This window comes from Nonomuraea sp. NPDC059194 (genome assembly GCF_042754765.1).
GTDB lineage: Bacteria > Actinomycetota > Actinomycetes > Streptosporangiales > Streptosporangiaceae > Nonomuraea.
Genome location: NZ_JBHZBH010000011.1, coordinates 1 through 111,326 on the forward strand (window position 1 = coordinate 1; position 111,326 = coordinate 111,326).

Here is a 111,326-nt window from a genome sequence, read left to right on the forward strand (position 1 = left end):
TTCGGCCGCGCCAACCTCGACCTCCTCCGGACCATGATCCTCCACAACTGAGCGTCACCGATGACGACCCGACCCCATGGAGTGAGACAGAGCCACTTTCTGATGGCCGCTTACACCTGCAGGGGGCACTCGCGATCTACCTAGCAAAACACGCATTGACCTGCAGAGATGCAGGTCTTTTGTGTTTCTGGGATGTGCCACCGGATGCGGCCGATGGCAAGCATGCGCCCGTGATCACGTACCATTACGTACCGATCTTGCCGGCGATCTCGTGGCCGTGGAGCAGCATGCCTCCCTGGCCCGATACGCCCACGTTTCTCCTGAGGCCTTGGCTCGCCGGCAGGGAGGCCGGGATCCGGCGGCCGGCCGAGGCTGACCCTGGGATCTCGCGTCCAGAGTGGGTGAGGTGCGGCCAGGTGCTGGTGAGGATGGTGCAGACGCTATCGGGAGCACGTTGGCCGGATCGACCGTGGCGGCCCGCTGCTGGAGGGTCTGCGGGGGCGGCGCGGGTGGCCAGTAGCTCGGTGATGCGCTGGTTGAGCTCTTCCGGCTTTTCCAGGTGGGTGTCGATCAAGGTGGCGACGTGCTAGCAGGGCGGCCGGCCCGCGTCACGGCTGGCCAGCATGCCGCGGATCGAGGACGCTCACGTGCGGATGCTGCTCAACCTGGCGGTGGCCCACACAGCACACCGAGGCGTGCCGTGCATCCCGAACGCCAGAGCCTCTAGCCAGGCGTCTGTGTTCGGCTGACGGGATCAGGCCGGAGGCTTCGTTGCGCGAGGTCGCATTCTGGCATCGATGGACGATCCATCCGCAGCGGTTCGAGCCGTTCGCCCGCGCCTACGGCGTGCGGTGAACCGGTTGTGACGCTGGCCAGGTCATGGGTCGAGCGTGGCCGTCGCTTCCAGCAGCAGGTCGATCAGGGGCTGGGCGGCCGCGGTCAGCTGGTACATCACGAGCTTGCCGTCTCGGCGGGAGGTGGCCAGACCCGCGGTGCGCAGGGCTCGCAGGTGGTGGGAGACCAGGTTCTGGCTGAAGGCGCAGACCCAGGCCAGGTCGCACACGCACATCTCGCCTCCGGCGGCCAGCGCCAGGGCGACGCGTAGCCTGGAGGGGTCGGCCAGGGCTTTGGCCCGCTCGGCGGCCGAGGTGAGGTTGTGTTCTCCTGCCAGGCGGGCGCGGACTTGCTCGGCGTGTGGGAGGTCGAGGCAGAGAAGGTCGCATCGCTCGTCTGTCACCCGGTCACGGTAACAGCGCCCGCCGCGTCCTTCCGGCTTGGGCTGCGTGCGGCCGCCGCCCGGTCAGACCGCTGCTCATATCAATGTCCGTTAGATTGAGGCGACATGGTGCGGGGTGAGGGGGACGGCGTGTCGCGACAGGACAAGCAGGGCGAGGGTCCGCGCGCGAAAGTCGATGCCATGCGGGCACCCGAGCAGGGCGCTACCGTCCGCCGCCGCAATCTCGCTGTGACGGTCACGGTGATCGCCATGTTCGTCGTAGTGTGGCGGTCGTCTTCGCCGTCAACAGGTTCGGCTCCAGCGCCGGGCAGCCCGGCAACGCTGGCGCAGCGGGCGCGGCGGCGGCGCAGCTGGTGCGCCCGGACAGCCACCGGCTGCAGACCGCGTCGGACGGCAAGGTGACGCTGGTGGAGTTCCTGGACTTCGAGTGCGAGGGCTGCCGGGCCGTCTTCCCCGCGGTGGAACAGCTGCGCAAGGACTACGCCGGGAAGGTCACGTTCGTGGTCCGCTACTTCCCGCTGCCCGGCCACTTCAACGCCGAGCGGGCCGCCCGCGCGGTGGAGGCCGCGGCCCAGCAGGGCAAGTTCGAGGCGATGCACCGGCGGATGTATGAGACCCAGACCCAGTGGGGCGAAAAGCAGGTGCCCGCCGACGACGTCTTCCGCGGATTCGCCAAGGACCTGGGCCTGGAGATGGCCGCCTGGGAGAAGGCGTATGCCGATCCGGCCACGCTGAGGCGGATCAAGGCCGACGTCGCTGACGGGCAAGCCGCCGGCGTGGAGGGCACCCCGGCGTTCTTCCTCAACGGCAGCAAGCTCCAGCCCAACTCGATGGAGGAGTTCAAGGCGGCCATCGATGCGGCGCTCGCCCAGTAAGACCGCGGCCGCCGCCTCTGCCGTGAACGTCGACCGCGCGGCCCCCGCCCCCCGTCCCTCTGCGAGCGGGCCGTTTCCTCGCCTGTTGCCCGTCCTGCTGCTGATCGGCGGTGCGATCGGCCTGCTGGCCTCGTTTGTGCTGACGATCGAGAAGATCGCGTTGCTGAAGGACGCGGCCTATGTGCCCAGCTGCAGCATCAACCCGGTGCTGTCGTGCGGGTCGATCATGCGCACGCCGCAGGCGGAGGTGTTCGGATTTCCGAACCCCCTGCTGGGCATCGCCGGCTTCGCCGTCGTGGCCGGGCTCGGCGCCGCCCTGCTGGCCGGTGCCCGGTTGGCGCGCTGGTTCTGGCTCGGCCTGCAGGCCGGCGTCACCGCCGGAGCGGTGTTCGTGCACTGGCTGATCGTCCAGAGCCTGTACGAGATCGGCGCGCTGTGCCCCTACTGCATGGTGGTGTGGGCGGTCACCATCCCGCTGTTCTGGTACGTCACCCTGCACAACCTGCGCCAGGGCCACCTGCCCGCCCCCGCCGGAGCGCGCCGGGCAGCCGAGGCGGTCATCGGCTATCACAGCGTGCCGCTGACGGTCTGGTTCCTGGCAGTCATCGGTCTGATCGGTGTGCGGTTCTGGTCCTACTGGAGCACCCTGATCTGAGGCTGTCGGCCATCATCGCGCCGCGGGCGCCTGCGGGCAACGCGCCCCGGGGTCCGGCGGCGATGACCGCCCAGACCGACCACAACTGAGGGAGAACGTGCCGCGTGGGCGCCAACCATTCGCATCACCCGGCCGGGCCGAGCCCACGAGGCGCCGTGATCGCAACCGTGGTGGTGATCGTTGCGCTGGCGCTGGCCACGCTGGCCGCACTGCTTTGGATGTGGCCCGCCGCCCCACCAGGCCCGGCCGACGCCGTGGGCCAGGCGTCGCAGGCGCAGGCCGGGCTGCAACGCCTGACCGGGACCATCACCGCCATCACGTTGAAGAAGTGCCCCAAGACGCCCCCGCCGGATGGGCTGGCGGAAGGAGAGATGGCGCCGCCGGATCCGGCCACCTGCGGCAGCGCCGAGGTGGAGTTGACCAGCGGAGTGCAGAGCGGCGAGCGCATCACCACCCAGCTGCCCAGCGGTCCCGGCGCGCAGCGCTTCAGCGTGGGCGATGACATCCGGCTGGTCTACTCGCCCGAACCGATCCTGAAGGTCTCGCCGTTCCAGATCTCCGACCACGACCGCTCATCGCCGCTGTGGCTGGCCGCAGCCGCCTTCGTGCTGGCCGTGCTCGCCTTCGGCCGCTGGCGCGGGCTGAGCGCGCTGGTCGGGCTGGCCATCACCTTCGTACTGTTGCTGGCTTTCGTCATCCCGGCGATTCTGGCCGGGCAGTCGCCGCTGCTGGTGGCCATCATCGGCGCCGCGGCGATCATGCTGTCGGTGCTGTATCTGACCCATGGCTTCACCATCACCACCTCGATGGCGATCGTGGGCACTCTGTTCAGCCTCGCCCTGACCGGCCTGCTGGCCTATGCGGCCATCGACCTGGTGCGGCTGAACGGCATCACCGACGAGAGCTCCTTCTACCTGGACACCAGCTACCGGATCAACACCCAGGGCCTGCTGCTGGCCAGCATCCTCATCGGCTCGCTCGGCGTGCTCGACGACGTCACCGTCACCCAGTCCGTCACCGTCGCCGAGCTCGCCCACGCCAACCCCGGCTACCGCTTCGCCCAGCTGTATCGGGCCGCCGCGCGGGTCGGCCGCGCCCACATCGCCTCGGTGATCAACACGATCATCCTGGCGTACGCGGGTGCGTCGCTGCCGCTGCTGTTGCTGATCAGCGTCGGCGACCAGGGACTGGGTGAGATCGTCACCAACCCGGTACTGGCCCAGGAGATCGTCCGGGCCGTGGTCGGCACTCTCGGGCTGATCGCGGCGGTGCCGATCACCACCGCGCTGGCCGCCCTGGCCCACGCCCGCGGCGCGGGTTCCGGTCACGATGACGGCCCGCCCCGCGCCCGACACCGGCGCGGGCACGAAGCGCTGCCGGATCGGGTGGCCTGAGCCAGTTGGGCGCCCTCAGGGCGACTGGAGCACGGCGGCCAGGTCGGCGGGCATCGGCATGGGCTGGGTCAGGCTGACGCGGGCGCGGCCGGTGTTGCCTTCGGGGTAGCGGCCCAGCGCCGAACCCGGCGCGGCGACGATGATCCGTATCACTTGGCCGACGGCTTCGCGGCGGTCGCGCTGGGCGATGGCCAGGGCGAACATGGCGATGTGGTTGCAGGTGTGCGGCCAGGGCCAGGGCTGGGAGATGATGTGCGCCCGCTCCAGGTGCCTCCAGCGGGCCTCAGGCTCGATGGCGGCGCGGGCGGCGTTCATCTCGTTGGTGTAGGCGGCCCGCACGCGGGCGGGCATCCGGCGGCCGATCATCAGTCGTCCTTTCGGTCGGTGGAGCAGCAGCCGTCGGCGCATCCGGCCGAAGCCGAATCCGAGGCTGCTCCAGAGGCAGGTGCAGCGGTGGAGGTGCCGGCGGCCAGCGGGTTCGGGGCGCAGCAGGCGTCCCCGCGCCAGGCCTCGCGGCCTTCCTTGACCGCCACCGCGGCGATCACGAGCGCGGCGATGGGGTCGGCCCATGACCAGCCGAACAGGCTGTTGAGCGCGAGGCCGACCAGGAGCACCGCCGACAGGTAGGTGCACAGCAGGGTCTGCTTGGAGTCGGCCACGGCCGAGGCCGAGCCGAGTTCGCGGCCGGCGCGCCGCTGGGCGGCCGACAGCACCGGCATGATCATCAGGCTGAGCGCGGCCAGGATCAGGCCGGGGGTCGAGTGGTCGGCCTCGCCGGCGCCGAGCAGCGCGCGCACGGCGTCGAAGGTGACGTAGGCGGCCAGCGCGAAGAACGAGATCGCGATGATCCGCAGGGCGGTCTTCTCGCGCTTTTCGTGGTCGGCGCCGGAGAACTGCCAGGCGACCGCGGCCGCCGAGGCCACCTCGACGATCGAGTCCAGGCCGAAGCCGATCAGCGCGGCGGAGGAGGCGATGGTGCCGGCGGTGATGGCCACCGCGGCCTCGATCACGTTGTAGGTGATCGTGGCGGCCACCAGCAGCCGGATCCGGCGCCGCAGCACCTCGCGCCGGTCGGCGGTCGGCCCGAGCCCTGGCATGCCCAGCGACGTCATGACGGCCTCGCCTGCTCTGCCGGGTCCCCGGCCCGGCTAGGCATCGGGCACAGGGCGACCGCATGACCGGTGGCGGCCAGCAGTTGCTCGGCCGAGGCCAGCAGGTCCATCAGCTCCGGGCGGGTCAGCGCGTAGAACGACTGCCGTCCTTCGGCGCGGTAGTCGACCAGCCCGCAATCACGCAGACAGGCCAGGTGCTTGGAGACGGTGGACTGGGCCAGCCCGAGCTCGCCGGTCAAGTCCACCACCCGCGCCTCCCCTCGGGCCAGCCTGGCCACGATGCGCAGCCGGGTCTCATCGGACAGGGAATGAAACAGGGCTGCCGCAGGCGACAGGCCCGCCGCGATGTCGGCGCTCACGCACCGGCCACCCTCACTGATCGCCATACGACGATGATAGCCATACTGGGCGATGGCTTGGCAAGGGGCGGGGTACCCGTGAATGCGCCCCCACCCTCGCAAGGTGCGCTCATGCCAGAAGTCGAGCACCGCGTCGGTGCCGACACCGAAGCATGCCCTGCTGTTCCGCAGCACGGGATGTGGCGATGCGGAACGGTCTCTTCGTCGCGATCGGCGGCACGCGCAGCGGGGCGACTGCCTGGTGCGAAAACGGGTATCTGGACCTTCCTGGAACATGGACGAGCGCAACCAGGTACGGGGGATGTCATGCCTGGAAAAGTGCATCTGGCTCTAGCCGCCACGTTGGGCGTGGGAGCGGCTGGTCTCGCCGCCGCCGGGACAGCCGAGGGTATGCGGGGGCAGCCGGCGGCCGAGGCGGTCATCAAGAACACCGACGGCAAGAGCGTAGGCTCGCTCCGCATCGAGGACGGGGATTCCGGCACGTCCAAGATCACCGTTGCCGTCCGCGGCCTCCCCGCCGGATATCACGGCTTCCACGTTCACGCCAAGGGTGTCTGCGATCCCCGATCGACCGACCCGTCCACCGGCAGCCCGTTCTTCAGTGCGGGCGGTCACTTCAATCTCGGCTCCGGCTCCCATCCCGACCACTCCGGTGATCTGCCCGCCCTCCTGGTGAGCGCGGACGGCACAGGCAACGCATCCTCCGTCACCGATCGATTCCGGGTGGAGCCGCTCTTCGACCGCGATGGCAGCGCCATCGTCATCCATGCCGGACCGGACAACCAGGCCAATGTTCCCGACCGCTACCGCCGGACGGATGGCGAGGCCGGCCCTGACGCCGAGACCCTCAAGACCGGCGATTCCGGCGGCCGCATCGCCTGCGGCGTGATCACCGAACGCTGACGCCGCAGTTCGGGTCACCCGATTCAACGGCCGCTGCCACACCGCAGCGCCACGGCGCGGTCGCGCCGTGGCGCAGGAGGGCATCAACGGCCGTCGGCGCCTGGCCGAGTCGCGTCCTTCCTGCCAGCAAGGCGACCGAGGTGCCAGCAAGGTGGAGGGCCACCTATGGCAGGGGTTGGAGGAGCGGGCCGAAGATGTGCACACCAATCTCCAAGGCCTCGCGCTGGGCGAGCACCTGCCCAGCGACGGCCGGATGGCTCTTGGCCCAGGCGTCGGCGGCGTCGCTGCTGGTGAAGAAGTTGATGTAGCCGCAGCACACGTCCGCGGCGACCGACGGCACCGCGACATCGGCGGTATCGGCGTCGAGCTCGGGCGGGCAGGTCCCGCAGCCCGCCTGCTGCTGGCCGTACAAGACCACAGCAGAGGCCGGTTCCCACGCCACCGCGCCGCCGTCGGCGGGGACGGTGACGGTGATCGGGCGACCGGTGCCGGGCTCGGCGGAGCGGATCGTCACGTCCTTGCCGAGCATCGCGGCGATGCCGAGCGCGTCGATCGCGCACATCGAATACACCTGCGGGCCGCTGCTGATCCGCACGCGGTGCGGCGTCGGGGCGGGGGAGAAGGGGTAGGCGGCGCTGATCGCCCCGCTGCTGTCCAGGCGCAGGAAGTCCGCGGCGTGCAGCTGCGCCATCACCCGGGCGCCGGTGGTGCCGTACGGGGCGGCGGCCTCGTCCAGGTCGGACTGGGTGGGCGGCCGGCCGGTGTGGGCGAAGGCGCGCAGGACGCGCTGGTGCACCGCCCGCAGCCCGCCCTCGACCGGGGCGACCCGCCCGAGCCCGGCACGGCCGGCCGCTTGGGCGAGCGGGGCCGGGATCGGGTTGTCGGCGGCGTGCCGAAGCGCTTCACGCAGCGCCGCCACCGAGGGGGCTCCGCCGGTCGGGCCGCTCTCATCGCGGTAGAGGCGGCAGGAGAGGCTGGCCGGGGTGTTCGGCGCGGCGAAGACGTCGACCCCGTTGACCAGCAGGGTCGGGGAGCCGTGCATCCCCAGTCGGACCGCATCGGCCCCGTTGTCGATCACGTGGTGGGTGATCGACGCGTCCGGGTGCCCGGTGAGGGCCTGGGCGAGCCGCTCGCGCAGGACAGCCTCGTTCGGGCAGTCCGGTACGGTCAGCACGGTCAGCTGCAGCATGATCGCCTCCTGGTCCTGGTCAGCGCGTGGTCGCTGACATGGACGGTAGAGGTTCCAGTACGCTGGAAGGTCAAGCGTAGGCTGCAAGCATGCGCATCGGAGTGCTCGCCGAACAAGCCGGGGTGACCGCCAAGACCATCCGGTTCTACGAAGAGGCCGGGCTGCTGGCCGCCCCGCCCCGCACCTCGGCCGGCTACCGCGACTACCCCGACGAGGCAGCATTCCGGTTGGGGTTCATCCGCGACGCCCAGGCCGCGGGACTCACCCTCGCCGAGATCCGCGGCATCCTGGCCATCCGCGACGGCGGCCAAGCCCCCTGCCGGCACGTCACCGACCTGATCGACCAGCACCTGGCCCAGATCGAGCAGCGCCTGACCGAGCTCGCCCAGGCTCGCGACGCCCTGCAGTTGCTCAAACGCCGCGCCGCTGCCACCGACCCCGCACGATGCGCCAGCGAAGAGGTGTGCAGCATCCTGGTCAGCCCGGCGACCAGTGCCTAACGTCCTGCAGCGGTCATCAGCCTGGGGAGGATCACTCCACCAGCGGCGGGCGGACCGGTAAGAGTCCGTCAGCCTCAGCCGCCCTTGGGAGGCTCCGATGACCATCCGCCGTCTGCCCGCCCTGCACCCCGCGCCTGCGGGCAAACCCGATCTCGGCGACGTGAGCGGCCTGCAGGACGACGGAGGAGCACCTGGCGAGGCCAGCAACCGGACATTGACCGGCTGGAGGTGTCCCGCGCGATCGTGCTGCCAGCGCGAGACCTCCGCCCGCGTCCTGTGATCGCGGCGGAACCGCCCGGGACCTTCAGCGGAAGGAGCGGCGGTAGGCGGCCGGGGTGGTGCTCAGGGCGGTGTGGAAGCGGCGGCGGAGGTTGACCGCCGAGGAGAGGCCGACGCGGGTGGCGATGGTCTCGACGGGCAGGTCGGTCTCCTCCAGCAGGGCGCGGGTGGCGGCCAGGCGGCGTTCCAGCAGCCAGCGGGCGGGTGGGACGCCGAGTTGGTCGGCGAACTGGCGGGTGAGGGTGCGGGGGGAGACGCCCGAGTAGGCGGCCATGTCCTCGACGGTGATCTGGTCGGGCAGGCGCGAGAGGAGCCATTCGAGCAGGGGGGCCAGGGAGTCTGGCATGGGGCCGGTGGTGGGGAGGGGAGGGTACTGGCGCTGGCAGCCCTCGCGGTGCGGACCGGCGGCGAGCTGGCGGCCGATGCGCATGGCGTGGGCCGCGCCGTACTCCTGGAGGACCTGGTGAAGGCAGAGGTCGAGGGTGGCGGCCGAGGCTCCGGCGGTGGCGACGTCGCCGTGATCGACGTAGATGACGGTGTCGTCGGGGATGACGCGGGGGTGGCGGGCGGCGAGTTCACCGGAGAGTTCCCAGTGGACGGAGGCGCGGCGGCCGTCCAGGAGGCCCAGGGCGGCGGGGATGAAGATTCCGGCGCAGACGGCGACGATGCGGGCGCCTCGGGCGTGGGCTTGGGACACCGCGTGGAGTACGGCGGGCGAGTGGGTGAGGGTCCAGCCCGCGATGACCACGGTGTCGGCGGCGTCGAGGGCTTCGAGGCCGCTGTCCACCTGGATGGGGACGCCGAGGGTGGTGGGGAGGGAGCCGGGGTGCTCGGCGCACAGGCTGAAGCTGTAGTGCTGGGGGATGTCGGGGCCGTGGTAGCCGAAGACGGCTGAGGCGGAGGTGACCGGGTAGAGCTCCTGGTTCGGGGCGACCAAGGCGACCACGCGATGCGGGCTGGGAGGCGTCGGGGGCGTTTCCGGGCAATCCAGGGGCATGGCGCAAATGTACCCAATGATGTCATTTGGGACACCGGTGCTCTGATCTGGAAAAATCCAGAATTGGGGCTCATGTGGACGAGGAGCTTCACCCTCTACTTCGGGGCCCGCACGATCTCGCTGCTCGGTGACGCGATGATGCCCGTCGCCTCGGCGCTGGCGATCGGGAAAGTCTATGGGATCGCGGGCGTCGGCTACGTGCTCGCGCTCTGGACCGCGTCGGCTGTGCTGGTCATGTTGTTCAGCGGGGTTGTCGCCGACCGGATCGGCGCCCGGCGCTTGATGATCGGCGCGGACGTGGTCAGGGTCGTCACCCAGGGGGTCGTGGCTGTCGCCTTCCTGGATGGCGCTCCGCCGTACGCCCTGTTGCTGGTGATGGCGTTCTTGTCGGGCACGGCCGCCGGGGTGTTCGAACCTTGCGTCAACGGCATGGTCCCCCTGGTCGCCAAAGATCCGCAGCGGGCCAACGCGACGCTGAAGATCGCCGAGGCGGTCACCCAACTGGCGGGTCCCGCACTGGCCGGAGTCCTCATCGTCGTCGCCGGGCCGGTCTTCGTCTACGCGGTGGACGCCGCGACGTTCCTGGTCAGCGGGGTGTGCCTGCTGCTGGTCCGGGTCACCGTACCCAGGTCGGAGCCCTCCAACGTGCTGAGCGACCTGCGCAGGGGCTGGGAGGAGTTCAAGGCCAGGAGCTGGATGTGGTCGGTCATCCTGGTTTGGGTGTTCTGGGGCGTTCTGGTGGTCGGGCCGTATGTGCCGCTGTCGTCGCAGGTCATCGGGGCCGACTACGGCTGGGTGATGGCGTCGCTCGGCCTCGGCACCGTGCTGGGCGGGCTGGTGGCGATCAGGCTCAGGCCGCGCAGGCCGCTGGCGGCCGGGGCGGTGGCCCTGAGCGGGTACGTGGCGGTGCCGCTGACGGTCGCGCTCGGGCTGCCGCTGCCGCTGCTGATGGCCGGGCACCTGCTCGGGGGGTGCGCGTTGGCGTTCTGGTCGGTGATGTGGTCGACCAGCGTGCAGACGCAGGTCGCGACGGACGTGGTGAACCGGGTCAACGCCTACCAGGTGGCCGGGTCGGTCGCGGGCATGGCAGTCGGGCAGGCGCTGGCCGGTCCGGTCACCGCGCTGGTCGAACCGCGCGCCTTCATGCTGGGGTCGGCCCTGGTGACGGTCGGCGTGGTGGCGGCGCTGCTGTTGATCAAGCCGGTCAGGCGGCTGGGCCGGGAACCTCAGGAGGTCAGAGGTCGGTCGATCGCGGTCTCGGCCAGCTTGTTGACGTAGTTGGTCATCGTCTGCAGGGCGACTGGCCGCGCCATGCGAGCCGGGCGATGTCCTCGGACCTGTGTTGCAGGGACCTTCGGCCCTGTCACCGCTCGGCCGACGGGAGTGCCATGGGAGGGACGAAGGAGGAATCATGATCATTGCTGGGTTCGACGGTTCGGCCGCAGCGAGGGCAGCCGTGGAGTGGGCCGCCGATGACGCGCTGCGCCTGGCCATGCCGTTGCGGATCGTGCACGCGGTGGACCGCTGGCCGTACCAGAACGCCACGTTCCCTCCGCAGGAATGGCCGGACACCATGATCCGCGCGGGCGAGAAGCTCCTCGCCGAGGCGGAGGCGGTCGCGCGCACGCGCGAGCCTGCGGTCACGGTGGACACGCGGTTGGTCCAGGGTGCTCCGGCGGCCGTCCTGCTCGAGGCCGCGGGGGAAGCGGCCGAGATCGTCGTCGGCAGTCGTGGGCTGGGCGGGTTCGCGGGGGCGCTGATCGGATCGGTCAGCATGCATGTGGCAGATCAGGCCGCGTGCCCCGTCATCGTGATCCGCGGCGAGCAGGGGCCCGTTCGCGGCGAGATCGTGGTCGGCGTCGACGACGCGTCGGACTGCGGACCCGCGCTCGCCTACGCCTTCGAGCAGGCGGCGCTGCGGGGCAGTACGCTGCGCGCGATCCACGCCTGGCAGCTGCCCACGCCCATGTACTCACCGGCGCTCGCCCGCGACCTGGACGACCTGCGCGCATCACAGCTGCAACTCGTCACCGAGGCCATCGCCGTGTACCGCGACAAGCACCCGGACGTGCGCGTCATCAAGGACGTCCGGCAGGTGCACCCGGTGGAGGCGCTCACCGAGGCGTCGGCGCAGGCTGATCTGGTGGTCGTCGGCAGTCACAGCAGGAACGCCCTGGAGCGGGTGCTGCTCGGGTCGGTGAGCAGGGGAGTTCTGCACCACGCGCACTGCCCGGTCGCCGTGGTCCGTACCGCCTAATGAGGTTCCAGGCCTTGATCCAGTCCTCCAGGGCGGTCGTGAGTGCGTCCAGGGAGCAGGACACCCCGCGATCGAGGCAGCGCCGTTCCAGCTCGGCGAACCAGCGTTCGACCTTGCGGTGAAGGAGGGCAGGATGAGACTGACGTGGAAGGACGCCGTGGCCACGACGCTGGTATGCGTGATCGTCGTGGTCTACGCCCTGTTCCTCGTCGGCGCCGACCTGCCTGTCGTTCGCCACGTGGGCGGTGTCACCAGCGTGATCGTGTTGCTCGGGACGGTCGCGGGGTGCGAGATGAGCAGGGGAGATCTCTTCACGAGGCGACGCTCGCCGGCCACGCTGCTCTACATCGCCCTGGCGAGCGCGCTCGGGATCACGGCTCTGCTGTCCTCCATGGTGGCGCTGATGACGGCCAGCGAGACGGCCCTGACGACGCTCGTCGCCGCCACGGTCGCGTTGTGGCTGATCGCAACCGTGCGCCATGCCGTGACTCGTGTTCCTCCTGAGGGCCGATGCGGATTCGGACCCAGGACCCGGGGCGGGTGAAACCTGAGGGCATGGGGGCAGTTGAGCGCCTTGGACGCTACGTCGAGACCGGCACCAACGTCGCCAACAGCGGCGGGTCGGCGTCGGCGTGCGGCCCGCGTCCGCCAGGAGCGTCAGACCAAGGCGGACTGATGGAGTCTCGTCCCGAGGCAGGCGGGTGACGTCATGAACTGGCGGACATGCGTGGCAGTGCTGTCGTTCCTGGCCCTCCTGGGCGCGGGCACCGCCCCCGGCTCCCCGCCGCCCGGGGTTCTGCGCATCGGCACCTATTTCGTCAACCCGCCGTTCGAATACATCTCCGATGGTGCCAAGGTCGGCTTCGAGGTCGACCTGATGACCGAGATCGCCGAACGGCTCGGCCGCAGACCGGAGTTCGTCGACACGCAGTGGGAGACGATCCTGCGCGAGATGCAGGACGGTCGCTACGACTGCATCGTGGGCGGCATCACCATCACGCCGGCCCGCGAGAAGATTCTCGCCTGGTCGACTCCCTACATGACCACGACGCTGAGCCTGGTCGTCGACGCCGAGAGGAACCCCGCGATCCGCGGCATCGCCGATCTGAAAGGCGCCTCGGTCGGTGTCCAGGCGGCGACCACCGACTACGAGGTCGCGGTGAGGATGCAGGCCGAGGGCGAGATCGGCAGTGTGAAGGTCTATCCCTTCGACCGCATCGAGGAGGCCATGGCCGACCTGGACGCCGGCCGTATCACGGCGGTGATGAAGGTCTATCCGGTGGCCGAATGGCTCGCGCGGAAGACCCCTGGTCTTCGCATCGTGGCCCAGGTCCCGGACGAACCGCAGCCGCTGGGCATCGGCTTCGGCAAGTCGGACCCCGGCCTCGTGGCCGCCGTCGACAAGGCCCTCGCCGATATGAAGCGGGACGGCGCCTATGCCGAGCTCGCGCGGAGATGGGGTGTGCCCTGACGCCTGGGAGTTGCGTCGGGTGGCACGCTGAGAAGGGAGTGGGCATGGGCAGGGGCGGGCGTCTGCCGCGCAAGCCGTACGAGGAGGAGCTCTTTCGCCTGCAGGCGGGCTCCCGGCAGGGAGCGGATCCAGTGGTACTTCCAGCGTTACGTCGAACACCTTCCGGCCGCGGGGGAGATCGTGCTGTTCGACCGGAGCGCCGTCGGGCTCCGGTCGGGGGTGGAGAATGGCGGGCTGGAGCGGGTCGCGGTCTGTGCGTCGTGCCCGGTACGGCGGGCCAGGGGCGGTGGGGTCGGCGCGGTGGGTGGGGCTAGCCTGGCATTGTGGGCATGGCCGCTGGTAGCTACACGTTGGGGCCCGAGTCCGGCCGGTTCCTGGTCAAGACGACGCGTGCCGGACTTGGCGCGAAGGCCGGCCACGATCTCACCATCGGCGTCACCCGCTGGCGCGGCGATGCCACGGTCGACCCCGCCGACCCGGCCAGTTGCTCGGTGACCGTCGAGGTCGACGCCAGATCGCTCCAGGTCGAGGAAGGAACCGGCGGAGTCAAGGCGCTCACGAACTCCGATCGGGAGGAGATCGGGAAGATCATTCGTGACAAGATCCTTCTCGTCGAGCGTCATCCCACGATCACGTTCCGGTCGTCGCGGGTCGAGGGAACCGCGGAGTCGTTCCGCGTCGAGGGCGACCTCACCCTGGTCGGCGTCACACGGCCGGTCACGCTACAGGGCGCGCTGGCCGACGGCCGCGTACACGGCTCGGCGGCCATCGTGCAGTCCCACTGGGGAATTCGGCCCTACTCGGCGTTCTTCGGCGCACTCAAAGTGAGCGACGAAGTCGTGGTGCAGTTCGCCTGCGGCCTCGTACCGAATCAGTGACGGAGGACGAAAGTCCCGATCCCCTCTATCAGGGGAAATTCCAGGCACTCTTCGCCGAACTTCGCGCCGAGGGGTCGCTGGCCGACGAAGTCGACCGGCTCTGCGCCGAGCACGACGACATCCACGGGATGCTCGGCGCGATCGACCGTGAGGACCCGGCCTGGCCAGTCGTGCCGGAGGCATTGGAGAAGCTGCGCGAGCACATCGAGCACGAGGAGCACGGACTGTTCCCCGCCTCGATCATCATGCTGCCGATAGCCGCCTGGGACCGTATTACCCCCGAGCAGTCCGCGGCCAGCAGATAGAGCCCTCGTTCGACCGCATGCACGAGCCTTGCCCGCCGAGCTGGGTTCACGCCTGACGCCGATGGTCACGAGCGTCGGTGCGGACGCGGATCTGGCCGTATCCGCGTCGACGCTGGTACGCGCCACGCGCGTACGTCGGTGCTCGCCGGGCATGGCGAGTGAAGATCAGGCACAAAGCACGCAACCGGCGGGACTTTCGCCCCTACAGGGCATGGAGCTTTCGCAGTGGGATGCGAGGGGGCAAAGGCGGGCGGTTCGCGGTCGGCCGAACCACCCTGCCCGCCCTGCGCACGTTGCGGGAATCTCGACCGGGCCGAACAACCTGGCCGGAAATGGCGGGATACACCACGGCACCTCCGTTAAGCATGACAAGGACGAATGAGATGAAAACCGACACGAGCCACCCAACAGTCCCACGCGGCTCCGCCCGCCGGCCGGTGCTGATGCTGGCGTTGGCGACCGTGGGATTCGCGGTGAACTTCTGGGCGTGGGCGCTGCTCAGCCCCCTTGGCCCGCGGTTCAAGGAGTTGCTGGACCTGTCGGCTTCCCAGCAGGCGCTGCTGGTCGCGGTGCCGGTGATCGTCGGCTCGCTGGGCCGCATCCCCGTCGGGGCGCTCACCGACCGGTTCGGCGGCCGGGTGATGTTCCCGCTGATCTCGGCGGCCACGATCGTCCCGGTGCTGTTCATCGGCGTGGCTGGGCAGGGCTCGCTGGCGGCGCTGCTGGTGGGTGGGTTCTTCCTGGGCATCGGCGGGACGGTGTTCGCCGTGGGCGTGCCCTTCGTCAGCGCCTGGTTCCCGCCCGAGCGCCGCGGCCTGGCCGTCGGTGTCTTCGGCATGGGCATGGGCGGCACCGCGATCAGCGCGCTGACCACGGTCACGCTCGTCAGGACCGGGGGCTCGGCCACCCCCTTCCTGCTCACCGCAGCCGTGCTCGCCCTGTACGCCGTCGTGGCCGGGTTCCTGCTGCGGGACGCGCCGGGCCGTACGGCACCAGCCCAGTCGATCACGGCGCGCCTGGCCGCGGCCGTGCGCCTGCCGATCACCTGGCAGGCATGCGTGCTGTATGCGGTGGCGTTCGGCGGGTACGTCGCCTTCTCCGTCTACCTGCCGGTCTACCTGCAGTCGGCCTATGGCCTGGAGCAGGCCGACGCGGCCAACCGGATGGCCGGTTTCGTGATCTTGGCGGTCGTGATGCGTCCGGTCGGCGGCTGGCTCTCGGACCGGATCGGGTCGATTCCCGTCCTGGGCGCCGCGTTCGCCGTTGTCGCGCTCTGCGCCGCGGTGCAGGCGTTCACCCCGCCGCTGATGATGCTGGGCACGGTCGCGTTCCTGACCATGGCCGCGGCGCTCGGGGCCGGCAGCGGGGCCACCTTCGCCCTGGTCGCGGCGGTGGCCCCGGCCGACAAGGTGGGCTCGGTCACCGGCCTGGTCGGCGCTGCCGGAGGGCTCGGCGGGTTCGTGCCGCCGCTGGTGATGGGGTTGGTCTACAGCCTGTTCGGCTCCTACGGGCTGGGCCTGGGCCTGCTGGCGGGGGTGTCGGTGCTGATGCTGGTGCTGACGGTCACCGCGGTCCGTTCCACAGCCCGGCGGCGAGTCGCGGTCGGGACTTTCAGGACCTGAAAGCGGGACCAAAGACCCTGACAGGTTCCGGGTGCCGGCCGCAAGGATCGAGGTGTCCTCCTGGGCATCCTGCGCAGGTCCGCGGGTTTCCTGTGCGGATCGATGGTCATGAAAACGCCAATGGCAGGCATGTCCGGTGCGTCAGGTGAGATGAGGAGTTCGCGTATGGCGGGTATGGACGGGCCGGTCAGCGACGCCCTGCTGCGGCTGGGCAGGCATCTGCGCCCCGGCGAGGTCTCCGGCGACCTGCGCACGCTGCACCAGATCGGCGGCCGCCAAGGCGACGTGTTCTACCGCGACAGGTGGAGCCACGACAAGGTGGTGCGCTCCACCCATGGGGTCAACTGCACCGGTTCGTGCTCATGGAAGGTGTACGTCAAGGACGGCGTGATCACCTGGGAGGCGCAGCAGACCGACTATCCGAGCGTGGGCGGCGACCGGCCGGAGTACGAGCCGCGCGGCTGCCCGCGCGGCGCGGCGTTCTCCTGGTACACCTACTCGCCCACCCGGGTGCGCTTCCCGTACGCCAGGGGCGTGCTCGTGGAGATGTACCGCGAGGCGAAGGCGAGGCTGGGCGACCCGGTCGCGGCCTGGGCGGAGATCACCACAGACCCGGACAAGCGCCGCCGCTACCAGTCGGCCCGCGGCAAGGGCGGCCTGGTGCGCGTCACCTGGGACGAGGCATGCGAGATCATCGCCGCGGCGCACGTGCACACCATCAAGACGTACGGCCCCGACCGCGTGGCCGGTTTCTCGCCCATCCCGGCCATGTCGATGGCCTCGCACGCCGTGGGCGCCCGGTTCATCTCCCTGATCGGCGGGGCGATGCTGTCGTTCTACGACTGGTACGCCGACCTGCCGGTGGCCTCACCGCAGGTGTTCGGCGACCAGACCGACGTCCCTGAGTCGGCCGACTGGTGGGACGCCGCCTACCTGATGCTGTGGGGCTCGAACGTGCCGGTCACCCGCACACCCGACGCCCACTACATGGCCGAGGCGCGCTACCGGGGCCAGAAGGTGGTCGTGCTCGCGCCCGACTACAACGACGCCGCCAAGTTCGCCGACGAGTGGCTGGCCCCGCACCCGGGCACGGACGGCGCGCTGGCCATGGCCATGGGACACGTGATCCTCAAGGAGTTCTTCGTCGACCGGCCGACGGCGTATTTCACCGACTACGTCAAGCGCTTCACCGACCTGCCGTTCCTGGTGCGGCTGCGCGAGCGGGACGGCGGCGGGCACGTGCCGGACAAGTTCCTCACCGCGGCCGATCTCGGCCAGGACGGGCAGGAGGCGGCGTTCGCGACGGTGCTGCTGGACGCGCGGACCGGCGAGCCGGTCGTGCCGAACGGCTCGCTCGGCTTCCGCTACTCCGAGCAGGGCCAGGGCCGCTGGAACCTCGACCTCGGCGAGGTGGACCCGCTGCTCACCGTGATGGGGGAGGAGTCGGTGCCGGTCGCGCTGCCCCGATTCGACGGCCATGAGCAGGGCGTGCTGGAGCGCGGCGTGCCGGTGCGGCGGGTCGGCGGCCACCTGGTCACCACGGTGTACGACCTGATGCTCGCCCAGTACGGCGTGGCCCGCGAGGGGCTGCCGGGGCGGTGGCCGTCCGGCTACGACGACGCGGCCGAGCCGTACACGCCTGCCTGGCAGGAGGCCATCACCTCCGTCCCGGCCGTCGCGGCGGCCCGCATCGCCAGGGAGTTCGCCCGCAACGCCGAGGAATCACGCGGCCGATCCATGATCATCATGGGGGCTGGGACGAACCACTGGTTCCACTCCGACACGATCTACCGCTCGTTCCTGGCGCTGACCACGCTGACCGGATGCCAGGGCGTCAACGGCGGCGGCTGGGCACACTACGTCGGCCAGGAGAAGTGCCGGCCGATCACCGGCTGGGCGCAGCTGGCGTCCGGCCTGGACTGGTCGCGCCCGCCCCGGCAGATGATCGGCACCGCCTACTGGTACCTGCACACCGACCAGTGGCGCTACGACACCTACAGCGCCGACGTCGTCTCCTCTCCGCTCGGCGGCGGCGCGTTCGCCGGAAAGGCCACCGCGGACCTGCTGGCGCAGTCGGCGCGGCTGGGATGGATGCCGTCCTATCCGACGTTCGACCGCAACCCGCTCGACCTGGCCGACGAGGCCGCCGCGGCGGACGCGGAGGCGGGGCCGTACGTCGCCCAGCAGGTCAGCGAAGGACGGCTCGGGTTCGCCTGCGAGGATCCCGACGCGCCGGGGAACTGGCCGCGCGTGCTGACGGTGTGGCGGGCCAACCTGCTCGGCTCCTCGGCCAAGGGCAACGAGTACTTCCTGCGCCACCTGCTGGGCACCGACTCGGCCGTACGCGCCGAGGAGGCCGCGCCCGGGCAGCGGCCCGACAGCCTCGCCTGGCCGCAGGAGGCCCCCAGGGGCAAGCTCGACCTGCTGCTGTCGCTGGACTTCCGGATGACCTCCACCACGCTGTTCTCCGACATCGTGCTGCCCGCCGCCACCTGGTACGAGAAGCACGACCTGTCCTCCACCGACATGCACCCCTTCGTGCACGCCTTCACCCCGGCGATCGACCCGCCCTGGCAGACCCGCACCGACTTCGCCGCCTTCCACGCCATCGCCCAGGCCTTCAGCGCCCTGGCCCGGACTCACCTGGGCACCCGCACGGACGTGGTGGCCGTGCCGCTGCTGCACGACACGCCCGACGAGCTGGCCACTCCGCACGGGCGGGTGCATGACTGGCGCGCGACGGGCCGGACGCCCACGCCTGGACGTGACTTCCCCAAGCTGGTCACGGTGGAGCGCGACTACGGGGCGGTCGCGGAGAAGATGGCCGCTCTCGGCCCGCTGCTGGAACGGCTCGGCGCCACGACCAAGGGACTGACATTCGACGTCTCCGGCGAGATCGACCGGCTGAGCCGGATGAACGGCACCGTCCGCGGCGGCGTCGCCGAGGGCCGCCCGTCCCTGGCCCGCGACATCGACATGTGCGAGGCCATCCTGGCCCTGTCGGGCACCACGAACGGGCACCTGTCCGCCCAGGGCTTCGCCACGCTGGGCAGGCGTACCGGGACGTCGTTCGACGGGCTGGCCGACGAGCACAAGCAGATCACCTTCGCCGACACCCAGGCCCGGCCCGTGCCCGTGATCACCTCGCCGGAATGGTCGGGCAGCGAGAGCGGCGGGCGGCGCTACTCGGCGTTCACCATCAACGTCGAGCACCACAAGCCCTGGCACACCCTCACCGGCCGCCAGCACTTCTACCTCGACCACGACTGGATCCACGAGGCGGGTGAGGCGCTGCCGGTCTACCGGCCGCCGCTGAACATGACCGCGATGTTCGGCGAGCCCGGCGTGGGAGAGTCCGGCGAGAACGGCATCACGGTCCGCTACCTCACCCCGCACTCCAAGTGGTCGATCCACTCCGAATACCAGGACAACCTGCTCATGCTCACCCTGTCCCGCGGTGGGCCGACCATCTGGATGAGCCCGGCCGACGCGGCCAAGGCGAAGATCGGCGACAACGACTGGGTGGAGGCGGTCAACCGCAACGGCGTCGTCGTGGCCCGCGCGGTCGTCTCGCACCGCATGCCCGAGGGCACCGTGTACATGTACCACGCCCAGGAGCGGGTCGTGGACGTGCCCAAGAGCGAGACCTCCGGGCGGCGCGGCGGCATCCACAACTCGCTCACCCGGCTGCTGGTCAAACCCACCCATCTCATCGGCGGTTACGCCCAGCTGAGCTTCGCCTTCAACTACCTCGGGCCCACCGGCAACCAGCGCGACGAGGTCACCGTGATCCGCCGCCGTTCCCAGGAGGTCGACTACTGATGCGGATCATGGCGCAGCTGGCCATGGTGATGAACCTGGACAAGTGCATCGGCTGCCATACCTGCTCGGTCACCTGCAAGCAGGCCTGGACCAACCGGGCCGGGACCGAGTACGTGTGGTTCAACAACGTCGAGACCCGTCCTGGCCAGGGCTACCCGCGTACCTACGAGGACCAGGACAGGTGGAGGGGCGGCTGGGAGCTGAACCGGCGCGGCCGGCTGCGGCTCAAGGCGGGCGGACGGCTGCGCAAGCTGTTCACCATCTTCGCCAACCCGCTCATGCCGTCCCTCCAGGACTACTACGAGCCCTGGACCTACGACTACGACCGGCTGTTCTCGGCTCCGGCCACCGAGGACACGCCCGTGGCCCGCCCCAAGTCGCTGATCACCGGTAAGGAAACGAAGATCACGTGGAGCGCGAACTGGGATGACAACCTGGCCGGCGGCCCGGAGCTGGCCCCGGCCGACCCGGTGCTGCGCAAGCTGTCGGGCCAGGTGAAGCTGGAGTTCGAGCGGGCCTTCATGTTCTACCTGCCGCGCATCTGCGAGCACTGCCTCAACCCCTCGTGCGTGGCCTCCTGCCCGTCCGGCGCGATGTACAAGCGCTCCGAAGACGGGATCGTCCTGGTGGACCAGGACCGCTGCCGGGGCTGGCGGATGTGCGTGACCGGCTGCCCGTACAAGAAGGTGTACTTCAACCACCGCACCGGCAAGGCCGAGAAGTGCACCTTCTGCTACCCGCGGGTCGAGGTCGGCATCCCGACCGTGTGCTCGGAGACCTGCGTGGGCCGCCTGCGCTACATCGGCCTGATCCTGTACGACGCCGACCGCGTCGCCGAGGCCGCCTCCGTCCCGGACGACAAGGACCTGTACGAGGCGCACAAGAGCGTGCTGCTGGACCCGCACGACCCCGAGGTGATCGCCGCCGCCCGCGCCGCCGGCATCCCCGAGGACTGGCTGGAGGCGGCCCGCCACTCCCCGATCCACAAGCTGATCTTCGAGTACGGCGTGGCGCTCCCGCTGCACCCGGAGTACCGCACGATGCCGATGGTCTGGTACATCCCGCCCCTGTCGCCCGTGGTCGACGTGCTCGCCGGCACCGGCCACGACGGCGAGGACGCCGGCAACCTCTTCGGCGCGATCGACGCCCTGCGCATCCCGATCGGCTACTTGGCCGAACTGTTCACCGCCGGCGACCCCGAGCCGGTGCGCGGCGTGCTGCGCCGCCTGGCCGCGATGCGCTCCTACATGCGCCGCCTCAACCTCGGCCAGGACCCCGACGAGTCGATCGCCGCCGCCGTGGGGATGAGCGGCGGGCAGGTCGAAGGCATGCACCGGTTGCTCGCCCTCGCCCCGTACGCCGAGCGGTACGTCATCCCCAAGGCCCACGCCGAGCAGGGCGCGCAGTTGGAGGAGCTGGCCACCGGCTGCAGCCTCGACTACGAGGGCGGGCCCGGCATGGGCGGCCCGTTCGGCGAGGCCTCCGGCATGCCAGCCCCGGTCGCGGTGGAGAACTTCCACGCGCTGCGAGAACGGCAGGCCGGCGAGGATCTGGGCGACGCCGGCGAACTGCGCGGCCGCGTCAACCTCCTCAACTGGGACGGCAAGGGCACCCCCGACGGGCTCTTCCCGAAGAGAAACGGGGACACGTCATGACGGCTCTGGACGAAGGCCAGCTGCGCACCGCTCACCTGGTCGCGTCGGTGCTGCTCGGCTACCCCGACGACCGCGTGTACGGCGCCCGGCAGGTGCTGGCCGAGGCGGTGGCCGCGCTGCCCGCAGGGGAGGTCCGCGACCGCCTGACCGCCTTCCTCGACCACGCCGCCGGCACCGCACAGGCCGACCTGGCCGGCCACTACGTGGCGACCTTCGACCTCCAGCGGCGCTGCTGCCCGTACCTGACGTACTACGCCTACGGCGACACCCGCAAGCGCGGCGGGGCGCTGCTGCGCTTCAAGCACGCCCTGCGCGCCGCGGGCTTCGAGGTCGCCGACGGCGAGCTGCCCGACCACGTGGCGGTGGTGTGCGAGCTGTCGGCCCGCGGCGCCGTACGGGAGGCCCGACGCCTGCTGCAGGAGCACCGGCCGGGACTGGAACTGCTGCGCACCGCGCTGGAGGACGAGCGCTCGCCGTACGCCGACGTGGTGGCCGCCGTGGCGGCCACGCTGCCCCCGGCCGGCCCGCGCGAGAAGGAGGCCGCGCTACGGCTGGCGGCCGAAGGGCCGCCGGCCGAGGAGGTCGGACTGGAACCCTACGCCGTCATGGAGGCATCCCGGTGAACGCCCTCGACGTCCTGCTGTGGGTGGTGGCGCCGTACGTGGCGCTGACGCTGTTCGTGCTCGGGCACATCTGGCGCTACCGCTACGACAAGTTCGGCTGGACCACCCGCTCGTCGCAGATGTACGAGTCCCGGCTGCTGCGCATCGGCAGCCCGCTGTTCCACTTCGGGATCCTGGTCGTCCTGCTCGGCCACATCGGCGGCCTGGTCATTCCCAAGAGCTGGACCGAGGCGGCGGGCGTCAGCGAACACGCCTACCACGTCGCCGCCGTCGTGCTCGGCACCATCGCGGGCATCGCCACCCTCGGCGGCCTGGCGATCCTCATCTACCGCCGCCGCACCGTCGGACCGGTGTTCACCGCCACCACCCGCAACGACAAGCTCATGTACGCGGTGCTGGCCGGCACCATCGTGCTCGGCCTGGCGGCGACGGTCGTCGCGAACATCGTCGGCGGCGGCTACGACTACCGCACCACCATCTCGCCCTGGTTCCGGTCGATCTTCTACTTCAGCCCGGACCCGGAGCTGATGGCCGGCGCACCGATCCTGTTCCAGTTGCACGCGCTCAGCGCGCTGCTGCTGTTCGCCATCTGGCCGTTCACCCGGCTCGTGCACATGCTCACCGCGCCCGTCGGCTACCTGACCCGGCCCTATATCGTCTACCGCAGCCGCGACGAGCAACCGACTGGTGCCCGCCCGCCCCGACGCGGCTGGGAGCCGTCGCGCTGACAGGTGCCGGTTACGGGTCAGACGGCGCGCCTTCGGTACCGAGGACAGATGCGGCAAGGACCAGGAGGAATCCCGCGGGCACTGTCAGGGAGGCGCTGAGCAGGGGGCAGGCAGGCTCCACAGGAGTCCGCCTCTATGCTTCCCCTCATGTTTGATCTCCGGGCCGAGCTGGCCGGCGCCATCGACAACCGGGATGGTTGCTGGGGTTTCATCCGCAGCTTCGCCGCCGCTTGGGCCACGCCTCTCGGCGAGGGGGACGGGTGCGATGCCGCGGATCTTGATGCGGCGGAGCGACGGCTTGGGCTTCGGTTGCCCGCCGTTCTGCGCGAGGCATATGCGCTGCTCGGTCGCCGCGGAGATCTGACCAGCAACCAGGACCGGCTGCTGGCCCCCGAGGAGTTGTACGTCGACGACACCGGGCAGGTTCTGGTCTACCGGTTGGAGAACCAGGATGTCGTCGAGTGGGGCATCCCGCTTGACGCCCTGGCGCGGGACGATGCCCGGACGGTCTACCGCACCTCGATGGCCGACAACAGCGCTGAGCTGTGGGCTCCGTGGCTGGACAGGCTGTCGCCGGCCTTCGTGGAGATCGTGCTGTCGGAGACGCTCATCGCGGACGAGGAACTGTTCAACTTCCTCGACCTCACCCCTGACGACATAGCGCTTGTCGAGGCGACCTACGAGCGTCTGGCGATGCCCGCCTACCCGGCCGACGAGCCGTCCATCGTATGGTTCGCCGGCCCGGATGTGCTGCTGCGCCAGGACGCGGGCGCCTGCCTGATGGTCCGGGCACGTACGCCCGAGGCTCTGGATGAGGTCTACGAGACACTGGACGGGGAGTGGAACCTGTAGCCGAGCGTGTCATGCGGTGGATCGTCCGCTTCTAAGCTCTGGGGTGTGGCGAAGTATTTCGATGTGCATCCGGACAGTCCTCAACCTCGGCTGATCAGCCAGGTGGTCGAACTTCTGCAAAGGGACGGGCTGATCGCGTACCCCACGGACTCGTGTTACGCGCTCGGGTGTCGGCTGGGCAACAAGGAGGGCATCGACCGCATCAGGGAGATCCGCAGCCTCGGCAGTGACCATCACTTCACCCTGGTCTGCAGGGATTTCGCCCAGTTCGGGCAGTTCGTGCATGTCAGCAATGCGCTGTTCCGCTCGGTCAAGGCGGCGACCCCCGGCGGTTACACGTTCATCCTGCCCGCGACCAAGGAGGTGCCGCGGCGGTTGCTGCATCCCCGGAAGAAGACGGTCGGCGTCCGCATCCCCGATCACGTGGTCACGCAGGCGCTGTTGGCCGAGCTCGGCGAACCGCTGGTGTCGAGCACCCTGCTGCTGCCCGATGAGACCGAGCCCTTGACGCAGGGCTGGGAGATCAAGGAGAGGCTCGACTACGTGGTGGACGCCGTCATCGACTCCGGCGAGTGCGGCGCCACCCCGACGACGGTCGTCGACTTCTCGCAGGGCGAGCCTGAGATCCTGCGCCGAGGCGCCGGAGACTCGTCCCTCTTCGAATAGGCGACTTCTCGGAAATGGTCACGAACGCGGCGAATCTCGGTGAGATTGGATCACCCGCATGGATGCCTAGAAGGGACGCATAACGTGCGATCGTTAACCCGCGTGATGGCGATCACGGTCTCGGCGGTGACGGCGTTGTCGGTGGTGGCCGCAGCGCCCGCCGCCGCGGCGCCCCAACTGGTTGTCAACGGCACGTTCACCGGCGGCACCGCGCCCTGGTGGAACTCGGCGAACACCTCGATGGCCGTGGACGCGGAGCAGCTTGCGGTGACCGTGACGGGCGGCACCGCCAACCCGTGGGACGCCATGGTGGCCCAGAACGACATCTCCCTGATCAAGGGCAACTCGTACACGCTCTCGTTCGACGCCTCGGCCTCCGCCCCGGTCACCGCGGTCACCACCGTGCAACTCGCGGATTCCCCGTATACCAACACGCTCGCCAAGACGATCTCGCTCACCACGACGAGCAAGCGCTACAGCTTTCCCTTCACCGCCAGCCTCAGCACGACGGCCGGGCAGGTGTCATTCCAGCTCGGCAAGAACGCCGGCTTCAGGTTCTCCCTGGACAACGTCTCGCTGACCGAGACGACGCCGTCGCCCGAGCAGCCGGGGTCCGGGCCGGTCGCCATGACCAGCGGCTTCTACGTCGACCCGGACTCCAACCCGGCGATCTGGGTGCGGGACAACCCCGGTGACTCCCGGGCGGCGCGCATCAGGTCATCCATCTCGGCCAAGCCGATGGCCCGCTGGTTCGGCGGCTGGAGCGGCGACGTCCGTGCCGCCGTCTCCAGGTATGTGGCCGCCGCGGACTCCGCCGACAAGCTCCCGGTCCTCGTGGCGTACAACATCCCCGGCCGCGACGCCTGTGGCGGGCACTCCGGTGGCGGGGCCGGCAACGAGTCGGCGTACAAGACGTGGATCACCGCGTTCGCCTCCGGCATCGGCGACCGCCCCGCGCTCGTCATCATCGAGCCCGATTCTCTCGGCGACTTCGGCTGCATGAACGACGCCGCCATCAAGGCGCGTAACCGCATGCTGGCGTACGCCACCCAGCAGTTCCGCGACAAGGCCCCCAACGCCTGGGCCTACCTCGATGCCGGCAACGCCGGCTGGGTAGCGGCCGGGACGATGGCGACGCGGCTCAAGAACGCGGGCGTCGGCAACGTTCACGGCTTCGCGGTGAACGTCTCCAACTACTACCCGACCGCCCAGTCGGCCACCTACGCCTCCTCGGTCAGTTCGGCTCTGGGCGGCGGCGCGAAGTGGGTGATCGACACCAGCCGCAACGGCAACGGCTCCAACGGCCAGTGGTGCAACCCGGCCGGCCGCAAGCTCGGCGCCCCCACCCAGCTCGGTGGTGGCGGTGGCACCGAGATGCTGCTGTGGGTGAAGATCCCCGGCGACTCCGACGGCACCTGCGGTATCGCCCCGAACACGCCCGCCGGCCAGTTCAGCCCGGCCATCGCCATCCGCCTGATCGACGGCACCTGACCTGGCGTCTGAGCCACACCCGCTACCTTTCGGCGTCCATGACCCACATCCGGTGATCCCATCCGATGTCTCGTGACTCGCCGGACGCGCAACCCCGCCCGTCCGGCGAGCTCGCCGCCGCTTCATGGCACGGGCAGCAACCCGCAATCGCTGCTTGCATTCATGTCAGGAGGTTTCAAACGGCGGGATTCGCTCGGCACTCAGACAGCCGGTATCAAAGTCTGACAGCTGGTTCAGGAAATCTTCCATGATTGTGCGAAAGCATTCGGGTGAAGTGCTGAAGACGGCGTGGCCGGCGCCGGGAAACACCAGCTGACGAGAACGGGGCAGAGACCTTGCGGCTATCTCGGCGAAGCCGGGCGGGGTGATCCCGTCGAATGCACCGCTCACCAGCAGGACAGGAATATCACTGCGGGCCGGTTCGGATGCACGGCCCGCGGCGCTTCCTACGTTCCAGACAGCGCAGTCCGAGAAAACATAGGGCGTCTGAGGCAGCAGCGACAGGACGGAATCCGGGAAATCCGGCAGCGCCTTCTTCGCCGCTGCCAGCATGCTTCTCTGACTGGTTCGTGGTACGTACTCGTGGCACTGGACGCCCAACTGCAGGCCGTACCCGAAGATCCCGGCCGTACCATGGGACGGAAGAAGTGCAGCCGCCGCCTTCGCGCCCGTGCCAGTCGCGAGATCATGGACGATGGCCGGGATTCGGGCTCGCAGGTCGGCATCGCTGCTGGCCCGCACCACGAGGTTGGCCAGCTTGTAGCCGTCGACGACCACCTCGGCCATCCGGCCGGAACCAGGGTCTTCGACGGATATCGACCGAGGCCGATCCGCGAGATCGTTCACAAGCCGGGTGAATTCTGAGTGCGCCTTCGGAAAAGCGCTGTTGCACGACCTGTCGTTCGCGCAGGCGTCGAACAGCGCCCGGTAACCGCGCGCCGCGGCACTCCAGTCGACCTCCACTGATGTGATCTGGGGAGGTACGACTCCGTCGAGAACCAGGGTGCGAATTCCTTCGGGGTGATCTCGCAACAGTTGCAAGGCGAGATTGGTCCCGTAGGAGACTCCGTACACGTTCCACTCATCGATGCCGAGCGCGATTCGGAGGTCGGCCACATCGGCGGCGTTCTCCGTGGTGTTGTACGCCGACAGGTCCCATCCGTCGCCGGCGAGACGCTCGCGACAGGCGCGCGTCGCGCGCGCACTCGCGTCAGACGTGGCCGGCTCAGCCATGACGAGCTGTGCCGAGCGTGCGGTGAACTCGTCGATCTCCGGACATGAAAGGAAAGGTTCGGCCTTCAAGGTGCCGCGCTGGCTTATGAAGATCACATCGCGATCGGCGTTCCACCCCGCAGCCGCTGACTGCTCCAGAAGGCCGCTTCCCCCGGGCCCGCCTGCCAGGAACACGATCGGGTCTTTCTTCGGGGTCGGCGACTGCGCCCTGAGCCGGGCGACAGGAATACGGATGGACCGGCCGTTGGGGCGCTCGCGGTTCTCGGGCACCGTCAGATATCCGCACTCGAACCCTGAGCCAAGGTCGTACTGCGGTGCGCCTTCGACAATCGGGTTCGGACAGGGCGCGGGATCGTAGGGGACGGCGCCCGAGCTTCCCTCCCCATACGTTCCGGCCAGAACAAGGGCCGCAGCGAGAGGGATGACGCCGCGACAGCGGTGAGCGGCCTTGGGCTGGCCGGCCGGCTTGGCGGCGGGCAGAAGAGCGGCGACGACTCGGTCAGCGCGCATTCACCCAGTCTCGCACGGACGCCTCAACGTCCTGCCTTGACTTCCCCCGCCCGCCATCCGCCGTATTCGGTGGTGAAGTTCGACGTCAGCCGCGTGCTGTCGTCCACCAGGAGATGCCAGGCGAGCTCGAAATCCAACAGCCAGGTGAGCGTCGTCCTGGCGAGCGCCTCCTTGGTGTCGGCGACCGTGGGCATGCGCAGGGGCCTATGTCCACGCGTGCCTCACATGATCGAATCGAGCGGCACGAGCGTAGCCCAGCACGCGATCCCGGCAGATGGACGAGCCGACGTCGCAGAGGTCCCCCGGGGGAGGGAGACGGATCCCCTGGCCGGGGGAAGCCGTCGCGCGGACGCGGCCGCACAGTGGGGAGTCATGAAGATTGCGTATGCGGCGATGGCATGGTCGGGCCTGTATGTGGCGTCAAAGGTGTTGTACGCCTTGGAAGGGCGGCTCGGCGTCACGGGCGGGCCGCACGTGTCCCCCGACAGTTACCAGGCGTATGGGCCTGGCGAGGTATCGATGGCGCAGTGGGCCAACGCCGGGAGCGGGCTGTTCATCATCGCGGTCCTGCTCCTTGGCCTGCTCAACTGGTCGGGGCGGTGGCCGCGCCGGATCCTGCTCACGCTGCATTGGCTGTTCACGGCGATGGCGGCCGTCGGCGGCGTCGGCATGCTGGCCACCGGGCTGTTCACCGACAGGGGAGGCGCGCTCTTCGGCGGCTACTGCGCGGTGTGGGCCGTCCTGCTGTACCTCTCCACCCGCGAACTGCACCGCCGCCCGACACGCGAGCTGCGGATGGTGCGTGGATAACGCGGGCGCCGGTCTGGAGTTCGTGGGCGCCGCGCGCCCTGGACCCTGCTGTACGGCACGCTCCAGGCGTACTGGGCGTTCGCGGACAGCCCGCCCCCGCGCAAGGCGCCATCGCGGTTCCGGGTGGCGCGTCCACCCTGGTAAGATGCGCATCGTTGCTCAAGCCTTCTCGGCGCGGACTCACCTCCGTCGGGGAGGCTTTTTTCATGCCCGAAACCTCCCGAAAGACGCGAGGCTGATCATGACCAGAGGGACCGACACCGCCGCAGCCGCGGGCACCTGGACCCTCGGCGACCTGACCGTCAACCGCATCGGATTCGGCGCGATGCGCCTGACGGGTAGCGCCGCCTTCGACCTCGGTACGCCGAGCGACCGCGAACGTTCGGTGAGCGTGCTACGGCGCGCGATCGAACTCGGTGTCAATCACATCGACACCGCCGCCTTCTACTTCTCGCGGCTGCGGTCCGCCAACGAGCTCATCAACCGGGCGCTCGCCCCCTACCCGGACGACCTCGTCATCGCCACCAAGGTGTGGCCGGGCAGGAGCCCATCGGGCGAGTGGGTGTGGGCCACGCCGGAACAGTTGCGCGGCCAGGTTGAGGAGAACCTGCGCCAGCTGGGCCGCGACCACCTGGACGTGGTGAACCTCCGCATCCCTCCGAGCCACAGGACCGGCTCGATCGCCGATCATTTCGGCGCGCTGGCCGACCTTCGCGACGCCGGGCTCGTCCGCCACCTGGGAATCTCCAACGCCACGTCCGAGCAGCTGGCCGAGGCCCAGGCCATCGCGCCGGTGGTCTGCGTGCAGAACGCCTACACCATCGGCGCTCCGGCCGGCGAACATGACCTGCTGCGGGTCTGCGGCGACCAGGGCATCGCCTTCGTGCCGTTCTTCGCGATCGCGGGTGCCGGCCGCGAGAGAGGAGCGAACGCGACGGAGCACGAAGCCGTGCTCGCGGTCGCACGCGCCCATGGTGTGTCGCCTGCGCAGGTCCGGCTGGCCTGGACGCTGCAGCAAGGACCGCATGTGCTGGCCATCCCAGGGACCGGAAATCCGGACCACCTCGTGGAGAACGTGGCCGCCGGATCGTTGCGTCTCTCCGACGAGGAGATGGCCCGCCTTCAGTCCCCGCCCTCTACAGCCGTAGAGTGAGAGGATGCGGATGACGACACTCGCTGACCAGTTCGTCCCGAAGCCCCACTTCGCCGAGCGCCACCAGATCGAGATCCCCGCCGCGCGGGCGGTCGTGTGGGAGGCGTGGCAACAGCTGGACCTGTCAGATCCACCGCTGGTGGCCCGGTTCCTGTTCGGGGCGCGCGATGTGATCGCGCGGCTGCGCCACGGTCACGCCCATCTGGATGTGCCGGACACGTTCATCCCGCTGGCCGAGGAGCGACCGGTGGAGCAGGTGAAGGGCGTCGTGGGCACCTGGTGGACCTTCGGGGCCACGAGCAACCGCGTTGACATCGCCGGTCGGCAGGAGTTCCTGGACTTCGCCGAGCCGGGGTACGGCAAGGCCATCGTCGGCATGCGCTTCGAGGAGATCGGCGGCGGGCGGACGCGGGTGACCACCGAGACCCGAGTCGTGTGCACCGATGAGGCCTCCCGCCGTGGGATGGCGCGCTACTGGCCGCTCATCCGCCCGTTCAGCGGGCTGATCCGGATCATGATGCTGCGGTCGCTGCGCAGCAGGGCGCTGCGATGACCAGGTCCGCACGCGTGACGGAGCTGCTGGAGGCGGCCGTCGCGATCGTGGCGGCCGACGGACTACGCGGACTGACCCATCGGGCCGTGGACAGCCGTGCGGGAGTGCCGCCCGGCTCGACCAGCTACTACTTCCGCACCCGCCAGGCGTTGCTGCAAGGCCTGGCGGAGCTCATCGCCGAGCACGAGCAGCGCGACATCGAACAGGCCGAGGTGTCGCCCGAGCTGGCGGACGCGCCGATGCTCAGGCAGGCCGCCGACCTGGTGGCCGGTGTGCTGGTCCACTGGCTGGGGCCGGCGCGGCAGCGGACCAGGGCCAGGTTGGAGATCTGGCTGCTGGCGGCCGAGCGGCCCGAGATGCGCGAAGCCCTCGGCCGGGTACGGGAGCACTTCCTCGAGCGCAGCCGGCTGCTGCTCGCCGGCACGGGAAGCGCCGCTCCGGCCGAGAACGCCCAGCTCGTCGTGGCGATGATCGAGGGACTGACCTACGACGGCGTGACCCGGCCCGTGCCCGAGCCGCCGGACAGGCCCACCCTTCGACGGGTCGTGGAGAAGATCCTCCTGGCTGCCGCCGAGTGACCGCCACCGCGGCCCCGAGAGCCAGTCGCGTGGGGTGTGAAAAGTAGGAAAAGTAAGTATATTTGCACTCTGCTGACCGAAGAGGGGCGGGAGCGCATGGCCGGGAAGATGATCGAGGGGCCGGACGGCCGTTACATCGTGGGCACCGTGAAGATCGGCGAGAAGGGGCAGATCGTCATCCCGAAGGATGCTCGGGACCTGCTCGGCATCGAACCGGGCGACACCCTGCTGGTGCTCGTGGACCGGAAGCAGGGCATCGCGCTGGTCGACAACGAGAGGTTCCGGCACTTCGCGACAGGTGTTCTCGCCATGCAGGAGGAGGCGCCCACCGATCCCGGCGGGGAGACGGGCCGATGACCGGCTACCGCAACCCGTTCGAGGGGAAGCGTGAGCCGTTGCCGCCCGCGCTGGCCAGGGCGGGCTTCCGCCAGGAGTTCGCCGAGCTGGACGGGGTGCTCATCAGCTACGTCCGGGGTCCCGAAGCAGGCGTGCCCATCCTCCTCGTCCCCGGACAGATGAGCCTGTGGAGCAGTTACCGCGTGGTCATGCCGGAGCTCGCGCGGCGGTTCACGGTGTACGCGATCGATGTCCGAGGGCACGGGAACTCCTCATGGACGCCGCGAGACTACTCATGGGACTCCGCGGGCACGGACGTGGCACACTTCCTGCGGCAGATCGTCGGGAAGCCCGCGATCGTCAGCGGCAACTCCTCCGGCGGCATCCTCGCCCTGTGGTGTGCCGCCCGCGTGCCGGAACACGTCGCCGCGGTCGTGCTGGAGGACCCGCCGATCTTCTCGGCCGAGCTGCCGCGCTTCCGCGACCGGGACCGCTGGGTGTACGGCAGCCTCGCGCACGCCGTACAGGTGCTCGGTGACCTCGATCGTCAGCGTGTGGCCGACATCTTCCGCCAGGAGATCCCGGTCGGCGAGACCAGGACCGTCCGGATGCCGGATCGGTTCGTCGACTTCCTCGACCGCCTGGTGACCCGGTACCAACGGCGGCACCCCGGCCGCCCGGCGAGTCTCGGCGTCCGGTGGCTGCCGGGGTCTCTGAACGAGCGGATCCGGGCGGCGTCGATGTTCGATCCCAACTTCGCCAGGGCGTTCGTCGACGGCCGCTTCTACGGCGACTTCTCGCACGAGGCCGCCCTGCGGGCGACGACCTGCCCCGCCCTGCTGTTGCACGCCACGTGGAGCCGGTACGACAGGTACGGACTCGTCGGCGCCATGGACGATGACGACGCCCGCCGGGTACGCGAACTCGCTCCTCAGACCGTCTACCGCCGGATCGACGCCAGGCATGTCATCCACGACGACAAGCCCCGGCAGTTCATCGCCGCCGTGACCGATTTCGCCGACACCCTCACCCCATGAGGCGACACGCTCATCTCTTGAGGAGAGGACGCTGTCGGAAGCGCTTCCCGCGATGCGCACCCGGAGCCCGGTGGAGAGGACGACGCGGGCAGGGTGAGGTGAGGGCGCCCACCTCCGCCGAAGCGCGACCCACTGACATCCGCGCCCGTCGGAGCGCGACCCGCCGAGGTCCCCGCCACCTCCGTGGACTCAGGCCCGCTGAGGTCCACGCCTGTAGAGCGCGACCAGCTGAGGCCCCCGGCGCCTCCGTCGACCTCGGGCCCGCTGAGGACCTCCGGCACCTCCGTGGCCCCCAGGCCTGAGGGGGTCGCACGGGACCTCCCCAAGGCCCGGAGAGCGCACGCCACTGCAGTGAGGAATCGATTGCAGCTACTCTTTCCCTCCAGACGATCCGAAACGGGGACAGGATGACGACGATCTACGATGTGGCTCGCCACGCGGGGGTGTCCGCCGCGACGGTCTCGCGGGTGGTGAACGGCCGGCCGAACGTGGATCCCGTGCTGGCCGAGCGGGTCAGGCGGGCCCTGACCGAGCTCGAGTACCGTCCCAACGCCGTGGCGCGCAACCTGCGCAAGAGCCAGACCACGCTGTGGGCCGTCATCATCTCCGACGTGGGCAACCCGTTCTTCACCGCGATGGTCAGGGGAGTTGAGGACGTCGCCCAGAAAGCCGGTTTCTCGGTCGTGCTGTGCAACAGCGACGAGGACCCCGCCAAGGAGGGCAAGTACGTCACCGCCGCGCTGGACGACCAGATGGCCGGCGTGATCATCTCGCCGTCCGGTCGGGCCACGCATGTCAACCGGCTGGTGGACGCCCGGGTGCCGGTGGTGGTCATCGACCGGCAGCTGCGCGGCATCGCCGTCGACACCGTGCTGGTGGACAACGAGCACGGCGCCGAGCTGGCCACCGCTCACCTCATCGACTCGGGGTACGAGCGCATCGCCTGCATCACGGGGCCGCGCAGGCTGTCGACGGCCGCCCAGCGCCTGCGCGGCTACCAGCGTGCGCTGCGCGGCCACGGCCGGGCCGTACGGGAAGAATTGGTGAAATATGCCGACTTCCGGGAGGAGGGCGGGTATGCGGCGATGGAGGCGTTGCTGCGGCAGGACTCCCCTCCGGACGCCGTGTTCGCCGCCAACAACCTGATGACGGTCGGCGCCGTCGAATGCCTGGTCGACCAGGGGGTGCGCATCCCGGAGGAGGTCGGCGTGGTCGGCTTCGACAACATCCCGTGGGCGCATCTGGTCAGGCCGTCGCTGACGACTGTGGGCCAGCCCACCTACGAGCTGGGCCGTACCGCCGCCCTGTTGCTGGCCGAGCGGATCGCCGAGCCGTCCCGCCCGGCCAGCAGCGTCACCCTGCACACCCAGTTGCACGTCCGCGAGAGCTCCCGCCGCTGACACCAGCGAACTGCCGCACGCCAGGGAACTGCCGCCGACACCCAGCGAACTATCGCCGACACCATTGACTCCGGTGTCTGCGTTCATTACCTTCTGGGCAATCAGCAATCGATTTCTCAGGGGTGCGCATGTCTGTGCCCGTTGTGCTCGGGGTCGACATCGGGACGTCCAGCAGCAAGGGAGTGCTGGTCGGCCTGGACGGCACGCTGCAACGGTCGGCCGTCCGGGAGCACACGGTGGACTGCCCCGGCCCCGGGCGTTTCGAGATGGACGGGCGGCTCTGGTGGGCGGAGTTCCGTGAGCTAGCCCGAGAGCTGGGCCGGGACGCCGAGGTGGTCGCGGTCGGGGTGAGCGGGATGGGGCCGTGTGTCCTGCTCGCCGACTCCGACGACATGCCGGTGCGGCCCGCCATCCTGTACGGCGTCGACACCCGCTCCACCGCCCAGATCGCCAGGCTCGAACGCGAGCTCGGCGCGGAGGAGATCCGCCGCAGGGGCGGCTCCGACCTGTCGAGCCAGGCGGCGGGCGCGAAGATCGCGTGGGTGGCCGACGAGGAGCCCGAGCTCTACGCGAAGGCGCGGCGGCTGTACATGCCCAGCTCCTGGCTGGTGCGCAGGCTCACCGGCGCGTACGTGCTCGACCACCACTCGGCCAGCCAGTGCACCCCGCTCTACGACGTCGGCCGCCTCGACTGGCACCGGCCGTGGGCGGACACGGTCGCGCCGGGCATCGAGCTGCCCCCGCTGCGCTGGCCGGGCGAACTCGCGGGCACGATCACCCGGCAGGCCGCCCGGGAAACCGATCTCCCGGAAGGCATCCCCGTGATCACCGGGACGGTCGACGCCTGGGCCGAGGCGCTCAGCGTCGGCGCCCATCAGCCCGGCGACCTCATGCTCATGTACGGCACGACCATGTTCCTGGTCCACACCACGCCCGAACACCGGACCTGGCCCGGCCTGTGGGGTACCGTCGGCGCTCTGCCCGGCACCTACAACCTGGCCGGCGGCATGGCCACCTCCGGCGCGATCACCGCCTGGCTGCGCGACCTCGTCGGCGGCGGCTACCAGGAGCTGCTCCAGGAGGCGGACGCGTCCGGCATCGGCGCCAACGGGCTGCTGATGCTGCCCTACTTCGCCGGAGAGCGCACCCCGGTCATGGATCCCCAGGCCAGAGGCGTGATCGCCGGGCTCACCCTCTCCCACACCCGGGGCGACCTCTACCGGGCGGCGCTGGAGGCCACCGGCTTCGCCGTACGGCACAACATCGAGACCATGCGGGCGGCGGGCGGCGACATCCGGCGCATCGTCGCCGTCGGCGGCGGCACCCAGGGCGGCCTGTGGACGCAGATCGTCTCCGACGTCACCGGCACACCTCAGGAGGTGCGCGCCACTTCGATCGGAGCCTCGTACGGCAGCGCCTTCCTGGCCGCCCGCCTCGTCGGCGAGGCGTCGATCGACGCGTGGAACCCCGTCACGCACGTAGTAACGCCACGGCCGGAAGCGGGCACCCAGTACGACCAGCTCTACCGCCTTTACCAGCAGCTCTACCCGAGCACGGCCGACATCGCGCACGCCCTGGCCGGCCGTCAGCATCGTTGATCCCCCCACGCGAAGGGCAGCCCATGTATCGATTCCCCCAGATCGTCGAACCGCCTGCCGCCGAGCCCGGCGTCGTCTACACCGTCGCCAGCGGCGACCTGCGGCAGAGCGCCAACCAGACCTGCTGGCCGGTGCAGGAGAAGCTGGAGAACGATCTCGCGGCCACGCTGCGCGACCTGGGCTGGTCGGTCCGGCGCGGCCACGAGGTCGATCCTGCCAAGGGGCACGGCTTCATCGACAGCCAGCGGGCCGGCATCGAGGTGTTCAAGGCCCTGCCGCCGGACGCTCCGCTGATCGTGGTCGAGGCGGTCTGGCAGTACAGCCACCACGTGCTGGCCGGGCTGCGCAGCCACCGCGGGCCGATCCTCATCGTGGCCAACTGGAGCGGTCAGTGGCCCGGCCTGGTCGGCCTGCTGAACCTGGCCGGCAGCCTGACCAAGGCGGGCAGGCCGTACTCGGTGCTGTGGAGCGAGGACTTCACCGACGAGTGGGCCAGGCACGGGCTCAAGACCTGGCTGGAGAGCGGCGAGCTGACCCACGACACCAGCCACGTCACCGGGCTCGGCGAGCTGCCCTCGACCCCCGAGTCCGAGCTGGGCCGGGCGCTCGCCCGCCAGCTCGCCACGGAGAAGGCGATCATCGGCGTCTTCGACGAGGGCTGCATGGGCATGTACAACGCCATCATCGACGACGAGCTGCTCAACCCGCTGGGCATCTACAAGGAGCGGCTGTCGCAGAGCGCGCTCGTCGCCGAGATGCACCGGGTCGGCGACGCCGAGGCGCTCGCGGTGCGCGCGTGGCTCGACAAGGCGGGCCTGACCTTCCACACCGGCGCCGACGAGGCCACCGAGCTGACCGAGTCGCAGCTGATCAGCCAGTTCAAGATGTACGTCGCGGCGCTGCGCATCGCCGATGACTTCGGTCTGGACGCCGTGGGCATCCAGTACCAGCAGGGGCTCAAGGACGTGGTCCCGGCCAGCGATCTGGTGGAGGGGCTGCTCAACAACGTCGAGCGTCCGCCGGTGCGCAGCCGCGACGGCTCCCGCGAGCTCTACGCCGGCCGCCCGATGCCGCACTTCAACGAGGTGGACGAGGGGGTCGCGGTCGACTCGCTGATCACCAACAGGGTGTGGACCGCGATGGGCCTCGACCCGGCGACCACGCTGCACGACATTCGATGGGGCGAGGAGTACGAGGGACAGTTCATCTGGGTTTTCGAGATTTCGGGATCGGTGCCGGCGTCGCACAACGGCGGTTACGACAAGTCGTGGAGCATGCGGCAGCCACCGATGTACTTCCCCCTCGGCGGCGGCACGCTGAGCGGCGTCTCCAAGCCCGGCGAGATCGTCTGGTCGCGGGTGTTCATCATGGACGGCGAATTGCACGTCGACCTCGGCCGGGCGAGCGTGGTGGAGCTGCCGGAGGAGGAGACCAGGCGCAGGCTCGACGCCACCACCCCGCAGTGGCCGATCATGCACGCGGTGCTGCACGGCGTCACCCGCAACCAGTTCATGGCCCGTCACCGGGCCAACCACCTCAACGTGGCCTACGCCCATGACGCGGACAGCGCCGACAGGGCGCTGACGGCCAAGGCCGCGGCCTTCGCCGAGCTCGGCGTGCACGTACACCTCTGCGGAATCTCCGCGCCGGTCCCAGGAGGGGGAGAGCGGTGAAGCTCTTACGTATCCCGATCGCCATGGTTCTGCTGTCCGGTCTGGCGTCGGCGGGCCCTGCCCAGGCTTCGTCGACCCACTCACCGGCCATCGTGGTGAGCAAGATGACCGGACCCGGTTCCGTCAGCGCCACCGACGCGAACTGGAAGATCAAGGCCACCGATCTCGGCGTCATGTGGGACAACGGCAGCGGGGAGATCCTCGCCGCGTTCGGCGACACGTTCGGCGACACCTGGCAACCTCCCGGCGCGAACGGCAACGACTGGCGCAGCCAGGTGCTCCTGCGCAGCACGGACCGCAACCTCGCCGACGGCATGTCGTTCAGCAGCGCGGCCACCGACGCTCCCGGCCACGCCAAGGAGCTCATCCCCAGCAAGAAGATCGACGGTGACGAGATCACCGTGATCCCCACCGCGGGCGTGTCGGTGGGGTCGCGGCAGTACCTCGCCTACATGTCCGTACGGCACTGGGGCGAGCCCGGAGTCTGGACCACGAACCACTCCTCGATCGCCTACTCCGACGACAACGGCCAGAACTGGGTCACCGGCGGCCCCCGATGGGACAACCCCGGCGGTGACAACCACTTCCAGATGGCGGCGTTCGTCCGGCGTGACGGCTTCGTCTACATGTACGGCACGCCGAACGGCCGCAACGGCGCCGCCTACGTGGCCCGGGTCCCCGAGGCCGCCGTGCTGGACAAGGCCGCCTACCGGTACTGGACGGGAAGCGCCTGGCAGTCGGGCCCTGACACGCTGGCCGCCCCGGTGGTCGCGGCGCCCGTGTCGGAGCTGTCGGTGCAGTTCAACAGCTTCACCGGCAAGTGGCTGATGACCTATCTGAAGGGCAGCGACGTGGTGCTGCGAACCGCGCCGGCGCCCACCGGCCCGTGGAGCACCCCCGCGGTGGTGGCCAGCTTCGCCGACTTCCCCGGCCTGTACGGCGGCTTCATGCATCCGTGGTCGTCGGGGCCGAACCTGTATCTGGCGCTGTCGGAGTGGACGCCGTACAACGTCTATCTGATCCGCGTCACGCTGAACCGCGACGGGAGCATCACCAATCCGAACCTCGTCCGGGATCCCAGCTTTGAACGCCAGACCACGGGCACGGTCTCGGCGCCGTGGGCCGTGACCGGCAACGGCGGTATCGACAACGCCACCTGGGCCTTCACCGCGGATCGCAACGGCTTCGTCAGGTACAACCGGGGTTGGCACGACCTGCACCAGACCGTCTCCGTCACCCCGCACACGGCTTACACGCTGAGCGGCTGGCTCAGAACCTCGCCCAACAACGACAACGGGTTCTTCGGCGTGCGTAACCCGGGCGGCCCGCCGTTCGCCGAGGTCAACTTCAGGGCCGTCGGCGGCTGGACGAAGTTCACCGTCACCTTCAACAGCGGCAGCCGGAGCTCCGTCGAGGTCTTCGCCGGAATCTGGACCGACAACGGCGACATGTGGCTCCAACTGGACGACTTCGCCCTGACCAAGTCCTGACCTCGTCGACGTACGAGCCCGTACATCGATTGGATAACAGACGTTGACGCCCTCAGTGGAGGGCGATAGGAAGCCAGGCAATCGATTTCTCGATTCTCATAGGAGGACCCGTGACCTACGGCCAGCACGGCAGCAGCCTGCGCGACCTCCCGCGGTTGCGTTCGCACCGCCGCAGGAGGGCGTCGAGCTGGGACCGTTCGGGCGGCAACGACGACCGCGTGACGGTCGCGCCGGGGGAGACGGTCACCCTCGCCGACATCCGCGGCGCCGGCTCGATCAACCACATCTGGATGACCGTGGCGCCCCGCGACCCCGGCACACCCGAGACCCACGACCGGGACTTCCTCCGCAAACTCGTCCTGCGGGTCTTCTGGGACGACAACGAGCACCCGAGCGTGCTCGTGCCGCTGGGCGACTTCTTCGGCATGGGCCACGCCCGCACCGCCAACTTCGTCTCGGCCCCGCTCCAGATGAGCCCGCAGGACGGCAAGGCCTTCAACTGCTGGTTCCACATGCCGTTCAGCAGCCGGGCCAGGTTCGAGCTGACGAGCGAGTGCGAGGAGGAGGTGCTCTGGTTCTACTACTACATCGACTACGACGAGTTCGACGAGCTCGGCGAGGGGCTGGGCCGCTTCCACGCCCAGTGGCGGCGCGAATGCCCCACCGACGGCCTCGACCAGGGCCAGCTGTCCAACTCCGAGTACCTGTTCGGCGGCACCAACCTCGACGGCGCCGGCAACTACGTCATCCTCGAGGCCGAGGGCCGCGGCCACTACGTCGGCTGCGTCCTGAACGTCACCAACCTCCGCCGCACCTCCGACTGGAACTGGTACGGCGAGGGCGACGACATGATCTTCATCGACGGGGAGGCGTTCCCGCCGAGCCTGCACGGCACCGGGACCGAGGACTACTTCAACACCGCGTGGTGTCCCAGCCAGCCGTACCACGCCCCCTACCACGGGCTCACCCTGCCGGGCGGCGAGAACTGGTCGGGACAGATCTCGATGTACCGCTTCCATATCGAGGACCCGGTGCCGTTCACCACCTCGATCAAGGTCACCATCGAGCACGGCCACGCCAACCGCCGCCAGGACGACCTGTCCTCGGTCGCCTACTGGTACCAGGAGCTCCCGCACCGGCCGTTCACGCTCCCACCCGTGAGCGCGCGGCTGCCCCTCATGTGATCACCCGTCGGGTGCAGCACGTTCAGGAAGGAGACGGCACCAGGTGCCCCGATAAGCGGCACATGAAGAGCACTCACCCCCCACGTCACCGAAGGAGACGACGTGCGCACACAACTCATCCGGCTGATCGCGGCCGTGGCCGGCACCGCGGTGCTGGCCGTCGGCTGCGGGTCGGGCGGCACGGGCCAGGGCGCGGCAGGCGGCAAGGCCGAGATCACGCTGTGGCAGCAGAAGTTCACCGACCAGGAGGACGCCTGGTACAAGAAGGCGGTCGCGGGGTTCAACAAGTCGCAGGACAAGGTCGTGCTCAAGCACGTGATCGTGCCGGCGGACGTGTGGGACCAGAAGATGAAGGCCGCCCAGGCCGCCGGCAAGGCGCCCGACGTCTACACCGTCAACTACAGCAAGGTGCCCGGCTTCGCCCGCACCGGCCAGATCCAGGCGCTCGACGCGCTCATCCCGGCCGACAAGTGGGCCGGCCTGCAGGAGTCGGTGGTCGGCTCGGTGGAGCACAAGGGCAAGAAGTACGGCTACCCCATGCTGGTCGAGCCGTCGGCCGTGCTGTATTACCGCAAGGACCTGTTCGCCAAGGCCGGGCTCGACCCCAACAAGCCGCCGGCCACCTGGCAGGAGCTCGTCGACTACGGCAAGAAGCTGACCACCAAGGACGTCGCGGGCGTCGTCACCGCCGCCAACCAGATCGACATGGCCTGGTCGACCTGGGGTCTGCAGTGGAACGCCGCCGGGCACCTGCCGATCAGTGACGACTGGTCCACGCCGCAGGCGACCGACGCGAAGTACAAGCAACTGCTGCAGGTCTACCAGACGCTGTACCAGCAGGGGATCATGCCCAAGCAGCCGCTGGCGCCCTACGCCGACGCCAACCCGCTCGGCCAGGGCAAGACCGCGATGATGGTCTGCGGTTCGTGGGCGGCCAGCGTGCTGCTCCAGGACTACCCGAAGATGGTCGCCAACATCGGCGCCGCCGCCCTGCCCTCCTTCGACGGCGACACCACCAAGCCCACCGCCACGCTCGGCGGCTGGACGCTGGTCGTCGACGCCAAGTCCAAGAACGCCAAGGCCTCGGCCGACTTCGTCTCCTGGCTGCTGGCCGGCGACCCCACGCTGCTGGTCGAGTTCTTCAAGAACACCAAGTTCTCCAAGTACTCGCCGCGGGCGGCCGTGGCCGACGCGATCAAGAACGACCCGGCCGCGGCGGAGAACCCCTGGGCCAGGACGATCGAAGAGCAGGTCGTGAAGTACGCCAAGCCTGAGCCCGCCTACGACTGGGCCATCAGCCTGGCCTTCGGCAAGGCCATCGAGAAGGCGCTGCAGGGCAAGGACATCGACCAGGCGCTCCAGGCGGCCGACGCCGAGATCAAGGACGTGATCGCCAAGAACAACCTGGCCGGACAGGGTTCCTGACGAGTGAGCCCGCCGCCGGTCCCGCACGGGTCCGGCGGCGGAGAAAGGAGCGCCCGTGGCTGTCACGTCACTGCGGGCCGCACGCGTGGAACGCCGCGCCGGCGTCCGCGCCCGCCCGAAGCGGGAGAGCAGGGCGGCGTTCATCATGCTGGCGCCGCTGCTGGTCCTCCTGGCGATCTTCGTGATCTGGCCGCTGATCCACGCGGTCTACATCAGCTTCTTCACCTGGAGCTTCTACGACCCGGCGGTGTTCGTCGGGCTGGAGAACTACATCAACGTCGTCACCGACGAGGAGTTCGTCAACTCGGTGGTGCGTGGCCTGCTGTTCTCCGCCATGGTGGTCCCCGTCCAGGTCACGATCGCGTTCGTCTTCGCCAACCTGGTCAAGACGGTCAGCCGCCGGATGGCCGCCGTCATGAAGGTGACGATCTACGTCCCGGCCGTGATCTCCGAGGTGATCGCCGCCGTCGTGTTCGCACTCATCTACACCCACCGCGGCGGCCTGCTGAACTGGTTCCTCGACTTCTTCGGCATCGAGGCGATCCCCTGGCTCGGCGACACCGCCACCGCGCTTCCGGCGGTGGCCATCCCGGCGATCTGGATCGGCATGGGCGTGGCGTCCCTGATCATGCTGGCCGGCCTGCTCGACATCCCTGAGGCGTACTACGAGTGCGCCTCGCTGGACGGGGCCGGGCCGTGGACCAAGATGTGGCGGATCACGCTGCCGCTGATGAAGAACGTCATCCTGTTCCTGCTGGTCACCGGTTTCGCGGCGTCGCTGCAGTTCCTCATCCTGCCGTGGCTCATGACGCAGGGCGGCCCGGTGAACTCCACCAACCTGCCGAACCTGTTCATCCTCGCGCACTTCAACAAGGACCTGTACGTCGGCTACTCGATCGCCGCGGCACTGCTGCTGTTCGGCGTGCTCGGCGCGGTGTCGGCGATCATCTTCCGGCTGGTCAGATCAGAGAAGGCGATGGACGCATGAGAGGCGCGCTCGGCTGGATCGTCCGGTACGGCCTGGCCGTGGCCATCGTCGTCGCCGCGCTGTTCCCCCTGGCCTGGCTGGCGGTGGCAGGCTTCAAGGCCAAGACCGAGGTGGTGGCCACCCCGTTCCAGTTCTTCCCCGAGGTGTGGCGCTGGGACAACTACGCCCAACTGCTGGCCGACGAGGCGTTCGTGCGCGCGCTCGGGGTGACCTTCGTCGGGGCCGCGCTGTTCGCGGCGCTGAGCCTGGTGGTCAACGCGCTGGGCGCCTACGCCTTCGCCCGGCTGGAGTTCGCGTTCAAGCGGACGATCTGGGCCATCGTGATCACCACGATGTTCATCCCCGGCATCGCGATCATGCTGACCTCGTTCATCGTGGTCACCGAGCTGGGCATGCTGGACAGCATGTCGGTCCTGGTGATCCCCGGCGCGGCCTCGGCCGTCCAGGTCTTCTTCCTGCGCCAGTTCTTCCTGGCGGTGCCGACCGCGCTGGAGGAGGCGGCGCAGCTCGACGGCGCGGGGCCGTGGCGGATCTTCCGCCACATCTTCATCCCGCTGTCGAAGGGCGCGTTCGTGGTGGTCGGCGCCACCTCGTTCCTGCTGTTCTGGAACTCCTACGTCTGGCCGGTGCTCACGATCACCGACCCTGAGCTGTTCCCGATCCAGCAGTACCTGGCGACCTTCCGCTCAGAGAGGACCAGCGAGCAGGGCCTGCTCACGGCCGGATCCACGCTGGCCGCCCTGCCCGTCATCGTCCTGTTCCTGATCTTCCAGCGGCACATCATCCGCGGCGTGCGCATCTCGGGACTCAAGTGAACGCCAACCTCGGCAACGCCCGGCCCATCCCCCACGACGAGGGCAGGCACGTGGCCATGCCTCTGGGCGGGATCGGCACCGGCAATCTCGCGATCTGCGCCGACGGCGCGCTCCGGCAGTGGCAGCTGCAGAACGTCGGCAACCATCGCGGCAGCCTGCCGTACACCTTCTTCGCCCTGCGGGTGAGCACGTGGGAGCCGCCCGCGAACGAGGTGTTCGTCCTGCAGGCGCAGGCGGCCGACGCCCCGGCCACGCCGCTGGTCAACGACGACCACGTGCCGGAGTGGCAGCGCGAGCTGCTGCGTGGGCATCGGGGGGTGGCGGGGACGACCTTCCGCGGGCTCTACCCCTTCGCCCACGTGGAGTACCACGGGCTGCCCGTCGACGTCGGGCTGGAGGCGTTCAACCCGCTGATCCCGCTGGACGTGGACGACAGCTCGCTGCCCGCCGCGCTGTTCACCTTCACGATCGCCAACCCGGGGCCGCTTCCCGCCCAGGTGTGGCTGGCGGCGGCCGTACAGAACCCGGTCGGGCACGACGGCACCACCCCTGTCGACGGCGTGCGCGCGCTCGGCTACGGCGGCAACACCAACCGGGTGCGCCGCGAGCGCGGGTGGACCTCGCTGGTCATGGAGAACACGGCGGTCGACCCGGCGGCACCCGGCGCCGGTCAGGCGGTGCTGACCGTGGACGCGGCCGACGCCGCGGTGCTGCCGCAGTGGACGCATCCAGACGAGTTCCTGGCCTTCCTGGCCGGGCGCGCGGTCTACGCCGACGCCGAGAAGGCGCAGCACACCCCCTGGCTGCCGGACTACCAGGGCAGCGGGCCGCAGCAGGGGTACGGCCCCAGCCCGGCCGGTCAGACGTGGAACGGGGGCGTGGTCGCTCCGATGATCCTCCAACCCGGCGAGTCACGAAATATCCGGGTTTGTCTGGCGTGGCATTTCCCCAATCGCTACGCCAACTTCGTGCAGTTCGGGCCGCCGAACCCGCAGTGGGGGCCGACCAAATTCTGGCTGGGCAACGCCTACGCGACCAGGTTCGCCGACGCCGTCGACGTCGCCGGACACGTGCGCGAGCAGTGGGCGCGGCTTCGTGAAACGTCGCTGGCGTGGGTGGACACGCTGGCCGACAGCAGCCTGTCTCCGACAGCGGTCGAGCACCTGGCCGCGCAGGCGGCGATCCTGCGTAGCCCGTCCTGCTTCCGCACGGCCGACGGTGCGTTCTTCGGCTTCGAGGGAGTCCTCGGGGCCTCGACCGTGATGTGGTCGGGCGACGTCGGCGGATCGTGCCCGCTCAACTGCACCCACGTGTGGAACTACGCGCAGGCGGTGGCCAGGCTCTTCCCCTCCCTCGAAAGGAGCATGCGCGCCACCGAGTTCGACGTCATGCAGGCGCCGGAGGGCTATATCCCGCACCGGGTGATCACGCCCACCTACCTGCGCCAGCTCTGGGAGCTGCCCATCGGCGGCCCGGTCGAACCCGCCCTCGACGGCATGCTCGGCACGATACTCAAGACCTATCGAGAGGTACGGCACGGCGCGGACTGGCTGGAGCGGTACTGGCCGCGGGTCAAGCGCCTGCTGGCCCATATCCGGGAGAAATGGGACCCGGACGGCAGCGGTGTGCTGCGCGGCATTCAGCCCTCCACGCACGACATCGACCTGTGCGGGCTCAACCCGTTCATGGGCACGCTGTGGCTGGCGGCGCTGCGCGCCGCGGAGGAGATGGCGATCCTGATGGGGGAGCCCACCATGGCGGCGGAGCTGCGCGAGCTGTTCACCAAGGGCGGTGCGCGCTACGACGAGGCGCTGTTCAACGGGGAGTACTACGCGCAGGTGCTGGAGGAGGGCGACTCGGCCGAGTTCCAGTGGCTGGAGGGCTGCCTGGCCGACCAGCTCATCGGCCAGTGGTGGGCGCACCAGCTCGGCCTGGGCCACGTGCTGCCGCGCGAGCACGTGGTGAGCGCGCTGCGCGCGGTCGTCCGGCACAACCTGCGTACCGGGTTCGACGGCTTCGACCACCCGTACCGGGTGTTCGCCGACGGTGCCGACACCGGCCTGCTCATGTGCACCTGGCCGCGCGGCGGCAGGCCGCAGGTGCCGACCCGCTACTGCGACGAGGTGTGGACCGGCAGCGAGTACCAGGTCGCGGCCCACTGCCTGTGGGAGGGGCTGGAGGAGGAGGCAGGCGCGATCCTCGACGGGGTGTGGGCCCGATACGACGGGCGGCGGCGCAACCCGTACAACGAGATCGAGTGCGGCGACCACTACGTGCGCGCCATGGCCGGCTGGTCGGTGCTCGACGCGCTGGCCGGCGCCTCCTACGATGCCGTGACCCAGCGGCTCACCGTGTCGCCCCGCGGGCACGGCCGGTGGCCGCTGCTGCTTCCGACGGGGTGGGGGACCCTCATCCGCGACGCCGACGGCGTTCGCGTCTCCTGCTCCTATGGGGATCTGGAGGTTCATGTACAGGAGTGTTCGTGATTGCTAGCCTCTGAGGGATGAGGGGATCCTTGGCCGGGAGGCGGGTCTTCGTCACCGGCGCGGCCAGCGGGATCGGGCGGGCCACGGCGCTGCTGTGCGGCCGGATGGGAGCCGAGCTCTTCCTGACCGACCTGCGGGACCTGACGGCGGTCGCCGAGGAGATCGGCGGCGCCGTACGGTATGCGAAGAGCGCGGACATCGCCGACTTCGACCAGGTACGGCGGATGGCGGAGGAGATCCACGCCGCCGCGGGCCCCATGGACGTGGTGATGAACATCGCGGGCATCTCGGCCTGGGGCACCGTCCAGACGCTGGAGCACCGGCACTGGCGCTCGATGGTCGAGGTCAATCTCATGGGGCCGATCCACGTGATCGAGTCGTTCGTCCCAGCGATGATCGCGGCGGGCAGGGGCGGGCACCTGGTCAACGTGTCGTCGGCAGCGGGTCTGCTGGGGCTGCCGTGGCACGCCGCCTACAGCGCCGCCAAGTTCGGCCTGCGCGGCGTGTCCGAAGTGCTCAGGTTCGACCTGCGGCGGCACGGGATCGCGGTGACGCTGGTGTGTCCCGGAGGGGTGGACACACCGCTGACCGACACCGTCGAGATCGCCGGGGTGGACCAGCGGGACGAGCGGTTCCGCAGATTGCAGGCGCGCTTCCGCAGGCGCGCGGCCACGCCGGAGCGGGTGGCCGCGACGATCGTGCGGGGCATGCTGCGCAGGCGCTACCTGGTGCACACGGCGACCGACGTACGGCTGGCCCACCTGGCCGAGCGGCTGGTCCCGCCGCTCTACGCGGCGATCATGCGGGGGATGAACCGGACCATGACCCGCGCGTTGCAGCGGCAGGCCCGATGAGCGCGCCGCGCATCGCCCCCGGCGGCCTGGCCGACGTCGGCTGCCGCACGTGGCTGTTCAGCGCCGCCGCCGGCCGGGTCGCCCGTACGGCGCCGCCGAACCTGTTCCTGACCCTGGGCAGGCACCGGCCGCTGTTCCGGGGCTGGCTCAGGTTCGCCGGGCGGCTCATGCCAGGGGGCAAGTTGCCCCGGCATGACACCGAGCTGGTCATCCTGCGGGTGGCGCACCTGCGGGGTTGCGCCTACGAGTTCGAGCACCACCGCCGGCTGGGCAGGCGGGCAGGGGTGGACCCCGACCGGGTACGGCAGGGGCAGGCGTCCGGCGGCTGGTCGCGGCGCGACCGGCTGGTGCTCGCCGCGGTCGACCAACTGCACGTCGCGTGCGATCTCGACGACGAGCTGTGGGGCGAGCTCCACGCCGAGCTGGGCGACGCCGGGATGATCGAGCTGGTGATGCTGGTCGGCCACTATGAGATGCTGGCGACGTTCATCGGGACCCTGCGCATCGCGCCCGACGCGCAACGGAGCATTCGTGACTGACCTGCGGCCCCTGCCCAGCGGACGGCATCAGCTGACCCGCGAGGAGGTCGTCTCCTCCCAGCGCGCCCGCATGCTGAAGGCGATGCGCGAGTCCATGCTCGAACGCGGCTACGCGGGCACGTCGGTGACCGACATCGTGCGCCGCGCCGGGGTGTCGCGGGAGACGTTCTACCAGCAGTTCGCCTCCAAGCAGGTCTGTTTCATCCAGGGCCTCGACGAGGCGATCGACCTGCTGGCGGCGCTGCTCGACGCCGCGCGCGATCCCCGGCTCCAGCCGCTCGACCGCTTCCGCGTGCTGCTGCGGACGTATCTGCGCGCCCTGGCCGCCGAGCCGGCCCGCGCCCGGTTCTTCCTGGTCGAGGTCTACGCCGCCGGTCCCGAGGCGGTGGCCAGGCGCATGGAGATCCAGCGGCGCTTCGCCGCCGAGATCGGCGACATCTTCGAGGCGCGGACCGACGACGACAGGTTCGCCTGCGTGACCCTGGTGGCCGCCGTCGCCCAGCTCGTCACCGCGCACCTCATGGCAGGCGACCTCGACGGCCTGGTGGCGCTGGAGGAGCCGCTGACCCGGATGGCCGAGCGGCTCCTCACGGTCAGCAGTCGGGGATGACGGCGCCGTTGTTGTCCCTGGCCTCGTCGTTGCCCCACCGGCTGAGGTAGTAGGCCGACACGTAGGCGCCCCAGCCGTTCTTGCCCGCGTACACGATGTCGAGGTCGGTCTTCAGCCACCAGTGGTTGTAGTTGCCCGAGCCGTCGCGGATCTCCTGGCCCCAGACCTTGCAGTACACGTAGTTGGTGCCCGCCTTGAGCACGCCCTGCGCGTCGGCGGTGTTCGGCCCCGCGTAGCCGGTGGCATCGGCGAACGTGTCCACCCAGGACCGCCCGCCGCCCGAGCACGCGTTGTCGCTGGTGAGGTAGCGCTGGTTGTAGTACGGGGGATAGGGCGCCAGCGACTGGCCGTTGATCACGATCGTCTGCCCGGCCCCGTTGTAGAGCTGCTCGTAGTGGATGTGCGGGCCGCTGGAGCCGCCGGTCGAGCCCGTCACGCCGATCTGCTGGCCCTGCGAGACGAAGGCGCCGTGCGGCACCGAGAAGGAGGCCAGGTGGAAGTAGTACGTCTTCCACCCGCCGCCGTGATCGATCACCACGTAGTTGCCTGCGCCCCCGGCCTCCCAGTAGCGGTAGGCGGTGCCCGAGGCCGAGGCCAGTACCGGGGTGCCGCCCGTCGCGCCGCCGTCCGACCTGACGAAGTCGAGCGCGAGGCGCACCTCGGTGGAGTGGTGGCTGTAGGTCCAGGTCTGGCCGCAGGGGAAGGGCGCCTTGAACAGCGGCGCCGCGTGGGCGGGGAGGGCCGGTAAGAGCCCCAGCAGTAGGGCGACGGTGGCTAAGGCGAGACGTGCGGAACGCATGAGCGACTCCTAGAAGACCGGCAACCAGGGGAACTCGTGGAGGCGGTCGCGGACCGCCGGCGGCAGGACGGGCTCGATCGCCGCCCGGTAACCGGCCACGGCATCCGCGGCCCGCCGGCGATCGCCGTTGAACAGCTCGTACGGGGTGGGGATCGGTAGGGGGAGCGGGGGACCGTACGGAACCCTCGGGGGTTGCGCGATGACGACGTCACCGGAGCCGGTCACCGCGTTCGGGTCGATGTCGTAGGCGTGGTCGCCGAGGAAGTAGCCGGCGATGCCGTTGGCGAAGCCCAGCAGGTTGGTGATCGGGTTCTCGGAGTGGCAGATGCCGTCGTTCTGGTTGCAGATCTCCTTCACCCGCAGGCCGCCGAAGCCGCGCGGGCCCTTCATGGTGATGCCGGGCACCACGGTGGGCAGGTTGGTCTCGATGCCGCCGGGCCCGCCGTTGACGCCGATCCTGCGCGGGTCGCCGTACAGGACGCCGTTGATCAGGTGGTGCGGGATGTCACCGGACCCGGACAGGGTGTGGAGCATGTCTCCTGCGACGATCGCGCCCTGGGAGTAGCCCGAGATCGTGATGCGGCTGCCGGGGCAGGCCGCGTGGAAGGTCCGCACCGCCCGGTCGAGGGTGGCGATGCCCTCGGCGACCGAGTCGTCCAGCGAGACCGGGTCGCCCGGGTAGGGGGCGATGGACGCGGAATAGTGGATCTTCGTGAAGCCGACGCCGGGGGGCAGGGTGGCGTTCGTCCGGTCGTAGACGTTCGCGTCCGGATCGAGGTGGCCACCCACCTCGAAGATCATCTTGGTGTCGCAGGTGGCGGCCGCGGCTGGCGAGGAGATCCCCGCCAGCCCGGCCGCGACTAACACTCCCGCTAACGCAGCTCTCATTGACAGCCTCCTTGCCAAGAAAGTAATCGATTTCCCGACTTGTGTACACCGCTGTTCACGAGTCGTCGGCCGTCGGCGGGCGGGGCGGTGGAACCCGATCTCCGTCCGGCGCGTTGGGCGCGGTGATGAACGAGATCCCCGGTTTGACGGAGTTGGTCGCGCGGCTCACCTCCGATGAGCACGGCTTCGTCGCCGTCCTCCCCGAATTGGACGGCGTCGAGGGGTTCGGCACCACCGCGCTGGCCGCCGCCGCCTGCCATATCCCGGAGGTGGTCGAGCATTTCGGCGACGGCATCGACTGGCTCACCGTCGGCGCGGCCACGCCCCGCGTCGTCGAGTCCCTCGTACGCGTACGGCTGGCGTCCTTCGGCGTCCCGTGGATATCGGCGGACGCCGAGGCCGAGTTCGAGGAGCCGGGCACCGGCCTGCTCGTGCTCGACGGGGTGCGGACCGCCGAGCAGTTGCGCGCCTGCCTGAGCCTGACCTCGGGCGTCACCGTGCTGGTGACCGCCAGGACCGCGGATATCCTGCCCGGACTGCCGTCGATCATCCGGCTCAAGGTCCCTGACGGGGGCTGGCCCCTGCTCGCCAGGCTGTCCGGATCGCTGGGGACAGCGGTGGACGACGCGTTCGACCTCGCCGATCCGGCCGCCAGGGCCTGCGCCGTACAGAAGGTCCTGGACGCCGGGCTGCCGTCGCTCTCGCCGGGGGCGCTGCCCCGGCTGCTGGAGCTCAGCGCCTTCGCCGCGGACAGCGACATCCCCGCGAGCGTCGTCCCCGCCGTGTGGCAGCGGACGGCGGGCCTGTCGAAGGGGGAGGCCGAGCGGCTGCTGACCGAGCTGTCCGAGGCCGGGCTGGCGGTTCACCACCCCGACCGCGACCTGTTGCTCGTACCCGACGTGGTCCGTGACTACCTGCGCCAGGCATCGAGCGGGGAGGTCGTCTCCCGCACCGCCAGGGCGCTGATCGACTCCTTCACGGACGCCGCTCGCACCAACGGGGCGGCGGCGGCGAGCCCGGCCACCACGGCCAGGGCCGGTCCGGGGAGCAGGGCCAGCGGTGTGGGCGAGGAGCCGCCGAGGTCGGCGAACCATTCGACCGGCGTCTCCAGCAGTTCTCCCAGCGCACCGGCCAGGCTGGTGATCGCGAGCAGCAGCCCGCACACCCGGCCGAGCAACCGGTCGGGTGTGATCGCCTGGCGATGGCTGAGCAGGGCGACGGCGGCGACGGCCGTCCCGGTCATGGGGACAAAGCGTCCGATCATGTACCAGAGGTCGCCCAGGTCCGTGCCGGACAGCGCGAGCAGCAGGGTGAACGGCTGGCTCACCAGCACGGCCGCCCACGCCAACCGGAAGGCTCCGAGCCTGCGGTGCAGCAGTACGGCCAGCAGCGCCCCCACGAGGTAGGCACCGTAGATCGACATGTTCAGCGACCAGAAGAATTCGCCGAACGGGACATCTCTCGACACGTCGAGCGTCACGCCCAGCGCCTTGCCCGCCACCTCGTCCGCGACCTCCTCGAACAGCGCCGACACCACCAGATAGGCGGCAATCGCCCGCAGTACTGGTTGCTTCAGGGTGAAGCGGAACCCCTCCGCCATCTCCCGCCAGAACCCCGCTCTCGGCGGCGGCGGCTCCTCGGCGGCGACGCCGCGGAACAGCAGCGCCGCACCGCCCATCAACACACTGACGACGATCAGCAAGGCGGATTCGTCCCGGTCCAGGGGGACAACACCGCCCCCAGACCGAGAAGGAGGATCGACGGCAGCACGGACAGTGCGGCGTTCGCCGGTACCAGGCGCTCACGCCCGACGACGGACGGCAGGTAGGCGTCCTGGCCGATCGGCGCCACCGCCGCCAGGGCGGTCGTCATCGCCGTCACCGCGAGGACGTGCGGCCCGCCGGGAACGCCCAGCAGATCGGCGACCATGACGGAGCTCACCGCCACGGCTCCCAGCAGGGCCATCATCACCATGACGGACCGGCGGCGCCGTACCCGGTCGATCAGCACCCCGAGCGGCAGTCCCAGCAGGACAGGCGCGAGAGTCGCCAAGGCCCCGTCGACGAGCCTCCAGTTGAGCCGGTCTATCGGCGGTTCCGGGTCGCTCCCCAGCAGGCTCGGCTCGGCGAGCATCAGGGAGCCGGAGAGGGCGGCGACCGCGAGGGCGAAGATCAGGAACTGGCGCGAGCGTAACGGGTGGCCATCCGGACATCATCCATGATCCCCCAGGCGCCGCAGAACGCCGTAAGTGTCGCGGAGCAGGCCGGGCGCCAACTGCCGGTGAACGGCCGACAGCGGTGTCCAGACGAGTGCCGCCACCGGCCGGTCGTAGTTCACGAACGTGCCCAACGACACCCGATCGTCATCGACGACGACGAGGAGATGGCCGGTGAGCATCCAGGAGCGGGCCTCGAGCCTGATCCAGTTGTCGCCGCGGTCGGCGATCTTCCACCCGGCCACGCGTGACGGCTGCTGTTCGAGACGCAGGCCGAGGAGCACCCGCCAGATGAACTGGCCCTGGCGGCCCGCGACGTTCTCGAACGCCGCACGGGCCCACTGCTCCGGTGACCCGGCTGAGGCGGCGCTCGTCACGAGCGTGAAGAGATCTCCGTAGTCGGGGTCGGCGAGCGTGCTGAGCGCGAGGATCTTCGAGGGAATGTCGTGCTGCTGGAAGACGGACAGCGCGGACTCATTGACCTTCATCTGCCTGACTCCTTTCGAGATGCCTCGAAAGTAACATACATACACGTATGCAGGTAAAGCGGGGATCTTGTGGACAACAGCACTCATGCTCTATAACAAGTAGTACTACTGCTTGTAGAGCAAAGGGGGCACCGCCGATGCGGGTGCTTGTGGTGGGGGCCGGGATCAGCGGGCTCGCGGCGGCGCGCGGACTGATCGCCGCAGGTCACGAGGTGGTGGTCCTGGAGCAGGCGGAGGAGCTACGCCTCGGGGGTGGCGCCATCACCCTGTGGTACAACGGCACGGCCATCCTCCGGGACCTCGGCGTCGACCTGGACGGGTCGGGGCAGCGGCTGACGACGTTATGCCTGCGGACGGCCGGCGGCCGCCGGGTGCTGGACTTCGATCTGGAAGCGCTGGCCGACCGGTTCGGGTCGGCGGCGCGGGTGATTCCGCGCGGGTCGCTGATCACGCTCCTGGAGAGCGGGCTGCCGGAGGGGACCGTACAGTTCGGCGCGCGGCTGGCGGCCCTGCAGGCCGACGTCGACGGCGTACGGGTGCGCACGCAGGCAGGTGAGGACTACAGCGGCGACTTCCTGGTCGGAGCCGACGGCGTGCACTCGCGGGTGCGTGCGCTCGTCCTGGGTGACGGCCCGGCGGCCCTGACCGGCGCGGCGATCTGGCAGGGCCTGACCCCCGCCCCGTTCGATCCCGGGTCGACCACGACGCTGATGGTCGGCAGGCAGGGCGACTTCGGGTACATGGGCGCGGGTGACGGGCTCATGCAGTGGTTCTTCGACGTGCCGTGGTCGCCGGACGCGCCGCCGGAGGACAAGCCGCTGGAGATGCTGCGCCGACGGTTCGCGGGGTGGGGCTCGCCGGTCGAGCAGGTGCTGTCCTCGCTGGCGGACGGCGACGCCGAACTGTTCCCGCACACCCGGCACAAGGTGCCGTGCCGCTGGGGCGCCGGGCGGTGCGCGCTGCTCGGCGACGCCGCGCACGGGATGCCGCCCGTCATGGCGCAGGGCACGAACCAGGCGCTCGAGGACGTGGCGACGCTGGTGGAGTGCCTGGCCGAAGTCCCCGATCCGGGCGCGGTCGTGGGCGTGTACTCGGCCAAGCGGAGGCGGCGGGCGGCCCTGGCCTCCACGCTCGCCTCGCACGGCCTCGCGGTGTCCGGCCCGAGGACGTTCATGCAGAGCGAGTACCTCATGCGCATGAACGGCGCCGCGCCACCGCGTCTTGCCACCCGGGGGTTCGGCCGGCTGCTGAGCAGTCTCAGCAGCCGGATCTGAGCACTCAGGCCATCTTGGCGAGAGCGACGCAGGCCGCCATCGTGACCGCCCGCGTCAGCCGGATGCCGGTGCGTCTCCTAGCGGCGGTAGCGGTAGTGGGGGATCGCCTTCACGGTGGCGTACGTGACGAAGGAGGCTCCGTCCTGGTGTTCCCACCACGCGTCTTCCAGCCGGTCGTCGACGACGTTGCAGGTGCTGCTGCGGGAATGGCCGCGCTTGATGGGCCCGAGATAGACGGTGCCCTTGCCCACGTAGCGTCCGTTGACCGTGAGGCGGCAGGTCCCGCCCACCCAGGCGATGTCGTACCGGCTCTTGTTCGTGATTCTGATGCGGATCTCGCAGGCCGATTCGCACCAGCCGAAGCTGAGCTTGAGCCGTACCCCGGCCGCCGCCGCCTCGGCGGGCGGTGCGACAAGTGAACCGGCCAGCAGAAAGCAGCATAAGAATGCGAAGAATCGTTTCATGCCCTGAGAACCTACTCGGTGTCGGAGACATACACGACGTATGTAGATTACTTTCCGCTAATTCGATGTCAAGGCCGGACAGCGTTTCTCCGGGCTCTCGCGGTCCTGGAAGATGACCGCGAGGCTGCCGGATCCCGCGCCGTAGAGCACCGGGAAGAGGTGCGCGGCGCGGTGGCGAGGTAGGCGCCGAGATCGAGCCGGTAATCCCGGCACCCCGCGATCACCTCACTGGCCCGCGGCCAGCAGCTCGTTGGCCTTGGTCTCGGCTGCCTTGAGCGCCTCCTCGGGCGTCTTGTCGCCCTGCATGGCGAGCTGGACCTCGGTGGCGACGGCCTTGCCGACGGCATCGCCCCAGGCCGCGTTCTCCGCCATGCGCGCGGCGATCTCCTCCGGCGTGCTGACCGAGCTGCTCTCCGCCTGCTCGGCGCCCACCTTGCGGGCGGTGGAGAACGGGTCGGTGCCGGAGCGCGTGGTGAAGAAGGGGTCCTTGAGCGCGTCGGCGGCGGTCGGGAAGATGGCGACCTTGGGGTCCTTGACGAAGCGGAGCTGGTTCTCGGCGTTGGTCAGGAACGTGGCGAACTGGGCCGCGGCGTAGGCGTTCTTGCTGGTGGCGGCCACCGCGACGTACTGGCCCTCCCAGACGTTGAAGGCCTTGGCCTCCACGGCGGGCGCGACCCCCACCTTGGGGTAGAGCGAGGGCGCGTTGTCCTTGACCGAGCGCAGGAAACTGGCGTTGCGGTCGCCGAAGACCAGCTTGCCCGCGGCGAACCTGTTGGACAGCTCGGTGGGCTCGGACGCGAGCGTGTCCTTCGGCAGCGCCCCCGCCTGGTAGAGCTCGGCCATCCGGGTCACCCAGGCGATCGCCTGGGGGTCGCCGGCGAACCCGAAGGTCTTGCCGTCGGGGCCGAAGAACTTCACGCCGATCGCCTGCCAGTCGGTCTTGAGCCGGTGCATGGGCGTGGCGACCGTGGCGTGATACTTGCCGCCCGAGGCCTTGGCGATCTTCTCGGCGGCGTCGAACAGACCGAAGACGTCCTTGGGCGGGTCGGCAGGGTCGAGCCCGGCGGCCTTCATCAGCTCGGTGTTGAAGACCAGGACGTTGAAGCCGCCGTACCACGGCATGGCGGTGTGGCTGGCAGACCCGGCGAACGTGGTGCGGGCCCACATGTTCGGCAGGAACTGCTTGCCCGCCTCCGGCGCCTTGGCGTCCAGGTCGAGCAGGTAGCCGGCCTTGGTGAGCGCGATGGCGGTGGACTCGTTGAGGTTGACCACGTCGGGCAGGGTGCAGGCGGCGGCGTTGGCGAGCAGGCGCGGGGTGAACTCGCTGTCGCCGGGGTCGTCCACCCACTTGACCGTCACGCCCGGGTGCCGCTTCTGGAAGTCGGCGATGATCGGGTCGAAGACCTGTGCGAAGTCGTTCTTCAGGCTGGTCGTCTGGAAGGTGATCTCGCCCTTGACCTCGCCGGTGAGCGGGCCGGGGCCGACGTTGCCCTTGGCGACCTGACAGTTGCCCACGGTGGCGCCGTCGCCGTCGGCCGAACTGACGCCGCCTCCGCCGAGGCCGCAGGCGGTGGTGGCCAGGCCGATCGTGATCGTGGCGAGAGCCAGCTTGCTGATCTTCACGGGGACGTTCCTTCTGTGGGGGGCAGGGTCAGGCAGAGGGCGAAGGCGTGATCGACGCGATGACCGTCCGGCAGGCGCACCTCGACGCCGGCGCCGTCGGCCCGCCAGTCGAGCGGGCCGTCGTGGCCGAGCAGCCGGACGGCCAGCGGCAGGGCAGGCACGGGCACCCGCACCCGGTCGAGGTCGGTTCGCAGGCCGATCGCGTAGACGGTGTCCGCGCGCCGGGTGAAGACCAGGTCGCCGCTCTCGTACGGCTCGCACGGGCGGGTGCCGTAGATCGCCTCGCCGTGGACGTCGAGCCAGGCGCCGATCTCGGCCAGCCGCTCGTGGACGCCGTCGGGCAGCGCGCCGGTGTGGTCGGGTCCGACGCCGAGCAGCAGGTTGCCGCCGCGGGCGACGATCCTGCAGAGCAGGCGGACGATCTCGCCGGCGGGCTTGTAGGTCTCGCCGGGGCCGAAGGTGTACCAGAACGGGCCGAGCGTGATGCAGCTCTCCCAGGGGAAGGGCTGCAGCTCGGCGGGGACGGTCTGCTCGGGGGTGCGGTAGTCCTCCTGCGGGCCGTGCACGTCGCGGTCCACGACGAGGATGCCGGGCTGCAGCTCGCGGGCGCGGGCGGCCAGGCGGGGCAGGTCCAGGTCCTCGCGCGGAGCCTTCACCCAGCCGGCGTCGAGCCAGAGCACGTCAACCGGGCCGTAACCGGTCAGCAGCTCCTCGATCTGGCCGTGGGTGAACTCGGTGAACCGCTGCCAACGGGCCGGGTCGTCGTGGTTGGCGTACCGGTCGGGGGTGGGCAGGCCAGGCGTCCAGTAGTCGGGGTGGTGCCAGTCGGCCTTGGAGAAGTAGACGCCGACGCCCAGGCCACGCTCACGGAAGGCGGCGAACACCTCGCCCGCCACGTCGCGACCGAGCGGGGTGCCGGTCGACTTGTAGTCCGACAGCTTCGTGTCGTACATCGCGAAGCCGTCATGGTGCTTGGTGGTGAACACCACGTACCGCATCCCGGCCGCCGCGCACGCCGTCGCCCACTTGTCCGGGTCGAACGCGGGCGCGTCGAAGCCCTCGGGCAGCTTCTCGTAGAAGGCGCGATAGCCTTCGGCGTCGTCCTGCCAGGGTTCGGGTCGCGCCATGAAGTCCGCGCCCTCCTGGCAGAGCGTCCAGCTCTCGAACACCCCGAGGCGGCTGTAGGGGCCCCAGTGGATGATCACGCCGAACTTCTGGTCGCGCCACCAGTCGAGCTTGGCCAGCACGGCCGGGTCGGTCGGCCACACATAAGCGCTCACGCTTCGTCTCCCCACCATTCGATGTCGAGCCCGTCAGGGGCGTCGGTCACTCTGAGGCAGGCGTAGGCGGCCTGGTCCTCGACGGTCAGCACGTTCCAGGTGGGGGCGGGCATCCAGGTGACGACGGCCAGGTCGGTCCACGGCCCGTCCGGGCCGGCAGCGCCCTGGAACCGGGTGCCGCGCACGTCCTCCAGCGCCTGCCACACCTCGCGCGGCCACTTGCCGTCCCTGGCGCGGGCGTCGCGAGGCAGGCGCGGCCGGAACCTGACGCGCCGCACCCGCCCCCGCTCGATCCTGTTCTGGTACGGCACGGCGTCGGCGACGTCCAGGAAGGCGTCGACGTCGGCCAGGCGGGGGCCGCCCCACAGCCGGTCGGCCAGCACCCGCAGCGTCCGGTCGGCGTACCAGTCGAAGTAGGCGTCGTCCTGGTCCTCGGCCCAGTCCGCCCACACGCACAGCTGGTAGCCGTCCACCAGCGTCTCGGCCGACGGGCTCCACTCCTCGTAGAGAAAGCGGGGGTCGGGCGTCACGTAGTTGACCCCCGCCCGGTTGCCGGGACCGGTTCGCGGCGTGACGTAGTGGGTGTGGCTGGGCGAGGCGATCACGCGGTATCCCAGCTTGGTGAACCCGGCCAGGTCCTGGTCGGTCTCCTCCCACACCGTGATGCGGATGTCGCCGTCGGGCCGTACCCGGTAGTCGCCGCGCGAGGCGTACTCCCACCAGTTCCACAGCTCCGGCTGCCTGCCCCGCTCGCGCACCACCGCCGCCAGCTCGTTGACGAAGGCGACCAGCGCGTCGTTCGGCGTGTAGTCCGCCCGCAGCGAGCGGGCGTAGGCCGCCAGTTCGGCGGCGCGGGACAGGTCGGGCTCGACCGGCCACTCGTCCCCGCCGATGTGGATCCGCTCGACCGTGGGGAACGCGTCGCAGAACGCGGCCAGCAACCGCCTGATCCACGCCCGGTTGTCCGGCCTGGTGATGTCCATCGTCCAGGACGGGGTGGGGAAGCCGGTCCAGTTCGAGCCGTCGTTCAGCACCGCGTCGGCGGAGCGCAGCTCCGGCCGCTGCTCGATCACGGCGGTGGTGTGCGCGGGCAGGTCGATCTCCGGGACCACCTCGATGTGATGCGCCTGCGCGTACGCGATCAGCTCGGCGAGCTCCGGTACGGCATAGGCGGGCTCGGTGGCCAGCTCCTCGAAGCCCGGCAGCCGGACCCGGAACCCGTTCCACTCGGTCAGGTGCAGCTGGAGCCGGTTGTAGCCCAGCCACGCCATCCGCCGGACGAACCCGCGCAGGTAGTCGAGGCTCCAGTGCCGCCGGCCCAGGTCCAGCATCACTCCGCGGACCGCCACCGCGGGGCCGTCCTCGATCACGCCTCTGGGCAGCCGCCGACCTTCCATCAGCTTCAGCACCGTCTGCAGGCCGTAGAACCAGCCCGCCTCGTCGGCGGCCTCGATCGTGACGCGGTCGCCGACGGTGAGCAGGTAGCTCTGCGGGGCGAGGCCCTCGCGCCGTACCAGGGCGAGGTCGGCGTCCTGCCCGGTCTCGGGCAGGGCGAGCCCGGTGGCCGCGCGCAGCTCGGCCGGCAGCGGACCGGCTCCCCGGCTGATCGTCGCGTGGTCGGCGAGCCGCAGCCGGCCGCCGGTCGGCGTGAACACGTGCGGGGTGGGAACGAACGCGGTCACATCTTCACCGCGCCCGACTCGACGCCCCGGTAGAACCAGCGCTGGGCCAGGAAGAACAGCACCACGACCGGGATGACCGAGATCATCGACCCCGTCATGATCAGCTTGTCGTCGACGCCGAACGAGCTGGACGACAGCCGCGACAACCCCAGCGTGAGCGTGAAGTTCTCCTCCGAGCGCAGCACGATCAGCGGCCAGAGGAAGTCGTCCCAGGCGGCGATGAAGCTGTTGATCGCGATCACCGTCATCGCGCCCTTGGCCGAGGGCAGGAACACCCGCCAGAACCTGGTCCACTCGCCCGCGCCCTCCATCAGCGCGGCGTCCTCGACCTCGCCCGGCACCGCCAGGAACGCCGCCCGCATGATGAGCACATTGAACGCGCCCGCGATGCCCGGCAGCCAGGCCCCGGCCAGCGAGTCCACCAGCCCCATGTCGCGGATGCTGAGGAACAGCGAGATCATGATCGACTCGAACGGGAACATCATCGCCAGCACCAGCAGCAGGAAGACCGCCTTACGGCCACGCCATCCCGGCCGCGAGAGCATGTAGCCGCCGAACGAGGCGAAGACCAGGTTGCTGACGATGGCGAGCAGGGCCACGAGCACGCTGTTGGTCACGTACGAGGCGATCGGCACCGACTCGGCGATCTTGATGAAGTTGTCCAGCGTCGGGTGCTGCGGCAGGAACGAGGCGTTGTCGCCGTAGACGTCCTCACCCGAGCTCTTGAGCGCGGTGAACAGCTGCCACAGCAGCGGCCCCACGGTGATCGCCAGAACGGCGAGCAGCAGCAGATAGCGCCCGGCGAGCCCGGCCGCCTTTCCGGCCCTCACGTGCCCTCTCCCCTCGAAATACGCTGGCCCAGCAGCGTGAATCCCACGGTGAGCGCGAACAGCGCCACCGAGGCGGCCGCGCCGTACCCGGCGTTGCCGGTCATCGGGTCCAGGCCCACGTCGCGGATGTAGAAAGGCAGCGTGCGCGCCGCGCCTCCAGGACCGCCGGTCGACCCGCCCAGCGCGTAGACCTCGGTGAACACCCGCAGCGAGCCGATCGCGGTGAGCGTGCCCACCAGCAGCATCGTCGGCCGCACTCCCGGCACGGTGACGTGCAGGAAACGGTGGAAGGCGCTCGCGCCGTCGACGGAGGCGGCCTCGTGCAGCTCCTTCGGCACGTTGCCCAGCGCGGCCAGGTAGAGCACCATGTACCAGCCCAGGCCCTTCCACACCGTCATCGCCATCGCCCCGAACAGCACCAGCGTCGCGTCCGACAGGAACGACACCGGCTCGCCCGGCAGCAGCGTGTTGATCAGGCCGTCGTCGCGCAGCAGCCACTGCCAGCTGAAGCCGACCACGATCACCGAGACCAGCACCGGCGTGTAGAACGCCGACCGGAAGAACCCGATGAACGGGATCTTCTTCTCCACCAGGACGGCCAGCAGCAGCGGCAGCATCACCATCAGCGGCACGACCACCACCGCGTACAGCACGCTGTGCCAGGTCGCCGACCAGAAGTCGGCGCTGGCCAGCAGCCGCGCGTAGTTGTCCACGCCCACGAACGCGGCGGGACCGCCCAGCGGCTTGGCGTTCGTGAACGACAGCAGCACCGTGTTGACGAACGGGAACACCCCGAACACCAGCGCCGCCGCGATCGCAGGAGCGCACCACAGCCACGGCATCCACCAGGGGCGATGCAGGGCGGCTCCGGTCCTGCGGCTCGCCTGCGGCGGCGGCTTGTCCCGTTGCGGGGCGGCCGCCCGAGGCGCGGCAAGGGTCGAGGAGGTCATGTCACGATCCGTTCCGGTGGGGGGTCAGCGGGTTCGCGCGGGGCCGTAGATCTCGTCGCGGGCGGCTTCCAGGGCCATCAGTACGGCCCCGCGCACCACCGAGTTGCCTTCGACGGCGGAGGTCACGATGTGCGGACGCAGCGGCGTCAGGTCGGCCACCTCGGCCTCGATCCTGCGGGTCAGCGGGCCGCAGGCGCGCCCCACGTCGCCGGTGAGCACCACGAGCCCGGGGTCGACCACCGCGCACACCGCCGCGATGCCCAGCGCGATCCGCGCGGCCACCTCGGCCAGGAAGTCCTGGTGACCGTCGCGCAGCACGTCGGCGACCACCCGGCCGCGCAGCCCGTGCTCGCGGGCCAGGGCCAGGATCGCCGCCGCGCCGGCCCGGCCCTGGAAGCCGCCCTTGAAGGGGCCCCCCTTCCGATGGCGCATGCGCTGCAGCGTCGAGCCGTACAGGGGCAGGTAGCCGACCTCGCCCGCGCCGCCGCCGCTGCCGCGGCGCAGCCTGCCGTCGAGCACCAGCGCCATGCCGACTCCGACGCCCAGCGACAGCAGCGCGAAGTCGTCGCGCTCGCGGCCCGCGCCGACCCGGTGCTCGGCCAGCGCGCTCAGGTTCACCTCGTTCTCGAACACCGCGGCCATGCCCAGCTCCTCGCGCAGCTGCGACAGCGGCCCGTGATGCCAGCTCGGCAGGTCGGAGGCGAATGCCATGTCGCCGGTGGCCGGATCGACGATGCCGGGAGTGCCGACGACCGCGCCGTGCAGGTCGCCCACCCCGATCCCCGCCTTGGCCGCCGCCTCGGCGATCGCCTGGCCGACCAGGCTGATCGAGTTGTCCTTCGGCCGGGTGACGATCAACGCACTGCCGACCGTGCGGCCGGTGATGTCGGCCACGACCGCGTGCACCTCGGAGGCGCGCAGTTCGGCGCCCGCGACGTGCGCCCGGCCGGCGATCACGCCGTAGGTGCGGGCATTCGGGCCGCTGCGCCCCTCGCCCGCCTGCCCGGCTTCGGCGATCAGGCCCGCCTCCACCAGTCGGTCCAGCAGCTCGGCCACCGTCGGCTTGGCCAGCCCGGTCGTCTCGACCAGCTGGGCGCGGCTCAGCGGGCCCAGCTCGATCATCAGATCCAGCGCCAAACGGTCGTTGATCGCACGGATCAACCCTGCGGAGGCCTTACGGCTGCTCATCACGCTCCCAGATCCGATAGGTAGGTTCCCTGTCAGTTGTGGAGACCGTAGAAGCCAGATAAGGAAAAGTCAACGCTGTTCCTGCTCACGATCTGACAGGGAACCTCTCTATTGCTGGGTAATCCTGCAGTGGCCCCGCGTGCTGTCCCCAATGGGGGATCGGCGCAGGTTCGGGGTTCGCACGGATCCGCCCGGCGCGGCCGGTCTCTAGCGTCGAGACCGGAGGTGGTGACATGGTTCCGTTCACCGGTCGTACGGCGGAGCTCCGGCAGATCCGGGCCGCGTTGTGGGACCAGACCGGGACCCTCGTGGTCGGCGAGGCCGGATCGGGCAAGAGCCGGCTGCTGGAGGAGTCGGTGCCCGGCTACCAGGCGGTCAAGGTCGCGGGGGCCGGTCCGGCCGTGCCGTTCGGCGCCTTCGCGCACCTGCTGCCCGCCGTACCCCCGCCGGGCAATCCGATCAGATGGGCGGCCGACCTCCTCACGGCCGAGGTGGTCGCGGTGGACGACGCCCACCTGCTCGACGCCCCGTCCGCGGCGCTGGTCCGGCACCTCGTCGAACACCGGGGCGCGCGGCTGGTGGCGACGGCGCTCACGGGCGCGACGCTGCCCCCGCCGCTGGCAGCCCTGTGGAAGGACGGCCTCGTGACCCGGCTCGACCTCGGGCCCCTGTCCGCCCAGGACACCGCGCGGCTGCTGGCCGCGGCGCTCGGCGGACAGGTGGAGGGGGTGACGGCGCGACGGCTGTGGCACGCCACCAGAGGAAACCCCCGCCTCCTGGTCGAACTGATCGCCTCGGGGCAGTTCACCCGATCCGGCGGGCTGTGGCGCCGGCAGGGCGAGATCGTGCTGACCGGCAGGCTGCGGCAGTTAATCGAGGCGGCCATCGGCGAGGTCGACGAGCACGAACGGGAGACGATGGAGTTCGTCGCCTTCGGCGAACCGCTCCTGCTGGAGGCGTTGCTCGCGCTCGTCCCGGCCGACGCGGTCGACCGCCTGGAACGCCGCGGACTGATCGCCGTGGACCACTCCCCGCCCCGCGTACGGCTGGCGCACCCCCTCCACTCCCAGGTGGTCCGCACCTGGCCTGGCCGGGTCCGCACGCGTTCGGGGCTGGCCACGGTCATCCCTTTCTGCGCCGGTCAGCCGGACGCGGAGCTGAGCGTCCGGGAAAGGGAGATAGCCCGCCTGGCCTCGTGGAACCTGACCAACCGTGAGATCGCCGACCTGCTCGTCGTGTCACCCCGCACGGTGGGCAACCACCTATGCCGGATCTACGCCAAGCTGGGCGTCAACCGCCGCCTGGACCTGGCCCGTCTGCTGGCCTGAGCGGGGAGCGGACATAGGCCAGCACCGCCTGCACCCGGCGGTGCGAGTCGGGATCGTCGAGGAGCCCGAGCTTGGCGAACACCTGGGCGACGTGCGCCTCCACCGTGCGTGGTGTGATGACCAGCCGGGCGGCGATGGCCTTGTTCGACATGCCCTCGGCGACCAGGGCCAGCACCTCCCGTTCCCGCGCGGTCAGCACGTCGAGCGGGTCCTTCGCCCTGCGCCTGCCCAGCAGCCGCGACACGACGGTCGGGTCGATCACGGTCTCGCCGTCGGCGAGCCTGCGCAGCGCGTCGACCAGGATCGCGGGGTCGAACACGCGCTCCTTGAGCAGGTAGCCGACCTGCTCGGGGTGGTCCTCGACCAGCCGCATCGCGTAGGCGGGCTCGACGTACTGCGACAACACCAGCACCCCGATCCCCGCGTGCTCGGCTCTGATCCGCTCGGCCGCCACCAGACCCTCGTCGGTGTGGGTCGGCGGCATCCGGATGTCGACCACCACCAGGTCGGGGTTCTCCGCCCGGACCAGGGCCAGCAACGCCGTGCCGTCGCCCGCCTGCCCGGCGACGGTGAACCCGGAGCGTTCCAGTATCGACACGATGCCCTCGCGGGTCAGCATCGAGTCGTCGGCGACGATCACGCGCACAGCGGCCAATCTAGCCGCAAGCCCGCCCCCCGGCCAGTGCGTGTCAGCACCAGTGCCAGGCGGGTAAGGCCTCAAGCCGGTTCCCCATGGACAAGGCCGACCAGTTCATCTGGTCCACCCGGCCGTGGACGAAGGTGGGGTGACCTGGGCGGGCAGGCTTCCGCTGAGACGATCGTGGGTGGCGGTGAGCTGCCCCCCGCTCGCGCCGAAGCGGTCGACGAGGTGATCGGGGAGGGGCGCGACGGGCCCGCTGATGTCGAGGGTCAGCGTGTCTCCGTGGTGCGGGACCGCGACGGTCAGGGGGCCGGTCGCCGTCTCCACCGCATGCTTCACGACCAGGTAGACGGCCCGCTCGACCGCCTGCGGGAGCCGTACGGCGGGCACGTCCTCGATGTCGACCGCGCCCGGCGCCTGATCGGCGAGCGACCAGAGCGCCGCCTCCAGCCCGGCCTCCTGCAGGATGGCCGGGAAGATCCCGTGGGCCAGCTCCCGCAGCTCGCGCAGCGCGGTCAGCGCCTCCTCCAGCGCGTCGTTCTGCCCGGCCAGGCGCAGCTGGTAGGTGACGGCCAGCAGGCGCTGCTGGGCGCCGTCGTGCAGATCACGCTCCAGGTCGCGTCTGGCCAGGTCGCCGCTCTCCACGATGCGGGCCCGGGAAGCGCGCAGATGTTCCAGGTGGGCGAGCACCTCGGCGCGCAGCCGTTCGTTGTCGATCGCCAGCCGGGCGGCGGGGCCGAGCCGGACGTCGGTCTGCACGTCGTGCAGGACCATCGCGACGGGTTCGCCCCTGCGGGTGAGGGCGGTGGCCGTACGGCCGGGCCCGGGGGAGACGTCGACGGGGTGGCCTTCGTCGTCGACGTAGGTGCGCGTGACCGGCAGCCAGTAGGCCACGGTCAGGGTGCGGTCGCCGGTGGCACGGGCCAGGGCCGCCCGCAGCGAGCCCGGTGGTGGGGCGGCGCCCAGGTCCTCGGTCAGCCGGGCCACGGCGGTGCGGCGCGACCACAACCGGACGGCGGTCCAGAGCACTCCGAGGGCCAGGGTGGTGAGGGTGGCGGCCTGGAACAGGAAGATCGCCAGATGGTGGGGCAGGTCGGGGCGCTCCGGCGGGAGGATCGCCACCACCGGCGAGCCGAGCGTGGCGGCCACGCCGTACGCGACGAAGGCGAGCCCCGCCGCCGCGCCGGGCAGCAGAATCGGCGCCGTGTCGCGCCGTCCGATCGGCGAGGCCCGCGCCAGCCGGGTCGCCGCCGTGACGGCGAGCAGCGCGCCGAGGACCGCGACGGTGAGCGCCCACAGCAGGTCGAGCGCGACGGCGACCGGGCGGAGCGAAACCAGCAGGAAGACGTTGTCTCCGCAGGTATCCCAGCAGTGCGGGTCGTAGAAGGGACTGCGGAACAACGCCCGCCCAAGGGAGACCGCGGCGGCGGCCGCGTAGGCGGCCTTCCACGGCCGGCCCAGCACCAGGTGCGCCACCGCAGGGAGCAGGAACGGCGCCACCGCCATCGCGACGCTCCTGACAGGGTGCGGGCCCGCGATCCACCCGGTCCAGACGGGCGCCAGCCAGCAGATCCCGGCCGGCAGCGCCACCCGCTTGACGACCACCGCCGTCAGTAGGGCGCATCCCGCGGCGAGGGCCAGGACGGTGGCCTGCGCCGACTGCGCCGCGTAGGTCGTGGTGTTGCCGACGACGCCGCCGGCGAGCTCGGCCAGCACGCCACCGGTCGCGAACGCGTAGACGACCGACACGGCCACCAGCGGCAATCGCGACACGCGCCGATTGTCACATACGCGGCCCGCGCAGACTTCCGTGCTCGCCCCAGTGCCACGCGGGCGTCCGGTCCCTACCATCGAGGCATGGTGTCCACGGGACGGCCCGTCGTGGTGCTGGCGCTGGCGGCCGGGCTCGTGGCGGCCTGCACTGGTACGGCGGGCGGAGGCGGCAAGGCCGGAACGGCCGCCGTGACGCTGACGATCGGGACCGACGACAGCCCCGGCAGGCCGGGCGCCGCCGCCGTCGAGGAGTTCGCCCGTCAGGTGCGGGCGGAGTCCGGTGGCGAGGTGGTCGTCGAACCGAGATGGCAGGCGGCGGGGAAGGGACGCGACGACTGGGACCAGGCCGTCGCGCGCATGGTCGTCGGCGGACGGCTGGACCTGGCGCTGGTGCCCGCGCGGACGTGGGACACCGAGGGCGTGTCCACCATGTCGGCCCTGCACGCGCCGTTCCTCGTCACCTCCGACGCGCTGGTCGACCGGGTGGTGTCCGACGCCGACCTGGCAGAGGAGCTGCTCGGTGGCCTGGCGGGCAAGGGGCTCACGGGCCTGGCGCTGGTGCCGGAGAACCTGCGCCACCCCTTCGGGTTCGGGCGGGCGCTCACCTCGCCGGGCGACTTCGCGGGCCGGACGTTCCGCGCTCCCCGCTCCGAGACCGCCTACGCGCTGTTCCGGGCGCTTGGCGGCGAGCCGGACGACCTTCCCGGTGACCGGTTCGGCCGGGCGCTGGCCGCAGGGACGGTCTCCGGCGCTGAGTCGTCGTTCGTGTGGGCGGACGACCTGCCGGCCAAGGCGGTCGGCGTCGGCAACGTCACCTTCTTCCCGAAGGTCAACTCGCTGGTCATCCGGTCGTCGGTGCTGGCCGGGCTGTCCGACCGGCAGCGGGCCGCGCTCGACACGGCTGCGGAGCGGACCGTGGCATGGGCGATCAGGCACCGGGTCGCCGAGGGCGACGGCGCGCTCGCGTACTGCGGGGCCGGCGGGAGCGTGGTGCTCGCCAGTGCCGCCGACCTTCGAGCGCTGGACGAGGCCGCCCGGCCGGTGTACGCGAGCCTGGAGCGGGACCCGCCGACCAAGGCGATGATCGAGCGGATCAGGACGCTGAAGCGGCAGACCCCACCGCCGCCCGCGCTCACCCCCTGCGCGGCGCGGCCCACGGCGGATCCGGTGCCTTCCACCGCCGCCGCGAGCCCGCGGTTCCCCGAGGGGATCTACCGGGCCGAGATCCCGCTGGCGTTCCTGATCGAGCGCGGGGTACGGCAGGACTGGGCCCGCGACAACGCCGGGATCTCCACGCTCACCTTTCGCGACGGCACCTGGCGGCACAACGTGGGCGGAACGCCCGCCGACACAGACTGCTACGGCCCTTACGCGGTGAAGGACGGCACGATCACGCTCTCCTTCAGGGAGGTGCTCTGCGGAACCATGGGCGGAGACCTCTTCAGCGCTGCCTGGACCGTTGACGGCGACCAGCTCAGATTCGTCGACCTGGTCGCCGGTCAGCCGGGCGAGGAGAGGCTGATGACGGCGCTGTTCGGCGCGAAGCCGTGGACGCGGATCGGGTAGCCGTCACAGGGAGAACTCGGCGTTCAACCGGGTGCCGTGGCCGGGTGGGGAGTCCACGATGAGCCGGCCGCCGAAGGTCTCCACCCGGTCGGTGAGGCTGCGCAGGGCACCGACGCCGCCGACGCCGTCGTCGGTGATCTCGACGTGGAGGAGGGCGTGGCGGCTCTCGACGCGGACGGTCGCTTCGGTGGCGTGAGCGTGTTTGGCGACGTTGGCCAGCGCCTCGGCGCAGACGTAGTACACGGCGGCCTCGATCTCGGCGGGGAAACGGGTCTCGGTGACGCTGAGCCGTACCGGGACGGGGGAGAGCCCGGCAAGGACGGGCAGGGCCGCGGGCAGGCCGTCGGCGAGGTCGCGAGGATGCAGCCCGCGGGCCAGGCCGTGGAGTTCGTCGATGGTCTGGCGCAGATGCGGCAGATCGGGATGGACGGCGTGCAGGGCCCGCAGGCGGCGGACCGGGCCGTCGTGGAGGCGTTCCTCCAGGCGGCGGCGTTCGTCGTCGGCCGCGACCAGGAGGCGGCGACGGGAGGCGCTCAGCTCGGCGACCTGGGCCCGGATCTCGCTCTGGAGGGCGGCGTTGGCGGCGGTCAGCCGGGTCGCGGCGGCCACGGCATGGACCAGAGCGGGGTCGGCCAGGACGGCCGGGTCATGCAGGATGACGGCGAAGGGGCGGCCGTCCAGCTCGACGAAGGTCGTGCCGTCGCGGGTGAGGCTGAGGGGGTGGCCGGACTCGTCGACGTAACCGCCGTCCAGGTGATAGCCGATGCGCAGGGTCGGGTCGCCGAGCGCACCGGCCAGCGCGTCGCGGACGGGAGCCGTTTCGGTCAGGTCGACCAGGAGGTCGGTGACCTCGTCGCCGGGGCGGCGGCGCAGGTCCCTGGCGAGGGCGATCGCGAGGCCGCACAGAACGGCCTGGTAGGTGAGGACGGCGGGGACGACGGCCGCGCCGCCCGGGAAGAACGTCCGGGCCAGCGCGCCGCCGCACAGCACCAGGGCGAACGCCAGCGCGGCCTGCGTGGCGACACGGCGACGCCTGCCGGTCCCGGTGAGGTGGACGGCGACCGCCAGGGCGGTGGCCAGGCCGACGGCCACGGGCTCGCTGCTCCACAGGGGCTGAACCGCCGCGGTCAGATAGCCGACGCCGACGGCGATCCACGCGACGCGGCGCGTGGGGCGGGCGGCCGGGTAGGTCAGCAGGAGATGGATGACGAAGCCCCGGTGCGCGTACCAGAGGGCGGGGTCGAGGTTTCCCGCGAACCAGGCCGCGCCGGCGGCGACCAGCAGGATGCCCGCGCCCTTACCCGCATACAGCCCCGAGGCGACCAGCACCAGCCCCACCAGCAGGTCCGGGATCCACCTGTCGGGCCGGTCCCATCCGAAGGCCACCCACTCCGAGGCGAGTCCGGCCACCAGGGCCGGAGCGAACCAGGCCGCACGCGTGGGCGTCATGGGTCACCCGGGCCGAGGAGGGCGCGCAGCGCGGGGCCGGACAGGTTGTGCTTGGCCAGGAAACGAGCGTGCGCCAGGCGCGGGCCGTACATGGCGGCGTCACGGGCCGAGACGAGGACGACCAGCGGCGGCCGGGGACCGCGGGCCAGGGCGGTCGCGACCGCGAAGCCGTCGACGTCGGGCAGCTGGATGTCGAGCAGGACCAGGTCGGGGGCGAGCCTGGCGGCCCGGTCGACCGCCTGCGCGCCGGTCGCGGCCTCGCCGACGACGTGGAAGCCGTCGGCCTCCAGGAGGGCGCGCGCGGAGGAGCGGAAACCGTCATGGTCGTCGACGATCAGCACACTCCAGGTCACGGGCCGATCGTGACACGGCGGCCGCCGCCGGTCATCCGTGCTGGCCTCACCGGCGTCAGGACCCGATGACGTCCTCGCGGGACAGCGCCGACAGCGTGCGTACGGCGCGCAGGAACGCCTGACGATCGGCCGAGGGCAGCCGCGCGAGCAGGCGGTCCTCGTTGGCCTGGATGTCGGCCCGCACGGATCGGTGGATCCTGCTGCCTTCCTCGGTGGCGGCGAGCAGGCGGGCGCGGCGGTCGCGAGGGTCAGGCGTGCGGGAGATCAGCCCTGCCTCCTGGAGCCGGTCGAGCGTGCTGATGATGCGGGTCTTGTCGGCGCCGATCGCCTCGGCGAGCGCGGCCTGGGTGCGCACCGAGGTGTCGTCCAGCGCGGCGAGCACGGCGTAGCCCCACATGGAGATCCCGTGCGCCGCCAGCACCGGCAGCTCCGCGGCGATGAGCGACCGGAGCAGGGGTTGCAGCATCTCGGCGAGGTCGCGACGATCTGGCACGTGGTCTACGGTGCTCGTAGACAGATGATAAGCATATGTCGATTATATGCAGCCTCGTATGAAAGTGAAGGAGCACGCCATGACGGCAGGCGTCAGACTGATCCGCAACGAGCAGCTCACGCAGCAGGTGGACTACGCCTACGCCGCGGTCGTCGACGCGCCCGTGCGGTCCATCTGGGTGGCAGGGGCCTGTCCTCTTGACCTCAACGGCGAGACGGTCGCGGTCGGCGACTACGCCGGCCAGGCCCATCAGGTGATGCGCAACCTCGTGACGGCGCTGGAAGGGGCGGGCGCGTCGCTGACCGACGTCGTCAAGACCACCGTGTACGTGGCCTCGTCCCGGCAGGCCGACCTGGGCACGGCCTGGAAGGTCTACCGGGAGTACATGGGCGCGCACGACGTGCCCAGCACGTTGCTCGGCGTGGCGGTGCTCGGGTACAACGACCAGCTCGTCGAGGTCGAGGCCGTCGCCGTGATCGGCGATGTTCGTGACTGAGGAGGGTTTCGGACATGGCACAATCTCCGCCATGTCTCCCCGGATTGTGGCCCTGACCGCCGCACTCACGCTCGCGGCGAGCGGGTGTGGAGTGCTGCCGTTAAAGCAGGCCGCCCCACCGAGCGCCGAGAAACCCAGCGACCCGCCTTCCAGCGCCCCGGCCACCAGCGCCCCCGCCTCCGAAGAACCGACCGCCACGCCTACGGCGACCAGCCAGGACACGCGCGAGGCCCTGGCCGAAACCCGCGGCACCGAAGACGTGAACCTCAAGGTCGAGGTGGTCGGCCTCAACCGCGTCAAGGGCAAGCACCTGGTCGTCCAGATCCGCCTGTCCAACACCGGCACCGAAAAGGATATTTCCTGGGCCGCCGACATGGGCGACCCCACCCGCGAGCTCGGAAAGATGGACTGGGCCTCCGGCATCGGCGTCCTCGACGCGCAGGCCCACACCTGGATCCTGCCGTACAAGCCCGCCGACTTCCCCTGCCTGTGCAGCGACCAGGATCGTGACGATCTTCCCTACTTCATCAAACCCGGCGAGTCGATCACTGTCTACGGGGTCATGCCCGCCCCGTCGGGCAACCCCGCCAACACCACGGTCGTCACTCCCGTGGGCCCGCCGATGCCGAACGTCCCCATCAGCGACGACCCGCCCACCGGCGACTTCCCCGACCCCGACGCCGAGCCCGTCACCCCCATCACCCGCAGCATCCTGCTGCCCTCCGAATCCCTCGACAAGTCCGAGGAAACCGCCGACGACGGCAAGGACCTGCAGGTCAACCTCTCCTCCGACGTGCTGTTCGCGGTGGACAAGGCGACCCTCACCCCCAGGGCCAAGGCGGTCCTGGCCCGGACGGCCAAGCTCATCGACGCCTCACCCGCCACCGCGGTGAAGGTCGAGGGCCACGCCGACTCCTCCGGCAACGACGCCATCAACGACCCGCTGTCGCTGCGCCGCGCCCAGGCCGTACAGCGCGCCCTGTCGGCGGTGCTCACCAGGGACGGGGTCGGATTCCAGGCCAAGGGGTACGGCTCACGCCGCCCGCTGTACGGCAACGACACCGACGAGGGCAAGCGCCGCAACCGCCGCGTCACGGTCACCTTCGCCAAGCCCAAGCCCGCCGCGTCCCCCGACCCGGCCAACGATGTCGTCCAGACCCTCGCCCCCGGCGCCGACGACCTGACGGCCACCGCCAAGGCCGACGGCCAGCCGTTCGCCCTGGAGATCACCGGCCTGCGGCGGCTGCCCGGCGGCATGGGCGTGCTCACCTACACGATCACCAACAAGGGCTCGGCCGAGGCGTGGTTCCACGAACTGAACCGGGATGACCGGAATTCGTACAAGTACATATCCGCCACCAACGTCCGCCTGACCGACATCGCGGCCCGCCGCCAGTACCTCGCCGGCCGCCTCCAGGTCGTCACCGACAACGGCGTGGACGCCTACTGCGCCTGCACCGGGCTCTCCGGCGTCCGCCTGAGCACCGGGAACTTCCCGCCAGGCCAGACGCGCGAGTTCTGGGGCCTGTTCGCGCTACCCGACGACGCCCAGAGCCTCAAGGTCAAGATCGCCACCTTCCGCGACCTCCAGGTGCCCGTCCAGTAACCGCGTCGGGGGTACGGCATGCCGTGCCGTACCCCCGGGCTCACGCTCAGGACTCCCAGACCGCCGCGTACCGGCCAGCCTCGGTGTTGACCTGGACGGGGTACAGGCCCTTGGCCTTGAACGCGTCGAACCGCTGCTGGTACTCCGCGCTCGACATGTCGATGTAGTGCATCCACGCGCCGCCGCCGTCCTTGCGCCAGACCGCCGTGTACGTGCCGTCGGGACCCACCGCCGTCAGCGTCGGGCGGTAGCCCTTGGCGGTGCGTGCGGCGAACTCCTTCTCCTGCCCGGCGACGGACTTGCCGTAGGTGTAGTACCAGCTGCCCGTGCCCTGCCGCCAGACGGCCACGTATCGCGGGTCGTCGGCGGTGCCGTACACGTCGATCGAGACCGGGACGAGGCCCTGGGCCGCCGCGGTCCGGTTGGCGGCCTCGAACTGCTCGCCCGTCATCCCCTTCCTGGACAGGAAGCGCTCGGAACGCTTCTCCCAGATGACGGCGAAGACCGCGTCGTCACCCGCCGTGCCGGTGGCCGAGACGGAGACGGGCTGGTAACCCTTCTCGAGGTACTCGTCGAACCGGTCCTGGAAGACGGAGTCCGACATGCCCCGCAGGAGCACCCACGGCCGGGAAGCGCCCTTCACCCAGACGCCGGCGTATCGCGGGCCCTGCGAGACGTTCACCGTGATCGGCCGGTAGCCCTTCGCGCGCAGCTCGTGGAAGAGGCGGGAATGCTGGTCGGACGTCACGCCGTGATACGCCGAGAACGTGACGCCCGCCTGCGCGCTCGGGGCGAACAGGCTCGCCGGTACGGCGGAGGCGGCGAGCAGGGCGGCGACGGCGGCGACCTTTGCTGATCTTGGCAACATGACAGGGGATCCTAGCCACGTTCACCGGTGTTTGATTGATCACAACCGAACGCGACGCCCCGCGGGGACTGCGATGTGCTCGGGCCGTACCCCCAGGCCGATGAAGCGCCCCATCACATGACGCAACGGCGGCAGGGCCCTGAACGCGGTGAAGATCGGCGGCACGTGCCCGGTCGTGTCGTCTGTCAGCTTCCTGGGATACAGGTCGCGCAGGATGCCGAGCTGGAAGGCCTGGGTGACCTGCGCGGCCCGCTGCCTGCGCGACTGCACGCGAGCGAGGTCGGCCTCACCGGGGACGCCCGGCCGTACCAGCGCGGGACCGAGCAGGTTCGCGGTGGCCACCGCGTCCTGCACCGCCAGGTTGATGCCCACGCCGCCCGCCGGTGACATCGCGTGGGCGGCATCGCCGATGCACAGCAGCCCCGGCCGGTGCCACTGCCGTAGCCGATCGACCCGCACCGTCAGCTGATGCACCTGGTCCCAGCCGTCGATCCGCTCGACGCGGTCGCGCAGGGCGGGCGCCAGACCGGCGACGCGTTCCCTGAACGCAGCCAGGCCGTCCGCCTTGAGCTGCTCGAACGCGCCCGCCGGGATCGTGTAGGCGAGCTGCCAGAACTCGCCCCTGTCGATGGAGACCAGCGCGCCCTTGCCGCCCTGGAAGAAGGGCACCTGATCGCCTTCGCGACGGGGGAGGTGGAACCAGAGGACGTCCATGGGAGGCGAACCCGCCACGGGTTCCATACCCGCCCGCGCGCGGATCGTGGAGTGGCGTCCGTCTGCCGCGATCACCACGTCGGCGCGCACCTCGACCGGCCCCTCGGCTGTTGTCGCCAGCACACCGACGACCCGCCCGTCCTTCCTGACCAGCTCCGTCGCCTCGGTGCTGCGCAGCAGCCGGAAGGAGGGGAAGGCCGCGGCCTTGCCGGCCAGGAAATCGAGCACGTCCCATTGCGGCATGAAGGCGATGTAAGGGCAACGCACCTTCAGCCGGCTGAAGTCGGCGAACGTGACGGCCTTGCCGCCGAGGTTCACGGTGACGTCGGGCATCTTGGTGTGCGGCAGGCGCAGGAACTCCTCGATCCACCCCAGTTCGGCGATCAGCTCCAGCGTCGAGGGGTGGACGGTGTCGCCCCTGAAATCCCTGAGGAAGTCGGCGTGCTTCTCCAGCACGATCACGTCGACACCCTGGCGGGCCAGCAGCAGCCCGGTCATCATCCCCGCCGGCCCTCCGCCGACGACACAGCATCTGGCGGTCTCGGTACGCATGGTGTCTCACCTTTCGTGGGGGAAGAGCAGTTCGACGAGGCGCGCGACGTCGAGAGGGGATCCGGTTCTTCGGCTGACGGCCACGGCGGCGAACAGAGTTTTCGCCGCCGTCGCCGTATCGTGCGGACGGAGTTCGCCGGCTGCGACCCGCGCGGCCAGGAAGTCACCGATCAGTCGCTGCCCCTCGCTCACCAGCTCCGCCAGCGTCGCGCGCGCCTGGGTGGCGCTGAAGAAGATCGCCACGAGGTCGGCGTTGTCGGCGAGCAGTCCGTCGAAGGCGGACAGCAGCTCGGTCAGCACCTCGACCGCGGGTCGCCCACCATGGTCGGCCGTCAGCAGCTCGCGCAGTCGCGGGAGGAAACCTCGTTCGGCCAGCAGCGTCCCGACCAGGGCCTCCTTGCTGTCGAAGTAGCGGTACAGCAAGCCCGGTGTCACGCCTGCCGCCTCGGCGACGTCCTTGACCGATGCGCCGTCCACTCCCCGGCTCGCGAACACCTTCAACGCCGCGTCGAGCAGTTGCTCGCGCCGCCACTCGGCCTGTTCCCTTCGCGTCCTCATCATCCGCCTGTTCGTTGAATAAACGTTTACTCAAAGAGTAGATCAGTCGGAACGGCGAGCGCAACGGTTGCGGTAGTTGAGACGGCGCTGTGATCTTCGTTTGGCAGGATGCGCCTTCACCCTCCGGATGTTGAAGGAACCCGAATGCGAAGGATCATCGCCGGTCTCGCCGCGGGCCTCGTCGTGCTCGCCCCGCTACCGGCCCAGGCCGCCGCCCCTGACCCGGCCAAGAAGCCCGCCGCGGTCAAGACCCCGGTCAAGAAGTTCGACCCGGTCAAGGCCCTCCGTGCGCAGGTTGTGCCCGGCAGGGGCGTCAATGTCTCCGTGGTCACGCGGATGCTGTCCGACGGCAAGCAGTTCGCGACCTTCCGGACCAGCCGCGTCGTCGGCTTCCGCAAGGGCGGGCAGGTCGACACCGACGACTCGACCACGGTCTACTCGCCGCTCGCCATCGACCCCCATGACCCGGAACTGCGCTTCCCCACGTTGCTCATCAAGGCCAAGGGCGTGAGCTACACCTCGGGCGGCGCGCTGATCGGCAGCCTGCCGCTGGACAAGAAGTGGGTGCGTGACCGCGGGTACCAGCCCACTCCCGCGGATCTCATGGTCGACCTCTTCCGCCCCGGCACACTGCGGGCGCTGCTCGCCACAGCCTCCTCCACCGGCCCTCACTCCGCCAAGGGCACCATCGACTCCTCCAAGATCTTCGGTAGTCGGTCGGGAGGACGCGGCGAGAAGGTCTCCTGGGCGCTCTGGTTCGACGCCAAGGGCAGGGTCGCCCGTCTGACCACCAGGTTCTCTACTCGGATCACCCGCGACTTCAGGCTGGGCCTCAGCACCGAGGCGCGTTTCACCGGATGGGGTGCGAGGGTGACCGTCGAGCCGCCGCCCGCTGACCTGGTCATCGAGCGTGGGGACCTTCCCGAGCTCGAACTCTCCGACGAGTCGCCGATGAGGCTCATCGACGCTCTTCCGAACGGGCACTGAGGCTCGCCAGCTCCCTCGTGTACTCCAGCCCCGGGCGGCCGTCCAGCATGGTCTCGCCAGTAGCGACGAATCCGGTGCGGGCCAGCACGGCTCGTGACGCGGTGTTGTCCAGCGTCGTCATGGCTCGCAGCCCGGTCAGGCCGTAGTCGGTGGCTGCCAGGGCGCACACCCGGTTGACGGCGGACGTGGCCAGCCCCCGTCCGGCCGCGCTCTCGGCGATGCGGTAGCCGAGTTCGGCCGAGCCGTCCGCCACGTCGATCAGGTTGACGCGGCCCAGCACCGTGCCGTCGCCGTCCACCAGGAGGTGGAAGTGGTGCAGCCCCGCGGCCTGCTCGGCGAGCAGGGCGGTGTGCCGGGCGTCGAACTCGGCGAAGTAGTCGTCGCCGCGGTCGGGGATGGACGCGGCGAAGTACGCCCGGTTCTCCCGCTCGAAGGCGTGGAGGGCCGGTGCGTGGTCGAGGCGGAGGCGCTGCAGCTCGGGCATGGGAGAACGCTACTCGGTACACGCCAAAAGCGAAGATCAGTGCGATACCGTCATCCCGGGCAAAACCCCTTCTCGTTTGGGAGCGCATGATGGACGTCCTCCGGACACTGGCACTGATCGCCGCGACGTTATCGATGGGGACGGTGTCCAGCGCGTTCGCCCTCTACGCGCACACCGTCATGCCCGGCCTCAGGCGGACGGACGACCGCACCTTCGTCGGCGCGTTCCAGGCGCTCGACAGGGCGATCATCAATCCGTGGTTCATCGGCGGCGGCTTCCTCGGCGCCCTGCTGTTCACCATCGCCGCCGCGGCCACGCACCTCGGCAGGCCGGCCTTCCTCTGGATCGTGGTGGCGCTGGTGCTGTACGTCGTCACAGTCGTCATCACGATCGCGGTCAACGTGCCGCGCAACGACGCGATCAAGGCGGCAGGAGACCCTGGCCAGATCGACGTGGCCGCCGTCCGTCAGCGGTTCGACGAGGCCAGGTGGGCCACGTTCAACCTGGTCCGCGTGGTCACCAGCGTGCCCGCCTTCGCGCTGCTGGTGTGGGCGCTCGTCCTGCACGGCCGCTCATCGGCCTGACAGGCAGCCGGTCACGGCGCGTCGGCGAGGTCGTCGGCGGCGATGTAGCCGAACGTCATCGCGGGGCCGAGCGTCGAGCCCGCCCCCGCGTAGCTGTTGCCCATGACCGCCCCGCTGGCGTTGCCCGCGGCGTACAGACCAGGAATGACCGATCCGTCCGCGCGCAGCACGCGCGCCCGCGCGTCGGTGCGCATCCCGCCCTTGGTGCCCAGGTCACCCGGGACGATCTTGATGGCATAGTACGGCGGCAGCCACAGCGGCGCCAGGCAGGAGTTCGGCCTGACGGCGGGGTCGGTGTAGTAGTGGTCGTAGACGCTGTCGCCGCGGTGGAAGTCCAGGTCCCTGCCCGTCAGCGCGAAGCCGTTGAACCTGGTGACCGTCTGGCGCAGCGCCGCTGAGGGCACACCGATCCGCGTCGCCAGGTCCCCGATCGTCCACGCCTTGTGGACGGCGCCCGCGGCGTACCAGGAGTCGGGGAACGGCAGCGTCGGCGCGAGGTCCTTGAACAGGTACCGGTTGCGGTAGTTCTGGTCGACGACAAGCCACGACGGGATGTGCGGGCCGCCCGCGTTGCGGTCGTACATGACGTGCACGACGTCGCTGTACGGCGCGCCCTCGTTGACGAAGCGCACGCCGTCGCCGTTGACCAGGATGCAGCCCGGCAGCGTGCGCTCGGCCAGGCAGAAGTACGGCTCATCGGGCAGCGGGATCGCCGGGCCCCACCAGGCGTCGTCCATCAGGTCGAGGGCGGCGCCCGCGCGGCGGCCCGCCCTGATGCCGTCGCCGGTGTTCTCCTTCGCGCCGACCGTCCAGTCCGTGCCGATCGGCTGCCGCTGGAACTCCGTGCGCATGGCCAGGTTGTGCTCGAAGCCGCCGGAGCCGACGATGACCCCGCGGGCCGCCCTGACCAGCACCTGCCCGCCGTTCCGCGACACGACCACGCCGACGGCCCTGCCGTCGCCGTCGAAGTGAAGGTCCAGCAGCGGCGTGTTCAGCCACACCGGCACCCCGGCGGCCTGCAGTCCCGCGCGCAGGCCGCCGGCCAGCGCCTGGCCCATCGTGAGGGGGATCTCGCCGCGCAGCGTGGCGGCGGCGTACCTGGCCACGCACGCGGCGGAGACGGCCGCGCCCTTGGCATTGACGGCGGCGAGCGTGAGCCACTTGTAGTCGGTGCTGAAGACGACCAGGCCGGCGGGTGTGGGGATGTAGGAGGGGTTGAGGTGGGCGAGCTCGGCGCCGAGGACCCGGCCGTCGAGCTGGTCGGGCTCGATGGAGCGGCCGTTCGGCATCCCGCCGGCCAGCTCGGGATAGTAGTCGGAGTAGCCCTCCATCCAGCGGAACCGCAGCGGGCTGTGCCGCATGACGAAGGAGATCATCGCGGGGCCGTTGGCCAGGAATGCGGCCTGCCGGTCGGCGGGCACCCCGGCGCCCACGACGGCCGCGAGGTAGGCGGCGGCCTTGGCGGGCGTGTCGGGGACACCGGCGGCCAGGATGACCTCGTTGTTCGGGATCCAGATGCCCGCGCCCGAGCGGGCGGCCGAGCCGCCGAACGTGGGCGCCTTCTCGATCACCACGGTCCGCAGCCCCCGCCTGGCCGCCCGCAGCGCCGCCGTCATGCCCGCCGCGCCCGAGCCGACCACGACGACGTCGTAGTCCGCGACGGCCGCGTGCGCGGTGCCGCCCAGGACGCCGGTGGTCAGGACGGCTCCCGCCGCGCCGCGTAACAGCTGCCGCCTGGTGTGGCGTGGCTGTGTCGTCGGCTGGGAGTTCTGGTCTGCGGGCATGGCGCATCCCCTCTCGACATGAGGCTGACCGGTGAAGGCACCTCGCGCCCGGCGCCCGAACCGAAGCATGCGCTTGGTTGGTAAGGCTGTCAACGGCGGGGCGGCGCGAACTCCGTCCGTGTGCTGGTGCTCGCGACCACCCGCCCACCGACGACGACGTGCCGCGGCGCGGCGTGCCGGGCGAGCGCCTCCCTGACCGTCCGCCCCTCCAGGACGACCAGATCGGCCGGAGCGCCCGCGACCAGCCGGTGGACCGGGCGGCCGAGCACCCGGGCGGCGTCGACCGTCACCATGTCGTACAGCCGGTCGAGGTCGGCGTCGGCGCGCGCGTCCAGCAGGTGCGCGGCCAGGAACGCCACCTCCAGCAGGTTGTGGCGGCCGAAGGGATAGTAGGCGTCCTCGATGTCATCCTGCCCGAGCGCCACGGGCAGCCCGGCGTCGGCCAGGGCGAAGACCGGCAGGTGCAGCGGCCCGGTGTGCGGGTCGCTGACGAACCCCAGCCCCGCCGTACGGCACAGCCCGATGAGCCTGCGCAGGTATGGCTCGGGGTAGAGGGCCATCGCGCGGGCATGCTGCGCGCTACCGCGCACGCCGGTGGCCAGCAGCGCCGAGGCGAGCATCTCCGTGGTGCGCAGGCCGGGGTCTCCCGCGTCGTCGACCAGCATGGCCACCCGTCTTCCCGTACGGCGGGCCAGCTCGACCATGCGGCGCACGTGCTCGGCGGCGTCGGCGTCGGTGTACTCGATCCACGGGATGCCGCCCACCACGTCGGCGCCCAGCCGTACCGCCTCGACGATCAGCTCCTCCGTGCCGGCCCGGCGCAGCAGGCCGTCCTGCGGGAAGGCGACGACGCGCACCTCGACGCGGTCGCGGAACTCCTCACGCAGCGCCAGCAGCGCCTCCACCCCGGTCAGCCCGGCGTCCGGATCCACGTCGGCGAACGCCTGGACGGCGCGGACGCCGTGCCGTACCGACTCCGTCAGCGCCCGCCTGGCCCGCTCGACGACCGCGGCGGCGGTCTGGCCGCGCTTGACGGCGGCGGCGGTCTCGATCGCGTCCATCGCCGCGCCCATCGTGCCCTCGGTGTAGGCCTCCAGCGCGTGCGAGCCCGCCAGGTCGAGCGTGTGAACCTTGCACAGGTGCAGGTGGGCGTCGGCGAACGGCTCGGTGACCAGGCCTCCTTCGGCGTCGATCACCTGGGCCGCCGTGTTCGGGGCGGCGCGATCCTCGGGGGCCACCACGGTCAGGACGCCGTTGCCGGCGGCGAGCATCCACCGGCCTGTACGGCCGCGCAGGGTCGCGTCGCGGATGAGCAGGTCCACGCTGCCGACCCTACGGCCCCTGAACTGTCGGTGGGGTCCGCTACAACATCCCTCATGGGAACGTGGGATGTGGGGCCGTTCGACAACGACACGGCCGCCGACTGGTGTGGTGACCTGCAGGATGCCGACGCCGCGCAGCGGCCGGGGCTGATCAGGCGGGCGCTGGCGACCGTCGTCGAGCAGGAGGGCTACCTCGACAGCGACGTCGCGTGCGAGGCGCTCGCGGCGGCGGCGATCGTCGCCGCGCAGCGCGGCGGGCCGCCGATCACGTCGGCCTACGCGCCGGAGTTCCTGCGGGCGGGCGGCGGCGTCGAGGTCCCCGACGACGTGGCGGCGCTGGCGGTTCGCGCGCTCGACCGGGTCGCGGGAGAGGGCTCGGAGTGGCGCGAGCTGTGGGAGGAGGCCGACGCGGGCAGTCAGGCGGCGGCGGCCGTCGCGCCCATCAGGGAGGCGCTCACCCGGACCACGCTTCCTGGAGCGCCCTGATCTCTTCGGGCGTGCTTTCGCGGGCGATGAACGGGATGTCGAGGAGGTGGCGGCTGGCGGGCAGCTTCTCGCGGACGACGTCGGCGTCCTTCAGGACCTGCCCGTAGAGCGAGGCCCCGTCCATGCAGAAGATGTCGATGACCGCGATGCGCCCGTCGAGGGCCTGCCGTACGTTGCCGGGGTTCAGGTCGATGCCGTCCCACCAGGGCAGCCGCGCCCGATACTCGGCGTCGACGGCGGCGGCCGCCTGCCGTACCTCGTCGAGTGCGGCGTCGCCCGCGCCCTCCCGCCACCGGCGCGCGACCTCCTCGGCCCGCGCGGGCTCCAGCGGCGTGAGAAACTCCAGCACGGCCAGCGTGCCGCCGCCGTCCAGCGGCGTGTCGAAGGCGACGCGCGGCAGGTAGGGGTTGCCCGGCCTGCGGCGGCACAGGTCGAGGAAGGCGGCGTAGGCCGGGTCGAACGGGCACACCCTGGCGACCCACAGCCCGTCGGGCGAGCGCAGCCCCGTCGCCCAGTCGCCGACGCCGCACGGGGTCCAGCCCGCCAGCACCAGCGCGGACGTGGAGTCGCGGTGGGTCATCGAGGGCCACGGCAGATCAGGAAGCACCCGCGCAGCTTACTCGCGTCAGTTCACCGATTGGAGAAAGCCGTGGAGGACCACCAGGCCCTTGCCGTAGGTGTCGTCGACCTGTCGCTGGAGCTGTGGCGTGACCACCCAGACGCCGACCTTGACCTGGCCCGCCAGCTCGTCGGCCGAGACGCTGAACGCGCCCTTGAACTGTTTCGACACCCGCTCCTGCAGCGTCCGAAGCTCGGCCGCGGTGCGCTCGGCGCGGCTCAGGCACAGCGCGCCGCCCCACACCTCGCGGATGGCGGGCTCGTGGACGGCGGGGTCGCCGGTGAAGCGCAGGTTCAGCACGAGGCGCTTCGGGTCGTTGGTGTGGCGCTCCACGGATCGGGGGTCGTCGGGGTCGTAGCCGTCGATCTCCTTGAGATAGCCCTGGTCCAGCCAGCTGCCCGCGTACCCGGGGAGCCGGGCGGCCCTGGCGATCGCGGCCGCCATCGCCTCCTCGGTGGCCTTCGACGGGTCGACGGGACGCCAGCCGCCCTCGGGCCTCGGGCACGGGGTGGTGAGGTCGGGCCTGTCGCGCGGGGTGTCGCGGCGCTCGGCGGGGCGCGCAGGCTCGGTGAGCGTGAGCCTGTCGCCGTCCCAGGTGCCGACCACGTGGTATTCGCCCCAGCGCACGCCGTCGCGCGACTCGTGCTCGACCGTCGTCCAGTCCCACCCGACGATGTCGGGACCGCCGCACTGGGGCGGCAAGGATTGGGCGACCATGGCGCAGAGCTGGGGGCCGTGCTCGGCGTTCGACAGCACGGTCATATCGGCCTGGTACCGCGTCGAGGGGGCGGTCGCCGCCGGTGCCGTTCCGCAGGCGGTGAGCGTCACGAGCAGGACCACGAGCAGGCTGCCTCTCATGCCTGTGAGACGGGCGCGGGCGCCGGCCGGTTCAACGCGGTTCCAAGCCGGGCGCAAGTGGACAGCCGTACACCTGGACGTCATGAACAGACTTCTCGGCGTGACCGCCGCTGCCGCCATCGTCCTCGCCGGCGCCGCCCCCGCCGTCGCCGATCCCACCGTCTGGAAGTGGGGGCCCGTCCACTCCACCGACGGGCACGCGCAGGCCAGGGGCGCGGTCGCCGTCGGTCAGTCGGGCTTCGTCGTGTACGGCAAGCTGGCCGACACCAGGGGCTCGGGCTGCTCCTGGGTCCAGATCAGGGCGATGAGCAGCGAGAACGGTCGTTGGCGTAGCGCACGGTTCGCCAACTGCGTCCCAGGGACGGCCGGCTTCCGCAAGAGCATCGGGGGTGTGCTGCAGATCAAGCTCAGGGTGTGCAGAGGGAGCGACACCAGGGCGACGGGACGCTGCTCCCGCTGGAAGACCATCTACACCCAGGGCGGTTAGCGCCGGTCAGCGGCCGCAAGAGGCGCAGGCGGGGCGGGTGATCAGGTAGTAGGAGACCGACGCGACGGCGAGCCCGAGGCCCCACACGACGTAGGCGGGAACGGCCACCCACATGAACGCCGGCTCCTGAAGGGTGCCGTCGACGGTCTCCCGCACCATCTGCGTGACGCCCGTGCCGAAGTAGGCCAGCATCGCCGCCGAGATCGCGAACCCGGGCCCCATGACCAGCCATCGCGGCACCCTGCGGCCCGCCAGCGGTACCACCCAGCGGGGCCAGACCTTCCCCCACCCGTGCACCAGCGCATGGGGCAGCAGGACACCGGCGAGCAGGAAACCGAACTCGAAGATCAGCAGGGAGGGGCTGGCGGCGTACGGGATGTCGACGCCCATGGTCAGCTGCGCGACGATCCTGACCAGGCAGCCCGCCACCGCCGCGTAGGCCGCGACGTAGCCCCAGCGCGGGGTCGCGTCGAGGCGCGGCACGCCGACACACCGCAGGCAGCCCGCCGTACGGCGGCGCTGCCACGACAGGCCGGTGGCCGCCGCGAGCAGCCCGACGGACGCGCAGCCCGCCCTGCTCAGGAACGCGGGCAGGTCGCGGGGAATGCCCAGGCCGGGAAGGATGCCGCCGACGACGTCCAGCAGGAGCACCGCCGAGGCCGCCACGAGCGCGACGCCCAGCGCGTAGGCCGCCAGCACCAGCGGCAGCCGGCCCCCGCTGGCCCGCAACCCCGCGACCACGAGGACGACACCCGCGCACAGGGCGACCACCGCCCACGACGGGAACGTCACGTCGTAGCCGAGCACCCAGGCCGGTGCGTGCCCGACCGCCCAGTAGGCCTGCACACCCCCGTAGGCCAGTGCGCCGACCATCGCGCCCCACGGCGCCCACGTCATCCATCGCGTCATGCCACCACGCTGTCGCACAACGGGACCACGACCCTCACCTGAAAAGGGGAACCACCTCCCCCTACAGGGGGATCAGCCGCCCACGAGCCGGGTTCTCCTCAGGGCTTACCGTGCGATCGCTGTCCTCATGGCGTGTTGACCGCCGGTTGCCAGGGCGATCGAATCGGCGGTCTCAGAGGAGGTCCCTGTAGCTTTCCCTGTCTTCAGGCAGGCCCGCCTCGCGCAGCCACGGGATCGGGTTGGCGACGCCGGTCCAGAGTTCCGCGTTGTCAACGAGCGCGGTCAGCAAGGCGTGCTGGGCTGCCGAGAGCCGCGTCGTCGCGGGCTCGGGGAAGGCCGCCTTCAGCAGCGGTCCCCAGTCGGAGTCGACCGTGTAGGACGAGGCGAGCGGGACGATGGCCAGGGCGGCGGGCAGCAGGTCCTCGAACGTCGCGACTCTGGCCACGGCCGCCTTCACCAGGGCGAACCTGAACCAGCCGTCCACATGAGGCAGGGGCCCGTCGAACCAGCTGTCGGCGGTGCGGGGGTCGGCGAGGGCTGACAGGAGTTCGGCGGTGGCGCGGTCGTCGGCGGCCAGGCCAGGCGACAGGGCGGCGCAGGCGCGGACGGCGGGGTGGTCGTCGGTCAGCAGCCGGTACGGCATGGCGTCGCCGTGGCCGAGTGCCAGCGCGATCTGCGCGCGTTCCCTGACCGAGGCGGCGTCGAGGCGGGCCAGCATCGCCGAGGTGACGGTTTCTCCCGAGGGCCCGGGCAGCAGGTGGGTGATGACGTTGAGCGCCCGGATGCGTACCGCTTCGTCAGCGTCGTCGAGGAAGGGCAGGACGTTGTCGAGGAGGTCACCGGCGACGGCACGGCAGCCGAGGACGGAGCGGGCGGCCGTCGCCTTGCCAAGGTGCGGATCCTTCCACGCGGCGCTCATCGCGGCGGGCAGCTCGCTCTTGCCGGGGACGAAGTCCGCCTGCGCCGCGTAGAAGTCCGCGATCAGGCGCTGGAGGTCGGCCTCGGCGCGGCCCTCGGGGTAGGCGGCGGCCAGCAGCTCCTCTTCCGCAGTGCCGAAGTCGCACGCCTCGGCGACTCCGGCAAGGAAGTCGAGGAGGGCCGAGCGGAGCGGCCGTGGCTCGTCGTCCCAGGGAAAGATGTTCTCCACGGCCTCGGCGAGGCGGGGGTGGCCGAGCAGGCGCGCCACGACGAGGGCGACGGGGGCGGTGGCCGAGTCGGCGCTGCCCTGGTGAAGGATCGCGGCGTCCAGGTATGCGACCGCCTCGGCGCGGCGCTCGGGGTCGTCGCCGATCAGGGCGCGCAGGTGGTCGGGGGCGTCCGAGGCGTCGCCGTACGCGTGGCGCAGCGCGTGCCAGTCCGTTTCCCGCAGGAGGGCGTCCACCAGGGGATCATGGGCCCCGGCCCGCCCGGCCGTCAACGTGTCAAAGGCCGGGGCGGTCGTTCGGGGCCCGGACGGGAAACCGAGGCGGCGGCAGGCCGGGTTCAGACGGTCCGCTGAATGTCGGCGGCGCGTGGTTGGATCCTGTGCGTGGAGGCATCCGTCGAGCAGCTGGTGTACGTCAGAGAAGACGCCTACACCGTCGCCCGCATGAGCAGCGAGGCCAAGGGTTCCGGCTTCGTCGCCTCCGGCAGGGCGCTCGCCGGGGTGCAGCCGGGCGAGACGCTGCGGCTGGAGGGCGGGTGGGAGGAGCACGCCACTTACGGCAAGCGCTTCGCCGTCACCGCGTGCGAGCGCGTCGTCCCGTCCACGGTCCACGCCATCCAGCTCTACCTCGGTTCCGGCCTCATCCGCGGCATCGGCTCGCGCCTGGCCCAGGCGATCGTCGGTCACTTCGACGAGGCCACGCTCACCGTGATCGACACGGCGCCCGAGCGGCTCACCGAAGTGATCAACATCGGTCCGGCCCGCCAGGCGCAGATCGTCGAGGCGTGGAAGGAGCAGAAGGCCGTCGCCGCGCTGATGGTGGTGCTGCAGGGGTTCGGCGTCAGCCCGCTGCTGGCCGCCAAGATCTTCCAGGTGTACGGCGAGGCGTCGGCCGAGATCCTCACCTCCGACCCCTACCAGCTCATCGGCCGCGTCAGGGGTGTCGCGTTCGCCACGGCCGACCGGATCGCGCTGCGTTCGGGCGTCCCCGAGCGCAGCCCGCAGCGGGTCAAGGCGGCGATCGTCGACCGGCTGGAGGCGGCGGCCGCCCGCGACGGCCACTGCTTCCTTCCGCTGCCCGCGCTGATCGCCCGCACCGCCGAACGGCTGGAGCTTGAGGAGGAGCTCGTCAGCCGGATGGTCGACGCGCTGCTGGCCGAGCGCCGCGTCGTCGTCGAGGAGAGCGACGACGACCTGGTCGTCTACTCCAAGGAGCACCACAGCCGCGAGCTCAAGCTGTCCGCGGAGCTGGCCCGGCTGTTCGGCGCCCGCTCGACGATGCCGTTGCGCGCCTTCAGCGACGACCCCGACCTGCACGAGGACCAGCGGGCCGCCGTCACCATGGCGTTGACGAGCACGGTCTCGGTCCTCACGGGCGGCCCGGGATGCGGCAAGAGCCACACCGTGAAGGTGATCGCCTCGACCGTGCGGGCGATGGGCGGCGCCGTCACGCTCTGCGCGCCCACGGGAAAGGCGGCCAAGCGGCTGGCGGAGCTGACGGGGCTGCCCGCGACGACCGTGCACCGGATGCTGGCCGTACAGCCCGATCCTGACAAGCTGTTCGACCAGACGCCCGCGCAGGCCGACCTGGTCGTCGTCGACGAGGCCTCCATGCTCGACCTCCACCTGGCCACGCGGCTGTGCTCGGCGATCCCCGCGGGCAGCCACCTGCTGCTGGTCGGCGACAGCGACCAGCTGCCGAGCATCGGTCCCGGCAGCGTGCTGTCCGACCTGCTGCGCGTTGAGGCGATCCCGCGGATGCGGCTCACGCACGTCTTCAGGCAGGCCGAGGGCAGCGGCATCGTCCAGGCCGCCCACCAGATCAGGGCGGGGGCGGTGCCGTACACCCCTGGAGGGGGCGGGTTCTGGTTCGAGGAGCTCGACGACCCCTCGGCGGTCGCGGCACGGGTCGTGCACCTGGCGACCGAGGCGATCCCCGCCAAGCAGGGCGTGCGGCCCGACCAGGTCCAGGTGCTCTGCCCCATGCGTAAGGGCGACGCGGGTACGGCGGAGCTCGGGCGGCTCATTCAGGAGCGGCTCAACCCCGCCCGCGACGGCGCCCCCGAGCACTGGTCGGGCGCGTCGGTCTACCGGGTGGGCGACCGGGTCATGCCCATCCGCAACAACTACGACAAAGGCGTCTTCAACGGCGAGACGGGCACGGTCGTCGCCCTCGACAGGGAGGAACGCGTTGTGGAGGTGCTCATCGACGAGGGCGACGTGGTGACCTACGGGTTCGACGAGCTCGACGACCTCACCCACGCCTACGCGATCAGCGTGCACCGGTCGCAGGGCAGCGAATACCCGTTCGTGGTCGCGCCGCTGGTGGTGGAGGCGGGCGGCGTGATGCTGCGCCGTCGGCTGCTCTACACGCTGGTCACCAGGGCCAAGGCGTGGGTGGTGCTGGTCGGGCAGCGGGAGGCGCTGGAGCTGGCCGTCCACCGGCTCGGCCAGCGCCGCAACACCGGCCTGACCCGCCGCCTCACCCTGACCCTGACCGGCTGACCCGCTGACTGCGCCCGGGGCCGCGGCTGCAGTACGCGAGCACTGCGCGGGATTCCTACGATGAAACGGTGAGGATCCTCGACGAGCGGGAGTGGCAGGCGCGGGCCGAGGCGCATCAGCGGCGGGTCGACGCCTGGGTCGGGCCGCACCTGAGCCGCCGCAAGGAAGGCACGGCCCACCCGGTCGAAGACTTCCTGTTCGACTACTACGGCTACCGCCCGGGGCGGCTGCGCAGGTGGCATCCGGGCGCGGGCGTCGTGCTGGCGGGGGCGCGCGGCTACGGGGCCGACTACCTCGACACCGACGACGGCGCCACCGTCGACGTCGAGCGGCTGGTGGCCAAGCGCAGGGCGATGGTCGAGTGGACCGCCGCGCTGCTGTCGGCGACGGCGTCGCGGCAGGGGCAGTTCGGCTGCTTCGGCATGCACGAGTGGGCGATGGTCTACAAGCAACCCGCCGACGAGGTACGGCACGCCGCCCAGCCGCTGCGCATGCCGCCCGAGCGGATCGCCGCCGTCGTCGAACGCAGGGGCGTCCGGTGCAGCCACTTCGACGCGTTCAGGTTCTTCACCGAGGCCGCCAGGCCGCTCAACGTCCTGCGTCCCACCCGCGAACGCCAGGCGGAGCTGGAGCAGCCCGGCTGCCTGCACGCCAACATGGACCTGTACAAGTGGGCCTACAAGCTGTCGCCGCTGGTGCCGAGCGAGCTGGTCGCCGACTGCTTCGAGCTGGCCCGTGACATCAGGACCCTGGACATGCGGGCCAGCCCCTACGACCTGAGCGCGCTCGGCTACGAGCCGGTCCCGATCGAGACGCCCGAGGGCAGGGTCGCCTACGCGGCCGCCCAGCGGGGCTTCGCCGAGCGGGCCGCGCCGCTGCGCCGTACGCTGGTGGAGCTCTGCCGGGGGCTGCTGGTCAGCGCGAGCGTTCCCGGCTGACGTCAAAGGTCGCGTGGAAGCGGGCGTGGTCGCCGTGCCCGCGCAGGAGGAGGACGCCGAGCGGGCGTCCGTTCGGATTGCCGGGGGCCGTCGCCGCGTAGGCCTCGAACCCCTCGGGTACGGCAAGCGCCAGGCGGGGCGCGCCGTCGACGTCCCACGTGCCGCGCAGAACCCGGTCGGGCGGCACGGCGACCGGGCGCACATCACGCCAGGTAGTCTCCCCAAGCTCTGGGGGCATGTCGGGCGACCCCTCCTCTTCGGGGTCCGGGCGCACATCACGCAACGGGCGCGGCAGCGCATCCACCGGGACCGGCGCGTCCGGCTGGTCGGTGGTGGTGATGGCGGCGAAGGGGCCGTCGCCGTGGAAGACCCACTCGATGCGTCCCGCCGTGGCGAGCGTGACCGCGAACTCGTCGCTCCACCCGTGCCCCGTCACCTCGACCGAACGGCGCAGCACGTTTCCCTCCCACGCCGACTCCGCCACGAGGTGGCGCGCGGACGACTCCAGCAGCCGTCCGGTGTGCGCGGGCTGCCGGGCTCCGTCGACGATCACCAGGTTGTGGGCGTAGGGCGAGCGCATCCACGCCGTGAACTCCGACCCGTACCCGCTGGTGCCGAGGTCGAGGCTGGTCCAGCCGGTGACGGTCTCGACATCGACGTTGAGCTTGTCGCGGTGGTCGTGCCAGCCGCCGTCGGGCCCGAACCGCATCGCCAGCCGTACCGCGGGGGAGCGCAGCACCCCGATCCCCGCGTGCGGCCACACGAACGACGCCCGCGAACCGGAGCGCGCGGGCACGTCGTCGGGGCCGAAGAGCAGGGCGGCGACGGAGGAGCAGCGGCCCTGGATCTCCACGCACCCCGGCACGGTCGCCGGGTCGCCGAACCACGGACGGACCGGACCCCGCAGCGGCCGCTCGCAGGAGGAGGCCTCGTGTGAGGGGGCTTCGTGTGAGGGGGTCTCGCGGGAGGAAGCCTCGCAGGAGGGGGCTTCGTGTGAGGGGGTCTCGCGGGAGGAAGCCTCGTGGGAGGGGGTCTCGTAGTAGGGGGCGAGGTCGACCGGCGCCTCGGGCAGGATCGCGTAGGCAGCCTCGGCCTGGGGGGCGAAGTCGCCGACGTGGCATTCGGCCCAGCCGTCGCCGTAGGCGGGCAGGCGGGTGTCGGCGTAGGCGAGGGACGGCGGGGCGGCGATCGCGCGTGACAGGCGCAGCGCCGCCCGCTTCGACAGGCCGTCGGGCCCGGCGGCCTCGCGGTAGGACAGGAGGGCGGCGACCGCGTAGTAGTGGTAGTGGGCGTTGACCTCGTACCAGAGGCCCTCCGGATGGAAGCCGTCGAGGACCTGGGCCTGCGCGCCGAAGGGGGAGTCGCGGCACCACGTCATCAGCTCGCGGTCGCCGAGCCTGGCGGCGCATTCGGCCAGCGCGGCCAGCAGCCAGCAGTGGATGTTGTGAACCATGCCGACCTGCGGGCGCAGCAGTTCGGCGATCGCCCGCGCCATGGCGTCGACGGCCGTGGAGGTCGAAGGGCTGAGGACGTCGCCCGCCCACCGCAGCGCGCGCAGCAGTCCGACGGCCCAGACCGCCTCGTCGAGCGACTGCGGCAGGACCCTGCCCTGACCCGCGTTGACCCCGTGCGGCTGGTAGGAGAGGTAGCCGTGGGCGTAGGCGGCGGCGATCCGCTCGAGCTCGGCCCCCGGCTCCACACCGCCCAAGAGCCCGGCCCCCGGCTCCACACCGCCCAAGAGCCCGGCCCCCGGCTCCACACCGCCCAAGAGCCCGGCCCCCGGTTCCGCGCCCAAGAGCCCGGCCCCCGGTTCTGCGCCGCCCAAAAGCCTCACCCCCGAAGGCCCGGCTCCCGACAGTCCGGCTCCCGACAGCCCGGTTCCCGACAGCTCGGCCCCGAAAGGCCCGACCTCCGACAGCCCGACCTCCGACAGCCCGGCCCGCGACAGCCTGGCCCCCGACAGGCGGATCAGCAGCGCGGCGCGCTGTGCCTGTATGGCGGCGGCGTTGTGCATCTTGGTCCGCCACGCGCCGTCCCACGGCTCGCCGACATAGACCCTGTCGCAAGCGGAGCAGGCGTGCCGGTCGGGAGCGGCCGCATCGAACACCAGCGCCGCCCCGTCGGCGTCGCAGAAGTAATGGTGCGTCCAGGCCGACGGCTGCTCGGGCCCCGGAATGACCAGGTCGTGCGACCAGCGGGTGAAGTCGGCGGCGAGGGCGGCGACGATCGTGGCGGCCCACGGCAGCGTCTCGACCCGTCGCCTGATCGCGGGCCAGTGGGGTGTGTACGCGTCGCTCATGCCGCCATCATCGCGAGATGCTCATCATCGTGGCGCGATGCGCGCCTCGCGCCACGAGGGCCGACGAGGGCCGACGAGGGCCGACGATGTCGGCCGAGTCAGCCCGTCGGGGTGTTCTTGATGACGGTGCCGTCCTTGGCGTCGACGTAGATCTCGTTCTCGGCCCCGTCGGCGCCGAGGACGGTGGCCTCCCATGCCACCTTGCCCATGTGCCGGTCCAGCGACAGCTCGGCGACCTTGCCGTCGGGCACCGACTCGGCGGCCTTCTCCGCCGCCTCCTTGTAGGTGAGCTCGGCCCCCTTGACCAGCGCCATGATCTTGGCCTTCTCCGCCGCGTCGTCCTGCTCGGCCTCGGGCCCTGAGACGACATTGCCCGACGCTGCCTCGATGTCCATGCTGTGCTCGGTGCCGTCGGTCCCGACGACGTGGACCTCCCAGATCCGCCCGTGCTCGTCGGCCGAGATCGAGATGAGCGTGGAACCCTCGACCGCCTCCACGGCGGCCATGCCCGCCTTCTGCAGGCTCTCCATGTCGCCCACCCCCATGCCAGGGGAGATGCTCGGGTCCATCGTGGGTGACACGAAGCCGGCGGGCGCGGGCACGCGTTCGGCCGCAACGGTGCCGGACTCTGTGCTGTCGGTCCCGCAGGCCGCGGCCCCCAGCAGGACCGAGCCGGCGAAGACGGTGCCGATGATGGTCTTTGTCCGTTTTCCACCATTCATACTCATGACGCTGCCCGGATCGTCGTAAAGGCACGCCCAGCGCACCGCTAACAACCTCCGAGCGGGCTGAACTCGGGCCCGAAGTCGCGCGGCTGCGACACCGCGTACTCGTGGAAGGCCCGCACCACCGGGGTGAGCTGGGCCGGCCTGACGACCCCGATCGTGCGGAACACCGCAGGTGAGAGCGGGATCTCGACCACGCCCTGCAGCGGCGCGATCCCGTATCCGGGCAGCAGGGCCACCCCGAGGCCCGTGGTGACCAGGCCGCGCACGGTTTCCGCCTCCTGGCCCTCGAAGGTGATGCGGGGCTTGAACCCGGCGGCGGCGCACAGGTCGTCGGTGATCTGGCGTACGCCGTACCCCTGCTCCAGGGTGACGAAGTCCTCGTCGGCCAGCTCGGCGACGCGTACCCGCCTGCGCCGGGCCAGGCGGTGCGTGACGGGGACGGTGAGCATCAGCTCCTGCCTGGCCAGCGGCGTGCCGGTCAGGTCGGGGTCGTCGGCGGGCAGCGGCGCGAAGAACGCCAGATCGATCTCGCCCTCGCGCAGCCGCCGCAGGATCACCTGCCGAGAGTCCTGGATCAGGCTGAACCGGACTCTCGGATACCGCTCGCGGAAACCGCCCACCAGCGTGGGCACGAGCGAGCGGCCGAGCAGGTGGAGGAAGCCGAGCACGATCCGCCCGGTGCCCGGGTCGATCTCCTCGCGCACCTCCCTGATGCCCGTCGCCATCACCGCCAGCGCGCGGACCGCCGCGTCGGCGAGGGTGTGACCGGCTCTGGTCAGCCTGACGCCCCTGCCGTGCGGGACGACCAGCGGAGTGCCGACCGCCTTGGACAGCGCGGCCAGCCGTCTGCTCACCGTGGGCTGGGGCACGCCGAGCAGCTCGGCCGCCCTGGTCACGTGCTCGGTCTCTCTGATCGCGGCCAGGAGTTCCAGGTTGGGCGCCCATTCATCCATCACAGTATGAATTTTCGCATATTGCGGTATTGGACGTATTTATTAGCTTTGCTTAGTTTCTTGGGTGTGGTTATCGCAGCTCGGGTGACCGTCGGCATCGCAGCCGCGGGCATCGCCTCCTTCGCTCTTCTCTACGCGCCGCAGTCGGTCCTGCCCCAGCTCGCCGCGGACTTCCGGCTCGACCCGGGCGGCGCCTCCCTCGCGATCGGGGTGGCGACGGGCGCGCTCGCCGTCGCCGTGCTGCCCGTGGCCGCGCTGTCGGAGGTCGTCGGCAGGAGGCGGATCATCCTCGTCTCCGTCGTCGCCTCGGTCGTGCTAGGCCTGCTGCTGCCGCTCGCGCCGACCTTCGAGACCCTGCTGGTCCTGCGGGCGCTGCAGGGCATCGCCATCGCGGGCTTTCCCGGCGTCGCCGCCGCCTATCTCATGGACCTGCTCGGCGGGGCCGGCGTGGCGGCCGCGGTCGGCGCGATGATCGCCGGCAACTCGGTCGGCGGCATGGCGGGCCGCCTGGCGGCCGGGCTGGTCGCCGAACCTCTCGGCTGGCACGGCGCGCTCGCCGCCGTCGCGGGCCTGTCCGCGGTGTGCGCGGTGGTCACCGTCCTCACGCTGCCGCCCGCGCCCGTCCGCCCCAGGGTCAGGCGGGGCGGCGGCCTGCGGGCGGCCTTCAGCCGCCCCGTCCTCCTGGCCCAGTACGGCGTGGCCGCGGCAGGCGTGGGCGCCTTCGTCGCCGTCTACAACGCCGCCGGGTTCCGGCTCATCCACGAGCTCGGCCTCGCCCCCGCCATCGCCTCGCTGGTCTTCCTCGCCTACGCCATGGGCACCCTCTCGTCGAGCACGGCCGGCCGGCTCGTCGGCAGGTACGGCAAGCGCCCCGTCCTCGTCGCCGCCCTCCTGGTCACCGTCCTCGGTACGCTGCTGACCATCCCCGACAACCTCGTCCTGGTGGTCATCGGCCTGATCGTGCTGACCGGCGGCTTCTTCGCCGCGCACGCCGTCGCCAACGGCTGGGCCGCCGCCCAGGCCCCCGAGGGCGCCCGCGGCCACGTCTCCGGCGTGTACACGCTCTTCTTCTACGTGGGCAGCAGTGCCGGTGGCACGCTGGGCAGCATCGTGTACGGCAAGGCAGGCTGGAACTGGCTGGTCGTGGTCACCGCCGCCTGGCTGCTGGCGGCGATGGCGGGAGTGCTGACCGAAGGGAGAAGGCGGCGTGACCATCAACGTCACGGTGTGGGGCGAGAACGTGCACGAACGACAGGAGGAGGACGTCAGACGGCGCTACCCGGATGGCATACACGGGGCGATAGCCGCAGGGCTGCGTGAACGGCTGGGCGAGCGGGTCACGGTCAGGACCGCGACCATGGACGAGCCCTCCCACGGCCTGACCGAGAAGGTCCTGGCCGGGACCGACGTGCTGACCTGGTGGGGGCACGCCGCCCATGAGGAGGTTTCCGACGAGGTCGTCGCCCGTGTCCACGAACGCGTGCTCGGCGGCATGGGCCTGCTGGTGTTCCACTCTGGCCACTACTCGAAGATCTTCCGCGTCCTGATGGGCACCACCTGCACGCTGACCTGGCGGGACGCGGGAGAGCGCGAGCTGGTCTGGACGGTCGACCCCGCGCACCCGATCGCGGCGGGCGTGCCGAGCCCGCTCGTCATCGAGCAGCACGAGACCTACGGCGAGCCGTTCGGTATCCCCGCCCCCGACGAGCTGGTCTTCATCAGCTCCTTCAGCGGTGGCGAGGTCTTCCGCGGCGGCTGCTGCTACCGCAGGGGCAAGGGCCGGATCTTCTACTTCAGCCCGGGCGACCAGAAGTACCCGGTCTTCTACCACGAGGGCGTCCTGCGGGTGGTCGCCAACGCCGTCCTCTGGGCGGCGCCGCCCGACGGCGCGGGCGAGCCCCTGCGCAACGCCCACACCCCGATCACCTGGTAAGCCGGGCGCGGGGGAGGGGCTAAAGTCCCATCCTTATGGAGCTGATTGACAAGGTTCGCGAACTGCGCGGCCAGGGCAAGTCGCCCAAGGAGATCGCCCGCGCGCTGGGTGTGCCGCCGGCGAAGGTGGCGCCGCTGGTGCGGGCGATCGCGGCCGAGGCCCCCGCTGGCGAGGCGGGGGAGGTCGTCGGAAGCTGGGTCAACACCGGCTGGAGCGTCGGCCTCACCGCGAACGGCTGGGTCGACGAGGCCCCCACCGACGACGGCACCAACGGCACCGTGTGCGTGCTCGTCGCCCGTAAGCACGGCTGGGACAAGTTCCTGGTCTGCGGCTACCTGATCGACACCTACTGCCTGGGCGTCAAGAACACCCTCGGTCCCGACACCATGGACGAGCGGGAGCTGCGCCGCTTCCGCGACTACTTCTTCTCCGACTTCCCCGGCTGGCAGGAGGCGCCGTTCGAGCTGGCCAGGGAGCTGGTGCTGGGGTCAGTCGAGTACGCCAGGGGGCTCGGCTTCGAGCCGCACGAGGACTTCGCGCCCGCCGAGAGCCACCTGGGCGAGGAGAAGACCGCCGGAACGATCACCTTCGGCAGGGACGGCAAGCCGTTCTACGTCGCGGGCCCGAACGACGACCCCCGCAAGGTGCTCCGCCAGCTCGAACGCGCCGTCGGCAAGCCGCCCAACTTCGACTACGTCATCCTCTGACCCACTCCCACCCTCGGCGAAACCCACCGGACCTAGGGAAGATGCCGAACCCACACCCTCATCGCCATTACGCTCGGTTGAGGGCGTTACTAATAGAAAACCTGCTCGCCAGACTGCCACTCCACTGTCGTGCATGGTCAGGGCCGTAGTGGCAGTCCACTTAGCAGGTTTTCTATTAGTTGGGGCGGAGGGGCTGAGTGATCGAGAACGGAGTGGCGGGCCGTACGGCGACGCCTGGGGCGGTCGCGTCGGGTGAGCCGGTCGGCAGGGTGCTCGGCACCCAGGCGGCCTCCCCCCTCTCCTTCTGGATCGGCCTCGAACCAGGCAGGGTCGTCCAGCTCGACGACGTCGTGGTCACCCGCAGGGAGGTGCCCGGCTACGGCCAGGTGCTGGTGGCGGGCGTGGTGGCGGCCGTCGAGGCCAGGCACGAGGGCGCCGCCTACGACTCCGACGTCTTCCTCATCGCCGACGGCGCGCTGCCCGCCGCCGTCGTCGAGGTGGCCGAGGTGCGGGTCACCAGGGTCGAGCCCGAGGTGTTCGTGCCGCCGCTGCCGGGCGAGGTGGTCTACCGGGCCGGGGCGGGCGACCGCGACCAGGCGCTCTACTTCGACGTGATGGACCGCAGGATCCCGATGGGAACCGGCCGCGACGGCCAGCCCCTCTACGTGAACTTCGACTTCCTCGACGGCACGCGCGGCGCGCACGTGTCCATCTCGGGCGTCTCCGGCGTGGCGACGAAGACCTCTTTCGCCACCTTCCTCCTCTACTCGATCTTCAACTCGGGGGTCCTGCAGAGCGACGCCGCCAACACCAAGGCGCTGATCTTCTCGGTGAAGGGCGAGGACCTGCTCTTCCTCGACCACCCCAACAGCCGCCTCGACGCCGCCGCGACCGCTGCCTACGACCGGCTGGGCCTGCCCGCCAAGCCGTTCGGCAGCGTGCACGTCTTCGCCCCTCCGCGCCCGAACGACCCCAATGCCGTGCCGCACGTCGCGGCCCGCACCCACGGTGTCAGCGCCTTCTACTGGACGCTCGCCGAGTTCTGCGAGGAGGAGCTGCTGCGCTTCGTCTTCGCCGACGCCGACGACGAGCGAGCGGGCTACTCCCTGCTCGTCGGGCAGGTGGCGGCGCGGCTGGCGTCCTGGGCGGTGCCGGTGGAGGGCGGCGCGGTCAAGCTGCCTGAGGGCGGGGTGTGCCGCACCTTCTCCGACCTGGTCGACCTGCTGAGCGACCAGCTCATGGACGAGGCGAGCAGGATCACCTGGACCGGCGCGCAGACCCCGCTCGGCACGGTCAACGCGTTCCTGCGCCGCCTGCGCAGCGCGGTCAGGCCGCTGTCGCCGATCATCAGGGGCGACGTGGCGGGCGGGCGTCCCCACTCGATCCGCACCTCCGACGCCCAGGTCTCCATCGTCGACCTGCACAACCTGCCCGAGCGTGCCCAGCGGTTCGTGGTCGGCGTGGTCCTGCGCGGCGAGTTCGCCAGGAAGGAGAGCTCGGGCACGGCCAGGCCGCTGCTGTTCGTCGTGCTCGACGAGCTCAACAAGTACGCCCCGCGCGAGGGCGACTCGCCGATCAAGGAGATCCTGCTCGACGTGGCCGAGCGCGGCCGTTCGCTCGGCGTGATCCTCATCGGCGCCCAGCAGACCGCCTCCGAGGTGGAGCGCCGCATCGTCTCCAACAGCGCCGTGCGCGTGGCGGGCCGTCTCGACCCGGCCGAGGCGAGCAGGTCGGAGTACGGCTGGCTGCCCCCGGCCGTCCGCGACCGGGCCACGATCGCCAAGCCCGGCACCATGTTCGTCGCCCAGCCGGAGATCCCGGTGCCGCTCGCCGTCGCCTTCCCCTTCCCCGCCTGGGCCACCAGACCGTCGGAGGCGGTGCCGATCAGGCAGCCCAGTGCGGACCCGTTCCAGGGCCTGGTCGACGAAGAAGAGGACATCCCGCCGTTCTGATCGGAGCCCGATGAAGATCCTGCACACCGCCGACTGGCATGTCGGCAAGGTGCTCAAAGGCCGCTCCCGCATCGACGAGCACCGCGCGGTGCTGAGGGAGCTGGTGGCGACCGCCCGCAGGGAGAACGTGGACGCGGTCATCGTCGCGGGCGACGTCTTCGACACCTCCGCCCCCACCCCCGAGGCGCAGGCGCTGGTCATGCCCGCGCTGATGGCGCTGCGCGAGGACGGGCGCGACGTCGTCGTGCTGGCGGGCAACCACGACAACCCGCAGCTGCTCGAGGTCTACCGCCCGGTGCTGGGGGCGCTCGGCATCCAGGTCGTCGGCGCCTTCCGCCGCCCCGACAAGGGCGGCACGCTGTCCTTCACCGCCAGGACGGGCGAGCCCGTACGGCTGGCCGTCCTGCCGTTCCTGTCGCACAGGTACGTGGTGCGCGCGGCGGAGGTGCTGACCGGCACCCCGGCCGAGCACAACCGCGACTACGCCGCCAGGATCGGCGAGCTGCTCGGCGCGCTGACCGCCCCCTTCCAGCCCGACACCGTCAACATCGTGACCACGCACGGCACGCTGCCCGGCGGGGCGTTCGGCGGCGGCGAGCGGGAGGCGCAGTCGATCTTCTCCTACTACTTCGAGGCCACCGCGTTCCCCTCCTCCACCCAGTACGCCGCGCTCGGCCACCTGCACCGCAGGCAGCAGATCCCCGGCCCCTGCCCGATCTGGTACAGCGGCTCGCCGATCGCCGTCGACTTCGGCGAGGAGGCCAACACGCCGGGCGCGCTGCTCGTCGACGTCTCGCCCGGACGCCCGGCCGTGGTGCGCGAGGTGACGTTCGCGCAGGCCCGCACGCTGCGCACGGTCACCGGCACGCTCGAACAGCTCGAGGCCATGGACGTCGGCGACGCGTGGCTGAAGGTGATCGTGGAGGAGAAGCCACGGCCGGGGCTCGCCGACACCGTGCGGGAGCTGCTGCCCGGCGCGCTCGACGTGGCGCTCGACGAGCGGTTCCGGCCGGTGCGTGCCGTACCCAGGGCGTCGAGCGCCTCGCGCAGCCCGCGCGAGCTGTTCCGCGACTACCTCGACAGCAGCGGACGCCACGACGACCAGGTGGCGGGGCTGTTCGACCGGCTCTACGACGAGGTGACCGGCTGATGCGACCCCTTCTGCTCCACCTGGAGAACTTCGGCAGCTTCCGCGCTCCCCTCACCATCGACTTCTCCGACATCGACTACTTCGCGCTGGTCGGCCCGACCGGCGCGGGCAAGAGCACGGTGATCGATGCCATCTGCTTCGCGCTGTACGGCACGGTGCCGCGCTGGGGCAAGGAGAACGTCATCGCGCATGCCCTGGCTCCCTCCGCCGCCTCGGGCAAGGTCGCGCTGATCTTCGAGAGCGCCGGACGCCGCCACGGCGTGGTCCGGGCGCTCCAGCGCGACGCCAAGGGCACGGTCCGCACCAAGGAGGCCAGGCTCGACGAGCTCGACCCGGCCGTGCGGGGCGAGCTGGCCGAGGTGATGGAGGCGGTGCTGCGGCCCGTCGCCGAGGGCGACGCCGTCACCGTCGAGGTGCAGCGCGTGACGGGTCTTGAGTACAAGTTCTTCACCCAGTGCGTGGTGCTGCCGCAGGGCCGCTTCGCCGAGTTCCTGCACGCCGCGCCGCGCGAACGGCAGGACCTGCTGGTCCAGCTCCTCGACGCCGACGTCTACGAGCGGATCAGGCAGCGCGCCGTACGCGAGGAGGAGGCGAGCAAGCAGGCCGCCTCGTTCGCCCGCGACCAGCTCGGCAAGCTCGCGGGCGCCGACGCCGCCGCCGAGCAGGCGGCGGGGGAGCAGGTCGCCAGGCTCAGGGAGCTCGCCGGACGGATCGACCTCGACCTGCTGCGCGCCCGCGAGGAGGAGATCCGCAGGGCGACCGCCGACCGCGAGGCGGTCGCGGCGCGGGTCACGGCGCTGCAGTCGCTGCTGATGCCCGCCGAGGTGCCGACGCTCGCCGAGACCGCCAGGCAGGCCGCCGCCGCCGTGACGGCCGCCGCCGAGGAGGTCGCCGCGCTGGAGGCCGCCGAGCACCGCGCCCACGACGAGCTGGCCGCGCTCGGTGACCGGCAGACCCTCGCGCAGCGCCTGGCCGCCCTCGACGAGCGCGAGCGGGTGACCGCGTCCGCCACCGCCGCCGGGACCGCCGCAGCCCAGGCTCGCGACGCGCTGCCCAACCTGGCCGAGGCCGCGCGCGAGGCCGCGCGGGCGCTGGCCGCCGCCGAGCGGGAGCGCGACCTGCTGCGCGACGCCCACACCGCCGCCGACCTGGCCGCCCGCCTGTCGGTCGGCGAGCCCTGCCCCACCTGCCTGCGCCCGCTCACCGAGCTGCCGCACCACCCGGCCCTGTCCGACGTCGGTACGGCCGAGCGCGCGCTGTCGGCCGCCAGAACCGAGGCCGAGCGGGCCAGGACGATGTACGGCAAGGCCGAGACCGAGGCCGCCATGCTCGACCAGCAGGTTGCCGCGTTCGCCGCCAGGCTGGCCGAGCTGCCGCCGCCCGCCGACCGGACCGCGCTGGAGGAGCGCATCGCCGCCGTGCGCAAGGCCGACGCGGTCGTGGCCGAGGCGCGCAAGGCCGTCAGGGCGGGCCGGGCCAGGCTGGAGAAGGCGCAGCGCGCGGCCGAGGCGGCGGGGCGCAGGACCGAGCAGGCATGGCGGGAGCTGGAGGTGGCCCGCGACCGTGTTCTCAGCCTCGGCGCGCACCCTGAGGGCAACGCCCCTCCGCCCGTCGACAGGCAGGACCTCCACCGGGCGTGGACCGCGCTGATCGGCTGGCGCGACGAGGCCGGGCGGGCCGCCCGTGCCGCGCTGACCGAGCGGGAGGCGGAGCTGGCCAGGGTCGAGGCGGGCCGTACCCAGGAACGGGGCAGGCTCGTCGGCCTGCTGGCCGAGCACGAGATCGCGGTGCCCGCGCAGGCCGTACCCGACCAGATCGGCGCGGCCGTCGCCACCGCCGTCGCCCGCGCTGAGAGCAGGCTCGAACGCGTCAGGGAGGACCGCGAACGCGCCAGGGCCCTTGAGACGCTCGCCACCGAGAAGGAGCAGGAGGCCAGGGTCGCCCACGAGCTGACCCTGCTGCTGCGCGCCAACGCCTTCGAGCGGTGGCTGTGCGCGGAAGCTCTCGAACTCCTGGTCGTCACCGCCTCCGACACCTTGCGTGAGCTGTCCGACGGGCAGTATGAGCTGACGCTCGGCGGCAAGGGCGACATCGAGGTCATCGACCACGCCGAGGCGGGCATGCGGCGCAGCGCCCGCACGCTGTCGGGCGGCGAGACCTTCCAGGCCGCGCTGGCCCTGGCGCTGGCCCTGTCGGGCAGCGTCGCGCGCAGCCTCGACTCGATCTTCCTCGACGAGGGGTTCGGCACGCTCGACCCCGCCACCCTCGACACGGTCGCCACCACCCTCGAACGCCTGGCCGCAGGACAGGACCGCATGGTCGGCGTCGTCACGCACGTTCCCGCGCTGGCCGACAGGGTGCCGGTGCGGTTCGAGATCGGCCGCGACGCCAAGGGGTCGCACCTGAGGAGGGTGGGGACATGACGGCGTCCGTGACCGAGTTCACCGTCGATCCGTGGGATCCGGGCTACGCGGCGGCGCTGTCCGTCGAGGCGCTGGCCGAGCTGGGCCCGACCAGCGCCGAGCTGGTCCTCGACGTGGAGCGCGACGCCGCCGACTGGAAGCCGGTCGACCCGCCGCCCGGCACGGTCGCGCCCGAGGCGCTGCTGATCGCCGACGGGGTGCGCAGGATCGACGCGCGCGTGTGGGTGCACGACCCGTCCTCGCCGATGCCGGTTCCCGGCATCGCGGCCTCCTACGCGGCCGGAATCGTCGAGTGCGGCCCCTCGGGGGCCAGGCTCGCCGCCCTTGAGGTGGGCAGGTCGCTGTTCAGCGCCTCGCCGTACACGCCGGAGGTCAAGACCCCGCACGCGACCTACCGCGCCGAGCGGGCCTCCGGCCCGAGCATGGACGAGCTGTCGCTTGCGTTGCAGCGGCAGGTCACGCAGCTGGAGGTGGATCTGGCGGTCAAGTACCGCTCGCAGGCCGACGACCTGCTGCTCGTCGACGGGCCGCTGCGCGGGCGCACCCACCTGCCGCGCACCGTCGGCTACATCAAGACCCACCACACCGCCTACCTGCCGGGGCCGCAGAGCTCGGTCGTCTCGGCGCTGGCGCCCGGCCAGCGCACGCCCGTCTTCCTCATGGGCACCAGTTGGCGACGGCACGCCTGGTACGTGCGCCTGCCGGTCCGCTCGTCCGCGCCGTGGGCGGGCATCGCCAGGTGCGAGGCGGGCGCGGAGCTGGACCGCGACGAGGTCGTACGGCTGGCCGACACGCTGACGCTCGTGCTGCCGTCGCTGGCAGGAGTCGACTACAAGGATCCGCGCGCGCCGCAGAACCTGGTGCCCATCGGCGGTCTGGAGAAGCTGCTGCGGCACCGCCTCGGCGATCCCAAGCTCCTCTACCGGGCCCTGCGCACCGCCGCTCACTGATAGGATAGTCCTCTTTTCCTACCTATTTTGTGGATTATTGTATGGCCTATCGTGAGGACGCCCATGGCTCTCAGCCGTCTGACGGTCTATCCCCTCGGCAGCATGAGCATCACGACCTTCGTCGGGATCATGCTGCTCGTCCAGTGGCCCGAGGGCGACCCAGACAAGGCGCGTGAGGTGGCGAAGGCGTGGCGGCGCATCGCCACCCGGGTCGACACCAGCCTGCGCGCCATGGACGAGGCCGCCGAGGCGGTGTGGAAGGACGAGCACAACACCGGCCTGGGGGTGGAGGCGTTCGAGGGCTACTGGAAGGAGCGGCTCAAGCCGTACCCTCCGCAGGCCTCGGCCTACGTGCGCGGCCTGGCCAAGGTGTGCGACGACTACGCCGACGTGCTGGACGACACCCAGCGCAAGATCCTGCAGATGGCGATCATCTCCTACCTGGAGATGCTGATGTTCATGGCCTGGCCGGAGATCGGCGCGATGACGAACTGGATCGCGCGCAGGGCGATGCGGCGGGTGCAGGCCAAACTCCTGCTCAGGCTGGGCGAGTACGTCTCGGGCAGCCTCTTTTACGCCATCGCCGACCAGGTGATCGTGGACGGCGTCAAGCTGTCCTTCGGCGACGACATCGGCTCGCTGGAGGACAACCTCGTCGCCATGGCCAAGAACTTCGCCGCCGCCATGGTCTTCTACAGCGTGGATCCCGCCAACTTCAAGCGCGTGGAGAAGATCCTGCCGAAGAACGACGACCTCAAGAAGTACGTGGTGTTCCTGGCCGGATCCAGCGTCTTCACCGTGACGGCGAACGCGCTGAACCGGCCGGGCGACATCCTCGACGACCCGGCCAGCATGCTGCCGACCTGGCAGCAGATGATCAGCAAGTTCCTCGTCGGCGGCGGGCAACTGGGCAAGGGCTGGAGTCGTTAGAGGCTGTCGTAGAAGCGCCTGGCGTCCTCCAGGTACGGGGTCATGGTCTCGCCGACCGTCTCCGACAGCCTGCCGGCGGCGTCGGCCGCGGCGGCCCGAGCGGCTTCGAGCACCGCCTCGGCCAGCGCCTCGGAGCCCAGCTTCATGGCGCGGGGGTCGATCGTCAGCCCGGAGAGGGCGCCGCCGGGGGTGACCTCCAGGCGGACCAGGCCCTCGGCGGCCTCGCCGTGGCCGCGGACCTCGGCCATGCGCTCCCTGGCCTCGTGGAGGGGACGCATCTCCTCGGCGAAGTCGGCCATCAGCCTGCGGATCTCGGCGTCGATGGTGGGTTCGGTCAAGGGAACTCCGATCAGGGCTGGTAGGTGGGAGGGGCTTGGACCTTGGGCAGCGCCTGGATCGTGGCCCAGTCGGCCGCGTCAAGGGTCGCCGGCGTCATCCGCAGGCGGGCGGAGATCTCGGGATACCTGGCGCGCAACTCCTCGACGTAGGTGCCGGCCTGGGCGGCGTGCTTGACGTAGTCGTTCTTGAACTTCACGCCTCTTTCGTCGTCGCCTGCGAAGTCGCCGATGGCGGCCATGTCGGCGAGGACGGCCGCGAGCTCGGTGCCGAAGAGGTGGTGCTCGTCGTCGAACGCCTTCGCGGCGGTGGCGAAGGACGAGGTGTGGACGTCGGTGGGGGGCAGCACTCCTCCGGGCCGCGGGCCGGGGGAATCGGGGTCCTTCGGGGGCATGTGTGCCTTTCTTGGGGCGCTCGGGCGGTTGCGTCCGTATCGACCGTACTGCCAGGCGGGATTGCGGTATTACCTACCTTTTAAGAGTGTAATGCTCTCGGCTGAACGCGGCGGCGCGCACGCCCCGCCGTACCAGCGCGGGCAGGCACAGCGCGGTGCCGAACGCGCCGATCCACACCGCGGCCGAAAGCCCGGCCAGCGCGGTCACGCCGGCGGCCAGCAGCGCGCCGATCGACATGGCGCCCCAGATCAGGAAGCGGTGCACCGAGCCGACCCGGCCGAGCAGTTCGGCGGGGGCGGCCGTGTGCCGCAACGTCAACGAGGTGGGATTGAACGCGCCCTCGCCCACGCAGTGCACGATGCTGCCCGCCACCAGCCCCACCGCGCCCACCTGCGCGCCGAGGACCGGCATGGACAGGATGCCCGCCACCGACAGGATCGCCGCGCCGACCAGCGTGCGGGGCGCGCCGAACCGGCGCACCAGCCGCGCCGAGGCCAGGTTGCCGATCGGGTAGCCGGCGGCGGCCGCGCCGAGCACCACGCCGATCCACTGCGGCGACAGGCCCAGCACGTCACGGCAGTAGAGCACCAGGCTCGTCTCCACCATCGACAGGAACAGCACGTAGGTGGTGCCGCAACTGATGATCGGCTCCAGCAGCGGGTGCCCGGACACGAAGCGCAGGCCCTCCACGATGTCCCTGCGCAGCCAGCCGCGCTCGCGTACGGCCGCCTGCCGTACCGGCTCCCTGTGTTTGATCAGTGCCAGCGACAGCATGGAGGCGACGAAGCTGACCACGTTGGCGGCGATCGCGCCCACCAGGCCGAGCGCGTGGATGAGCGGACCGGCGACCATCGGGCCCACCGCGTTCGCGGCGGACTCCGACAGCGCCAGACGGGCGTTGCCGGAGTGCAGGCGCTCGCGGTCGTGGATCAGGGTGGGCAGATAGGAGGAGTAGGCCACCTGGAAGAACACCACCGCGCACCCGCTCAGCAGCACCAGGGCGAGCAGCAGGGGGAAGGTCAGCAGCCCCGTGGCGAGCAGCACCCACACCGCGCCGAACGCGACCGTCTGCACCACGTCGCAGACCAGCATCACCGTACGGCGCGGCAGCCGGTCGACGATCGCCCCCGCGGGCAGGCCGAGCGGAAGGAAGGGAAGGAACAGCGCGAAGGGCAACAGGGCCGCCTGCGCGGGCGAGACCTCCAGCGCGGTCACGGCCACCAGCGGCAGCGCCAGCTTCATGAACTGGTCGCCGAACAGGGACAGCGACTGCCCGGCCCACAGCAGGCCGAAGTCGCGACGGACATCATCGATACGGACGAGCACGAGGTCGTATCGTGCCGCCCGGTGGGCAGCCCGGCTGGCGGGATTCGGACCGCGCGGTTACGAGGTCCGGAACCCGCTGCTGAGCTCGGCTCTGGTCGGCAGGCCCTGCCAGTCGCTCGCGCTGGCCACCGCGGCGGCGCCGAGCATGGTGCCCCTGGACAGCCGCTCCTGCGGGGTCAGCCCTTCGAGTACGGCGCTGAGATAGCCGGCGACGAACGCCTCGCCCGCGCCCATGGTGTCGACGACGGGCACCGACAGCGCGGGCGCGTCGTAGCGCACCCCGCCCGAACGCACGCTGGCCCCCTTCGCCCCGCGGGTGACGACGACCTCCCTGTCGGCGGTGAGAGCGGGTTTGACCAGGTCGAGCTCGTCCTGCCGGACGAACAGGACCGAGCTCCTCTTCGCCAGCCCGCCCAGCACCTCCTCGGCCTCGCTCAGCGAGGGCCACAGCGCGGGCCGGTAGTCGACCGCCATCGACACGGGCACGCCCGCCGTCATGGCGGCGCCGACGGCGGTCTCGAGGGCGTCGCGCGGGTCGAGGCCGAGCGCGGGGGTGACGCCGGTGATGTGCAGCAGACGGGAGGCGGCGATCCGGTCGATGGGAACGTTCCCCGGCGACAGCCGCGAGCCCGCCGACCTGGTGCGGTAGTGGGTGACGCGGGGCTCGTGGCCGACCCTGGACTCCTTCAGCAGCAGGCCCGTGGGCGCGGTGCCGTCCTCGCGCATGTCCGAGACGTCCACACCCTCGCCGCGCAGGACCGTGGTGACCCTGGCGCCCAGTTCGTCGGCGCCCACCTTGCCGAGGAAGCTCACCCGATGACCCAGCCTGGCCAGCGCGACCGCCAGGGTGAATTCCGGTCCGCCCACGTCGATTCGGGCCTCGCTGTCGTGGCGAACCCTGCCACTGGACACCACTCCGAGGGCTTCGCCCATCGTGTAGACGTCACTCATGTGACGAACACTACAGAGTAACGAATTTTCCCATCAGAACCGCAGGTCACATAGATAGTGGTTTTCTGAGCAAAACTTTCGCCCGTCTTGAGTCAACCTTTTCTGGCTAGGGTGCCTCTAAGTGGTAGAGGGGGTCGGGCAATCCCGAGCTTGACCCCATCGAAACGGGGAGAGGAATCAGCACCCTCATGAAGAAGATCGCAGCAGGCCTCATCGCCGCCACTATGGGTGGCGCTCTGCTCGTCACCGGCGGCACCGCCGCCCAGGCTCGCACCGCGCTCGACGTCCAGATCCACGAGATCCAGCCCGACCCCGTCGTCGTCACCAAGGACGGCGAGACGACGGCCACGTTCTTCGTCGAGGCCACGAAGGACGCCAAGGTCGAGCTCAGGGTCGAGCCGGTCGGCATCCGCACGTTGGCCGCCAAGCACGTCAGCGTCATTCCCAACGGCACTGACTGGAAGTTCACGGTCCCCTTCAACGCCGGCGACGAGGGCAAGTGGCGCGCCATCGCCACCGCCACCAAGGGCGGCGAGACCGACCGCGACAAGGCCTCCTTCGAGGTCACCGTCAAGGGCGGCAAGGCCGACACCCGCGTCACCAGCTTCAGGGCCGGTCCCGACCCGGTGAAGAAGGGCCGCACCATCTGGTTCTCCGGTCGCCTCCAGGTCGACGACGAGGGCTGGGAGGGCCTGCGCGGCGGCGAGGTCGAGATCTACTTCCGCGCCAGCGGCTCCAGCGGCTGGAAGTACGTCACGAGCACCGAGAGCCGGTGGGGCGGCAAGTTCTCCGCCAAGACCCGCGCGTGGAAGAGCGGCACGTTCAAGGCCGTGTACGAGGGTGACGACGACACCAACGGTTCGGAGAGCCGTACCGACTGGGTCCGCGTCTACCGCTGGCACCGCTAAGCACCACTGAGAAAGCCGGTTCGCGTCCGCGCGGACCGGCTTTTTCGCGTCTTCGAGGTTTGCCGATCTGGATGAGTGACGGGCAGGTGCCGGGGTAACGCCTCAGTATGGAGCAGTTGAAGGACTTCAACCCTTTCGACCTCTTCGACACCGAGGCGAACAGGCTCGACGGGTTCTTCGCCTCGCTCGACGAGGAGGGATGGAACCGGCCGACCCGCTGTGCGGGCTGGTCGGTGCGCGACGTGCTCGCGCACCTGGCGGGGGAGGAGCTCTACAACCACGCCTGCCTCGACGGCGACGTGGACGGCTTCTTCGCCACGGTCGAGCGGGAAGGCGTCAAGGGGTTCGACCAGTTCAACGAGTGGTGCGTGCGGCAGCGCCGCGACCTGCCCGTCGAGCAGGTGCTGGAGGAGTGGCGGGACAAGAACGGGGAGACGCGCCAGCGGATGCGCGCGCTCGGCCGCGAAGGCGTCCTGCAGACGTCGGTGGGGCCCTACCCGGCGGACATGCAGACCTTCCACTACGACTCCGAGTACGCCACGCACGCCGACGACGTGGATGCGCCCGTCTCCGATGCCGAACGCGAGCAGCGCACCTGGTGGCGGCTGCAACTGGCCAGGCAGGTGCTGGCCGAGCAGGGCGCGAAGGTGCAGGTGGAGTCGATGGCCGACCATGTCTGGGTGTACACGGGCGGGGTCAGCGCCAGCATGTCGTTCCCCTCGTTCGTCGAGGCCACGGTCGGCAGGACGACTCCCGAGCACGAGCTCGACCCCGAGATCGCCACGGTGCTGCGCTGCTTGGCATGAGACTGGATGAAGAGAGAAGGGGGAAAGGAGGCGGCCATGTGGCAGCGGCACCCCGAGGGCGCGGAACCGGTCAGCGCGCGCAGCCCGCTGCGGGCCAGGAAGATCATGTCGTCGATCGCGCTGCCCGTCGCCCTGGTCGGGACGATCGTCTTCGCTGTTCTCGCGATGCGCTCGGGCAGGGAGGTGTGGTGGTGGGAGATGGCCATCGCGGCGGCGGTGGCGGTGGTCGCCGCCGTCGACCTGGGCGTGCTGCACTACCACCACCGCCGGACGCACCGCTGACCGCCCGCGCCTGCGCGTCCGTCACGTGCGGCTGATGGTCGCGCCTGCGCGTCGGTCACGGGCCGCCGACCGCCCGCGCGTCCGTCATGCGCGGCTGACCGTTCGCGCCTTCCGGCCCGTCGCCCTGTGGAGCGCGGCGGTCAGGTCGGCGGCGGAGAAGACGGGCAGCACGGCGGCCAGATGCCCGTCCGGCCTGACCAGGTGCACGCTGTCGCTTCCCGCACCGAGCGACGCCGGGATGATGCCCAGGTCGGGTAGCGCGATCACCTCGACGGACATCGTGCCCGCCACGGCCGAGGCCGCCGCCGCGACCCTGTCCTCGCGCGCCACCAGCACCACGAAGCCGTCACCGAAGCGCTGCCGCAGCCGCCCGCCCCGCACCCGGGCGTCGGGGCAGAGCACGCCGGGCACCGGCGGGCGTGCCGCTCCCGGCTCGGTCGGCACCGCCACCGGTACGGCGGGCGGAGTGGTCAGCGGGGAGTCGACATACCAGTACGGCTCGGCCAGCTTGCCCGAGTCGATCGACCTGCGCGCCTCGGGATCGTCCACGGCCCGTTCCAGCACCCGCCTGCGCCACTCCCACTGCCCGGGGCTCTGCGGCACCAGGAACTCCATCGTCCTGCCCGTCACCGCCAGGTTGACCAGCGCGGCGGCCCGCCGTTCGAGCTCGTAGGTGTCCAGGAGCGCGCTCGGCGCGCCCTGCCGTACCAGGGCCAGCTTCCACGCGAGGTTCTCCGCGTCCTGCAGGCCCGAGTTCAGGCCCCGCGCCCCGAAGGGCGCGAACAGGTGGGCGGCGTCGCCGGCCACGAACGCCCGCCCCCGCCCGAACGCGGCGGCCACCCGGGAGTGGAAGCGGTAGACCGTCAACCAGACGATCTCGTACGGCAGGCTGCCGGTGATCCGCCTGATCATCGCGTCGAGGTCGGCCGTGGCGGGGTCGAAGCCGGGCGGCACCTGCCAGTCGATCCGCCACACCGAGTCGGGGCACTGGTGGACGAGCACCTGCCGTCCCGGGTTCCACGGCGGGTCGAAGTAGAACCGACGCTCGCTCGGGAACGGCAGCGACGCCTTGATGTCGCAGATCAGGAACAGGTCGTCGAACGACCGCCCGGGGAAGTCGATCCCGGCCAGCCTGCGCACGGCGCTCCTCGGACCGTCGGCCCCGACCAGGTGGGTGCCACGCACCGGGCCCTCGCGGGTGAGGACGTCCACGCCGTCGGCGTCCTCGTGATAGCCGGTCACGGCGCTGCCGTACCTGAGGTCGATGAGCGGCTCGGCGGCGACGCGGGCGCACATCAGCTCCTCCACCCGCGCCTGCGAGATGTTGATCCACGGCGGCACCTGCGCCCTGGGGAAGGTGACGGAGAACAGCTCGTGCTCGCGGAAGTAGGTCCGTCCCGTGGTCCAGGTGACGCCCTCGGCGACCATCGCGGCGGCGACGCCCACCCTGTCGAGGATGTCGAGGACGTCGCGCTGGAAGCAGATCGCCTTCGAGCCCGTGGGGTCGCGGCGGGCCGCCGCCTCCAGCACCACCGTCGGCACCCGCCACCTGGCCAGCAGCAGCGCCGTGGCCAGCCCTACCGGGCCGGCCCCCGCGATCACGACTGGAGCTGGTCCCATACCGCCCTGTCCCGTTCCGCCGTCCAGATGATGGGCCGTTCGATGCCGTCCAGCTCGTCCCAGAGCCTGGAGACGTTGAACGGCAGGCAGTGCTCGAAGATCGGCCATCGGCCGTAGCGCGGCTCCAGCGCGGCGTGGGCGGCCTCGAACGCCTCCTTCAGCGTGCCCGCCCGCCGCCGTACCGCGCCGACCTCGCGCAGCATGACCTCGAGGAAGTCGCGGGTCTGCCCGATCGCCGCGCCCACCTCCTTGGTGACCGCGCCTCGCCCGCCGACCAGCGTCTCGGCGCCCAGCGCGGCCACCCGGTCGAGCGTGGTGGTCGACCACTCGCGGTGGAAGGCGTCGCCGGTGTAGAGGGCGGCCTGCGCCTCGACCAGATCCCCGGCGAACAGGATGCGCTCGTCCGGCAGCCACGCCACGAGGTCGCCCTCGGTGTGGCCCCTGCCCAGGTGCTTCAGCTCCAGGAACCTGCCGCCGCCCAGGTCGATCCTGACCTCGTCGGTGAACGTGAGCGTCGGCCTGGTCAGGCCGGGGATCGAGCCGGGGTCGGTGAACAGGCGCGGCATCCTGCCGTACTCCGACGCCCAGTCCTGCAGGCCGCGCTCCTCGATGAGGAACCTGGTGTTCTCGTGGGCGACGATCACGTCCGCGCCGAACGCCGACGCGCCCAGGACCCTGACGGCGTGGTAGTGGGACAGGACCAGATAGCGGATCGGCTTGTCGGTATGCTCGCGCAGCCGCTCCAGCCAGCGCCGGGCGGCGGTCGGGGTGGCCATGGCCTCGAAGCAGACGAGGAAGTCGTCGGCCTCGATCGCGCCGACGTTCGGGTCGCCCTCGGCGGTGAGCGCGTAGACGCCGTCGCCGATGACTTCCAGGGTCTGCGTCTTGTCGGCCAGGTCGGCGGAGGAGGCGAACGCGCGCATACCCGGGTCTCTACCCGCGTTCTGGTTGCGCAAAATGGCGACGTCGTCGTCGTTGCAGGTAAGCATGCCTTGAGTCGGTCGATCCGACGTCATGCGCACGCAAGCGAACCTGCAAGCACTTGCAATGACTTACGCGGAACGGCGTATTATTTGCGCATGACGCGACGACTGGCAGAGGTGGCCAAGAAGGTCGGCGTGAGCGAGGCCACCGTGAGCCGGGTGCTGAACGGCAAGCCGGGGGTCTCGGAGGCGACCCGCGAAGCCGTGCTGACCGCACTCGACGTGCTCGGCTACGAGCGTCCCACCCAACTGCGCGGCGATCGCGCCCGGCTGGTCGGCCTGGTGCTGCCCGAGCTGCAGAACCCGATCTTCCCGGCGTTCGCCGAGGTCGTCGGCGGCGCGCTGGCCCAGCAGGGCTTCACCAGCGTCCTGTGCACCAGGACCGTCGGCGGCGTCTCCGAGGCCGACTACGTCGACCTGCTCCTGCAGCAGCAGGTGTCCGGCGTCGTCTTCGCCGGAGGCCTGTACGCCCAGGCCGACGCCTCCCACGAGCACTACGAGCTCATCCTCGAACGCAAGCTCCCGACGGTGCTGGTCAACGCCGCCGTCGAACATCTGGGCTTCCCCCAGGTCTCCTCCGACGACGCGGTCGCCGCCGAGATGGCGCTCGGCCACCTGCGCGCGCTCGGCCACGAACGCATCGGCATGGTGCTCGGGCCCAAGGACCACATGCCGTCCAGGCGCAAGCTCGAGGCGTTCCTGGCCCGGGGCGGCGACTACGACCTGGTCGAGTTCACGATGTTCTCCCTCGAAGGGGGCCATGCCGCCGCCACCAGGCTGTCGCGCAAGGGCGTCACGGGCGTCATCTGCGCAAGCGACCTGCTCGCGCTCGGCACGATCAGGGCGGCCAGGCGGGCGGGGCGCGAGGTGCCCGCCGACCTGTCGGTGATCGGGTACGACGACTCGGCCCTGATGACCTGCACCGACCCGCCGCTCACCACGGTCCGCCAGCCGATCGACGCGATGGGGCGGGCGGCCGTCGACCTGCTCGTGGCGTTGATCGACAAGGCGGTGGTCCCGGCGGACGAGCTGCTGTTCGAGCCCGAGCTGGTCGTCCGCGCCTCCACGGCCCGCGTCCACTGACCCACCCACCCGGCCCGATGGCTCTAGCGTCTAGTGCGGTGACCACGAACGTTCACCGGCTCGAGGAACAGCGCTGTACTGCTTGCGCTGGCCGTCCTGGTTGCCCTCCACTGTCGTATCGACAGCGAAGCGATCGATGGAGGAGGAGCGCAATGGCCGAGCGCGGGCGCGGCGGTTGTCCGATCATGAAGGGCAAACGCTGCAGCGGCTGGTGCGGCGCGGAAAGCACGACTCGGTCCGGGTCCGCCGCGCGTTGATGGTCATGGCGTCGGCCAGCGGGACGCCGGTGACGGCGATCGCCCAGCTGGTCGCGGCCGATGAGGACACCGTGCGTGATGTCATCCACGCCTTCAACGAGCGGGGGCTGTCCGCGCTGGACCCTAACTGGGCGGGACGCCGTCCCCCCCGCATCACCAGCGATGACGAGGACTTCATCGTCCAGGCGGCCACCACCCGGCCCGAGAAGCTGGGCCGCCCCTTCACCCGGTGGAGCATCCGCAAACTCCTCGCCTACCTGGCCGACAACCCGACCCGCATCGTGGTGATCGGCCGGGAGCGGCTGCGGCAGTACTTACGCGAGCACAAGATCTCCTTCCAGCGCACCCGGACCTGGAAGGAGTCCACCGACCCCATCGGGAGGCCAAGCTGGACCGGATCGAGGAGGTCACCACCCGCTTTCCGAACCGGTGTTTTGCCTTCGACCAGTTCGGGCCGTTGTCGATCCGGCCGCAGCCCGGCTCGGGCTGGGCGCGCGAAGGCAGACCCGAACGCTGGCCGGCCACCTACCGGCGCGACCAGGGCGTGCGCTACTTCCACGGCTGCTACAGCCTGGGCGATGACCAGTTGTGGGGTGTCGTCCGGACGCGCAAGAGCGGCGCCCACACGCTGGCCGCGCTCAAGAGCATCCGCAAGGCCCGCCCCGACGGCGCGCCGATCTACGTCATCTTGGACAACCTGTCGGCCAACACCACACCGGCCGTCCGTGCCTGGGCGGCCAAGAACAAGGTCGTACTGTGTCTGACGCCGACCTATGCCTCCTGGGCTAATCCGATCGAGGCGCAGTTCGGACCGCTGAGAACGTTCGTGGTCAGCAACTCTCATCATCCCAACCACACCGTGCAGACCCGTCGGCTTCAGGCCTACCTACGCTGGCGCAACGCCAACGCCCGTCATCCCGACGTGCTGGCCGCCCAACGCCGCGAGCGCGCCCGTGTCCGCAGCGAGAAACAACGCCGCTGGGGCCGACCGCTCGTCCGAGCAGCCTGATCACTCAAGCAGGTGAACGTTCGTGGTCACCGCACTAGCCGCACACCCCTCGGCGAACGATGCCCATGTAGTCGTTCTATTTCAATCTATTGGCAAAATATTACAAGGATCTGTAGCTGTGGCCCGTCCACCGATCCGGCGAAGTAGGAGCCCGACCGGAGCTTGTTGCCCGTTAGCAGTGACGGGCCAGTTCGGGGAACTCTTGCCGCGTCTGTCGCGAGGCCGTCCCTTTGAGGGGGTTGACGAGTAACACCCAGCGCCGGAACTTGGTGACGAAAACCAGTGCGCGTGCAGGACGAAATCGCAGTGCCTGCCGTTCTGAAATCGCTGTCGTCGACCATCGACCAACCGTAGGGTGAGGGCGTGCAGTTGCGTTACGCCCTCCGCATGGATCCGACGCCGGGCCAGGCACGGCTGAAGGTGGCCCGTCAGCACACCAAGGCCGCCGACGCGCGCCGCGAGTTCCACTACCAGACTTCCACGAAGATTATCTGTGAGGACCAAACAGTGGTCGTGGACTCGTCGTCCTCGATGACGGCGAAGTCGAAGACGATCCGGTGCGGGACATGATCGAGGTACTGACGTCGTTGTATGCCCGTCTGTACGGTCGCCGCTGCGCGAACGACCGCGCCCGCAAGGCCCTGGAAGCTGCGGCGGCCGATGACTGAGCCGAACAAGAAACAGCTGCGCGCCATCGATGCGCCGTTTGTCGCGCTCGGGCCGTCTGGGGTGGCGATACGCGACCGTCTCAAGCACCTCACGCCCCAGGACGAGACGGTCCTCCGGCTGGTAGGTGATCATCTGGGCTCTCTGGCGTCCCGTGACCTCAAGCAGCGTTGTGCGGATGGCCTGGAGCACTCCGCGGGCACGTGGGCGGCCCGTAAGCGGGACCTGACCGCCGAGTCCTCCTCCCGGTGGGCCGGTTCGATCACCAAGGCGAGCCACGATCAGTGGGCGCTGTCGCGCCGCTGCCAGCTCGCGCACATCCATAGCCTCGAAGCCGGTGTCCGTACGCTGAG

General features: G+C 70.7%; 107 protein-coding genes and 3 pseudogenes. 66 read left to right on the forward strand and 44 right to left on the reverse strand.

What is annotated here, in order from left to right:
• Positions 1-244: 244 nt before the first annotated feature.
• Both ACFXJ8_RS15975 and ACFXJ8_RS15980 read right to left on the reverse strand, forming a co-directional pair.
• On the reverse strand, positions 245-574 hold the full coding sequence (locus ACFXJ8_RS15975) for a hypothetical protein (RefSeq protein ID WP_379644639.1): 330 nt from the start codon (positions 572-574) through the stop codon (positions 245-247).
• Between the two features lie 303 nt (positions 575-877).
• A complete protein-coding gene (locus ACFXJ8_RS15980; RefSeq protein ID WP_379644640.1) occupies positions 878-1,237 on the reverse strand; it encodes an ArsR/SmtB family transcription factor in 360 nt (119 codons plus the stop codon).
• A gap of 263 nt (positions 1,238-1,500) precedes the next feature.
• Here ACFXJ8_RS15980 and ACFXJ8_RS15985 point away from each other — a divergent pair, with 263 nt between their 5' ends.
• The 3 genes from ACFXJ8_RS15985 (at position 1,501) to ACFXJ8_RS15995 (ending at position 4,161) form a co-directional block, all read left to right on the forward strand.
• On the forward strand, positions 1,501-2,112 hold the full coding sequence (locus tag ACFXJ8_RS15985) for a DsbA family protein (RefSeq protein WP_379644641.1): 612 nt from the start codon (positions 1,501-1,503) through the stop codon (positions 2,110-2,112).
• Positions 2,093-2,767 carry a vitamin K epoxide reductase family protein gene (locus ACFXJ8_RS15990; protein WP_379644642.1) on the forward strand — a complete coding sequence of 225 codons (675 nt, stop codon included), beginning with the start codon at positions 2,093-2,095 and terminating at the stop codon, positions 2,765-2,767. The genes ACFXJ8_RS15985 and ACFXJ8_RS15990 overlap by 20 nt, the downstream gene beginning before the upstream one ends.
• Positions 2,768-2,922: 155 nt before the next feature.
• On the forward strand, positions 2,923-4,161 hold the full coding sequence (locus ACFXJ8_RS15995) for a YibE/F family protein (RefSeq protein ID WP_379644643.1): 1,239 nt from the start codon (positions 2,923-2,925) through the stop codon (positions 4,159-4,161).
• Positions 4,162-4,176: 15 nt separating this feature from the next.
• Here ACFXJ8_RS15995 and ACFXJ8_RS16000 read toward each other — a convergent pair whose 3' ends face one another.
• From ACFXJ8_RS16000 to ACFXJ8_RS16010, 3 genes are read right to left on the reverse strand one after another with little or no spacing between them, the layout of a single operon-like run.
• Positions 4,177-4,527 carry a DUF3703 domain-containing protein gene (locus tag ACFXJ8_RS16000; protein ID WP_379644644.1) on the reverse strand — a complete coding sequence of 117 codons (351 nt, stop codon included), beginning with the start codon at positions 4,525-4,527 and terminating at the stop codon, positions 4,177-4,179.
• Positions 4,527-5,273, reverse strand: a complete 747-nt coding sequence (locus ACFXJ8_RS16005; protein WP_379644645.1) for a cation transporter — start codon at positions 5,271-5,273, stop codon at positions 4,527-4,529. Before ACFXJ8_RS16005 ends, ACFXJ8_RS16000 begins: the two co-directional genes overlap by 1 nt.
• On the reverse strand, positions 5,270-5,659 hold the full coding sequence (locus tag ACFXJ8_RS16010) for an ArsR/SmtB family transcription factor (protein ID WP_379644646.1): 390 nt from the start codon (positions 5,657-5,659) through the stop codon (positions 5,270-5,272). The genes ACFXJ8_RS16005 and ACFXJ8_RS16010 overlap by 4 nt, the downstream gene beginning before the upstream one ends.
• An 84-nt stretch (positions 5,660-5,743) precedes the next feature.
• Between ACFXJ8_RS16010 and ACFXJ8_RS16015 the strand changes: the two genes are divergently transcribed.
• Positions 5,744-6,535, forward strand: a complete 792-nt coding sequence (locus tag ACFXJ8_RS16015; protein WP_379644647.1) for a superoxide dismutase family protein — start codon at positions 5,744-5,746, stop codon at positions 6,533-6,535.
• Positions 6,536-6,698: 163 nt separating this feature from the next.
• On the opposite strand, the gene ACFXJ8_RS16020 is transcribed toward ACFXJ8_RS16015, so the two are convergent.
• On the reverse strand, positions 6,699-7,724 hold the full coding sequence (locus ACFXJ8_RS16020; protein WP_379644648.1) for an alkylmercury lyase family protein: 1,026 nt from the start codon (positions 7,722-7,724) through the stop codon (positions 6,699-6,701).
• Positions 7,725-7,813: 89 nt separating this feature from the next.
• On the opposite strand from ACFXJ8_RS16020, the gene ACFXJ8_RS16025 reads away from it, so the two are divergent.
• The gene (locus ACFXJ8_RS16025) at positions 7,814-8,224 is read left to right on the forward strand and encodes a heavy metal-responsive transcriptional regulator (RefSeq protein WP_379644649.1); all 411 of its coding nucleotides are present in this window, start codon (positions 7,814-7,816) and stop codon (positions 8,222-8,224) included.
• 97 nt (positions 8,225-8,321) lie between these two features.
• Positions 8,322-8,504, forward strand: coding sequence for a hypothetical protein (locus ACFXJ8_RS16030; RefSeq protein ID WP_379644650.1), 183 nt, complete (start codon positions 8,322-8,324; stop codon positions 8,502-8,504).
• Positions 8,505-8,528: 24 nt separating this feature from the next.
• Here ACFXJ8_RS16030 and ACFXJ8_RS16035 read toward each other — a convergent pair whose 3' ends face one another.
• Positions 8,529-9,449 (reverse strand): GlxA family transcriptional regulator, encoded by a 921-nt coding sequence (locus tag ACFXJ8_RS16035; protein ID WP_379644651.1) that lies wholly within the window; start codon positions 9,447-9,449, stop codon positions 8,529-8,531.
• Positions 9,450-9,572: 123 nt separating this feature from the next.
• On the opposite strand from ACFXJ8_RS16035, the gene ACFXJ8_RS16040 reads away from it, so the two are divergent.
• The 15 genes and pseudogenes from ACFXJ8_RS16040 to ACFXJ8_RS16110 all read left to right on the forward strand — a co-directional run bounded on the left by ACFXJ8_RS16040 (position 9,573) and on the right by ACFXJ8_RS16110 (position 25,870).
• Positions 9,573-10,778, forward strand: a complete 1,206-nt coding sequence (locus ACFXJ8_RS16040; protein ID WP_379644652.1) for an MFS transporter — start codon at positions 9,573-9,575, stop codon at positions 10,776-10,778.
• 133 nt (positions 10,779-10,911) lie between these two features.
• Positions 10,912-11,757, forward strand: a complete 846-nt coding sequence (locus ACFXJ8_RS16045) for a universal stress protein (protein WP_379644653.1) — start codon at positions 10,912-10,914, stop codon at positions 11,755-11,757.
• A gap of 133 nt (positions 11,758-11,890) precedes the next feature.
• Positions 11,891-12,301 (forward strand): hypothetical protein, encoded by a 411-nt coding sequence (locus ACFXJ8_RS16050; RefSeq protein WP_379644654.1) that lies wholly within the window; start codon positions 11,891-11,893, stop codon positions 12,299-12,301.
• Between the two features lie 165 nt (positions 12,302-12,466).
• Positions 12,467-13,228 (forward strand): ABC transporter substrate-binding protein, encoded by a 762-nt coding sequence (locus ACFXJ8_RS16055; protein ID WP_379644655.1) that lies wholly within the window; start codon positions 12,467-12,469, stop codon positions 13,226-13,228.
• A 126-nt stretch (positions 13,229-13,354) separates the two neighbouring features.
• Positions 13,355-13,423 (forward strand): annotated as a pseudogene (locus ACFXJ8_RS16060) (hypothetical protein); the annotation flags it as partial.
• A gap of 134 nt (positions 13,424-13,557) precedes the next feature.
• A complete protein-coding gene (locus ACFXJ8_RS16065) occupies positions 13,558-14,106 on the forward strand; it encodes a YceI family protein (RefSeq protein ID WP_379644656.1) in 549 nt (182 codons plus the stop codon).
• Entirely contained in the window at positions 14,103-14,411 is a 309-nt protein-coding gene (locus tag ACFXJ8_RS16070) for a hemerythrin domain-containing protein (RefSeq protein WP_379644657.1), read from the forward strand. The genes ACFXJ8_RS16065 and ACFXJ8_RS16070 overlap by 4 nt, the downstream gene beginning before the upstream one ends.
• 383 nt (positions 14,412-14,794) lie before the next feature.
• A complete protein-coding gene (locus tag ACFXJ8_RS16075; protein WP_379644658.1) occupies positions 14,795-16,033 on the forward strand; it encodes an MFS transporter in 1,239 nt (412 codons plus the stop codon).
• Between the two features lie 165 nt (positions 16,034-16,198).
• Positions 16,199-19,855 carry a nitrate reductase subunit alpha gene (locus tag ACFXJ8_RS16080; RefSeq protein WP_379644659.1) on the forward strand — a complete coding sequence of 1,219 codons (3,657 nt, stop codon included), beginning with the start codon at positions 16,199-16,201 and terminating at the stop codon, positions 19,853-19,855.
• The gene (gene narH, locus ACFXJ8_RS16085) at positions 19,855-21,510 is read left to right on the forward strand and encodes a nitrate reductase subunit beta (protein ID WP_379644660.1); all 1,656 of its coding nucleotides are present in this window, start codon (positions 19,855-19,857) and stop codon (positions 21,508-21,510) included. Before ACFXJ8_RS16080 ends, narH begins: the two co-directional genes overlap by 1 nt.
• A complete protein-coding gene (gene narJ, locus ACFXJ8_RS16090; protein WP_379644661.1) occupies positions 21,507-22,133 on the forward strand; it encodes a nitrate reductase molybdenum cofactor assembly chaperone in 627 nt (208 codons plus the stop codon). Before narH ends, narJ begins: the two co-directional genes overlap by 4 nt.
• Positions 22,130-22,861, forward strand: a complete 732-nt coding sequence (gene narI / locus ACFXJ8_RS16095; RefSeq protein ID WP_379644662.1) for a respiratory nitrate reductase subunit gamma — start codon at positions 22,130-22,132, stop codon at positions 22,859-22,861. Before narJ ends, narI begins: the two co-directional genes overlap by 4 nt.
• A gap of 135 nt (positions 22,862-22,996) precedes the next feature.
• A complete protein-coding gene (locus ACFXJ8_RS16100) occupies positions 22,997-23,713 on the forward strand; it encodes a hypothetical protein (protein ID WP_379644663.1) in 717 nt (238 codons plus the stop codon).
• A 45-nt stretch (positions 23,714-23,758) separates the two neighbouring features.
• Positions 23,759-24,379 carry an L-threonylcarbamoyladenylate synthase gene (locus tag ACFXJ8_RS16105; protein ID WP_379644664.1) on the forward strand — a complete coding sequence of 207 codons (621 nt, stop codon included), beginning with the start codon at positions 23,759-23,761 and terminating at the stop codon, positions 24,377-24,379.
• A gap of 84 nt (positions 24,380-24,463) precedes the next feature.
• Complete coding sequence (locus ACFXJ8_RS16110) at positions 24,464-25,870, forward strand: glycoside hydrolase family 6 protein (RefSeq protein ID WP_379644665.1); 1,407 nt, start codon at positions 24,464-24,466, stop codon at positions 25,868-25,870.
• 165 nt (positions 25,871-26,035) lie between these two features.
• Here ACFXJ8_RS16110 and ACFXJ8_RS16115 read toward each other — a convergent pair whose 3' ends face one another.
• Complete coding sequence (locus tag ACFXJ8_RS16115; protein WP_379644666.1) at positions 26,036-27,613, reverse strand: alpha/beta hydrolase; 1,578 nt, start codon at positions 27,611-27,613, stop codon at positions 26,036-26,038.
• A gap of 23 nt (positions 27,614-27,636) precedes the next feature.
• On the reverse strand, positions 27,637-27,807 hold the full coding sequence (locus tag ACFXJ8_RS16120; RefSeq protein ID WP_379644667.1) for a hypothetical protein: 171 nt from the start codon (positions 27,805-27,807) through the stop codon (positions 27,637-27,639).
• A 178-nt stretch (positions 27,808-27,985) separates the two neighbouring features.
• On the opposite strand from ACFXJ8_RS16120, the gene ACFXJ8_RS16125 reads away from it, so the two are divergent.
• The 18 genes from ACFXJ8_RS16125 to ACFXJ8_RS16210 all read left to right on the forward strand — a co-directional run bounded on the left by ACFXJ8_RS16125 (position 27,986) and on the right by ACFXJ8_RS16210 (position 47,142).
• A complete protein-coding gene (locus ACFXJ8_RS16125; protein ID WP_379644668.1) occupies positions 27,986-28,423 on the forward strand; it encodes a hypothetical protein in 438 nt (145 codons plus the stop codon).
• A 241-nt stretch (positions 28,424-28,664) separates the two neighbouring features.
• The gene (locus ACFXJ8_RS16130; RefSeq protein ID WP_379644669.1) at positions 28,665-29,576 is read left to right on the forward strand and encodes an aldo/keto reductase; all 912 of its coding nucleotides are present in this window, start codon (positions 28,665-28,667) and stop codon (positions 29,574-29,576) included.
• A gap of 10 nt (positions 29,577-29,586) precedes the next feature.
• Positions 29,587-30,129: a hypothetical protein gene (locus ACFXJ8_RS16135; protein WP_379644670.1), complete on the forward strand. Its 543-nt coding sequence runs from the start codon at positions 29,587-29,589 to the stop codon at positions 30,127-30,129.
• Positions 30,126-30,707, forward strand: a complete 582-nt coding sequence (locus ACFXJ8_RS16140) for a TetR/AcrR family transcriptional regulator (RefSeq protein ID WP_379644671.1) — start codon at positions 30,126-30,128, stop codon at positions 30,705-30,707. The genes ACFXJ8_RS16135 and ACFXJ8_RS16140 overlap by 4 nt, the downstream gene beginning before the upstream one ends.
• A 96-nt stretch (positions 30,708-30,803) precedes the next feature.
• Complete coding sequence (locus tag ACFXJ8_RS16145) at positions 30,804-31,064, forward strand: AbrB/MazE/SpoVT family DNA-binding domain-containing protein (RefSeq protein WP_379644672.1); 261 nt, start codon at positions 30,804-30,806, stop codon at positions 31,062-31,064.
• Entirely contained in the window at positions 31,061-32,080 is a 1,020-nt protein-coding gene (locus tag ACFXJ8_RS16150) for an alpha/beta fold hydrolase (protein ID WP_379644673.1), read from the forward strand. The genes ACFXJ8_RS16145 and ACFXJ8_RS16150 overlap by 4 nt, the downstream gene beginning before the upstream one ends.
• A gap of 407 nt (positions 32,081-32,487) precedes the next feature.
• Positions 32,488-33,480, forward strand: a complete 993-nt coding sequence (locus tag ACFXJ8_RS16155; RefSeq protein WP_379644674.1) for a LacI family DNA-binding transcriptional regulator — start codon at positions 32,488-32,490, stop codon at positions 33,478-33,480.
• 128 nt (positions 33,481-33,608) lie between these two features.
• Entirely contained in the window at positions 33,609-35,078 is a 1,470-nt protein-coding gene (locus tag ACFXJ8_RS16160) for an FGGY-family carbohydrate kinase (protein ID WP_379644675.1), read from the forward strand.
• A gap of 23 nt (positions 35,079-35,101) precedes the next feature.
• Positions 35,102-36,751, forward strand: a complete 1,650-nt coding sequence (locus tag ACFXJ8_RS16165) for a hypothetical protein (RefSeq protein WP_379644676.1) — start codon at positions 35,102-35,104, stop codon at positions 36,749-36,751.
• Positions 36,748-38,241 (forward strand): DUF4185 domain-containing protein, encoded by a 1,494-nt coding sequence (locus ACFXJ8_RS16170; protein ID WP_379644677.1) that lies wholly within the window; start codon positions 36,748-36,750, stop codon positions 38,239-38,241. The genes ACFXJ8_RS16165 and ACFXJ8_RS16170 overlap by 4 nt, the downstream gene beginning before the upstream one ends.
• Positions 38,242-38,351: 110 nt before the next feature.
• Positions 38,352-39,425 carry a glycoside hydrolase family 172 protein gene (locus ACFXJ8_RS16175; protein WP_379644678.1) on the forward strand — a complete coding sequence of 358 codons (1,074 nt, stop codon included), beginning with the start codon at positions 38,352-38,354 and terminating at the stop codon, positions 39,423-39,425.
• Positions 39,426-39,527: 102 nt separating this feature from the next.
• Positions 39,528-40,850: an extracellular solute-binding protein gene (locus ACFXJ8_RS16180; protein ID WP_379644679.1), complete on the forward strand. Its 1,323-nt coding sequence runs from the start codon at positions 39,528-39,530 to the stop codon at positions 40,848-40,850.
• 55 nt (positions 40,851-40,905) lie between these two features.
• Complete coding sequence (locus ACFXJ8_RS16185) at positions 40,906-41,838, forward strand: carbohydrate ABC transporter permease (RefSeq protein WP_379644680.1); 933 nt, start codon at positions 40,906-40,908, stop codon at positions 41,836-41,838.
• Entirely contained in the window at positions 41,835-42,653 is an 819-nt protein-coding gene (locus ACFXJ8_RS16190; RefSeq protein ID WP_379644681.1) for a carbohydrate ABC transporter permease, read from the forward strand. Before ACFXJ8_RS16185 ends, ACFXJ8_RS16190 begins: the two co-directional genes overlap by 4 nt.
• Complete coding sequence (locus ACFXJ8_RS16195; RefSeq protein ID WP_379644682.1) at positions 42,650-45,139, forward strand: GH116 family glycosyl-hydrolase; 2,490 nt, start codon at positions 42,650-42,652, stop codon at positions 45,137-45,139. The genes ACFXJ8_RS16190 and ACFXJ8_RS16195 overlap by 4 nt, the downstream gene beginning before the upstream one ends.
• A gap of 17 nt (positions 45,140-45,156) precedes the next feature.
• Complete coding sequence (locus ACFXJ8_RS16200; protein WP_379644683.1) at positions 45,157-45,993, forward strand: SDR family oxidoreductase; 837 nt, start codon at positions 45,157-45,159, stop codon at positions 45,991-45,993.
• Positions 45,990-46,532, forward strand: coding sequence for a carboxymuconolactone decarboxylase family protein (locus ACFXJ8_RS16205; protein WP_379644684.1), 543 nt, complete (start codon positions 45,990-45,992; stop codon positions 46,530-46,532). The genes ACFXJ8_RS16200 and ACFXJ8_RS16205 overlap by 4 nt, the downstream gene beginning before the upstream one ends.
• Positions 46,525-47,142 (forward strand): TetR/AcrR family transcriptional regulator, encoded by a 618-nt coding sequence (locus ACFXJ8_RS16210; RefSeq protein ID WP_379644685.1) that lies wholly within the window; start codon positions 46,525-46,527, stop codon positions 47,140-47,142. Before ACFXJ8_RS16205 ends, ACFXJ8_RS16210 begins: the two co-directional genes overlap by 8 nt.
• On the opposite strand, the gene ACFXJ8_RS16215 is transcribed toward ACFXJ8_RS16210, so the two are convergent.
• A complete protein-coding gene (locus tag ACFXJ8_RS16215) occupies positions 47,126-47,941 on the reverse strand; it encodes a M23 family metallopeptidase (protein ID WP_379644686.1) in 816 nt (271 codons plus the stop codon). The two genes, ACFXJ8_RS16210 and ACFXJ8_RS16215, sit on opposite strands and share 17 nt — an antisense overlap.
• A gap of 9 nt (positions 47,942-47,950) precedes the next feature.
• On the reverse strand, positions 47,951-48,829 hold the full coding sequence (locus ACFXJ8_RS16220) for a cutinase family protein (protein ID WP_379644687.1): 879 nt from the start codon (positions 48,827-48,829) through the stop codon (positions 47,951-47,953).
• 143 nt (positions 48,830-48,972) lie between these two features.
• On the opposite strand from ACFXJ8_RS16220, the gene ACFXJ8_RS16225 reads away from it, so the two are divergent.
• Positions 48,973-50,235: a hypothetical protein gene (locus tag ACFXJ8_RS16225; RefSeq protein ID WP_379644688.1), complete on the forward strand. Its 1,263-nt coding sequence runs from the start codon at positions 48,973-48,975 to the stop codon at positions 50,233-50,235.
• Between the two features lie 289 nt (positions 50,236-50,524).
• On the opposite strand, the gene ACFXJ8_RS16230 is transcribed toward ACFXJ8_RS16225, so the two are convergent.
• Both ACFXJ8_RS16230 and ACFXJ8_RS16235 read right to left on the reverse strand, forming a co-directional pair.
• Positions 50,525-50,962, reverse strand: a complete 438-nt coding sequence (locus ACFXJ8_RS16230) for a hypothetical protein (RefSeq protein ID WP_379644689.1) — start codon at positions 50,960-50,962, stop codon at positions 50,525-50,527.
• 78 nt (positions 50,963-51,040) lie between these two features.
• Positions 51,041-51,532 (reverse strand): hypothetical protein, encoded by a 492-nt coding sequence (locus tag ACFXJ8_RS16235; protein WP_379644690.1) that lies wholly within the window; start codon positions 51,530-51,532, stop codon positions 51,041-51,043.
• 137 nt (positions 51,533-51,669) lie between these two features.
• Between ACFXJ8_RS16235 and ACFXJ8_RS16240 the strand changes: the two genes are divergently transcribed.
• Positions 51,670-52,806, forward strand: coding sequence for an FAD-dependent oxidoreductase (locus tag ACFXJ8_RS16240; RefSeq protein WP_379644691.1), 1,137 nt, complete (start codon positions 51,670-51,672; stop codon positions 52,804-52,806).
• Between the two features lie 77 nt (positions 52,807-52,883).
• Here the strand turns inward: ACFXJ8_RS16240 and ACFXJ8_RS16245 are convergent, their stop codons facing one another.
• The 7 genes from ACFXJ8_RS16245 to ACFXJ8_RS16275 form a co-directional block, all read right to left on the reverse strand.
• Complete coding sequence (locus ACFXJ8_RS16245) at positions 52,884-53,270, reverse strand: hypothetical protein (protein ID WP_379644692.1); 387 nt, start codon at positions 53,268-53,270, stop codon at positions 52,884-52,886.
• Between the two features lie 225 nt (positions 53,271-53,495).
• Positions 53,496-54,893: an extracellular solute-binding protein gene (locus ACFXJ8_RS16250; RefSeq protein WP_379644693.1), complete on the reverse strand. Its 1,398-nt coding sequence runs from the start codon at positions 54,891-54,893 to the stop codon at positions 53,496-53,498.
• Positions 54,890-56,173, reverse strand: a complete 1,284-nt coding sequence (locus tag ACFXJ8_RS16255; protein WP_379644694.1) for an alpha-L-fucosidase — start codon at positions 56,171-56,173, stop codon at positions 54,890-54,892. Before ACFXJ8_RS16255 ends, ACFXJ8_RS16250 begins: the two co-directional genes overlap by 4 nt.
• The gene (locus tag ACFXJ8_RS16260) at positions 56,170-57,855 is read right to left on the reverse strand and encodes a family 20 glycosylhydrolase (protein ID WP_379644695.1); all 1,686 of its coding nucleotides are present in this window, start codon (positions 57,853-57,855) and stop codon (positions 56,170-56,172) included. Before ACFXJ8_RS16260 ends, ACFXJ8_RS16255 begins: the two co-directional genes overlap by 4 nt.
• Positions 57,852-58,685 (reverse strand): carbohydrate ABC transporter permease, encoded by an 834-nt coding sequence (locus tag ACFXJ8_RS16265; RefSeq protein WP_379644696.1) that lies wholly within the window; start codon positions 58,683-58,685, stop codon positions 57,852-57,854. The genes ACFXJ8_RS16260 and ACFXJ8_RS16265 overlap by 4 nt, the downstream gene beginning before the upstream one ends.
• A complete protein-coding gene (locus ACFXJ8_RS16270; RefSeq protein ID WP_379644697.1) occupies positions 58,682-59,635 on the reverse strand; it encodes a carbohydrate ABC transporter permease in 954 nt (317 codons plus the stop codon). Before ACFXJ8_RS16270 ends, ACFXJ8_RS16265 begins: the two co-directional genes overlap by 4 nt.
• 24 nt (positions 59,636-59,659) lie before the next feature.
• A complete protein-coding gene (locus ACFXJ8_RS16275; protein WP_379644698.1) occupies positions 59,660-60,823 on the reverse strand; it encodes an ROK family transcriptional regulator in 1,164 nt (387 codons plus the stop codon).
• 233 nt (positions 60,824-61,056) lie between these two features.
• On the opposite strand from ACFXJ8_RS16275, the gene ACFXJ8_RS16280 reads away from it, so the two are divergent.
• Positions 61,057-62,151, forward strand: a complete 1,095-nt coding sequence (locus tag ACFXJ8_RS16280; RefSeq protein ID WP_379644699.1) for a LuxR C-terminal-related transcriptional regulator — start codon at positions 61,057-61,059, stop codon at positions 62,149-62,151.
• Here the strand turns inward: ACFXJ8_RS16280 and ACFXJ8_RS16285 are convergent.
• Entirely contained in the window at positions 62,114-62,797 is a 684-nt protein-coding gene (locus ACFXJ8_RS16285; protein WP_379644700.1) for a LuxR C-terminal-related transcriptional regulator, read from the reverse strand. The genes ACFXJ8_RS16280 and ACFXJ8_RS16285 overlap by 38 nt on opposite strands.
• Before the next feature lie 105 nt (positions 62,798-62,902).
• Entirely contained in the window at positions 62,903-64,564 is a 1,662-nt protein-coding gene (locus ACFXJ8_RS16290) for a sensor histidine kinase (protein WP_379644701.1), read from the reverse strand.
• 84 nt (positions 64,565-64,648) lie between these two features.
• Here ACFXJ8_RS16290 and ACFXJ8_RS16295 point away from each other — a divergent pair, with 84 nt between their 5' ends.
• Entirely contained in the window at positions 64,649-66,130 is a 1,482-nt protein-coding gene (locus ACFXJ8_RS16295) for a TRAP transporter substrate-binding protein (protein ID WP_379644702.1), read from the forward strand.
• 3 nt (positions 66,131-66,133) lie between these two features.
• Here ACFXJ8_RS16295 and ACFXJ8_RS16300 read toward each other — a convergent pair whose 3' ends face one another.
• The 3 genes from ACFXJ8_RS16300 to ACFXJ8_RS16310 are packed head-to-tail and all read right to left on the reverse strand — an operon-like array spanning position 66,134 to position 68,425.
• Positions 66,134-67,579, reverse strand: a complete 1,446-nt coding sequence (locus ACFXJ8_RS16300) for a sensor histidine kinase (protein ID WP_379644703.1) — start codon at positions 67,577-67,579, stop codon at positions 66,134-66,136.
• Positions 67,576-67,932 (reverse strand): LytR/AlgR family response regulator transcription factor, encoded by a 357-nt coding sequence (locus ACFXJ8_RS16305; RefSeq protein ID WP_379644704.1) that lies wholly within the window; start codon positions 67,930-67,932, stop codon positions 67,576-67,578. The genes ACFXJ8_RS16300 and ACFXJ8_RS16305 overlap by 4 nt, the downstream gene beginning before the upstream one ends.
• A gap of 55 nt (positions 67,933-67,987) precedes the next feature.
• Positions 67,988-68,425 carry a MarR family winged helix-turn-helix transcriptional regulator gene (locus ACFXJ8_RS16310; protein ID WP_379644705.1) on the reverse strand — a complete coding sequence of 146 codons (438 nt, stop codon included), beginning with the start codon at positions 68,423-68,425 and terminating at the stop codon, positions 67,988-67,990.
• A 79-nt stretch (positions 68,426-68,504) separates the two neighbouring features.
• On the opposite strand from ACFXJ8_RS16310, the gene ACFXJ8_RS16315 reads away from it, so the two are divergent.
• Together ACFXJ8_RS16315 and ACFXJ8_RS16320 are read left to right on the forward strand one after the other, a co-directional pair.
• Positions 68,505-68,921, forward strand: a complete 417-nt coding sequence (locus ACFXJ8_RS16315; protein WP_379644706.1) for a RidA family protein — start codon at positions 68,505-68,507, stop codon at positions 68,919-68,921.
• Between the two features lie 31 nt (positions 68,922-68,952).
• On the forward strand, positions 68,953-70,527 hold the full coding sequence (locus ACFXJ8_RS16320; RefSeq protein WP_379644707.1) for an OmpA family protein: 1,575 nt from the start codon (positions 68,953-68,955) through the stop codon (positions 70,525-70,527).
• A gap of 46 nt (positions 70,528-70,573) precedes the next feature.
• Here ACFXJ8_RS16320 and ACFXJ8_RS16325 read toward each other — a convergent pair whose 3' ends face one another.
• From ACFXJ8_RS16325 to ACFXJ8_RS16335, 3 genes are read right to left on the reverse strand one after another with little or no spacing between them, the layout of a single operon-like run.
• The gene (locus ACFXJ8_RS16325) at positions 70,574-71,395 is read right to left on the reverse strand and encodes a hypothetical protein (protein ID WP_379644708.1); all 822 of its coding nucleotides are present in this window, start codon (positions 71,393-71,395) and stop codon (positions 70,574-70,576) included.
• Positions 71,396-71,434: 39 nt separating this feature from the next.
• The gene (locus ACFXJ8_RS16330) at positions 71,435-72,661 is read right to left on the reverse strand and encodes an FAD-dependent oxidoreductase (RefSeq protein WP_379644709.1); all 1,227 of its coding nucleotides are present in this window, start codon (positions 72,659-72,661) and stop codon (positions 71,435-71,437) included.
• A gap of 6 nt (positions 72,662-72,667) precedes the next feature.
• Positions 72,668-73,222: a TetR/AcrR family transcriptional regulator gene (locus ACFXJ8_RS16335; protein WP_379644710.1), complete on the reverse strand. Its 555-nt coding sequence runs from the start codon at positions 73,220-73,222 to the stop codon at positions 72,668-72,670.
• 141 nt (positions 73,223-73,363) lie between these two features.
• Here ACFXJ8_RS16335 and ACFXJ8_RS16340 point away from each other — a divergent pair, with 141 nt between their 5' ends.
• Complete coding sequence (locus tag ACFXJ8_RS16340) at positions 73,364-74,206, forward strand: hypothetical protein (RefSeq protein WP_379644711.1); 843 nt, start codon at positions 73,364-73,366, stop codon at positions 74,204-74,206.
• Here the strand turns inward: ACFXJ8_RS16340 and ACFXJ8_RS16345 are convergent.
• Positions 74,178-74,690 carry a GNAT family N-acetyltransferase gene (locus tag ACFXJ8_RS16345; protein ID WP_379644712.1) on the reverse strand — a complete coding sequence of 171 codons (513 nt, stop codon included), beginning with the start codon at positions 74,688-74,690 and terminating at the stop codon, positions 74,178-74,180. The two genes, ACFXJ8_RS16340 and ACFXJ8_RS16345, sit on opposite strands and share 29 nt — an antisense overlap.
• 86 nt (positions 74,691-74,776) lie before the next feature.
• Between ACFXJ8_RS16345 and ACFXJ8_RS16350 the strand changes: the two genes are divergently transcribed.
• Positions 74,777-75,274 carry a DUF1772 domain-containing protein gene (locus ACFXJ8_RS16350; RefSeq protein ID WP_379644713.1) on the forward strand — a complete coding sequence of 166 codons (498 nt, stop codon included), beginning with the start codon at positions 74,777-74,779 and terminating at the stop codon, positions 75,272-75,274.
• Positions 75,275-75,285: 11 nt separating this feature from the next.
• On the opposite strand, the gene kstD is transcribed toward ACFXJ8_RS16350, so the two are convergent.
• Both kstD and ACFXJ8_RS16360 read right to left on the reverse strand, forming a co-directional pair.
• Positions 75,286-77,058 (reverse strand): 3-oxosteroid 1-dehydrogenase, encoded by a 1,773-nt coding sequence (gene kstD, locus ACFXJ8_RS16355; protein WP_379644714.1) that lies wholly within the window; start codon positions 77,056-77,058, stop codon positions 75,286-75,288.
• Positions 77,059-77,147: 89 nt separating this feature from the next.
• On the reverse strand, positions 77,148-78,380 hold the full coding sequence (locus ACFXJ8_RS16360; RefSeq protein WP_379644715.1) for an amidohydrolase family protein: 1,233 nt from the start codon (positions 78,378-78,380) through the stop codon (positions 77,148-77,150).
• A 54-nt stretch (positions 78,381-78,434) separates the two neighbouring features.
• On the opposite strand from ACFXJ8_RS16360, the gene ACFXJ8_RS16365 reads away from it, so the two are divergent.
• The gene (locus ACFXJ8_RS16365) at positions 78,435-78,866 is read left to right on the forward strand and encodes a DUF4259 domain-containing protein (protein WP_379644716.1); all 432 of its coding nucleotides are present in this window, start codon (positions 78,435-78,437) and stop codon (positions 78,864-78,866) included.
• Here ACFXJ8_RS16365 and ACFXJ8_RS16370 read toward each other — a convergent pair.
• Positions 78,835-79,473 carry a hypothetical protein gene (locus ACFXJ8_RS16370; RefSeq protein WP_379644717.1) on the reverse strand — a complete coding sequence of 213 codons (639 nt, stop codon included), beginning with the start codon at positions 79,471-79,473 and terminating at the stop codon, positions 78,835-78,837. The genes ACFXJ8_RS16365 and ACFXJ8_RS16370 overlap by 32 nt on opposite strands.
• 18 nt (positions 79,474-79,491) lie before the next feature.
• Positions 79,492-80,343 carry a hypothetical protein gene (locus ACFXJ8_RS16375; RefSeq protein ID WP_379644718.1) on the reverse strand — a complete coding sequence of 284 codons (852 nt, stop codon included), beginning with the start codon at positions 80,341-80,343 and terminating at the stop codon, positions 79,492-79,494.
• An 82-nt stretch (positions 80,344-80,425) separates the two neighbouring features.
• Here ACFXJ8_RS16375 and ACFXJ8_RS16380 point away from each other — a divergent pair, with 82 nt between their 5' ends.
• Entirely contained in the window at positions 80,426-80,830 is a 405-nt protein-coding gene (locus ACFXJ8_RS16380; RefSeq protein WP_379644719.1) for a hypothetical protein, read from the forward strand.
• A 6-nt stretch (positions 80,831-80,836) separates the two neighbouring features.
• Here ACFXJ8_RS16380 and ACFXJ8_RS16385 read toward each other — a convergent pair whose 3' ends face one another.
• Together ACFXJ8_RS16385 and ACFXJ8_RS16390 are read right to left on the reverse strand one after the other, a co-directional pair.
• A complete protein-coding gene (locus ACFXJ8_RS16385) occupies positions 80,837-81,739 on the reverse strand; it encodes a hypothetical protein (protein ID WP_379644720.1) in 903 nt (300 codons plus the stop codon).
• Positions 81,740-81,911: 172 nt separating this feature from the next.
• Complete coding sequence (locus tag ACFXJ8_RS16390; protein ID WP_379644721.1) at positions 81,912-83,120, reverse strand: hypothetical protein; 1,209 nt, start codon at positions 83,118-83,120, stop codon at positions 81,912-81,914.
• Positions 83,121-83,267: 147 nt separating this feature from the next.
• Between ACFXJ8_RS16390 and ACFXJ8_RS16395 the strand changes: the two genes are divergently transcribed.
• A complete protein-coding gene (locus ACFXJ8_RS16395; RefSeq protein WP_379644722.1) occupies positions 83,268-85,388 on the forward strand; it encodes an ATP-dependent RecD-like DNA helicase in 2,121 nt (706 codons plus the stop codon).
• 68 nt (positions 85,389-85,456) lie between these two features.
• Entirely contained in the window at positions 85,457-86,326 is an 870-nt protein-coding gene (locus ACFXJ8_RS16400) for a 3-methyladenine DNA glycosylase (protein WP_379644723.1), read from the forward strand.
• Here ACFXJ8_RS16400 and ACFXJ8_RS16405 read toward each other — a convergent pair.
• From ACFXJ8_RS16405 to ACFXJ8_RS16415, 3 genes are all read right to left on the reverse strand, one after another.
• Positions 86,304-88,625 carry a heparinase II/III family protein gene (locus tag ACFXJ8_RS16405; protein ID WP_379644724.1) on the reverse strand — a complete coding sequence of 774 codons (2,322 nt, stop codon included), beginning with the start codon at positions 88,623-88,625 and terminating at the stop codon, positions 86,304-86,306. The two genes, ACFXJ8_RS16400 and ACFXJ8_RS16405, sit on opposite strands and share 23 nt — an antisense overlap.
• Before the next feature lie 98 nt (positions 88,626-88,723).
• Positions 88,724-89,347 (reverse strand): PepSY domain-containing protein, encoded by a 624-nt coding sequence (locus ACFXJ8_RS16410; RefSeq protein ID WP_379644725.1) that lies wholly within the window; start codon positions 89,345-89,347, stop codon positions 88,724-88,726.
• A 47-nt stretch (positions 89,348-89,394) separates the two neighbouring features.
• Positions 89,395-90,306 carry a LysR family transcriptional regulator gene (locus tag ACFXJ8_RS16415; RefSeq protein ID WP_379644802.1) on the reverse strand — a complete coding sequence of 304 codons (912 nt, stop codon included), beginning with the start codon at positions 90,304-90,306 and terminating at the stop codon, positions 89,395-89,397.
• 66 nt (positions 90,307-90,372) lie between these two features.
• Between ACFXJ8_RS16415 and ACFXJ8_RS16420 the strand changes: the two genes are divergently transcribed.
• The 8 genes from ACFXJ8_RS16420 to ACFXJ8_RS16455 all read left to right on the forward strand — a co-directional run bounded on the left by ACFXJ8_RS16420 (position 90,373) and on the right by ACFXJ8_RS16455 (position 100,351).
• On the forward strand, positions 90,373-91,626 hold the full coding sequence (locus ACFXJ8_RS16420; protein WP_379644726.1) for an MFS transporter: 1,254 nt from the start codon (positions 90,373-90,375) through the stop codon (positions 91,624-91,626).
• Complete coding sequence (locus tag ACFXJ8_RS16425) at positions 91,514-92,239, forward strand: ThuA domain-containing protein (RefSeq protein ID WP_379644727.1); 726 nt, start codon at positions 91,514-91,516, stop codon at positions 92,237-92,239. The genes ACFXJ8_RS16420 and ACFXJ8_RS16425 overlap by 113 nt, the downstream gene beginning before the upstream one ends.
• Before the next feature lie 35 nt (positions 92,240-92,274).
• Positions 92,275-92,946: a helix-turn-helix domain-containing protein gene (locus tag ACFXJ8_RS16430; RefSeq protein WP_379644728.1), complete on the forward strand. Its 672-nt coding sequence runs from the start codon at positions 92,275-92,277 to the stop codon at positions 92,944-92,946.
• Positions 92,947-93,143: 197 nt separating this feature from the next.
• On the forward strand, positions 93,144-94,898 hold the full coding sequence (locus ACFXJ8_RS16435) for an ATP-binding protein (RefSeq protein WP_379644729.1): 1,755 nt from the start codon (positions 93,144-93,146) through the stop codon (positions 94,896-94,898).
• Positions 94,899-94,908: 10 nt separating this feature from the next.
• The gene (locus ACFXJ8_RS16440) at positions 94,909-96,048 is read left to right on the forward strand and encodes an exonuclease SbcCD subunit D (RefSeq protein WP_379644730.1); all 1,140 of its coding nucleotides are present in this window, start codon (positions 94,909-94,911) and stop codon (positions 96,046-96,048) included.
• Positions 96,048-98,471, forward strand: a complete 2,424-nt coding sequence (locus tag ACFXJ8_RS16445) for an AAA family ATPase (protein ID WP_379644731.1) — start codon at positions 96,048-96,050, stop codon at positions 98,469-98,471. Before ACFXJ8_RS16440 ends, ACFXJ8_RS16445 begins: the two co-directional genes overlap by 1 nt.
• Complete coding sequence (locus tag ACFXJ8_RS16450) at positions 98,468-99,421, forward strand: hypothetical protein (protein ID WP_379644732.1); 954 nt, start codon at positions 98,468-98,470, stop codon at positions 99,419-99,421. Before ACFXJ8_RS16445 ends, ACFXJ8_RS16450 begins: the two co-directional genes overlap by 4 nt.
• Positions 99,422-99,523: 102 nt before the next feature.
• Positions 99,524-100,351, forward strand: a complete 828-nt coding sequence (locus ACFXJ8_RS16455; RefSeq protein ID WP_379644733.1) for a hypothetical protein — start codon at positions 99,524-99,526, stop codon at positions 100,349-100,351.
• Here the strand turns inward: ACFXJ8_RS16455 and ACFXJ8_RS16460 are convergent.
• From ACFXJ8_RS16460 to ACFXJ8_RS16475, 4 genes are all read right to left on the reverse strand, one after another.
• Positions 100,348-100,689 carry a YbaB/EbfC family nucleoid-associated protein gene (locus ACFXJ8_RS16460; RefSeq protein ID WP_379644734.1) on the reverse strand — a complete coding sequence of 114 codons (342 nt, stop codon included), beginning with the start codon at positions 100,687-100,689 and terminating at the stop codon, positions 100,348-100,350. The two genes, ACFXJ8_RS16455 and ACFXJ8_RS16460, sit on opposite strands and share 4 nt — an antisense overlap.
• Positions 100,690-100,700: 11 nt before the next feature.
• A complete protein-coding gene (locus tag ACFXJ8_RS16465) occupies positions 100,701-101,081 on the reverse strand; it encodes a hypothetical protein (protein ID WP_379644735.1) in 381 nt (126 codons plus the stop codon).
• A gap of 73 nt (positions 101,082-101,154) precedes the next feature.
• Positions 101,155-102,408 (reverse strand): MFS transporter, encoded by a 1,254-nt coding sequence (locus tag ACFXJ8_RS16470; protein WP_379644736.1) that lies wholly within the window; start codon positions 102,406-102,408, stop codon positions 101,155-101,157.
• Positions 102,409-102,465: 57 nt separating this feature from the next.
• Positions 102,466-103,359, reverse strand: a complete 894-nt coding sequence (locus tag ACFXJ8_RS16475) for a sugar kinase (RefSeq protein WP_379644737.1) — start codon at positions 103,357-103,359, stop codon at positions 102,466-102,468.
• 188 nt (positions 103,360-103,547) lie between these two features.
• Here ACFXJ8_RS16475 and ACFXJ8_RS16480 point away from each other — a divergent pair, with 188 nt between their 5' ends.
• From ACFXJ8_RS16480 to ACFXJ8_RS16490, 3 genes are all read left to right on the forward strand, one after another.
• Positions 103,548-104,267 carry a hypothetical protein gene (locus tag ACFXJ8_RS16480; protein ID WP_379644738.1) on the forward strand — a complete coding sequence of 240 codons (720 nt, stop codon included), beginning with the start codon at positions 103,548-103,550 and terminating at the stop codon, positions 104,265-104,267.
• 107 nt (positions 104,268-104,374) lie between these two features.
• Positions 104,375-105,073 carry a maleylpyruvate isomerase family mycothiol-dependent enzyme gene (locus ACFXJ8_RS16485; RefSeq protein WP_379644739.1) on the forward strand — a complete coding sequence of 233 codons (699 nt, stop codon included), beginning with the start codon at positions 104,375-104,377 and terminating at the stop codon, positions 105,071-105,073.
• A 36-nt stretch (positions 105,074-105,109) separates the two neighbouring features.
• A complete protein-coding gene (locus ACFXJ8_RS16490; RefSeq protein WP_379644740.1) occupies positions 105,110-105,355 on the forward strand; it encodes a DUF6343 family protein in 246 nt (81 codons plus the stop codon).
• 84 nt (positions 105,356-105,439) lie between these two features.
• Here ACFXJ8_RS16490 and ACFXJ8_RS16495 read toward each other — a convergent pair whose 3' ends face one another.
• Together ACFXJ8_RS16495 and ACFXJ8_RS16500 are read right to left on the reverse strand one after the other, a co-directional pair.
• Positions 105,440-106,975 carry an FAD-dependent monooxygenase gene (locus ACFXJ8_RS16495; protein ID WP_379644741.1) on the reverse strand — a complete coding sequence of 512 codons (1,536 nt, stop codon included), beginning with the start codon at positions 106,973-106,975 and terminating at the stop codon, positions 105,440-105,442.
• Complete coding sequence (locus tag ACFXJ8_RS16500; protein WP_379644803.1) at positions 106,954-107,898, reverse strand: MBL fold metallo-hydrolase; 945 nt, start codon at positions 107,896-107,898, stop codon at positions 106,954-106,956. The genes ACFXJ8_RS16495 and ACFXJ8_RS16500 overlap by 22 nt, the downstream gene beginning before the upstream one ends.
• Before the next feature lie 156 nt (positions 107,899-108,054).
• On the opposite strand from ACFXJ8_RS16500, the gene ACFXJ8_RS16505 reads away from it, so the two are divergent.
• The 4 genes and pseudogenes from ACFXJ8_RS16505 to ACFXJ8_RS16520 all read left to right on the forward strand — a co-directional run.
• Positions 108,055-109,041 (forward strand): LacI family DNA-binding transcriptional regulator, encoded by a 987-nt coding sequence (locus tag ACFXJ8_RS16505; protein ID WP_379644742.1) that lies wholly within the window; start codon positions 108,055-108,057, stop codon positions 109,039-109,041.
• 136 nt (positions 109,042-109,177) lie between these two features.
• A pseudogene (locus tag ACFXJ8_RS16510) lies at positions 109,178-110,307 on the forward strand (IS630 family transposase).
• A gap of 363 nt (positions 110,308-110,670) precedes the next feature.
• Positions 110,671-110,877 (forward strand): hypothetical protein, encoded by a 207-nt coding sequence (locus ACFXJ8_RS16515; RefSeq protein ID WP_379644743.1) that lies wholly within the window; start codon positions 110,671-110,673, stop codon positions 110,875-110,877.
• Positions 110,817-110,975: pseudogene (locus ACFXJ8_RS16520) on the forward strand (IS607 family transposase); the annotation flags it as partial. The gene ACFXJ8_RS16515 and the pseudogene ACFXJ8_RS16520, both read left to right, overlap by 61 nt.
• Between the last annotated feature and the right edge of the window lie 351 nt (positions 110,976-111,326).

What these genes read in the sequence shown, in the direction of transcription:
- ACFXJ8_RS15990 (WP_379644642.1), top strand. Translation starts at nt 2,093, where the DNA reads ATGCGGCGCTCGCCCAGTAAGACCGCGGCCGCCGCCTCTGCCGTGAAC.
- ACFXJ8_RS16000 (WP_379644644.1), bottom strand. Translation starts at nt 4,527, where the DNA reads ATGATCGGCCGCCGGATGCCCGCCCGCGTGCGGGCCGCCTACACCAAC.
- ACFXJ8_RS16005 (WP_379644645.1), bottom strand. Translation starts at nt 5,273, where the DNA reads ATGACGTCGCTGGGCATGCCAGGGCTCGGGCCGACCGCCGACCGGCGC.
- ACFXJ8_RS16010 (WP_379644646.1), bottom strand. Translation starts at nt 5,659, where the DNA reads ATGGCGATCAGTGAGGGTGGCCGGTGCGTGAGCGCCGACATCGCGGCG.
- ACFXJ8_RS16015 (WP_379644647.1), top strand. Translation starts at nt 5,744, where the DNA reads ATGCCAGAAGTCGAGCACCGCGTCGGTGCCGACACCGAAGCATGCCCT.
- ACFXJ8_RS16020 (WP_379644648.1), bottom strand. Translation starts at nt 7,724, where the DNA reads ATGCTGCAGCTGACCGTGCTGACCGTACCGGACTGCCCGAACGAGGCT.
- ACFXJ8_RS16025 (WP_379644649.1), top strand. Translation starts at nt 7,814, where the DNA reads ATGCGCATCGGAGTGCTCGCCGAACAAGCCGGGGTGACCGCCAAGACC.
- ACFXJ8_RS16030 (WP_379644650.1), top strand. Translation starts at nt 8,322, where the DNA reads ATGACCATCCGCCGTCTGCCCGCCCTGCACCCCGCGCCTGCGGGCAAA.
- ACFXJ8_RS16040 (WP_379644652.1), top strand. Translation starts at nt 9,573, where the DNA reads ATGTGGACGAGGAGCTTCACCCTCTACTTCGGGGCCCGCACGATCTCG.
- ACFXJ8_RS16045 (WP_379644653.1), top strand. Translation starts at nt 10,912, where the DNA reads ATGATCATTGCTGGGTTCGACGGTTCGGCCGCAGCGAGGGCAGCCGTG.
- ACFXJ8_RS16050 (WP_379644654.1), top strand. Translation starts at nt 11,891, where the DNA reads ATGAGACTGACGTGGAAGGACGCCGTGGCCACGACGCTGGTATGCGTG.
- ACFXJ8_RS16055 (WP_379644655.1), top strand. Translation starts at nt 12,467, where the DNA reads ATGAACTGGCGGACATGCGTGGCAGTGCTGTCGTTCCTGGCCCTCCTG.
- ACFXJ8_RS16065 (WP_379644656.1), top strand. Translation starts at nt 13,558, where the DNA reads ATGGCCGCTGGTAGCTACACGTTGGGGCCCGAGTCCGGCCGGTTCCTG.
- ACFXJ8_RS16075 (WP_379644658.1), top strand. Translation starts at nt 14,795, where the DNA reads ATGAAAACCGACACGAGCCACCCAACAGTCCCACGCGGCTCCGCCCGC.
- ACFXJ8_RS16080 (WP_379644659.1), top strand. Translation starts at nt 16,199, where the DNA reads ATGGCGGGTATGGACGGGCCGGTCAGCGACGCCCTGCTGCGGCTGGGC.
- narH (WP_379644660.1), top strand. Translation starts at nt 19,855, where the DNA reads ATGCGGATCATGGCGCAGCTGGCCATGGTGATGAACCTGGACAAGTGC.
- narJ (WP_379644661.1), top strand. Translation starts at nt 21,507, where the DNA reads ATGACGGCTCTGGACGAAGGCCAGCTGCGCACCGCTCACCTGGTCGCG.
- ACFXJ8_RS16100 (WP_379644663.1), top strand. Translation starts at nt 22,997, where the DNA reads ATGCTTCCCCTCATGTTTGATCTCCGGGCCGAGCTGGCCGGCGCCATC.
- ACFXJ8_RS16115 (WP_379644666.1), bottom strand. Translation starts at nt 27,613, where the DNA reads ATGCGCGCTGACCGAGTCGTCGCCGCTCTTCTGCCCGCCGCCAAGCCG.
- ACFXJ8_RS16120 (WP_379644667.1), bottom strand. Translation starts at nt 27,807, where the DNA reads ATGCCCACGGTCGCCGACACCAAGGAGGCGCTCGCCAGGACGACGCTC.
- ACFXJ8_RS16125 (WP_379644668.1), top strand. Translation starts at nt 27,986, where the DNA reads ATGAAGATTGCGTATGCGGCGATGGCATGGTCGGGCCTGTATGTGGCG.
- ACFXJ8_RS16130 (WP_379644669.1), top strand. Translation starts at nt 28,665, where the DNA reads ATGACCAGAGGGACCGACACCGCCGCAGCCGCGGGCACCTGGACCCTC.
- ACFXJ8_RS16135 (WP_379644670.1), top strand. Translation starts at nt 29,587, where the DNA reads ATGACGACACTCGCTGACCAGTTCGTCCCGAAGCCCCACTTCGCCGAG.
- ACFXJ8_RS16140 (WP_379644671.1), top strand. Translation starts at nt 30,126, where the DNA reads ATGACCAGGTCCGCACGCGTGACGGAGCTGCTGGAGGCGGCCGTCGCG.
- ACFXJ8_RS16145 (WP_379644672.1), top strand. Translation starts at nt 30,804, where the DNA reads ATGGCCGGGAAGATGATCGAGGGGCCGGACGGCCGTTACATCGTGGGC.
- ACFXJ8_RS16150 (WP_379644673.1), top strand. Translation starts at nt 31,061, where the DNA reads ATGACCGGCTACCGCAACCCGTTCGAGGGGAAGCGTGAGCCGTTGCCG.
- ACFXJ8_RS16155 (WP_379644674.1), top strand. Translation starts at nt 32,488, where the DNA reads ATGACGACGATCTACGATGTGGCTCGCCACGCGGGGGTGTCCGCCGCG.
- ACFXJ8_RS16160 (WP_379644675.1), top strand. Translation starts at nt 33,609, where the DNA reads ATGTCTGTGCCCGTTGTGCTCGGGGTCGACATCGGGACGTCCAGCAGC.
- ACFXJ8_RS16165 (WP_379644676.1), top strand. Translation starts at nt 35,102, where the DNA reads ATGTATCGATTCCCCCAGATCGTCGAACCGCCTGCCGCCGAGCCCGGC.
- ACFXJ8_RS16190 (WP_379644681.1), top strand. Translation starts at nt 41,835, where the DNA reads ATGAGAGGCGCGCTCGGCTGGATCGTCCGGTACGGCCTGGCCGTGGCC.
- ACFXJ8_RS16200 (WP_379644683.1), top strand. Translation starts at nt 45,157, where the DNA reads ATGAGGGGATCCTTGGCCGGGAGGCGGGTCTTCGTCACCGGCGCGGCC.
- ACFXJ8_RS16205 (WP_379644684.1), top strand. Translation starts at nt 45,990, where the DNA reads ATGAGCGCGCCGCGCATCGCCCCCGGCGGCCTGGCCGACGTCGGCTGC.
- ACFXJ8_RS16215 (WP_379644686.1), bottom strand. Translation starts at nt 47,941, where the DNA reads ATGCGTTCCGCACGTCTCGCCTTAGCCACCGTCGCCCTACTGCTGGGG.
- ACFXJ8_RS16220 (WP_379644687.1), bottom strand. Translation starts at nt 48,829, where the DNA reads ATGAGAGCTGCGTTAGCGGGAGTGTTAGTCGCGGCCGGGCTGGCGGGG.
- ACFXJ8_RS16230 (WP_379644689.1), bottom strand. Translation starts at nt 50,962, where the DNA reads ATGCTCGCCGAGCCGAGCCTGCTGGGGAGCGACCCGGAACCGCCGATA.
- ACFXJ8_RS16235 (WP_379644690.1), bottom strand. Translation starts at nt 51,532, where the DNA reads ATGAAGGTCAATGAGTCCGCGCTGTCCGTCTTCCAGCAGCACGACATT.
- ACFXJ8_RS16240 (WP_379644691.1), top strand. Translation starts at nt 51,670, where the DNA reads ATGCGGGTGCTTGTGGTGGGGGCCGGGATCAGCGGGCTCGCGGCGGCG.
- ACFXJ8_RS16245 (WP_379644692.1), bottom strand. Translation starts at nt 53,270, where the DNA reads ATGAAACGATTCTTCGCATTCTTATGCTGCTTTCTGCTGGCCGGTTCA.
- ACFXJ8_RS16270 (WP_379644697.1), bottom strand. Translation starts at nt 59,635, where the DNA reads ATGACCTCCTCGACCCTTGCCGCGCCTCGGGCGGCCGCCCCGCAACGG.
- ACFXJ8_RS16275 (WP_379644698.1), bottom strand. Translation starts at nt 60,823, where the DNA reads ATGAGCAGCCGTAAGGCCTCCGCAGGGTTGATCCGTGCGATCAACGAC.
- ACFXJ8_RS16280 (WP_379644699.1), top strand. Translation starts at nt 61,057, where the DNA reads ATGGTTCCGTTCACCGGTCGTACGGCGGAGCTCCGGCAGATCCGGGCC.
- ACFXJ8_RS16295 (WP_379644702.1), top strand. Translation starts at nt 64,649, where the DNA reads ATGGTGTCCACGGGACGGCCCGTCGTGGTGCTGGCGCTGGCGGCCGGG.
- ACFXJ8_RS16300 (WP_379644703.1), bottom strand. Translation starts at nt 67,579, where the DNA reads ATGACGCCCACGCGTGCGGCCTGGTTCGCTCCGGCCCTGGTGGCCGGA.
- ACFXJ8_RS16315 (WP_379644706.1), top strand. Translation starts at nt 68,505, where the DNA reads ATGACGGCAGGCGTCAGACTGATCCGCAACGAGCAGCTCACGCAGCAG.
- ACFXJ8_RS16320 (WP_379644707.1), top strand. Translation starts at nt 68,953, where the DNA reads ATGTCTCCCCGGATTGTGGCCCTGACCGCCGCACTCACGCTCGCGGCG.
- ACFXJ8_RS16325 (WP_379644708.1), bottom strand. Translation starts at nt 71,395, where the DNA reads ATGTTGCCAAGATCAGCAAAGGTCGCCGCCGTCGCCGCCCTGCTCGCC.
- ACFXJ8_RS16330 (WP_379644709.1), bottom strand. Translation starts at nt 72,661, where the DNA reads ATGCGTACCGAGACCGCCAGATGCTGTGTCGTCGGCGGAGGGCCGGCG.
- ACFXJ8_RS16335 (WP_379644710.1), bottom strand. Translation starts at nt 73,222, where the DNA reads ATGATGAGGACGCGAAGGGAACAGGCCGAGTGGCGGCGCGAGCAACTG.
- ACFXJ8_RS16340 (WP_379644711.1), top strand. Translation starts at nt 73,364, where the DNA reads ATGCGAAGGATCATCGCCGGTCTCGCCGCGGGCCTCGTCGTGCTCGCC.
- ACFXJ8_RS16345 (WP_379644712.1), bottom strand. Translation starts at nt 74,690, where the DNA reads ATGCCCGAGCTGCAGCGCCTCCGCCTCGACCACGCACCGGCCCTCCAC.
- ACFXJ8_RS16350 (WP_379644713.1), top strand. Translation starts at nt 74,777, where the DNA reads ATGATGGACGTCCTCCGGACACTGGCACTGATCGCCGCGACGTTATCG.
- kstD (WP_379644714.1), bottom strand. Translation starts at nt 77,058, where the DNA reads ATGCCCGCAGACCAGAACTCCCAGCCGACGACACAGCCACGCCACACC.
- ACFXJ8_RS16365 (WP_379644716.1), top strand. Translation starts at nt 78,435, where the DNA reads ATGGGAACGTGGGATGTGGGGCCGTTCGACAACGACACGGCCGCCGAC.
- ACFXJ8_RS16375 (WP_379644718.1), bottom strand. Translation starts at nt 80,343, where the DNA reads ATGAGAGGCAGCCTGCTCGTGGTCCTGCTCGTGACGCTCACCGCCTGC.
- ACFXJ8_RS16380 (WP_379644719.1), top strand. Translation starts at nt 80,426, where the DNA reads ATGAACAGACTTCTCGGCGTGACCGCCGCTGCCGCCATCGTCCTCGCC.
- ACFXJ8_RS16385 (WP_379644720.1), bottom strand. Translation starts at nt 81,739, where the DNA reads ATGACGCGATGGATGACGTGGGCGCCGTGGGGCGCGATGGTCGGCGCA.
- ACFXJ8_RS16405 (WP_379644724.1), bottom strand. Translation starts at nt 88,625, where the DNA reads ATGAGCGACGCGTACACACCCCACTGGCCCGCGATCAGGCGACGGGTC.
- ACFXJ8_RS16410 (WP_379644725.1), bottom strand. Translation starts at nt 89,347, where the DNA reads ATGAATGGTGGAAAACGGACAAAGACCATCATCGGCACCGTCTTCGCC.
- ACFXJ8_RS16415 (WP_379644802.1), bottom strand. Translation starts at nt 90,306, where the DNA reads ATGGATGAATGGGCGCCCAACCTGGAACTCCTGGCCGCGATCAGAGAG.
- ACFXJ8_RS16430 (WP_379644728.1), top strand. Translation starts at nt 92,275, where the DNA reads ATGGAGCTGATTGACAAGGTTCGCGAACTGCGCGGCCAGGGCAAGTCG.
- ACFXJ8_RS16440 (WP_379644730.1), top strand. Translation starts at nt 94,909, where the DNA reads ATGAAGATCCTGCACACCGCCGACTGGCATGTCGGCAAGGTGCTCAAA.
- ACFXJ8_RS16445 (WP_379644731.1), top strand. Translation starts at nt 96,048, where the DNA reads ATGCGACCCCTTCTGCTCCACCTGGAGAACTTCGGCAGCTTCCGCGCT.
- ACFXJ8_RS16450 (WP_379644732.1), top strand. Translation starts at nt 98,468, where the DNA reads ATGACGGCGTCCGTGACCGAGTTCACCGTCGATCCGTGGGATCCGGGC.
- ACFXJ8_RS16455 (WP_379644733.1), top strand. Translation starts at nt 99,524, where the DNA reads ATGAGCATCACGACCTTCGTCGGGATCATGCTGCTCGTCCAGTGGCCC.
- ACFXJ8_RS16465 (WP_379644735.1), bottom strand. Translation starts at nt 101,081, where the DNA reads ATGCCCCCGAAGGACCCCGATTCCCCCGGCCCGCGGCCCGGAGGAGTG.
- ACFXJ8_RS16475 (WP_379644737.1), bottom strand. Translation starts at nt 103,359, where the DNA reads ATGAGTGACGTCTACACGATGGGCGAAGCCCTCGGAGTGGTGTCCAGT.
- ACFXJ8_RS16480 (WP_379644738.1), top strand. Translation starts at nt 103,548, where the DNA reads ATGAAGAAGATCGCAGCAGGCCTCATCGCCGCCACTATGGGTGGCGCT.
- ACFXJ8_RS16485 (WP_379644739.1), top strand. Translation starts at nt 104,375, where the DNA reads ATGGAGCAGTTGAAGGACTTCAACCCTTTCGACCTCTTCGACACCGAG.
- ACFXJ8_RS16490 (WP_379644740.1), top strand. Translation starts at nt 105,110, where the DNA reads ATGTGGCAGCGGCACCCCGAGGGCGCGGAACCGGTCAGCGCGCGCAGC.
- ACFXJ8_RS16495 (WP_379644741.1), bottom strand. Translation starts at nt 106,975, where the DNA reads ATGGGACCAGCTCCAGTCGTGATCGCGGGGGCCGGCCCGGTAGGGCTG.
- ACFXJ8_RS16500 (WP_379644803.1), bottom strand. Translation starts at nt 107,898, where the DNA reads ATGCGCGCGTTCGCCTCCTCCGCCGACCTGGCCGACAAGACGCAGACC.
- ACFXJ8_RS16505 (WP_379644742.1), top strand. Translation starts at nt 108,055, where the DNA reads ATGACGCGACGACTGGCAGAGGTGGCCAAGAAGGTCGGCGTGAGCGAG.